Raw genomic sequence first — 115,343 nt, 5'->3', positions numbered from 1 at the left:
TTAATATAACGTTCTACAGCCGGTTCACCCTCCTCTAAAATCTGTTTACTCAATGCTGTAGCTGCCGATTTACCTGTCGCATATTGATAAACATAGTAATTATAATAGAAGTGCGGAATACGTGCCCACTCTAAACCAATTTCCTCATCCACAACCATATCATCACCGAAGTATTTTTTATTAAGTTCATAATACACTTCAGTCAATCGATCGGCTGTCAAAGACTCACCATTCTTATCCATTTGATGAATTAAGTGTTCGAATTCAGCAAACATTGTTTGTCTGAAAACTGTACTTCTGAAACCGTCTAACCAATGATTTAGCAAGTAGATTTTTTGTTGAGGGTCATCAATGGTTTTAAGTAAATAGTCATTTAATAGTTCTTCATTACATGTTGAAGCAACCTCAGCGACAAAAATAGAGTAATCCCCATAAACAAATGGCTGATTATTTCTTGAATAATAACTATGAACACTATGACCAAATTCATGTGCCAACGTAAAGAGATTATTCACATTATCTTGCCAATTCATTAGAATATAAGGATTTGTTCCATAAGCACCGGATGAGTATGCACCACTTCGTTTCCCTTTATTCTCTAAAACATCTACCCAACGGTTATCTAGTCCGTTTTGAACGATGTTTTGATATTCCTCACCTAATGGCGCTAAAGCCTTCACTAAAATATCTTTAGCTTCGTCGTAAGTAACCTTCATTTCCACCTCTTTTACAAGAGGTGCAAATAAATCCCACATATGCAATTCATCCACACCTAAAAGCTTCTTACGTAACGAAATATAGCGCTGCATCGCAGGTAAATGCTTATGAATCGTTTCTACTAGTTGATCGTAAACATTTTCAGGAATGAAATTATTCGACATTGCTGCCTCACGTGCAGAGTCATAATGACGAATACGAGCACTCACATTATGTTTCTTCACATTCCCTGTTAGCGTTGACGAGAACGTATTTTTAAACTTGCCATATGTTGCGTACATGGCTTTAAAAGCACCTTCACGAACTGAGCGTTCTTTGCTCTCTAAAAACTTGATATAGTTACCATGCGTAAGTTGTACTTCTTCCCCATCTTCATTTTTCACGTAAGGGAATTCCAAATCCGCATTATTTAACATGCTGAATGTATTAGAGGCAGTGCCAGTTACCTCAGACATTTGAGCGAGTAATGCTTCCTGTTCCGCTGGTAAGACATGTGGACGTGCCATTGTTATTTCTTTTAATGATTGCTTGTACAATTGTAGATCTTGATTTTCAGCTAAATAGCTTTCGATTGTTTCTTCATTTAATGCCAAAATTTCTGGCGTTAAAAATGATAGACCAGCAGAAATACTCGTTGCCAATGTTTGAATACGGCTATTCATATCTTGATAAAAACTATTTGTCGTATCCTGATCATAGCGCATATGAGCATATGTGTAGAGCTTCATTGCACGTTCATAAATATGATCGTGATACTGTAAAGCTGCTAATAATGCTTGTGCTCCATTATTTAAAGTACCTGCAAAACTAGATGCTTTTTTAGCAAGCTCTGCAACTTCCTTGAACTCATCTTCCCAAAGTGCTTCGGATGCAAAAATATCCTCTAATCGCCATGTTAATTCTTCAGGTACCTCATTTCGTACCAAAATTTGATTACTGTTACTAGCCATGTACATGCCAGCCCCCTTTAAATGTGCTTTTTTTCCCTATACTCTCATATTTTCTCAGTATATTGCGGCAATTGCAAATAATTGTGCGTACACTATCTCACAAATATCCTGTAGTTTCTGATCTTGTTCTATTCCTTTCAAAATGAGGCTATATTGTTGAATAGCTTTAACTGCCTGTCTGGTATATTCTAAATGAGACTGCATGAGAAAATTTTGAATATGGTGTTTTTTTAATTCATATGGCTCTAAACCTAACTGTTGACTAAAATGCAACAGCATCGTTTGCCATTCACTTGAAAATAGTGAAATTGCTGTCCCATCTTTTACCGGAATACCAATATAAGAAGGCATTGCCGAAATAGAAAAATTCAACTCATAACAACTTCGTAAAAATGTATCCTGCACCCCTTGTTTACTATGTAGGAGGCGCCTATTTGCAAATTGCTGGCAAGCATGTTTATATAGCTGCCAATACTGTTGAAATTCTTCTAAGGAAATGCAAGTTGGTAAATAAAATGGAAAGCGTTGCTTATCTATGGGGATTTTTTGGACTTTCCCTATAAAAGTATGCCCATGCACATAAAGGAGATTCGTCCAATATTCAAAATAGGCTGTTTTGGCATTATAGGTCATTAAATAAGGAAGGCCTGTTGAAGTGGGCATGAATGACTTTTGTAGTAATGGAGGAATACTTATTTTTCTAATTCCATTAATTGCTTCGTATCTTTGAGGCGTTACAAAGAGCCAAATGGCTTGAATATTATTTTTTTCATAGCCTGTTGTCCGCTCCTGCCATTTATGATGAGTAAGTGGGCTACATTGAAATTCCAGTGCGACGTTGTTAGTTTCTAACGCAACAAGCAAATCTGGACGCTGAGAAAGCTCTGTTAAATAGGGCTCCAACTTCACTTTATGTCCAAGCTTTTGTAGCCATTCAAACAATTGAATTTTACCTTGTAAATGAAGTTTTGACTCACCTTCAGCAAATAATTTCGGACATTGACTTTGCGTATGATGTGCAAAATGCGGGATATTATAGGAACCAATTTTTAAATGAACTGGTTCTAGACATTGAGGACAAAAAAATGTCATCTGGCGCCTATATGTCTGCAATGCTTTTCTCGTATATTGATATGCGTGAAAAAGCTGCTGTAAATTATTATAGGCAATTAGCATATAATCAGCTCCTTTTTGGCCAACTATAGTAAAAATTATTAGCTATCACAAATTAAAAGCTGTTTTTTCTTGAAATTTATGAAATGCCACACTACTGAGCTTTTCGTATAAAAAAACTGTAGTGAATCTCGATAAATTTACCGAGTTCACTACAGTCTAAAAAATCAAGTAAACATATGCTTAAGCAAAGTATTTTCGAACTGTCTCAAAGCAATTAAATTCCATTATTTTTTCGCCGTACTCCTCTAAACGATGAATCGTAAAATTAGATGGCGTTAAAAATTCTTTGATGACCGCATTTCGATCGTGACGATTTAATTCTTCATCTGCATTTCCGAAATCAACCACTAAATAGTACCAATTTTCATATTTAAATAATGAGGAATCCACTAATTCGTCCGTCATTCGTTTTGCAACAGGGATTAACTCATCAATATCTTTAAATTTATATACATAAATGTCTGTATCCATAAATAATTCTGATTCATCCATGTCACCAAATTGAGTTAGTTGGCTAAGAAGATCGTCCCCAACTTCATCGAATGGTGCAAACATCTCTTTGTGTTCATCAAAATTCGAATGACCATCTAATGTTTCACCGTCTTTTAAGATATGTGCACGTGTGACAATGATTTCTAAGCCTACTTCAGATGCATTGATATGAATCCAAATCGGACCTTCTACATCAAAATAATCCTCCGTATTTACTTCATCAATCATATCCCAAAAAAGCTGTTCACCCTTTGCTCGATTGTACCAGATTTCTTCACGACTATAGCCGCGATCCTCTATATCATTGTACGTAATAAAGAGCTTAAGTGTATTTTCATTTACACGTTCGATGTCCACTAGACCTCATCTCCCTTCACTGTCATATGTCGAAAAACAGTTTTGTTTCATTAGTATGCTTTTATTCTTTGTTTTTAACCTTCATACTGCATTTGTTTTTCAACCTTTGACCACACCAGTAAAACCACACGAGGAACTGCAAACATTAAATTTTTTTATTTACAGTTGTCTCTAACACTATTGTATGCTGTTCTGTCATAAAATGAAAAGGATATACACCATTTCACAGAAGATATTTGAATTATTGAAATTGTAGTAAACTATTTAACTTAAATCAAGTTTAACATACTTTAACGGAAATATATGACTTTGCCCTATTAATTATTATACTTTATATAGAAGGTTTTACATAAGTAAAACATAAAAAAATAGATGTCACAATATGCATCTCACATCTGTAACATCTACTACTTATTTTATTCAGAATAGATTAAATTAATTCACCATTCTTTGTGCTTCTTGCAACTGATATGCTCGAACTTTTCGAGGTAAGAAACGGCGAATTTCATCTTCGTTATAGCCAACTTGTAGACGTTTTTCATCTAGAATGATTGGTCGGCGTAATAAACCAGGATATTCCTGAATTAATTCATATAAACGTTGTAAAGGTAAACTTTCCACATCTACATTTAATTTTTGGAATATTTTAGAACGCGTTGAAATAATTTCATCTGTGCCATCTTCCGTCATACGTAAGATTTTTTTAATTTCACTAATACTTAGTGGTTCAGAAAATATATTACGTTCTGTATAGGGAATTTCGTGCTCCTCTAGCCATGCTTTCGCTTTACGGCAAGAGGTACAACTTGGTGATGTAAATAGAGTTACGATCATTCGTTCTGACACATCCTTTCATTTTGTAATCATATCTATAAACCAGTGTGTTAAATTAGAATTAATGTAATGTAAAATACACAGTACCATTATACAGCACTCCGCTGTTTTTGAATATAGTTCCAATAAAAAAAAGAATGAGCGTCTTGCTAAATTTTCTGTCTTTTTATATACCTTTTAATGTATATACTTTTTTCACAACATTCCGAACTACTACTACTATTCCCACTTTAAGTGTATTTTAAACATCTTTTTACGTCGCTCCGCTGTTCTCATTTACCTAAAATAAACGAGAAAATTGTCAATTCGACATGTACACCACAAGTTAATTTTAATAAAAAAGTTTCTTTTTATAACAAATTTACACAACAAAAAAAGCATATAATTTTTTCTCTAAAAAAAACACCGCCAAAAGTCTGACTTTACACAATGAAATCTTTATAATATAATTCAATGCAATAAAATCAATTTCATGTTAAATTGAGAAAAACGCTGACGAAGAGTAGTACATATGTTAATGACACGTTTAGAGAGTCTGTGGTTGGTGAAAACAGATCGTGGGGCATATGGAATGGACTTCCGAGTTAGCTTTGTGAACGTTTCATGAATAGAAACTACTAGCAAGGCTCGTCCCTTCACGTTACGAAGCTGAGTGGCCGTTAAGGCAAGCTGGGTGGTACCGCGGATTCAAACATCATTCGTCCCTTCATTAGAAAAAGTCTAATGAGGACGCGTGATGTTTTTTATTTGAATTCGAGGAGGAAATTTTCATGACAACCATCTTTTCTGGTGTACAGCCTACAGGAATTGTAACTTTAGGGAACTACTTAGGAGCCTTCAAGCAATTCCCTGCCCTTCAAGATGAAGGAGATGCAATCTATTGCATCGTCGATCAACACGCTATTACAGTCGCTCAAGATCCAAAGGAATTACGAGAAAGTATTCGTAAGCTTGCTGCTACTTATATTGCAACTGGCATCGATCCTAAAAAGTCTACATTATTTATTCAATCAGAGGTGCCAGCACATGCTCAGGCAGGATGGATGTTACAGTGTGTTGCATCTATCGGTGAACTTGAACGTATGACACAATTTAAAGATAAATCTAATGGTAAAGAGAGTGTCTCTGCTGCTCTTTTAACATACCCACCATTGATGGCTGCAGACATTCTACTTTATAACACAAATATTGTCCCAGTGGGCGATGATCAGAAACAACATATCGAGTTAACACGTGATCTAGCAGAACGCTTTAATAAACGTTATGGTGACGTTTTAACAATTCCAGAGATTCAATTACCAAAAGCTGGTGCTCGCATTAAATCTCTACAAGAGCCAACAAAAAAAATGAGCAAATCTGATCCCAATACAAAGGCGACAATCAGATTGCTAGACACAGCAAAAGACATTGAGAAAAAAATTAAATCAGCTGTTACTGATTCTGATGGTATCGTAGCATTTGATGTAGAAAATAAACCAGGTGTTTCAAATTTATTGACGATTGAATCGGCTATTTCAGGTATTTCTATTGATGATCTCGTTAAAAAATATGAAGGCATTGGTTATGGTGGCTTCAAGCAAGGTGTAGCTACTGCTGTAATCGATCACCTGACGCCAATTCAAGAAAAATTCTATCATTTAGTAGAATCCTCTGAATTAGACGTCATCCTTGATGAAGGTGCTGAAAAAGCAAATGCAATTGCCAGTGCCACATTAAAACGTATGGAAGAGGCAATGGGCCTTGGGCGTGCACGCCGCTAATCATTTCATTTATAGCTTATCTGACGTTCGATCAAAGCCTATATCAAGAACGACAGCACATATGATGATACAAGCACCAACCGCCATATAAAATTCCGTAGTTTGAAAAATAAATTTGAACACAACTTTCCAAGAGTACCCTAGCGTACGGTAATTTAAATACAATATAAGATTCCCTATTGAGAGGATCATGAGACCATAGCTTACTAAAAATAAAAAGAGACGGAACAATGTAACGGCATCCTTTCTATTTCTTCTTACTTATCATTTATTCACAAAACTATAAAAAAAGACGTCAGCCAATTAAATTTGGCTGACGTTTTTTGAGTTTAGATGTACTATTTATGCTTCATATTTTTTAAATAGAAGACTTGCATTATGACCACCAAAACCAAGAGAATTACTCATTGCATATTGAATGTTTGCTTCTCTCGCTTCATTTGGAACATAATCTAAATCACAATCAGGATCTGGATCTGTTAAATTAATTGTTGGTGGTAATATACCTTCTTTAAGTGCAAGAGCGGTAAAAATAGCTTCTACGCCCCCTGCTGCCCCTAATAAGTGTCCTGTCATAGACTTTGTAGAACTCATAGCTAGGTTATAAGCATGGTCACCGAAAGCAGTTTTAACAGCTTGTGTTTCAAATAAGTCATTATATGGCGTACTAGTACCATGTGCATTGATATAATCAACTTGAGATGCCTCTACACCAGCATCTGTCAATGCTTGCATCATTGCACGTGCGGCACCTTCACCCTCTGGAGCTGGAGCAGTAATATGATGAGCATCACCTGTTGCACCATAACCTAATACTTCCGCATAGATTTTAGCGCCACGAGCTTTTGCATGTTCGTATTCTTCTAAGATGACAATACCTGCACCTTCACCAATAATAAATCCATCACGATTTTTATCAAATGGACGGCATGCTTCTTGTGGATTTTGATTTAAAGATAATGCAGTATTGGCACAGAAACCTGCGACAGCCATTGTTACGATTGGTGATTCCGCACCACCTGAAATCATAACATCTGCATCCCCACGTTCAATAACTTTAAAAGCATCTCCAATTGAGTTTGTTCCAGAAGCACATGCTGTTACTGAGCAAGAGTTAATTCCCTTTGCACCTAAATGAATCGACACTTGACCTGAAGCCATATCTGGAATCATCATTGGAATGAAGAATGGGCTAACTCGTCTTGCCCCGCGCTCTTGGAATGTTAAAAACTGTTGCTCATAGGTTTCCATTCCACCAATACCCGAACCAATCCAAACACCCGCACGTGGAGCTAACTCCTCATCAATTGTTAGCTGTGCATCTTCCATAGCCATGATTGAAGCAGCTAATGCATAATGTGTAAAGCGGTCCATCTTTCGAGCTTCTTTACGATCAATATATTTTTCAATATCAAAATCTTTCACTTCTGCTGCAATTTTGGCTGCAAAAAGCTCTTTATTTAAACGTGTTAGCTCACCAATGCCAGATTTACCAGCTTTAATGTTCGCCCATGTTTCTTCGATGCTATTTCCTAGTGGTGTAACTGCGCCAATTCCTGTAATTACTACTCGTCTTTTACTCATTGTCTTACTCCCCTCAAGCATTTTTCCTACTTATTTTCCCCATCTCATGGCTACGGCACCCCATGTTAAGCCGCCACCAAAACCAACAAGGACTAATAAATCATCCTCTTTAATTTTACCTGCTTCAAGCTCATCTACCAAGGAAATACCAATCGATGCTGCAGAAGTATTCCCATATTTATGAATCGTTTTTGACATTTTTTCTGGTGGTAGCTCTAATCGCTCACGAGCAGATTCCATAATACGTATATTCGCCTGATGCGGCACTAAAAAATCTACGTCTTCTTTTGTTAATCCTGCTTTATCTAACACACTGACAGCCGATTCACCCATCTGACGTACAGCAAATTTAAATACTTCACGACCATTCATGGCAATTGTATCTTGTTTTGTTAAATAAAGATTTTTACCGCCTGTGCCATCTGCACCAAGCTCAAATGATAAAATACCTCTGCCTTCAGATACTGGCCCTACAACTGCTGCGCTCGCGCCATCACCGAATAATACTGCTGTATTTCGATCGTTCCAATCAATGACTTTTGACAGCTTTTCAACACCTACTACTAAGACATATTTATAAGTGTTTGCCTCTACAAAATGTTTAGCTGTCACTAAACTATATATAAATCCTGCACATGCGGCTGCTTGATCCATCGCCGCAGCATTTACTGCTCCGAGTTGTTCCTGAACCATACATGCTACACTTGGGAAAGTTTGATCCTGTGTGACAGTTGCTACAAGTATTAACCCAATCTCCTCAGGCGTAATACCCGCTTTTGCAATAGCTTCTTTAGCAGCGGCTACTGCTAAATCTGAAGTTTCCTGATCATCTGCCGCAAAATGACGTTCTTCAATGCCTGTTCGCGTACGAATCCACTCATCCGAAGTATCCATTATTTTTTCTAAATCAAAATTTGTCACGACTTTCTCAGGAACATATTTGCCTATTCCTAAAATACCAGCGTTCATATAGCAACCCCTCAGCTTTCTTACTATCAATTATTAGTAACTGGTCATAATTATAACGCATAGTAAAGGAATGACGCAAGATGATTTAAAATTATTGTGTATTGAACGAGTCGTTTCTTTGTTATTGAAAGTAAGCTTAGCCTTATACTACGTATAGCTTGAAGTCTATAGAGTTTCCAAATTCCCTTTTTCAGGTTTGCATACTTTGGCAAATTGAATGCCGCAAAAAATACCTGAGAATTATAAAATGCAAAACCTTGTATTTGTTGTGACAAATTCGCCATGTTTCACATAAAAGATTCATTTTTTTTCGATTTATGTTATGATATGATAATGAATATGAGTAAAAACTTATGATGAAAAAAGTTCGGTTGAGGTGAAATTAATGCAATATATCGTAACGTTCGTATGGTCATTCCTACTAGTTTCAATGTTAAACTATGTAGTCAGCTCTGTACTTGGTGCACCATTTGATTTTAAGACAGGGGCAATCGTTTCAGTTGTATTCTCCATCTTAATTTTTATTATTGGAGCAATCATTCCAAACGATCCTACACCAGAAGCTGCAGACCATCATTAATTCAGCTAGAAAAAACCTGTTCCGCATTATGCGAAACAGGTTTTTTCTGTTATTTTTCCACTATACAATGGCCATCATGCATTTTTACATGCAATGTTTCTCCAGGCAATACCTCGCCTCGTAGCAGTTCCTTAGCCACTGCCGTTTCGATATGGCGTTGTACAAAGCGCTTTAGTGGTCTTGCCCCAAATTGAGCATCTGCTCCTTGTAGAACAACCCAATCAATAACTTCTTGGTCGACAGCTAATGTAATTTCCTGTTCAGCCACACGGTTAATTAACTGCTCTACATACTTCCAAGCAATTGCTGTAAAGTGTTTATTTGATAAGGCATGGAAAAAGATAATATCATCCATACGGTTTAATAACTCTGGTTTGAAATGCTGTCTGAGAGCAGTCATAACCAAGTCTTCAACGGTTGGATCGTCATCTTTTGCCTCCATTAAATAACTAGAGCCGATATTCGACGTTAAAATTACTACGGTATTTGTAAAATTGACCATACGTCCTTGACTATCTGTAATTCTTCCGTCATCTAAAATTTGCAATAAAATATTAGCCACATCTGGGTGTGCTTTTTCAATTTCATCTAATAACACTACAGAATAAGGGTTACGACGGACAGCTTCCGTTAATTGACCGCCTTCCTCATAGCCAATGTACCCTGGAGGAGCACCAACTAAGCGAGACACACTATGCTTCTCCATATATTCGCTCATATCAATTCGAATAAAATGATCTTCTGAATCAAATAATTGAGCAGCTAGTGCCTTAGCAAGCTCTGTTTTACCAACACCTGTCGGACCTAAGAATAAAAAGCTACCAATTGGACGATGCGGATCTTTAATGCCTGCACGAGCACGCCATACAGCCTCTGTTACTAATTGAACAGCTGTATCTTGGCCAACTACGCGTTCATGTAATGTATCTTTTAAACGTAATAGTTTTTCGCGCTCGCCTTCCACTAATTTTGTCACAGGAATACCTGTCCAGCGAGAAACAATTGCTGCGATTTCTTCAGCTGTCACTTCTTCACGTAAAATACGGGACTCTGCGCCGCTTTCTAATTCTTTTTCGAGCACCTGAATGTCTTTTTCAAGTGTTGGAATTTTACCATGACGTAATTCTGCAGCTTTATTTAAATCATACTTACTTTCCGCTTCATCTAAATCACGACGGTACTTATCTAAAGTCTCGCGTTTTTTCTGAATATCATGTAGCTTTTCCTTTTCTGCCTCCCATTGTTGCCGCATTCCTTCAGAGGACTCTTTTAACTTTGCCAATTCCTCTCGTAATTGCTCCAGACGCTTTCTACTTGCTTCGTCCTTTTCCTTACGCAACGCTTGTTCTTCAATTTCTAACTGCATAATACGACGAGTCACGGCATCAAGTTCCTGTGGCATTGAATCAATTTCTGTTCGAATCATTGCACATGCCTCATCAATTAAATCAATCGCCTTATCTGGTAAAAATCGCTCTGTAATATAACGATTGGAGAGTTCTGCTGCGGCCACAATCGCACGGTCATGAATACGTACTGCATGATGTAATTCAAAGCGCTCTTTTAAGCCTCTTAAAATAGACACAGTATCCTCAATAGAAGGCTCACGTACAAGAACTTGCTGGAATCGGCGTTCTAAGGCAGGATCTTTTTCAATATACATACGATATTCATCTAATGTAGTAGCACCGATACAATGTAATTCACCACGAGCTAGCATGGGCTTTAACATATTTCCTGCATCCATAGCGCCATCCGTTTTGCCTGCGCCTACAATTGTATGAATTTCATCAATAAATAAAATGATTTGACCTTCTGAATCTTTCACTTCTTTTAACACGCCTTTTAAACGCTCTTCAAATTGGCCACGGTAGCTTGCACCTGCAATTAAGGCACTCATATCCAGCTCGTATAGCACGCACTCTTTCAAGCCCTCTGGTACATCACCCTTCACAATACGTTGAGCTAAACCTTCTACAATCGCTGTTTTACCAACTCCTGGCTCACCAATTAATACAGGATTATTTTTTGTTTTACGCGTTAAGATGCGAATGACATTTCGAATTTCCTCATCGCGCCCAATGACAGGATCCATTTTGCCATTTTTAACTTCTTCTATTAAATTACGTCCAAATTGCTCTAATGGCTTTTGATTATCTGTTTGTTGAAATTGCATAACTAGCACTCCTTTACTTTAATATTTCGCATAATTTTTATACCCATTCAGGTTCTTTTTAAAAGTTTGACCTTCTTTGACTAACTTTATTTTACATCACTCGACAGTTCTTCGCAAAGAAATAGCACTAAATTTTTACACTTATTCATGAAAATTTACGTTATAATAATAGTATGTTTCTATGTTTTAGTATCGAAAAGTCCACTGTCCTTTTGTAATAATCGCCATTTATTACAAAAAGAAAGCGATGTGTTGGAGATATGGTTTCAATGGATAATATGTTTGAAAAAATTATGGACCTTTTTCAAAAGCATGGTGTTTTTATCAAAGTAAATAAAGGGAATAAAATTTTTCTAGAGGGTGAACGGTCAAAGGAAATATACTATATTAAGTCAGGTGTTATATCGATTAGTCAAGAAACTGAGGCAGGTAAGGAATTGACGATTCGTATATGTGGTCCTGATAGTATCATTGGAGAGGGTTCATTATTTTGTAACCTTGTCTATAACTCCATGACTGCAAAAGTTTTAGAATCTGCTACGCTATATGTTTTAAGTCGAAAGTCATTAGAACATTTACTGGAAGAACAGCCTACAATCATGGTGGAATACATGAAGTGGCTTCAGACAGAAAATTTAAAACATCAGAGTCGTTTGCGTGATTTAGTGTTAAATGGTAAAAAGGGTGCCTTGTTTTCAACACTCATTCGTCTATCTAATACGTATGGTAAACCTTTAGAGGATGGTTCCATTTTTATTGAGTTTCAACTAACAAATACGGAAATTGCAAATTTGTGTGCGACTAGTCGTGAAATGATTAATCGTATGTTGAATGATTTAAAAAAACATGACATTTTGACTTTTGACAAAGGCTTTATTACTATTCATGATTTACAATTTTTAAAAAATGAGATTGCCTGCGAAAATTGTCCATTACAAGTATGCCGTATCGATTAATTCGTTACATGCTAAATCCCTGCTTATTTCTTATAAGCAGGGATTTTTAATAGCCACTATTAGCGTACACCCAATGCCATTTTTGCATAGCGTGACATTTTATCTTTTGACCAAGGTGGATTCCATACAATGTTTACATTTGTACTTTTCACTTCCGGAAGTTCATTTAATGCTGTATTCACTTGATCCACAATTACTGGGCCAAGTGGACACCCCATCGATGTTAGCGTCATTGTAACCGTCGCTACACCTTCATCATCTAATTCTACATCATATACTAAACCTAAGTTGACGATATCAATTCCAAGCTCAGGGTCAATTACGTTTTCTAATGCACCTAACATGCTATCTTTCATATCTTGATCCATTCCCATTTCTCCTTCCATCATAGTGTTAACCTTATCATAGCAGATGCATCATATTATGCCAAATGCTCTGCAAGCCAATCTGTCGCTGCTAACATTCCGTCACGTGGTACAGTATGTCCAGCCTTTTTATTCACCATGAATGTTAAATTTTCAGGGTTTGCTTGATAGTATTCCCGTAATGTTTCATAAAATTTATAGGTTTCATGGAAAGGTACAGTTTTATCTAATTCACCGTGCCAAAAGAAAATCGGGCGTCCTACAAATTTTTCAGGAGTTAGACTGACATCATAGGTTCCTAGAACCTCATTAATCTTTTGCACATCTTCCTCTGTCATGGGCCAATTGACACCACTTTTTGTAAATTGCTGCAATTGGTATTCACCCAATTTTATAAAACCAGGCGCACCCATACATATTGCAGCCGTTTGAATCCAATCATAAAGCTTAAGACAGCCTGATGTCACAATACCACCCATAGACGTACCTCCTATGCCAATTTTATGATGAGCTAATAAATTTTTATTCTTTAATTCATTATATAATTGTTCCACTTCATGAATAGAATTTATAACAATATCCCAAAATTTCAAGTTCATTTGCATCTCTGTGAGACCTTCGCTACGGTCACCATGAAATTTTGCATCTGGTAATAGGACACGCACCCCTTTATGCACCAACTGATATGCATAGTGTAAGTTATGTTCTTTTGCACTCATAAATCCATGTAAAAAGATCACTACCGGGGTATCTTCATTCATATTGTCTGTATGTATATGTAATAAAGGAATATTTCCCCACATTTCTTTTTCTACAAACATTCTTGTCACTCCCAACTCTTGTCTCATCTTTATGTTAGCAAACTTTTTTCACTGTGACAAAATTTTGACGAATGAAAGACAAAGAGATACTATTCAAACTATAGGAAAGGGGCAACAAGCTATGAAACCGCATTTAATCGTATTGGATTTAGATGGTACTTTATTAACAGACCAACAACAAATTTCCGCAAAAACAAAAAAATCATTATTGCAGGCTAAGGAACAAGGACATCAAGTAATGATTGCAACTGGCCGTCCATACCGTGCCAGTGATATTTATTATCATGAGCTTGGGCTTACAACACCAATAGTCAATTTTAATGGAGCCTATGTGCATCACCCTAAAAATGTCTCTTGGCAGCATATGCATACTCCCATTGATTTAAGTGTTGTCCATGATGTCGTTAATTCCATTAATAGTTACGAGTATGAAAATATCATTGCTGAGGTGAAGGATGATATTTATGTACACACAGAGGATGATCGCATCTTAAATATTTTTAATATGGGTAATCCGAAAATTACACTTGGGGATTTATATACACATCTCTTAGATAATCCTACAAGTTTACTGATACAGGCAAATGAAGCCAATTCTGTCATTATTCGCGACCACTTACAGGCAGTGCACGCTGAAGTTATTGAACACCGTCGTTGGGGCGCACCTCTTCATATTATAGAGATTGTTCGACGTGGCTTAAATAAAGCAGTAGGCATTGCACACGTAGCAAAGGATTTAGGTATTCCACGTGAACGTATTATTGCTTTTGGTGATGAAGACAATGATTTAGAGATGATCGAATATGCTGGACTTGGCGTAGCGATGGGGAATGGTATATCAAGCCTTAAAAATATTGCCAATGAAATAACTACTACAAATAATGATGATGGGATTGCAAAAATACTCATCGAACGCTTGAAATTATCATAGTTACGTAGTAAGTTCAAGTTACCATACCATTTTTACCAGTTTAACTTTATTCAGTGGTACCCCTTCGGTTGATTTAAGTGAGTACCGACTGAATAAAGCTAAAAAGGCTTTAAAAAGTAAGTTGAAATTAGGGGGACAAGAGAATGAAGATTTTTACGGATAGTGGATGTGACCTACCAAAGTCTTACTATGAAGAAAATGATGTCGTGCTACTCCCTTTACGAGTGCAATTGAACAACAAAGAATATGAAGATGTCATTTCCATTGATTCCAAAGAGGTTTATGATGGAATTCGTCAAGGTGCCCAACCCAAAACATCTCAAGTATCGCCAGAGCTTTTTTTGAAGCACTTTGAAGAATTAGCTAAAAATGAAGAAGAAGGTATCTATATCGCCTTTTCATCAGAATTATCCGGCACATATAGTACTGCCCAAATGATTCGTAATCAAGTATTAGAACAATATCCTTCATTGAAGTTAGTCATTATCGACTCTAAATGTGCATCACTAGGACATGGTCTTGTTGTGGAAGAGGCTGTTCGGCTTAGAAATTTAGGTACCTCTTTTGAAGATGTAGCGTCTAGAATTAGCGCTTTCGCTCCTCAAATAGAGCATTTATTTACAGTTGAAGATTTGGACTACCTTGCTAAAGGTGGCCGTGTCTCAAAAGCGAGTGCCTTTTTAGGTGGCCTTCTAAGCATTAAACCTATTTTAAATGTAGAAGATGGCAAACTTGTACCGATAGAAAAATCACGTGGTCGTAAAAAAGCACTTAATCGTATGCTGGATTTAATGCAGGAGCGTGGAGGTAACTTCACGAATAAAATTGTTGGTATTAGTCATAGTGATGATATGGCCTTTGCCAATGAAGCAAAAGCATCCATTCAGGAGCGTTTTTCTCCACAGGCTGTTCAAATTACGATGATTGGCTCAGCCATCGGTTCACATGTGGGGCCAGGCACTATCGCGATTTTCTTCACGAATAAGAGCTATGAAGGCTAAACTATGATAGCTTGGAATTGCCCAGCTATTGGAGCATCCCTAAATAAAAAACAAAAATAGCATGCTAGGATGACTCCTAGCATGCTATTTTTTGCGTAGATATTAAGAAGCGTCTTGTTCTTGACGACGAACTTTTCCTCGTTTAATGATGATTACAACAAAGCCAATAAAGATGACCCAAACTAAACCAAGGGCAACCATATACGGCACATTTAGCCCCTCATCATTGCGAACCTGATAAATCTCTACCATTTCTCTGTCTAAAATGACTGGATACACTTGCTTTTCGTTTATACGAACTTTTTCCTCATGTAAAATCCCGTTTAGCATTTTCCCTTCACCAAGTTGTTCAGGTGTTAAGTCCACGCGCTGAGTTTTGCTCGTATTATTGACCATAATTACCCATTGTTCTTCATCCGAAGTACGTGTAAAGACAAGTAAACCATTTTCATTTGTAATGATGTTAAAATCACCATTTCGTAAAGTGGCAGACTGATTTCGTAAGGATTGAACATTTTTAATATAGTCAATTAATTCTTCATCTGTTTTAAAGTTATAAAGTTGATGTGTATCAGGCTTAGCTTCCCCGTTCATCGCAATTTCTGTACCATATTGGACTACTGGAGTTCCTGGCATCATAAATAAAGCACCCATAGCCATTTTTAAACGTGTAGGTGGGAACATGTTTTCATTCGCAGAATCGAATGTAAAACGGTGGGTTTCTAAAGAATCCACCATAATTTGCGTCGGCTTTTCTCCTGAAAACGGCTCTGTCAATTTAGATGAGTCCATATCAACATTCTTAAAGATATTGCGATAAATTTCTGCTGTCGCTGGTGAGAAGGTTGCATCAAAATCAGCCTCACTCGCTTCATTTGTTATGACATAAAGAGATGATTTTGTCTCTTTTAATGCCGCTATCATTTTATTGATAAAAGCCGTATCAGCATCTGAAATATGAGTTAATCGAATTCCACCAATATCATATGTAGAAACAAAATCGATTGCTGATTGAATAAGTGCTTCTTGCACATCTGTATTCGTTAAATCCCATTGAACTTGTCCATTATTCGTAGAAGCAATCCAGTCTGCTTTCGCAGCATCCTTTGCCCATTCATGATTAGGACTTACATCATTGAGTGGAAAATCCACCATTATAGACATATTTTTAGCTTTGTAAGCCTCTACAACACTTTGGAATTCTTCTGCAGTTCCAAAATGGCGTTCAATCGTAGAATAGCTTGTTAGCATGGATCCATCATATTTCTCTGTGGAATAAATAGGTCCAATGGAAACAATCGTATAGCCCATTTCACCGATAAATTTTAATTTATCTTGTAAACCTGTAAAATCCCCTCCTGCAAATTTCGAAGGGTCTTGCGTATTTGTATCAAAATCGTTTGCGCCCGAGCCATTAAAGAAACGGTCAACGAGTAAATCATAGATGCTCTCTTCTGCAATCGATGTTGTCGCTTTTTCATCCGCATGCGCTACGGGTGTAGCACTTACGAATGTAGTAGCTAGTAAAAGTGATGCAGCTGTCGCACTTATCCACTTCTTGAATTTCACTGTTATTCCCTCTCTTTCAAACCAATCCATCGTCATTTTACCAAATATCACTGTCACGTCGCTATCTTTTCAAAAGATTTTACGAAAATGCGGAAGGAATTACGGCAAAAAGGTGTCCGTTCCCTTCCATTTCAGTATGATCGCTGTTTTTAATAAAATAAAAGCCGCGAAGCAAATACTTCACGACTTTCACCAAATATTATGCTAAGAAATTTTGACCCATTGGTAGCTTGAAGCCTAGGAACAATGTAATCAATAAGAATACTGCAAATAAAATCCAAAACATGCCAGTTGGTTTATTTTTCTTTTGGCGTACTAAAACCATTTCCATCATACCAATTACAAGAATACCGCCTATGAATTTAAAGCCGTAAAGCATGCCCATGTTGTAATTCATGCCTTCAATGAATAATGCCCCACCTGTAATGATAATTAGTACATAAAATAGACGCAATGTCATATGTAAGCCTTTTGATTGCTTGCCCATTAGCGCAGCGATTAAAAAGATAACAATAGCTACTACCCAAGTAGTAATATGCAAATGCGTTTGGCTAGTTAAAAAACCCATGTTTGTCCCACCTCATTCATTTTTCTATCAAACTCTATCCTACCATGCGATGGAAAGGGTTTCAAACATTACAATAGTGTTCACATAATTTACACCATTTGTGACTTAGAAACTCCCTGAAAAGCAACCTACATGGTAAGTAATAAAAAAATCCGCGGAGTAAAGACTCACGCGGATTCCCAATTATTATTCAAAATGGTTGACTAAAGTACCGATGCCTTGAATAGATACTTTTACTGTATCTCCAGCCTTTAAGAATTGTGGCGGGTTCATGCCTTTTCCAACTCCAGCTGGTGTACCTGTTAAAATAACATCACCAGGCTCAAGTGTTACATGCTGAGATAGAATAGATACTAAAGTTTCAACTGAGAACATCATGTCCTTCGTCGAGCCATTTTGGCGCACTTCATCGTTTACCTTTGTGACCACTGTTAAGTCCTGAGGATTTGGAATTTCATCCTTTGTCACAAGATATGGCCCAAGCGGACAAGTGCCCTCCAAGCTTTTACCTAAGAAGAATTGTTTATGCTTCTCTTGTAAATCACGAGCTGTTATATCATTGGCAATTGTATAACCAAAAACATAATCATATGCTAAGTTTTTCGGAATGTTTTTACCACGTTTTCCAATGACAATCGCAAGCTCCCCTTCATAATCCATTTTCGATGAAAGGTCCGCGTGAATGGAAAGTGTTTGTCCATCTGCCGCAATAGCCGTTGGCGATTTTGTAAATACCATTAATTCCGTTGGTGCTGCTTCTGCACCCATTTCTTTGGCATGTTCATTATAATTTTTACCTATACACATAATATTTTTGGGTGTACGTGGAATGGGTGAAAGCCACTCGATTTCTGTAAATTCACGTTTAAAACTATTAGCACGATCTGATTTTTCAGCTGCTTCTACTAATTTACGAATCTGTTCAACAAAATCAAAGCCTAGAGCAATACCATCTACAATAGAACTTGAAAAAGAAGGGAGAACTTGAAGTTCATTTTGAATAGCGAGTACATCCCATACCGCTTCTTCTTTTTTTACTTTTGGTCCAAAGCTTACATGTCCACCTAATTTGAATGATAAAATTTTCATGATTGAAAGAGCTCCTTCTTTTTTCTACATGATACAACAATATGATAGAAATTGCCTCACTTTTGCGACAATAATTTTATAAGTTGTTATATCTTCATAAATTATGCATGTGAAGCGGAATATATTATCGCATTTCTACTTTATCCTTATACGTTAATTTACGCCATAAAGCCTCTAAAGGACCTTGCTTCCATTTTGTTAACCAAATTTCGGCGATGATCATTTGCACAACAATTATTCCAATGGCAATGAATACACCTGTTTCTACACTTACCTTCCCATACCAGCCAAAGCCAAATTGATAGAATAAACACGTGCCGATAATGGATTGCATAATATACATCGTTAACGACATCCGTCCAATTTTACCAAAAGGACTAAGTAGCTTAGGTACAATTGGCAACAGGCAAAGTAGCACTATGACCGCGACATAACCCACTGAAAGGATAGGGCCACCTATGTATACCTTTAAATAATCAAATAAATACGTCCGTGTAAACATAATGGGTAAACTTTTGATCATTATGCCTATAATCAACCCAGTAATCGCAAGTGCTAGCCATAGCCATTTTAATTCTTTCGCTCGCTCTACTAGTCGCCATTTTGATGCAGCTGCGCCTATTAACATATATGGTAAAATAGTAAACAATGCCGCAAACCACATTCCTATACCTGCTTGTGTCGATAAGTCTGTTAAGCGCTGCATAAAAGCATCTAGCCAGTTTCCAGTACCGTAAGCTGTAATCGCCTTCTCTACAGATACAATATCTAAATAGTCATCCACCTTCGTATTAAATTGCATAATCCCAATGACAAATAACATAAAAACTTGCATCAAACCGTTAATTATAAGTGCACTAACCACTAACCAAATAGGGCTTAAACGTAGTAAAAGCACTAAAAATACCCCACAAAATGCGTACATCATTAAAATATCGCCCCACCATATTAGCACGGCATGTATGAAACCAAAGGCAAATAATACAGAAAGTCTACGTAATCCTAGCGTATAGAAATTTTGCCCTCGACTTTGTGCTTTTTGCCACTGCATGGCAAGCCCATATCCAAATAGCATCGCAAACAGTGGGTAAAAGCTACTTTGTACATAAATATCTAAATTTTTCTGCCATACGATATCGGATGGTGTTGTAAACCAAGATGCTAAATCAATATGCGGCATTGGCAAATAAAAGGTATACATATTTACGAGCAAAATGCCTACTAAACTAATACCTCGTAAAATATCTAATGTTGCTAGTCGATCCTGCAACATTGTCGGTTTGAACTCCACAAAATAGCCTCCTCTTAAATAGCAGCTATGGTTGAAGCAGAGCAAGCAAAAAATTGCATCCTCCGCTTTTCCATAACAAAAACTTATGCCTGTACAGTTTGTTCATTATCGAATAAATACAGCACTTTATCGCTTACTTTAATTTGTAAAATGGACTCAATAGCCTCACTATAAACACGAAGCTGAACAGCATAACGCCCCATTATTTCTTTTGTCAGGGCGGGCTCCTTTGCAAAATGAGGCAAAATACGGTCTGTCTTATAATCTAGCAAGACCCAGTTGCCATATTCATCCTCAAACAAACAGTCGATAATCCCTTGGACGATTTGAGCATCCCCATCTTCATCTACTCTACTAATAGTAAATGGCATTTCTCTACGAATCTGTCTTGCCTGCTTAAAGCGTTGCCCAATTTCGGTATGAAAGAAATGAAAAACTTTCGCTATAGGGACCACTTTTCCTTCTGCCTCTGTCAGTAGCTGTTTTGCTACTAAATCTGCTACAAAGCCTTTTACAGCTTCAATATCATCAAAGCCAAACTGTGGAATATGCTGCATCACTGTATGGACAGCCGTTCCTATTTCGGCACCTGTTAGCTGTTGATCCTGTAAAAATGTTGGTCGTGGTGCAATAGAAGCTGACGTCCGCTTAGCTGGAGGCGCAAAATAATATTCTGGCTCCTCCTGACGCTGTAAGTTTTCTATACGTTTAATTTCACTAACCGATGTTTTAGAACGTTTTCTTGTTGACTTTTGATACGTATACTGCGCTTGAAAGCGTGTCGTTATTTCGAATAAAAGCGCCTCGTCCTCTTGTGTTGTAAGGAGTTGTTGTATGTCATCATCAAATGCCTGTATATCATACGAATAATGTCTCGTATCAACCGGCTGTATCCACCAATGGGATGGACTGTCCAATTCCTTATATGAAGTGGTAGCTTGAGAGGCAAAGTCACCATGCCTTGCCACGGCTGGACCAACCCAGTCTAGATAGCTATTTGCTCTAGCCCGCAAATATTCTTGAAGCGGAGCATCACTTGATATATTTTGCGCATCCTGCCAGTTGTCTCGCGTTTTCTCCCAATTTTTCACGGAACCAACTAAAATTAAACGCTCCTTAGCACGTGTCATGGCAACATATAAGACACGCATTTCCTCTGCACGCATTTCCAGCTCTTTCTTCTCTTTCAGCGCCAAAAACGGTAGTGAAGTATAAGTAATGCGATTTTCCGGGTCTATGGCCTTTACAGCTAGTCCAAAATCTTGGTCGAATAAATAAGGGTTATGAAAATCCATTTTATTAAACGGACGTCCCATCCCTGCCACAAATACTACAGGATATTCTAATCCTTTGGAGGAGTGAATGGTCACAAGGCGTACTACATCATCCTTTTCACCAATTGATTTAGCCGTACCTAAATCATCCCCACGTGTACGCATCCGATCAATAAAGCGTAAAAAGCGGAAAAGACCTCGAAAGGCTGTTTGCTCATACATTAATGCACGATCATGTAAAATCCGTAAATTGGCCTGACGCTGCTTACCGTTAGGCATGGCGCCAACCATTTCATAATAATGTGTATCTAAATAAATTTTCCAAATTAAATCTGATAGTGACCCACGACGTGCTAAATCCCGCCAATTTTCAAAAGCTAGCATAAAGCGTTGAAGTTTTTCAAACGTAGTTGTCTGTATCTCATGTCCTTCACTTCGGATAAATTGTCGTAGCGCATCATAGAAAGGTACCTTTGAATCAGCTAAGCGGATTTTAGCTAATTCATTTTCTGTTAAGCCAACAAACGGTGCACGCAGTACGGAAGCTAACGGGATGTCCTGATAAGGGTTATCTACTACCTTTAGGACATTTAACATAATCATGACTTCCAGTGCATCAAAATAGCCTTTGGACGACTCTGCATAGAGTGGAATACCTGCTAGCTTAAATTCCTCCACTAAATCTGTCGACCATGTCATAGAACGCATTAAAATAACAATATCACTATATTTCAACGGCCTTTCTGTCAGTGATTTCGTATCATAAACAGTTGTTCCATCTTCCATCATTTGTCGAATACGATCAATAATAAAACGTGCTTCATATTGTGACTTTTTTAATTCCTCTAGCTCAGCCGCTTCTTCCGTCTTATCCTCTTGCTCGTCCACTGCTTCCTCATCCTGTGGAGGGTGCATTACGACAAGCTCAACAGGTACTTCTTTTTCATCATAGGGCGCTGCGGGCTTTAATGACGCATTGTCATCATAAAGAATTTCGCCAACACGCTCACCCATAATTTGTGCAAAAATATAGTTCGTCGCGTTCAATACCTCTTTACGACTACGAAAGTTAGCATTTAAATCAATACGCATGCCCGTTACATCTGGCGTTTCCAAGAACTCACTATACTTCCTCATAAAGAGCTTAGGTTCAGCTAAGCGGAAACGATAAATACTTTGTTTGACGTCTCCCACCATAAACAGATTACCATCCTGTTCTTCCCCTGACTTGACAAGTTGTAAGATCGTTTCCTGTAGCATATTTGTATCCTGGTATTCATCCACAAGTACTTCTTTAAAGCGTTTTTTCAAATCAAGTGCTACGGGAGATGGCTGTAGCTCTCCATCTATCTCGACTGTTAAAATTTGCAGTGCATAATGCTCTAAATCTGAAAAATCAATAATACCCCGCTCTAATTTGGCAAGTCGGAATTGCTCACTAAAAATCGTCGTCAATTCCACTAATGTGCCAATGATTGGCGCCATTAAGCTTATTTCTTCTAGCAATCGTGCGGGGGTGCGAATAAAATAGGTTTCTTTCATTTTATTCATAATTTTTTTCGCTGCTTCTCGCTTTTTCTTTGCAAGCTCTTGTAGCTCCACGTCTACTAAAGCATCCTTGGATACTCGTTTTAATGTAGACCATTTAACGGTCCCAAAATAATCAAAGAGTTCCTGCCATGTACCTTCCTGACTTATTCGAATCCCTTCCTGAATCATAGCAAAATCAATTTCTGCCGTTTCAGCATAGGGGGCAGGTCCATCGGGTTGGAGGGTGATTGCTAGCATTTCTGAAATAAGGACAAAGGCTTCCTCCAAACTATGTCGAACAGTCAATTTAACATAGTGAGATAGCTCTAAATCATCAATCGTCACTTCCTCTGCTAATTCATAAGCTTTTGGTAAACTCCTTAGCCATCTTTGAGGCTCTGCGTGTACACGAGAAGTATCGTAAAGCTTACTAATCAGCGTTTCAATCGCTTGATCATCTCGATCCGACGTAAAGCTATCCACAAGTCGATAAATAGCTTGTACCTGTGTCTCTTCTTCAGAATCATAGGCTCCTTCTAGAACATCCGCCACTATATCATCTCTTAATAAAGCTACCTCTGCTTCATTAGCAATACGAAATCCAGGATCGATGTCGAGCATATAAGCATATTGTTTAACAATCGCTAAACAAAAAGAATGCAATGTTGATATTTGCGCCTTATTAATAAGACTCAGTTGTCTTCTTAAATGATTGGAAGTTGGATTTTCTACTATAGCCTTTTCTAGAGCTTCTGACATTCTATGGCGCATTTCAGCTGCTGAAGCATTCGTAAAAGTCACCACCAGTAGCTCATCTACATTAATGGGATTGTCAGTAGCAATAACTTTTTCAATCATACGATTAATCAGTACCGCTGTTTTCCCAGATCCCGCCGCAGCCGACACAAGTGTATCTTGCCCACTAGCGTAAATGGCCTTCCACTGATCGTCTGTCCAAGAGACATTCGCTGGCTTTATAGGAATTGTTTGGACCATGCTACTCTATCTCCTTCCGAATTTTATCAACAATTTCATTTGGTTTCGCTTGCATCAACTGACGATAGTTTTGTTTACCATCGGATGGATCAAATTGGCAAACCGCGGCAAATTGACAATAGTCACAGGCCGTTTTGGATTTTAATTTATACGGGCTGATGGCAGTATCACCAGACAAAATCCCATTCCCTGCCTCCTGATGCTTACGACGTACGAAATGCTGGAGTCTTTTCATATCATTTACAGGCACAATGCGTGATTGCGATTCAGAAGGTGTTCCATCTTTTTTCATATAAACAGGGATAATTTTTGAGTGTCCACTACTTTCCTCTAACTGCTCGTCCATCGATAAAATGGACTCAGCATTCTCAGACAGCAGACCCTTCATTTTATATTGCTTTAACCGGTCTTCTTCTATTTCACTATCCGTCATATCCTTATCTAGTTTTAACATAGGATTATGGACATGGACATACAGTACCCCAGCTGGTTCCGTTTCCCCTGGAAGCCAATAAGAGCTATTTTCCATTGCCACATCTAAATAAGTAAGTACCTGTAAAGACAATCCATAATAAACCTCATTTAAATCTAAATCTCGAGCTGATGATTTATAATCAACAATCCGTAAATAAGAACGGTCATCTATTGTGGCACTATCGATACGATCAATACGACCTCGCATAAACATTTTTTTACCACTAGTCAAATCAATCTCAAGAGGTGGAAGCTGTTCATGTTGTCCTGGGCCAAATGATGCCTCTATCGCAATTGGCTTAAAGTGTGACACATTCGCATGCTGTGTCAATGCCATCATCGTGCGCTCCACAATTCGAATAAGCTTCCGCTGAATATAGCGATAACGCGCACTAGATAATAAAATTTGATGGGAGAAGACAGGAACAATTTGCTCTACTGCTTGACGTGCCAACTGTTTAATTTGCTGTTTTGTTAAACGAATCCAAGATAGCTGCAGTCGGTGAGTTTCCTCTGTTATCCACTTTAATGCCTCATGGAATAGATCACCCATTGCAAAGGTTTCTAATCGGTACTCCGCACGTTCCTCTAAACGTAGACCATACGTTGTGAAATGAGAAAATGGACATCTAAAATATTTCTCTATTCGAGATACACTAGATGTGAGTTTTTTCCCGTATAGCTCTTGAGTTATATAGGTTTCCAATGGCTGTGCTTCATTTTTATGAGTAATCGGATAATGTACTCGATCAAAGATAAGTGCCCAGTAAGGGTCCTGCTGATAAAACTTTTGTAGCGCCAGCCATTCAGGTGCCAGTTCACGGCTATGCTCTGCCTGACGTAGTTGCACCATTAAATGGGCTAATGCTGTTCGTGGATGGCGTAAATACGGTAAAGCATTTCCATCTAATAATTCTATTGGATCCATTACAACCCGCTCCGCTTGAATCCCACTTAACAGACCAGCTGTTTGATCATTTCCGATGAATTTTTTTATATAAAGAGACGATAACAGTGCCTTTCCTTCTTCATCTGCTGTAGGATACGTCAAATAAAGCTTATCTGACGGTGTTGTGGCAGCACGATAAAATAAGAAATTCTCCTGTAATAAACGGTTAGAGGAGGTTGGTGCAAGCTCATAACCAATTTGACCAAACCATTCACGCTCTGTATCTGACAATAAACCTTCATATTCCATTCGAGTTGGATATACACCATCATTCATTCCTAAAACGAAGGCCGCTTTAATATTGGATAAACGAGCTAAATCAACCGTCGCTACCATAACCTCATCTAATGTTGGTGGAATGCGAGAAAATTCAAGTGTATCAAAGCCTTCATCAAGAATTTTAGCCGCTTCCTCCACTGACATCTCCTGTTCGCCAAACATATAGACAAATTGATCCAATACATTGATCCATTCATTCCACGCTTGCTCATGTTCACTCGCTGCTAGTGCATCCCCCCGCTCAAGCTCACGATCCTTCATAGCTTGAAGCTTCTCATATACTTGTAATGACTCTACTAGCTCAAATAAAGCAGTGGCAACAGCCTTACCCGTTGGCGCCATACTCAGTTTGTCTTGAAACTCCTTTAAAGGCTGACGAATTTCGTCACGAATTGCCTCAATTTCTGCTTGCATCGCACGTTCTTCATCTGTTTGTACACGGGAATGGAACTCAAGCCCACGATACTTTTTATAAAACCAACGAGCCTCTTCAAACCAACGTTCGCCATAGATTCCTTGTGCTAAGCAATAGTTTTCCAATCGATCAGCTCGCTCACGCCAAATAGTTAGCTCTGCTTGTAAGGGGAAAAACAAATCTGTTTTTACACTTCGAAATACAGGTTCATACTTCCAATTAGACGTCATGATTTCTAATGCCGAGCGACTAAGCTCAATCAGAGGATGATGGAGCATTGTTTTTTTAGTATTTGTAAAAATAGGAATTTCATATTGTTGAAAAATACTTGTAATCAATGGGTCATAAAGTTCTGCTTGTCGATATAAAAGTACAATGTCTTGATAACGATAGCCATCTTCTCTTGTTAACTTTGTTATTTCCCGGGCAATCGCGTGAACCTCCGCTCGACGATTCGATGCTTCAAACACCATTACATCTCCAGAAGTTTTTTTCGTTTGCGGCACCATATTAGCAAAATTTGCTTCCACATGTTTTAAATCTTCAGATTGGAATCTTTGAGTATAATAAAAATGTAAAGGTGCCTCGACGTCTATGCCCTCTTCATTTGCAATATCATGTAGTCGCTGATTCGTTAACGCTGCTTCATGAAAAAGAGCCTGTTCATCAAAAGCTTCGTCTATATGATCAAATGGAAGAACGACGGTTACCTGTTTAGTTACCTTAAGCAATTCTCGTACCAGCTCTAACTCTCGCACTGTGAAGGCTGTGAATCCATCAATATAAATGGTTGCTTGCTTCATTGTTTCGGCATACTTCAATTGCTCCGTTAATATCGGATAATAGCCCTCACTATCGACATATGTCGTACCAAGTCGTTCTTCTAATGCCTGCAAAACGACATGTAAATCATTCGTTTTGGCTTGTAAGGTATTTGGCGCGTCAATCGCCTTTAAGGATTCTGTTACCTCAGCTAAAACAGAGCTATTGACACTATATCGACTAAATTCCTTTAAAAGTGTTTCAATTTCCTCCGTAAAACCACGTTTTCCGGCAGCTTGTCTAAATAAGGAGAACTCACTTTTTTGTTCCTCCAAAAGTTTACGAATCAGCATTCGATAACCATAGCCATTCACTTCTTTACGAGCAATACCACCTGTCTCCTGTAAAACGAGCCATGCTAAACGCTTAAACGTCATCACTTGCGCACGAATCAAGCCCTGCAAACCATGCTTATTCGTTAGCTCATATTCCGTAGAATAAGACATCTGGTCAGGAACAATGACAAAAATAGGTTGACCGAGTGGATCAGTCTTTAGCTGTTCAACAATTTCTTGATGAATAAATACGGATTTCCCTGTTCCCGAGCGTCCCGAAACAATTCGCAATGTCATATCGTTTCCCCTCCTCTATAAATTACTGTCTAACTATTTTGATTGCGCGTTAGCATCCATTCACTAATATATATATAGATTATTTTTTATCATTTCTTCATTTAACCTAATTCCATTGTCAGAGTGATTACGCTATAAACATCAATGATCATCTATCTTAAATTCTATCGAAAATAACTAGCAAATACTATCTATCAACCTTCGATAGACAATAAAAACCAATGATTCATTTCACAAAAAAACAGCCTCTTCAACAAATCAAAGAGGCTACAACTATTTTATCTTGCATGGTGATCCTGATTTTTCGTCAAATTTCGCGCGTGTTTTAAATCTCTTTCTACACGAGCATTCAAACGCTTCTCAATTAGCTTACCAATAAACCATAAAATAACAATTGCAACAGCCGCAATTATTAATTTCACAGGGCTTGTTAGTAACGATTTTAAATCATATCCCAATACACTCATACCTAAAATCATCACGAATTTTCCCGCTAGTAAAACGACCAAGTAAAACTTTTTATGAATATGGGATAAGCCCGCCACAATATTCACGATGACAGAAGGTGTAAAAGGGAAACATAGGAGGACAAAAAGAGGGCTTATGCCATTCATATCCACCCACTTAATAAGTTTCTGTACTTTTTTACTGCCAGTTATAAATCGCAGCCTTGGATGTTTTCCAAAATGTCGAACAAGCAAAAATACCACGTATGATCCAGCCGCAGAACCCAACCAAGATAATAAAAATCCAAGCCATAAACCAAATGCACTTGCATTAGCTACAACGAACACCACTAATGGTAGGAATGGTAAAAACGCTTCTAGAAAAGGGAGCAGTAAACCAATGACGGGGCCGAGTGTTCGATACTGCGCCGCAACAAGTTCAATATTTTCTACTGTAAACCATTCTTTCACTATCGACACCTCTATTTATACTGTAAAATTAAATGAAAAATTGTTAACCCTTCAGATGTATTTCGATATTCATGGGGTTGATGCCCCGAGAATACTAGTGTATCCCCTTCATCCAGTAATTCATGCATATCTCCAGCAGAAATAGCAGCTTGTCCTTTGATAATCATGACAGTTTCCTCTACCCCTTCTGTGTGGGCTTCACTCCTACTAATGGCTCCAGGCTCCATCTCAACCTTGTAGAATTCCCAACCTCGTTCAGGATTATACGGAATAATGGAATAGACACGATAGCGTCCCTCATCCTCATCTACATGTGGGACATCCTTACCGCTGTAACGCATGAAATGAGCTGTTGGCGGCTGTAATAAAGAAGAAAATGAAATACGCATTCCTGCAGCTATTTTCCAAATGGTTGATACAGTAGGATTCGCTTCTCCCTTTTCTATTTGAGCGAGTTGCGCTTTACTAACGCCCGTCGCTTTGGCAACATCATCTAAGCTTAAATGACGTTGTTGTCTAATTTTCTTTAATTGAAAGGCTAAATTTCTGCTCATTTGTTCCATTTTTAATCACCAATTTTCTATTGTTTATTTTATCAGACATATGTATACTTTAATAAACATCAAGAACTATCAAACTATTCCATCAACAGTATACATGGAAATTTTTAAGAAAGGATGACCTATTTATGACAAGTACAACAGAGCTTCATCATGAACCGGCAACAAACTCTCCCAACGATAGCTTTATACAGGGCGTGAAGGATTGTGTACCTACTTTACTCGGTTATATTAGTATAGGACTTGCATTCGGTGTTGTAGGTTCCGCTTCAGGACTATCAGTACTGGAAATCGCCCTTTTAACCATATTGATTTACGCAGGCTCTGCACAATTTATTTTTTGTGCACTACTTTTAACAAGTAGTCCTGCTTCTGCTATCATTGTAACCATTTTTGTCGTCAATTTACGCCATTTATTAATGAGTTTAACATTAGCACCTCACTTTACGCGTTATTCCATGCTTAGAAATGTAGGCTTCGGTACTTTATTGACAGATGAAACCTTTGGCGTGGCTGTGACCAAGCAAATGCAAACCGGTAAATTATACGGTAAATGGATGGATGGGCTTAACTTAACAGCGTATATTTTTTGGATTTTATCTTGTGTCACGGGTGCCTTCTTAGGGCAATGGGTGGCAAATCCTGAACAATGGGGACTAGATTTCGCCTTAGTCGCTATGTTTGTCGCTCTTTTAGTTTTACAATTGAGTAGTGTCGGCAAAAGTAAAATCATGCATTATATTAAGTTAATCGGCTATATGGCTGTTATTATGTATGGTCTTTCTTATATAGTACCTTCACATGTGGCTGTTTTGCTAGCAACGGTGATCGTAGCAACTATTGGGGTGGTGACTGACAAATGACAACAACTGCTTATATGGTATGGCTGATTATAGGCTGTGCGCTTGTCACATGGCTACCACGTGTCATTCCATTTATTTTTGTACGCAGTGTCACACTCCCAGATGTGGTCCTAAAGTGGCTTAGTTTTATTCCTGTTTGTATTTTAAGTGCTCTTGTCATCGAAAATTTAATCGATACCGAAAGCGGCAAAGTTGTGACTCTTGATTGGCCAGTCTTTATTACATTTGTGCCAACGCTAGTTATTGCGCTTATTACAAAAAGTTTATCTATTACTGTCGTTGCAGGAGTTATCATAATGGCAGCTGTGCGATTTTTCATGTAAAAAGGTCAGTCCCCACGAGGACTGACCTTTTTTATTTCTTCATTTTACTTGCTAACCAAAAGCCCACTGTTAATGAAAATGCATCTATAACGAAAATAATTGGTGGGGATGTATATCCTGCATATACTGATGCAGCAATAAGCGCAATTGCCAATAATAGAGCAACATAGCGATTAAACGTAATTCTTGTGAACAATAGCACCAATAAAGCAGGTATGAAGAGCGCCAACATCATTTTCCCAAAAACGTCCATTATATATCCCTCGGCTCAGCAAGTAGTAATCCAATTCGGTAATGATCATTACTATAAATGACATGCTGCGTTAAACGAATTTCATTGTTTCGATCTAGCACTTCAAGACGACAATGAGCGGCATTCAATTGTAATGCCTCGTATAATTCATTTTCTGTAAAAATAGAAACACCATTTACTTTCCGAATACATTCCCCTGCAAGTAAGCCCATTTTCTCAGCTGGCGAATCAGGAAACACTGCTGCAATAATTGCACCCTTTGTGCTAGGTGCTACCGCATAATGATCTGTTTTATCCTGCTGAGCATAATAGATGGAGATGATGATACGGATAATAGCTCCCGACCCAAGCGTCATATAACCGATCATTGGTTCAAGATATGCAGCCAGCCCCCCTATTAAAATAAGCTGTCCAAGTATAACTACAGAACGCCCAATTTTAGGAAATACTAGGGCAGGTAAATCCCTTCTGATCAGCTTCGAAAAGCCAATTACGAGTGGGAAAAGGACCAGTGCAAAGCTAGTATCCCCTATCGTAAACTGTGGCCAGTACGGGAATACAGCAGAAATCGCATCACCAGGCATAACAAAGAAAATAGGCAGTACCCAAACATTTCTTGAACGGTAGACAATCGCCTGCATACCTCGTTTTGTTTTTTCCACGCAAGGTGTTGTGACCTTCATTGCTGCACGTCGAATTAAAAGACCTTCAGCAATAACACAAAGACCTACAAGAATAGAAATGGTAACGATAGCCCCATTCTCTAAATCGACACCTGCTAAGGAAATGTTCCACCAAGTAAAGGACCAGTTGTAGTAAGACATAGCCCATATTGCTAGCGTTGCTATACCCATTGTTAAAATAGGTGACATAGCATTCAGGAAATACAATACGAGCCCTACTACCGAGACCGCTATTACAATGATTAAAAAAGCTTTTGGAACGGTAAGCCCTGCCGCCACACTTATTAGCGAAATAAGCAATGCATAAAGCCATCCATCTTTCCATTGTCCGACTAACTCTGTCCAGCCCCAAATAATCCGTCTATTAAAATATTTACGCTCCTGCTTTACGCGACGATAACCTAATAAAATAGCAAATATGATGGCTACATACAGTAATGGGTTGAGTAAAAAGCGGCCAATCGCTGTTACAATTTCTAATAATATATCACTAACCATACGAACACCCGCCGTTTCTATCTTGAATACTATGAATTTATTGTATCAAACGACTACACTCTTGCGTAGTACAAACTCATAGAAAGCTCTGTATTATGGTATTTTTGTTCTACTAGCGAGTTTATTGTTCAATTGCATGTAGTAAAAAACTAGTTGCCATTTGGAATTGTTGGTCGTTTTGACGGTCTACTTTATAATTTTTTAATGTTTCATTCAAGCTATTAAAGAAGGTCGTATCCATATAAAATTCATCTTCTGCTAGTTTTAATTTTTTCTGTTTTCGATAAAGGTTAACCGCTTCAGCCGTTGTATCATCCATATAACCATCTAAGCGATCAATCTGATAGCCAAGTTTCTGTAAGGCGTTTTGAGAATAAGAAATTTCCTCGCTCATATCGCCCACTTTAAACTTTCCTGTCAGTGGATGTAATTGGAAAGCGAATAATTCATTTTGCTCGATTACTAAGCTTGCCTCGATGCCTTGCCCATGAATCCATTCACGTTTTGGTGTTAACCATTTATTCGTGGATAATTTAAGCTCTCCGCCATTCGAAAGCTCCCAGGATTCCTGTACAGTTCCTTTCCCAAAGCTCTTCACCCCAACAAGAGAAGCACGCCCCCAGCTTTTTAAGGCTCCGCTCAATACTTCACTTGCAGAAGCACTACCTTGATTTTGTAAAACAACAATCGGAATTTTGTTCATTTTTTCTAAATATTTTTCATCGATACCTTTTGTTTGTGTTTTTAATGGTTCCATAGCACCTTCAGCATTTTGCATATATGCAAATACCTTGCCACTATCTAATACTGTGCTTAGTAGCGCTGCGACGCTATGTAAATACCCCCCTGGATTATCGCGAACATCAATAACAATTCCTTCAACATCTTTCCGAAGTAATTTACTTGTTTCAGCAACCCATTCATTTGCCGTCTTCTCACCAAACAGAGAAATCGAAACATAGCCAATTGCTGTATCCTCTACTTTTACAACTTCACTTGAGACAGTCTTGTTAGAGATCGCAGCCCGTTCCATTGTCATCTTAATATGCTTATCCTCACTTGGACGGTAAACAACAATGGTAACCTTCGTCCCCTTCTCCCCTTGAATTAAATGCATTAATTCGCTCATCGTTTTACCATCTACACGAACGCCGTCAACTTGTACAATTTCATCGAGTGAACGCATTCCAGCCTTCTCTGCTGGTGATGAACGAACAGGGGAAACTACGATAAATTTCCCTTTATTTTCTGAGAGTTCAATCCCTATACCTACTCTTTCTTCAGCTAGCATTTGTCGATGTTGCTCAGCCTCTTCCTTGGAATAATAAGTGCTGTAAGGGTCCTTAATGGCATCTGCCATACCACGAAGGGCTCCTTCCACCAAAGCATCTTTTTTTGTACTGTACACTGATTTTTCTTCAATGAGGGTTATGGCCTCACCAATTGTGTCAACCTCCGTAACAGGCTCCTTTTTATCACCAATATTAAACCAATCAAAGTAAATTCCACTGCCTACCACTAAACTACTAAGTAGGACACCGACACCGGCCGTTAATTTGCGCAAATCTTCCCTCCTCCGTCTCTTTTACTGTATGACACTATTTTTTCAAACATACAAGATTAGTTTTCAAAATTATGATTTGAGGAGATACTTTCTCTCACTTTGCGAGCAATCGGCATTACTCTGTGGAAATGTGGAAAACTTCTCTGCACGATGAGATTCCCCATCACAGTGTCACCGTAAAATAAAAAATCTGCTCGTTTCTATAATAGAAACTGAACAGATTTTTTATGAATTAATCTAATGCATCTACATATTCTTTTAACATATCCACGTCCATTGGTCCTTTAATGGCACGTTGAATATAGCCGTTAGAATCAATAAAATAAGTTGTCGGAATGGTGATAATTTGGTAGTCTGCACCTACTGAATTATCAGGGTCTGAATCCAATAATATTGGGAATGTTAGTTCAAAGCTATCTCTAAAAGTCATCACCGTATCCACTTTCGCATCCGCTGTCACATCACGCTCTGCTGTTGTTAAATTGACAGCTACGATTTCAACATTTTTCTCTTTGCCATACTCATCATAGAAGCTTTGCATATGGGGCATTTCTGCCTTACATGGTGGACACCATGTCGCCCAAAAATTCAATACAACCTTCTTTCCACGAAGATCACTTAATGTAATATCTTCCCCATCTAAGCTTGTTAATGTAAAATCAGGCGGTGTATCTCCATTGCCTAAACCAATTTCTCGCTCCCCTATATCCTTGCCAAGAGCAGATTTTTCTATGGCTCGGTCTTCATTAATTTGCTGTTTTACATATGTACCAATCATCGCAACTACTAGAAGCACGACAATCAGTAGTCCAATATTTTTTTTCATTCTTACCCTCCCACTTTGATTCGGTCTCCTTGTTCTAAAACAATACCAAGACAAAGCAATAATAAACTCATACCTACAGCTGTTTGCTCTATACCAAGTGGCTGGAAGAAGGCTACAATGATTACACCGGCTGTATACAGTATTAAGCCTCGTTTTACTCCCTGCATTTTCCATAGTATGAAGATGGTCAATACACTTAGTACCATTAGTGTAGTAACTTCACTCGTTGTAGAGTTGTCGTTGAACAGCACTACAAGCCATTGATAAATGGATTGAGTTAAGATGATTGCCCAGCTATACGCCATTATATGATGGCCTTGTAACGAGAGCTTATGTCGCTTCCGCCATACTTGCAAAGATGCAGCGATGGCGCCAAGAAAAACACCAACTGTACCTCCATTGAAATAAAGTAAGGAGATAGGCTGCGCCACCACCGATTTAAAGTCAGTGACAAGCAAGCTAAATTTCCACACAAGAATAAATGTAAAGGCTGCATCACTATAAGCCTCAGACCACTTTTTTGAAAATTGTAAGCGCAGAATAAGCCAAACTATGAAAAATGTAGTAAGTAGAGCAATTGCAGTTGCTGGTAAAGTTAGCGCTCGGATGGAGTACCAATTTGTATTGATCACTCTCTAATCCACCTCCGAAAGATATATACAGCATAGCATAGAACTTTTCAACATAAGCCAATTTCACACTGTGTTCAGAAAATCTTAAGAAATATACCCCACTACGTATATATTCATCATAACATTAAATAGAATCTGATCATAGGAAAAGGGAGGAGCTTCGTTAGTTCATCATGTCCTAACAATATTGCTGTCTATCCAAATAGTTACGGTTAGCTAGTAAGACCTTCATAATGCTGAACGACAAAAAAAGCTACACACTAGATTGCTCTAATGTATAGCTAATAGTTTACAATGGAATATATTTTAGCGGGTTTACACTACCAACTGCTTGTCCTCTCCAAGGTCCAATATGCACTTCGAAGTGTAAGTGTGGACCAGTAGAACGACCAGTGCTACCCATTGCAGCAATTTGCTGACCTTGCGTTACTTCTTGTCCTACACTCACATTAAATGAATTTAAATGTGCATATACAGTTGTATAAATTTGCCCATCCACCGAATGCGTCAGAATGACAACATTTCCATATGAACTTAGTGGTGCAGCGTAAGCAACTACTCCATCCGCTGCTGCCCAAATTGGTGTCCCTGTTGAATTGGCGAGATCCACACCATAATGGAATTCAGGGCCTGCCCCAAGGTTCCGCCATCCATAAGGTGATGTTAAACGACCATTCGTTGGTTTTATCCATGTGCCGTTCGATTGTGGGGCATTAACTGTACCACTTGATGAGCCTCCACCGCCATTGTTGGCAGCTGCTGCAGCCGCTGCAGCTGCGGCTGCTTTACGTTTCGCTTCTTGCTGACGAGCAATTTCAGCTAAACGTTTTTGTTCAGAAATAATTTGATCCTGTAATTCTTGGCTTACTTCCAAAGCCTCTGAATATTCTTTTTCAAGTAAGACTTTTTCTGATTTTAGCTTTTCTTGCTCTTTTTCTAATTGGTCAACTAATTTATTTTTCTCAGTCTTTTGGCTATTTAAGGAAGCCTTTAATCGTTCAAGCTCCGCTCGTTGACCTTCCAACTTTTTACGTTTTTCTTCTACAATTTGCTTTTGTTCTTCTAATTTTTGCTTATCATCTTTTTGATCTTGAATAATTTGACGATCCGCTTCCATTAAAGCATTGACCGCAGAGAATCGATCAATAAAGTCTACAAAACTATTAGAACCTAATAATACGTCTAAATAGCTAACAGAGCCTCCTGCTTGAATTGCTCGAGCCCGCTCTTGTAATAAAACATCGCGCTCTTCAATTTTATGCAATAGTTCTTTAATAGACTCTTCAAGTTTTTTTATTTCTTCATTCGTTGCTTGAATTTCGGCTTGTACTTTTTTTATATCACTATTTGTTTTGTCGATTTCAGCGTTTAATGCTTGAATTTGATCTATGATTTTTTGTTGTTTTTCTTGATTCGCTGTAATGGCATTTGATTTGTTTGAAATGGATGAATTTAATTCATTTTTCTTTGTTTCAATTTGCTTTTTCTCTTCTTTTAAATCCGATAAACTTGTTGCAAACGCTGATGGAGTTTGGATAAAAAGAATTAGAGCAGATGCTACTGCAAGTGTTTTCAATGTGTTTTTCGCCTTACTTTTCACCGATTGAACTCCCCTTCGACTATTCATTTTCCCACTCACAAATATCCGCTGTAAGTGCTAAACTAAATTTTTAAAAACTTACGTACTGACATAAAGCTTCCCCAAATACCGATCAACACACCAATAAGTAACAGAAGACCGCTCACCTGATACACAAGTGGAGAAAAATCTAATACTTGAATGAGCTCACCTTGTAAACGAGGTGCAATAATCTTATATATATTGTGGTAAAGGGTTGTGACAACCGCAATCGGAATAATAGAACCTAAAATTCCGAGCCACATACCTTCCAATAGGAACGGGATACGCACGAATGAGTTCGTGGCACCTACTAGTTTCATAATTTCAATTTCATCTCGTCGCGCAATAATCGTAATTCGAATAGTATTTGAAATTAAGAAAATCGCTGTGAATAATAACCCTAAAATAAGCACGATTCCTACATTACGACTCATATTTAAGAAGTTAAATAGTTTTTCTACTTTGCCTTCACCATACATAACGTCATATGTATACTCATATTTATCAATCGCCTTCGCCACTTTTGCCGTTTGCTGAGGCTCAGTTGCTTTTACATAAATTACATTACGTAATGGGTTACTTTGCTCAAATAGTTTAAAATCGTCACCAAAATCTTTGACTAATTTGGTTAACTCATCTTCCTTTGTTGAATAATTCATTTCTGAGATACCAGGCAATTTTTTAATTTTCTCAATGAGTGCTTTTTCTGCCGCCTCATCTGCTGTTTCATCAATTAATACTTTAATCTCAACGTCGTTTTCTAAATCCGATGCCACTTTATTTAAATTCATCATAATAAGCGCAAAAACGCCAACTAGGATAAGTGTAACTGTGACTGCACTGACAGACGCAATGGTCATCCAGCTATTTCGTCCAAGAGACTTAATACTTTCACGAAAGTGACGCTTTACAGTACTAAATTTCATAGCCGTATTCACCTCCGTGTTCATCACGGACAATTAAACCGCCTTCAATAGCGATCACTCGACGTCGAATCGTATTCACAATCTCACGGTTATGAGTCGCCATTACAATGGTTGTCCCCCGTGCATTAATTTCTTCAAATAAATTCATAATCTCCCATGAAGTTTCAGGATCAAGGTTCCCCGTAGGTTCATCCGCAATCACAACTTTTGGTACATTGACGATAGAGCGTGCAATAGACACACGTTGTTGCTCTCCCCCTGAGAGCTCATTTGGAAACATTCTAGCTTTATGCTTTAATCCTACAAGCTCTAAAACTTCCATAACGCGACGTCTAATCTCATCAGGTTGTTCCTCGATTACTTCTAGCGCAAACGCTACGTTCTCATAGACATTCAAACGAGGTAATAATTTAAAATCTTGGAAAACAACTCCAAGTTGACGACGCAAATATGGGACTTTCTTATTCTTTAACGTTGCTAAATCGATACCATTCACAATAATCTGCCCTGACGTTGCTTTTTCTTCACGGTACATCAATTTGATAAATGTAGATTTACCTGCACCACTTGGGCCTACTACATACACAAATTCACCCTGCTTTATATTTACAGAAATACCATTTGTCGCAACAACGCCATTGGGGTACTTCTTTGTCACATTTTTCATTTCTATCATGATTAAACCACCTAAAACTCTCACTATGTAAGAGGTATTTCATTTACTATTATAGCACTCTATTTCTGTTTTTTTATTACAGTTTCATTTCAATCCGTGGCAGTTCCTTCTATTTCGTTCTTTCCTTGCCATAATCCTTAAAAATATGACATAAAATAAAAACAGCAATCGACGACATACAGTGTCGATTGCTGCTTCACAAGAAAAAAGCATCCAGGCAATCAGCCTGAATGCTTTGTATTAAACTTGCTGCTCGTCTGTTGTTGTGTAGCGAATTAAAACAGCACCTGTTTTTGATTCTCCTTCGATAAATAAGCGATTTGCATGTTCAACTTCTTTATCAAAACGAACAACTTTAGAGAGGAATTGATCCTGCGACTCCATTTTGGAAACATCATGTATACCGACGTCTACTTTCCCAAAATTCGTCACCACTTTACCACTTAATGAAATAGTTCGAGGCACGTATAATTCAACCGCTCCTGCGACCGTTTGAGCTTTTATTTTGGATGAATTTGTTGAACACGTCGTCACCACAACATGTCCATTAACAGACTTAGCTTCTACTTCGTCCAACGCACCATCTAAATAAACACGTCCATTTAAAGTTTCAGCTTCTAAATCTTTCCCGCGAACCTTTGTTAATTCAATGGAGCCATTTGAGGAATCTACTTCCGCTTTCCCAAAACTGAACTTAGTGCCTTTAATAGCACCGTTTAATGTTTTCACCTTTAATTCTTCAACATCTGTATCCTGTAATGAAACACTACCATTCATCAGTCGGACAGATAATTTTTCAAGTTTATCCTTTGGAACTAGCACCTTTGCATTGACTTGAACAAGCTTTAATTGGCTCAAAATTCGTAGTGAATGCTCATCTTCTTTCACAACGAATTGCTCTAAAAAGTGATTGCGTGTTTCTTCTTCACTATCATTCATAAGTGGTGCCTTCACCTTGCAAATAACTTGAATCGTATCTCCTTCACTGGATTCCAATGAAAAGTTACCATTCGGTAATTCAGCAATAATGCTTTCTACATTGGCAGCAGCCACTTCTTCTGTATGCGTAAACTCAAATTTATCGCCAAACGGAGAAGCTACATCAAATTCCTTCACCTTTTTGACAGCTGTATTCATCATATCCATAAAGAGGGAACCAATCTGTGTTAAATCTTTACGGAAATCTTGCATCTCATCTTGGAAATGTTTCATAAAATCTTCTTTTTTCTTGTCGCCATCTTTAGTCTTTTCTTCAAATAATGACTCTTTGTCAGATAAAAATGACTGTGACTCTTTAGACACATCATCCATAACATTTTGAGTAGATTTGCCGGATTGCTCTAATGCTTCTAATAATGTAATCGCCTCTTGTGCCGAAATCGTACCTTTTTCTACAAGTTCTAAAATTCGTTGACGTTCATTTTGCATAACTAAATAGCCTCCCTCAGTTCGTTATACTATTTATACGATTCTTTTTTTGAAAAGTTTCACTGCAAAATTGAAATAAAATGGATTTTTTATTACAACGAAGGCTTTCCTTCTTGTCAGCTTGAAAGATGTGCTCCCATTCTTCTTTAATTCTATCGATTGAGTTGCTTTTCGCATTCCGATTGAAGGCTGGGATTAAGATTTAGAAGCTTCTGCTAATACTGCTTCCATTCTCATACGGTCACGTTCTAAAATTGGTTTCAAATATTTCCCTGTATAAGAACCTGGCACTTCTGCCACTTCTTCAGGTGTACCTGTTGCAATAATCGTACCCCCTTTGTCTCCACCCTCTGGACCTAAATCAATAAGATAATCAGCCGTCTTGATAACATCTAGATTATGTTCAATAACTAATACGGAGTCACCATTTTCAACAAGACGTTGTAGCACTACAAGTAAACGTGCGATATCGTCTGCATGTAAGCCTGTCGTTGGTTCATCTAGAATATAGAATGATTTACCTGTTGAACGTCGATGTAATTCAGATGCTAATTTTACACGCTGCGCCTCTCCTCCAGACAATGTTGTGGCAGGTTGTCCTAATTTCATATAACCTAAGCCAACATCAACAATAGTTTGAAGCTTACGTTGAATCTTTGGAATATTTTCGAAGAATACTACAGCATTTTCAATCGTCATATCTAAAATATCTGCAATACTTTTATCTTTATATTTCACTTCAAGTGTTTCTCGATTATAGCGTTTGCCGTGACATACTTCACAAGGAACATACACATCCGGAAGGAAATGCATTTCTATTTTAATAATTCCATCTCCACGACATGCTTCACAGCGCCCCCCCTTGACATTAAAGCTAAAACGACCTTTTTTATAGCCTCGTACCTTTGCTTCATTCGTGGTAGCAAAAACATCGCGTATATCATCAAAGACTCCCGTGTAAGTAGCTGGATTCGAGCGCGGGGTACGACCAATTGGAGATTGGTCAATATCGATGACTTTTTCAAGCTCATCCATCCCTGTTACCTCTTTATGTTCTCCCGGTTTAACCTTGGAACGATTCAGCTTCTGTGCCAATGATTTATATAAAATTTCATTAATCAGCGTGGATTTCCCTGAACCAGATACACCTGTCACTGCGACAAATAAGCCAAGTGGAACGTCGACTTTAACATTGCGTAAATTATTTTCCTTGGCACCCTTAATCGAAAGCTTACGACCATTTGGTTGACGTCTTTCCACTGGCAATGGGATAAATTTTTTCCCGCTTAAATATTGTCCTGTTAAAGATTTATTATTTTCCATGACTTCCTGTGGTGTACCAGCTGCAACAATTTGGCCACCATGTACACCTGCACCTGGTCCAACGTCAATCAGATAATCAGCTGCTAGCATCGTATCCTCATCATGCTCCACCACAATCAGTGTATTACCAATATCTCGCATGTTTTGTAACGTGCTAATCAAGCGATCATTATCACGTTGATGTAAGCCAATCGATGGTTCATCTAAAATATATAGAACGCCTGTTAATCGTGAACCGATTTGAGTAGCAAGGCGAATACGTTGTGCTTCCCCACCAGATAATGTACCTGCTGCACGACTTAAAGTTAAATAGTCTAAACCTACATTAACAAGGAAGCCCAGTCGTTCTTCAATTTCCCGTAAAACTAGACGAGCAATTTTCATATCCTTTTCAGTGAGATCTAGCTCTTTGAAAAATGTGTCGGCTTCCTGAATTGAATATTGTGTCACCTCACCAATATGTTTGTCGGCAACTTTTACAGCTAATGTTTCTGGCTTTAAACGATAGCCTTTACAAGAAGGGCAAGCCTGTTGTGCCATATATTTTTCCATTTGCTCACGAACATAATCTGAAGTTGTCTCTTTAAAACGACGCTCTACATTTCGGACAACACCTTCAAATTCAATCATTTGGTCTCGTACATTGCCAAACTCATTTTCATAATGGAAGTGAATCTTCTCTTTACCTGAGCCAAATAACACTTTGTCCATCTTGTCTTTTGGTAAATCTTTCACTGGCACATCCATTGGAATATTATAGTGTTCACAAACTGCTTTTAATAATTGAGGATAGTACTGTGAACTTGTTGGCTCCCAAGGTGCAATAGCATGCTCTAATAAAGAACGATCCCAATCCGGCACCACTAAATCTAAATCCACCTCTTGTGTCGAGCCTAAGCCGTCACAGCTTGGACAAGCACCAAATGGACTATTAAATGAAAACATGCGTGGCTCTAGCTCGCCAATAGAAAAACCACAAATAGGACAGGCATGATGCTCACTAAATAGTAGTTCCTCATGCTCCATGACGTCTACAAGCACACGACCATCTGCCAAACGAAGAGCTGTCTCTAAAGAATCACTTAAACGTGCAGCGACACCTTCCTTCATTACAACACGGTCGATCACTACCTCAATAGAGTGTTTTTTATTTTTATCAAGATCAATCGCATCATCTAAATCTCGTAAATCTCCATCAATACGCACACGAACGAAGCCTTGCTTTTTTAAATCTTCTAGCAGTTTTACATGGGTTCCTTTACGGCCAGAAACCATTGGCGCAAGGAGTTGCATTTTGGTTCTTTCTGGATAAGTTAATAAACGGTCCACCATTTGTTCAATCGTTTGAGAAGTAATTTCTATCCCATGATTCGGACAAATCGGTTTACCAATACGTGCATATAGTAAACGTAAGTAATCATAGATTTCTGTAACCGTCCCTACTGTAGAGCGCGGGTTACGACTCGTTGTTTTTTGGTCTATTGAAATAGCAGGCGATAATCCTTCGATTGCATCAACATCTGGTTTGTCCATCTGCCCAAGAAACTGACGCGCATAGGCGGAAAGAGACTCGACATAACGTCGTTGTCCCTCCGCATAAATCGTATCAAACGCTAATGAAGATTTACCTGATCCTGATAATCCTGTTAAAACGACTAATTGATCACGTGGAATTGTGACATTAATATTTTTTAAATTATGAGCACGTGCACCTTGCACGACAATTTCAGTATTTTTCACAAGTCATTCACCCTTCTACCTTCAATTCAAATATTGTATCTCGAAGCTCAGCTGCACGTTCGAAATCAAGCGCTTTTGCTGCTTCCTTCATTTCTATTTCTAGAGAAGCTAAGAGCTGGTCTCTTTCTGCCTTTGTCAGCTTTTTGCCCTTCGTCGCCTTTGTTACATAGGATTCTTCTTCTTCTGCCACTTGTGTAGCACGAATTACTTCTGGTATTTTTTTACTAATAGTTTGAGGCGTAATACCATGCTCTTCGTTATATGCCATTTGCAATTCACGACGACGTTTTGTTTCATCGAGCGCCTTTTTCATCGAGTCGGTTACATGATCTGCATACATAATGACATGACCGTTCGCATTACGCGCAGCTCGGCCAATCGTTTGAATGAGTGAACGTTCTGAACGTAAAAATCCTTCTTTATCAGCGTCTAATATGGCTACAAGTGATACTTCAGGAATATCAAGTCCTTCTCGCAATAAGTTAATTCCAATTAGTACATCATAAGTGCCCTTCCGTAGCTCACGGATAATCTCAATACGCTCTAATGTTTTAATCTCAGAATGCAAATACTCAACCTTTAAGCCCATTTCCTTCAAATAAGCCGTTAAGTCCTCTGACATTTTCTTTGTTAGTGTTGTTACTAACACTCTTTCATCACGTGCAATACGATCTTGAATTTCATCGATCAAGTTATCTATTTGCCCTTCAATTGGGCGGACATCAATTAATGGATCCAGTAAACCAGTAGGTCGAATAATTTGCTGGATCATTTCAGGAGTATGCTCCAACTCATAGGGTCCAGGTGTTGCAGATACATAAATAGCTTGATGTACTCGATTTTCGTATTCTTCAAAACGTAATGGACGGTTATCTAGCGCAGATGGCAGGCGGAAACCATGCTCAACAAGTACCCCTTTACGTGCTTGGTCACCGTTGTACATCCCTCGTACCTGCGGAAGAGTTACGTGACTTTCATCTACGACAAGCAAAAAGTCCTCAGGGAAATAATCAAGCAACGTATATGGAGTCGCACCTGCTTCACGTAAAGTTAAGTGACGCGAATAGTTCTCAATCCCTGAACAAAAGCCCATTTCCCGCATCATTTCTAAATCATAACGTGTCCGTTGCTCTAGACGCTGAGCCTCTAATAATTTATCCTCGGCACGCAGTAAAGCTAGACGATCCTCTAATTCTTTTTCAATGTTTTCTATCGCTTTTCGCATTTTTTCTTCTCGTGTAACGAAGTGGGATGCTGGGAAAATAGCGACATGCTCTCGATCTGATAGTATTTCTCCAGTTAAAGCATCTACCTCACGAATGCGATCAATTTCGTCCCCAAAAAACTCGACACGAATACAATGCTCATCACGTGAGGCTGGGAAAATCTCTACTACATCTCCTCGTACCCGAAACGTCCCGCGTGTAAAACTAACATCATTGCGCTCATATTGAACATCTACAAGTTTGCGCAGTAGCTGATTACGTTCAATTTCCATACCTGTGCGGATCGATACAACCATTTCACGATATTCTTCAGGAGAACCAAGACCGTAAATACAGGATACAGATGCAATAATAATGACATCATCACGCTCAAATAATGCAGAAGTTGCAGAGTGGCGCAGCTTATCAATTTCATCGTTAATGCTAGAATCCTTTTCTATATAAGTATCTGTCTGCGGTACATAGGCTTCTGGCTGGTAATAATCATAGTAACTAACAAAGTATTCTACAGCGTTATTTGGAAAGAACTCTTTGAACTCACTATATAATTGGCCCGCCAACGTTTTATTGTGTGCCATAATAAGTGTCGGTTTTTTAACCTGCTGGATTACATTTGAAATCGTAAATGTTTTCCCAGTTCCTGTTGCACCAAGTAATGTTTGATGACGCTTGCCTGCCTTCACACCCTCCACTAATTCCGCAATTGCCTGTGGCTGATCTCCATTAGGCTGATATGGCGCTTGTAAATCAAAAGTTTGCACACCTGTCCCCGTCCTTTCTTTCCAATTTGTACATATATTTTAGCATAGCAATATTAAAATTTCGAACATTTAACGAACGAATGTTTGTAAAATTTTTTTCTATCCCTAAAATGGAAGATGGATAATCAACCTTCTACTCTCATAATAGCCGTTTCGTCAGGTTTTCAAGCCTTATCTAGTAACGAGATGTCCATTGTAGAATGGTAGTCATTCCTTTTCTTTTCTCATTTTTAGAGCAATACTTTTTATACATTAGGTGAATGGCACAGCCACTCTATCATCTCCAAAAAAAATCCCGCTCTCCATAGTCGCGGAGAGCGGAATTATTAGTATGATTCATCTTCTGATTGCTGCAAGGAATTGAGTTCGGTTGCGTATTGATAAAATGCGTTTTCATCTTTTTCATCGAGCGCTCTATCTATTAAAACGATGAGCTGCTCTTGTCGATGCATACGCTGGATACGATTTAAAAATAAATCTAAATAAATCTCGTTTAATAATTTCTCTGCCTCATCAACTTTTTTTGACTGACCAACGGCTTTTAGAAAATCTGTGTACGAATAATATTTATCCAACGATCTCACCCCGATCCTTTTCTAAATTATATGAAAATTGAAATTAAAAAGCAATGCTTACGATTTAAAAATAACTTGGATTAGCTAGTAAACTCGTGAAATTTAAAGCAAATTCTCTAAGTATTTCATTCATTTATCAACCTTGTTTCAATACTTTGTATATTTTTTGAAATTCATTTTATGTACTACACTACGGTTATCAATAGAAAAGGGAGGCACGTCCAATATGACTAGTAAATTTGTAAATGGCTATTTAATTTCCTTTAACACTTACTTGCTCCAACCAGTTCAGCATGACACTAAAGTTTTTACTCATGTTATAGACAAACATAATGAGCTAATTGTTACTCGGAAGCCGATGCATGTACTGCGAAAATCTTGTATTTCATTAGGCTCCACCTATGAAGCAGCAAAGCAATCTGCTAAACGCTTTTTTGGTAATCAACATAAGCTACCAATCGTCGTGGCCTTTGATTATGGTTTTCCTTGCATCTTTCTACCAACCTATTCACCTAATTCCATTCATAATATATGGATAGGGCTCCATGCGATTATCAATATTACGCCAAGCGAAACGGGATGTGTGGTCACATTAAAAAACGATCAAAAGATTGAGCTACCTATTCAATACGCTTCTATTAGTAAACAGTTTGTGAATGCTTCTATGCTCTACAAACATTACATGAACGAACGAAAACAACTTAGTCAAGATTCACCCTATCATCCATTCTTTTAACTAAAAAATCCCCCAAGAAACAACTCTTGGGGGATGGCTATTAGTTAATTTTTGAACGTAAGTAAGCATTAATAAATGGATCTACATCGCCGTCCATTACCGCTCCGACATTCCCTGTTTCTTCATTCGTACGGTGATCTTTTACCATTGAGTATGGATGGAATACATACGAGCGAATTTGCGAGCCCCAGCCAATGTCCTTTTGTTCACCACGGATCTCATCAAGCTGCGCCTGTTGCTTCTCTAACTCTAATTGATATAATTTCCCTTTTAACATAGCCATCGCTTTCTCACGGTTTTTAATTTGTGAACGTTCTGCTTGGCATTGTACAACCGTACCAGTCGGGATGTGTGTAATACGAACAGCTGAATCTGTTGTATTAATATGCTGACCACCCGCACCTGTCGCACGATACGTATCAATTTTCAAATCCTCTGTACGAATATCAATTTCAATATTATCGTCAAATTCTGGCATGACATCGCAAGAAACGAAAGAAGTATGTCGACGGCCCGATGAATCAAATGGTGAAATACGCACTAGGCGATGAACACCTTTTTCAGCTTGTAAATAGCCGAAAGCATTATGACCTTTAATTGAAATAGTTACAGATTTAATGCCTGCTTCATCACCAGGAAGATAATCCATTGTTTCCACCTTAAAGCCACGCTTCTCAGCCCATCGTGTATACATACGTAGTAGCATAGAACCCCAGTCTTGTGACTCTGTTCCACCTGCTCCTGGATGCAACTCTAAAATAGCATTGTTTTGATCATATGGACCGCTCAATAATAATTGTAGCTCAAAATCAGCCATTTTTTGTTGGAATTCTACCAGTTCTTTTCCTAACTCTTCCTGCAATTCTTCGTCTGGCTCTTCACGTAAAAGCTCCAATGTCATATCTAAATTCTCATGTATTTCTTCTAACTCTTTATATTCATTGACGATTGCTTTTAAGCCATTGCCCTCATTAATGATCACCTGTGCACCTTGCTGATCATCCCAGAATCCTGGCTCTAGCATCATTTCATCTAGCTCCTGTATACGTGCCTCTTTGTTTTCTAAGTCAAAGAGACCCCCTGAAGTCCACCAATTTTTTGGCTGTAGTGTCTAATACATTGCGTACATCTGCTAATTCAATCATTGTAAAATCCTCCGAACGTTAGTAATGGAGACTAGTGTGAAAGCTCCGATCTTACTATTATAACGTTTTTACCGAGGAAAACATACATAAAAACACTACTCTACGTCTCGTCCTCAAGCATATCAAGCGCAAAACGTTGAAATACTTTCACACGATCATATTGAACAAGTAAATGCTTCGTTCTTCGCTCTAATCTATATTTTAATAAAAATGCCCGCTGAATACGATACTCTATCGTTTTGACACTAACATCTACAATAATATCCTGACCATTCGTAAAGATTACCTTTGTGCTCTTTTTATCCACAGAGAAATACTCTTCAATATGATGGACAGCAAACCATATACATTCCGGATGTAGAGGTGACTTGCTTGGAAACCATAAAATATTCCCACGCTCATCCACAACGATTGGGTTTTTATTAAGTTTACCTAAAATCATTTTTGATCCATCGAAAGCCCCTCTTAAGCTTGAACCATAATAACGAAGATTATAGTCCATTAACTTCGTCGGTGTTAATTTAGAAATATAGTCATTACTTTTTTCCATCACCCGAGTACATAAATTTCCAAAGGAATCATACACAGGCATATACAGCATAGTTTCACTACTCATAATATCCTTCTTATGCATCCTTATTCCCCCTTTATGCACTTATGTTTTCAGCTTAAATAAAAAAGGAATATACCAAGGTCCGTACATTCCTGCTTTTTTCTACAAGTCGAAATTGCTTGGAAAACTTTATTTCTCCCCACATTTCTCCCACCTCAGCTTCTCAAAATCTTTCATCACTAAATCCTTAGTACTCCATCACACCTACACCTAATAATTCAGAATAATAATAGAAGAATTTTCTAAAACTAAATTCCTATTATTACAGCTATTGTATACCCATATTTTACTATTGTCTATAAATTATGACTTTTATGACAATAATTTATTTTTTTATACAAAAAAAGATCATTTCAACATACGTTAAAATGATCTTTTCCATTTCTATTATTGAGCTGCACCATGACAGTTTTTAAACTTCTTACCGCTTCCACAAGGACATAAATCATTGCGTCCAACATTTTCCGCCTTACGAACAGGTTGCTTTTTCGGAGCAGGGCCGCCTTCTTCTTTCGGATTAACAGCCTGACCTTTTGCCACCTCTTCACGCTCAAGATTACTGCGAATTTCAGCCTTCATTGCATACTTCGCAACATCCTCGCGAATGGAAGCGACCATATCTTCGAACATCGCAAAACCTTCTTGTTGATATTCACGTAGCGGATCATTTTGACCATATGCTCGCAGATGGATACCTTGACGAAGTTGATCCATAGCATCAATATGATCGATCCATTTTGTATCAATAGAACGTAATAAAATAACTTTTTCAAACTCACGCATACGCTCTGCTGTAAGCTCTTCCTCTTTTTCATCATATCGAGCGTGAACAGCTTCTGAAATCAATTGGTTAATGTCTTCTGCCGATTTACCTTGGAAATCAGCTACTTTTAGTTGACCTTCCTCTAGCAAATTAGCAGCCACAAAGTCATCAATAGCCTTGAGATTCCAATCTTTTTGCTCACCTTGTGTATAGAGCCCGACAACATTGTCGATCGTCTCTTGAATCATTGACTCCACAAGTACGCGCATATTTTCTGTTTCTAGAACATCATAACGCTCCTTATAAATAATCTCACGTTGCTGACGGAGAACATCATCATATTGTAATAAACGCTTACGAGCATCAAAGTTATTACCTTCGACACGTTTCTGCGCGGATTCTACAGCTCTCGACACAACTTTTGATTGCAATGGCTGTGTATCGTCCATACCTAAACGCATCATCATCGCCTTCATATTATCTGAACCGAAACGACGCATTAAATCATCTTCTAGTGATAGATAAAATTGTGTTACCCCTGGATTCCCTTGACGACCAGAACGTCCACGTAACTGGTTATCAATACGACGGGATTCATGTCGCTCAGTACCAATAACCGCTAATCCTCCAATTTCTAATACACCTTCACCAGGTTTAATGTCGGTACCACGACCCGCCATATTTGTAGCAATCGTTACAGCACCCTTTGAACCAGCATTAGCAATAATTTCTGCTTCGCGTTCATGATTTTTTGCATTCAGTACATTATGAGGGATTTTATGTTTATCCAGCAATTGCGAAATAATTTCAGACGTTTCAATCGCAACTGTACCAACAAGCACAGGTTGTCCTGCCTTATGGCGCTCTGCAATATCAGCCGCCACCGCTTTATATTTTCCTTCCATAGAAGCAAAAATTAAATCTGGACGATCATCACGAGCAATTGGCTTATTCGTAGGAATCGCAATAACGCTCATATTGTAAATATTACGGAATTCTTCTTCCTCTGTTTTCGCTGTACCTGTCATACCCGCAAGCTTTTGGTACATACGGAAATAGTTTTGGAATGTAATAGTAGCCATTGTCATCGATTCATTTTGAATCTCAACGCCTTCTTTAGCTTCAATAGCTTGGTGAAGGCCATCCGAATATCGGCGACCTTTCATTAAACGACCAGTAAAGCCGTCAACAATCACAATTTCGCCCTCTTGGACAACATAATCAACATCATTATGCATACTTACATGTGCCTTTAACGATTGGTTAATGGCGTGATTTAAGCGGACATGTGTTAAATCAAATAAATTGTCAATGCCAAATGCCTTTTCAGCCTTTTCAACACCGGCATCCGTTAATGTAACACCTTTTGTTGACTCTTCATATGTGTAATCTGTTTCTGCACTTAACATACGTACAAACGCATTAGACTGTTTGTACAACTGTGCTGATTTCCCAGCCTGACCCGAAATAATTAATGGCGTACGTGCCTCATCAATTAAAATCGAGTCAACCTCATCGATGACAGCATAGTGAAGCGGACGTTGAACACGCTCTTCTTTATAAAGCACCATATTATCACGTAAATAGTCAAATCCTAATTCATTGTTTGTACTATAAGTAATATCCGCTTCATAAGCCGCACGCTTCTCTTCTTTAGACAGGCTATTTAAATTTAAACCTACTGTAAGACCTAAGAAATTGTACAGCTGTCCCATCTCAGCAGCATCACGGCTAGCCAAATATTCATTGACTGTGACAACATGCACGCCTTTACCAGTAATTGCGTTTAAATAAACCGCCATTGTCGCTGTTAACGTTTTACCTTCACCGGTCTTCATCTCTGAAATATTACCTTCATCAAGGGAAGCCGCCCCCATAACTTGAACGCGGAACGGATACATCTCTAACACACGTTTCGACGCTTCGCGACAAACAGCAAAAGCCTCTGCACGAATCGACTCTAACTGCTCCCCATCCGTATAACGCTTTTTAAACTCTTCTGTTTTCGCTTGTAATTGATCATCTGAAAGCTGTTCCATTTGAGAAGCGAATCCCTCAACCTGGTCAGCGATTTTTTCTAATTTTTTTAACTCACGTTTATTGAAATCAAATAATTTATTTAATAGGTTTGCCATGAATGTTTTTCACTTCCTATATAGATTCAACTTTCATTTTACCATTGTGTAACAGTTTCATGCAAACAGTCACCCTATTTGCATAAGAAAGTCATAAAAAAAGACTCTCGCCATCGCGAGAGCCTTTGTCATCATGAAGTTTAAGTTGTTTCGATTAAGCCATATTTTCCGTCTTTACGTTTATACACAATATTTGTGCCGTTTGATTCAGCATCTGTAAAGACATAGAAATCATGCCCTAACATATTCATTTGTAATACAGCCTCTTCTTGATCCATCGGTTTTAAATCAAATTGCTTCGTACGTACAATGGAGTATTCTTCTTCATCCAAAGTCGTATCAACGACTGCTTGAGTAGTAGCAAAATAAAGGCCAGCCCCTTCACGCTCACGGAATTTACGGTTTACTTTCGTTTTATGCTTACGAATTTGACGCTCTAATTTATCAACAATGAGATCAACCGCAGCATACATATCATTATGACGCTCTTCAGCACGAAGAGTTAAGTTCTTCATTGGGATTGTAACTTCCACTTTTGTTTGCTTGTCATTATAAACCTTTAAATTTACGTTAGCATTGGCGTTAACATCTTCGTTAAAATAACGTTCAACTTTTTCGATTTTATTCTCAACATACTCTCGAATAGCTGGAGTTACCTCAATATTTTCACCACGAATGTTAAAGTTTAACATGTAAACTCCTCCTTTATAACTGCTATACTATCTATTTCTACACAAGTGTGTGAAATTCCTCTAAAATAATTCTTTATTTTACAAAAAACTTTTATAAAATTAATATTGGCTTTGCTTTTTCGCTTCTGCCGCTTCTTTTTTACGTCGTAGCTTTAATTCATCTACAATCAACTCTTCAACGCGCCCTTGATCATTAAAATAAACACCATATTGCTTACCACTACCAAATGGACGACTCCAAATCACTTCACCATAAGCCCGCACCTCTTGCGTATCAAGCACAAAATGGATATCCAATGGTGGAGGATTCACACCTAAATCCACTTCCGTATACATCTTTAACCCACGCGGACTAATATCTAGCAATTCAGCCATAGCCGTCTGCCTATGATTAACTCGCCCATTTTCATAAACAGCAAATGTTATTTGAACAGGCTCCTCAAATTTAAATCGGAAACCTTCTTGACGCTTAAAAATCATATTCCCACCCCAGTATATTGTTAAACATTTATATTGCTTTGATTATGACACGACGCCCATCTTACAGCTAGGGGAATAAGTAACATATTTTACCGTTGAACAGCCTAATTTATGACTATTTAGTGATAATTTCTAGCAGATGATTCTGTCATAAAGAAAAGAGACCATCTTGGTGGATGGTCTCTAATAGTGTCTAAATTTGTCCGCTGTTTCCCTGACCAAATTGCTGTTGTCGATTAATGCGAATAACTTCCTTCCACGTATCGCGGAATTCCGTCACTAATCCTTCTACTTCTTCAATAACGGCTACATCATTTTGAATATTCGCTTCGACTAAACGATGATTCATATATTCGTAAAGAGGTAGCATTTGCTTTGAAATCTCGATATCCATATTGAGAGTTGCCATCAGCTCGCTTATAATCGCTTGAGCTTTTATCAAATTTGTATTCTTTTCTTGGATATTTTTTTCTTGAATCGCAAGTTTAGCTTTATTTAAGAACTTTAAACACCCATTATAAAGCATTAATGTAAGCTCTCCAGGTGAAGCAGTTGTGACACTATTTTGCTTATATGCGTTTTGAGCTGTTAAATTTGCTGCCAATAAAGGACAACTCCTTTTAGATATTACTTATTTACTATTTTAAACCATCAAAAGAAGAAAAGCTAATAGAGAAATTAATTTTTCTTGTCGTAATACATCCCATCCATCACACGAACATTGCCATATGGATTGAAATATTGAGCTTCACTTTTTTTCGTTTTTTGAAGATTTGCCATATCCTGCTTTACTGCGTTCATGACAGCAGCCAATCGTTCTTTAATTCCGTTATCTAATTCAAGCAAGGTGCGATGAACACGATTTTGTTCATCAAAATGAAAACCTTCTTGTTTCAAACCTTTTATAATCGTTCCACGCTTGTCCAACATATTATTAATAGTATCCACATAGTCATTTCGATCTTCGCCTTTTGGAATATCACCTAATAATTTATATAGATTCGCAGACGCCTGTAATAATTGATTTGTTAGTTGCATCAAATTCTCCTACCTTGCTTCATTAAAAGCCTTCTCAAGAACCTTGAGAGAACATACTTGATTGTGAATTTGCTTTATTAATTGCTGTTTCCATCGCTGTAAATTGCTTCCAGTAGCGAGCTTCGATATTTTCAAGTTTGCTCTTCCAGGTGCTAATTCGACTTTCGGTATCAATTAAATTTTTACCCAACGTATATTGACTATCCGTCATGGAGGATCGACCAGCTTTTTTCTCAATATTAATCTCGAATGATTTCATTGATGAACGTAATTTTGCTAGATAACCGCGTGTATCAACAGTTTGACCATTCACTGTATCCTGTTCTTTGCCTTCGCTATTTTTAAATAGCCTTTCTACTGCATCTGGGTCTTCTTCTAAAACCTTTCGTAATTTTGTTTCATCTATTTCTAATGTTCCGCCATCGTTATAGTTTTTAGTTGTCGTAATACCGATACTAAACAGCGTATTATATTTAGAATTAATACCTGGATTAGCTTGATACACTAATGCACGCATACTAGTAAGTCCTTCACGAATAAGGGCGTCCCCTCGAAGCAAACCACTCTTCGCTTTATCCTCCCAAAGCTTGATTTCATTTTCGGACATCTCTTCTTTTTGCTCGCTAGTTAATGGTGTATAATCTCGATACTTTGACTCTTTCGTTTGATCAGTAAAATCTTTTATTAAACCATTATAAGTAGTAACAAATTCTTTAATTTTATTCACCATGTCATCAATATTGGTTGTTGATGTCATTGTCACTGCTTGTGCTTTTGGTGCCGCATTTACTTTCGTATCATCAATAGTACCGTCATCGTTTAAAATACCTGCTGTTTTCGCATCAGCTGTTGCCGCATTTTGCGTATTTGTAGCTTCCTTTAAGCGAGTTTGAGCTGCTTTTTCTTCAGCATCTGCAGTTAGGTACTCTGAGCGTTTAATATTTTGATTGGCTAGTGTGTTAAATTCAACCTTTTTTTCAGGTGTTAATTTATTCCAAATTTCTTTTTGTTGCTCCGTTAAATCTTCAACCTTTTTAGAACCATCTTGTAAGCCTTTAACTAACGCATCTCCTAATTGACTATACTTTTGTTTTAAATCGTCAGCCTGAGCTTTTTCTTGATAAGTTTTTAAAGTTGCTGAATCTGTTGCTATTAAATTAGTCAAATCATCTTTACTTAAAGATTTTAATGCATCTTTTACTTCTTTTGAAAATTCCGTATTATCGTCTATATCTTTATGAATTTTTTCAATTGAATCACTACTGTTGTATGATTGTCCAAAAACTTTTAATGCATCAATTGCTTTTTGATCAAAATCTTTTAATTTTGTACCATACTTTTCGTACTCGGCTTGAGCTTTAAAATCTGTAAGTTGGTCTTTGTTTGAAAATAAAACATCTAGGGCTTCATTAGACAGACCCTTTAATTTTGCTTTGCTTTCATCACTTAAAGTACTTCCATCAAGATTATCTTTGATACCCTGTGCTGAGGATTGGTTTTTGATGAAATCTATTTCATCAGTTGATAAATTCCTCCATGTGGTACTTCCTAGTTTGCTGTATTGAGCTCGTTGTGACAAAGATAAAGTATTACCGAAAGCGTCTTTATAAGCCGTTTCATGATTAGCTGTGTAGCTATTAATATCACTAGCACCATAGGCATTTTGTTTTGTTGTAAGATTTGTTTGCTTATTTGTTAAATTAGTAGTAGCATTTTTAAATTCTTCCAAAGCATTTTTATATTTATCTGAAATTGTTTGAAGACCATTGAATGTATCTTTTAGCGTTACATTATATCCTGAAATCGTAAAAGTATTTGTTGTTCGTTCTGTTGCAATGCCGTTCACAGTGAAAATAGCATTTTTCCCTTCAGTATTTTGGACTTTATTAGGATCAGCAAATCCTAATTTGTTAAAAATGTCTGTCCCACTTACGACTTTGATTTCATCATCACCTTTTACATCGCCAGTGTTTTTGGCAGTAAAAGAGAATCGACCATTTTCAAATACAGCGCTAATCCCTGCATTACTAGAATTCACTTTACTAATAAATTGATTTACAGTCATATCAGAAGTAATTTCAATTTTTGTTGCTTCACTTGCTAATTGACCGCTGCTCTGAATAGCTTTAAACTCAATAGTCCCTGTTGCACCTAAATCAGACATTTTCGTCGAACCTATAGCATTTACTTGATCACCAACTTTACGAGCTGCTGTAGCTAATTGCGAAACACCTTCAATAGATAATGTTCCCGCAGCACTTCCTGTTGCAATAGCAGATACTAAATTAGAGTTTGAGCTAGTTGCTGTTTTTGAAGTAATATTTTTTAAAACAAAATTATCTGCAATATAAGTATCAAATGTTTTAAGTTTTGTATTGATACTACGATAAGCATCACGTTGCCATTCATACGTTTGTTTCTTTTGATATAGCTTATTTAATGGTGCTCTTTCCGCTGTCATTAATTTTTTTACTATTGAATCTATATCCATTCCTGATGCTAATCCGCCGATTCTATTTACCATTATATCTTCCTCCTAAAATACTTATATTTTTTCGTCTACTACCATCCCTAATAACTTTTGCATTTCATAAAAAGCATCTAAAAGTTTTTTTGGTGGGATTTCTTTTACAACTTCTTCTGTTTGTATATTTACAACCTGTACAAAATAGCGATCTAAACCGTCATGCAATACAAACTTAGAAGCATTATGATTGATTTGTAAAAACTCATTTACAGTATCTACCACATTTTGCAACTTGTCTTTCGATATTTCCTGTCCTTCAGTAATTGTTGTTTTTTCTAATTGTGATTGCGATACTAACTGAGATTTAGTAGTAGCCATCGCTGTTTCCTCTAATCCTGCTTTATTAGAAAATGTCGATGTCGTTGCAGTTCCTACATCTGTAGTTTGTCCTTGAGCTGCAATACGCATGATATCTAACCTCCTAAACATTTCTTATTCTTTTATTTAGTATCGGAAGTTTTTAGAAATGTTTCACCTTTTTACTACAAACTACTTTAGTTGATACCTTTTTCAAAAAAAAATTCTAATTCAGTTGTTATTTCCGAATTAGAGGATTCTTTGAATGATTTTCTATTTTTGTTTAAACTTATCATGACTAACTGTTGGACTCATTCAATAAACATTTCTTGCGTCCCTATATCCAAAAGACGTACTTCTCACTATGTTTGATACATTTTCTTTTACACCATTATACGAAAAATCCCAACAAGTATCTTCACAAGCACTACCTATACACTTAACGTCATTTAAATATCTAGGTATAAATATAAGTCTCATTTTTTCACATTATGTAGATATAATTATTAACTAATTTACTCAGCTTTTCAGTATTACCAGTATCTATTTTGTCAATCCCAGCAAAAAAACGCCTAATCCTGTACATAATACTTCTAATTTTCCCCTTGTATCTATAGCCATCAAAAAGAAGCAAAAATGAGCTATTTAATTCTATATATGGATATTCTGACTCGGCAAATCAAACCACTAGAATAACTAGTAGTTTACTATTCCGTGAAATGCGGGGGTACTGGCTCACGTCTAAAGACATTCTAAAAGGTCCGCCAACAGCATACTCCGTTTTCACTCAAACCGTTCTAATCGGATTACTTATTTGTGTTCTCTTAATTTCTTCTCTTGTGAACGGGTCAATGAATTTTTTCATTGTCATTTGAGCATACAATATATATTCTTAAAATTGTTTTCCGATCTAATAATTTCTTTACACTATCTTGCACATAACTATACAATAAAAAAGACATGCTAAATTAGCATGCCTTAAATTATATTTGTTTGGTCACTTACATTATAAAATTATATTTTAGGGTACCACGGTGAAATGATATTTATATATTTCAATCAAGTTTTTAGCACGAATCTGATAAGTATGATTTTCATGCAAATATTCTAGAATTTCGTCAACGAAATTGTCATTTTCAACTGTATTTAGGATATCCTTTATTTTTCTTAAAACAGCTTCATCATTCTCATGCTCATAAAAGATTATTTTTTCAAATCGAGAGAATTCCTTCTCTAGATATGCTGTTTTATTACTCACAACAAAAGTATTATTTGCTAGTCCGGCAAAAACTCGTTCATGTGTCCCATCTCTTAAAAATGGCTGCATATTGACCAATATCTTTGCTTTTTTTATTAATTCCTGTGCCTCAAAATAATTGACTGGTGAATTAAACACGATATTAGGATGATTAAACAATTTCGATTCACCCCATTTATTACCATATACATGTATTTTTAACCCGTTATCAGCAAGAAATCCAAGGAAATTTTCACGTTTAATAGAATATATATATCTTCCTATAACATTTATATATTCAAGTAGCACCTTATTCTCAGTAATACTTACATTCAAGCCATATTGTTTAAATTTGCTAAGACAATAAGTAAAATAGTGCTTATTACTATCTTCCAAACACTCATTCAGTATACTAATTAATATAGGATACACAGATGGAGCAATATTAGTTATAGAATCTAGAGCCTCTAAGAAATTTTTAGGATTAGAATAACTTCCCAAAAACAAAACATCAATTTTTTTCTCTGTTTTTAAATAACTTAACTCTAATGCTGCATGTGGTAAGAAGTAAGCGTTTTGCTGTATATTAATTGCCTCCAAAATTTCAAAATCAAATCTATCCATTACTGTTAAAATATCTTTGTTTTTTAAAGACAAAATTCTGTCATAGTGATCATTAACATGGTCAGCTAAATACATTATGATAGGTTTTTTCACTTTATCATTTAGCGTAGGCAATGTCCAACCATTAAAAGCTACAAAAAAATCTACATCATCGTCAAATTTTAAATGATGATGGTATTTAAAGTCATAGACTACTACCTCTATCCCTAATTTTAAAAATCCCTTTTCTAGCTCTATACACCATGTACGCATTACATCGTATTGTGTTTCGCCTTTTATAATACCAACTTTTCTCACTTGAATATTTTCCAAATTTAATCACTCTCTTTAGTAAGTAATAAGCAACTTTTTATTCCCATTTAATGGTCCTGAGTAGTTAATAAATTTGCTGATTATGAATTGTTGGAGCCCCATTAGTATAATCACATTTTCTTATGGGCTTACCTGCCAAAATTTTTTTATTTTGAAGAGATTATTTTGGCTCCAAAAAGTAAGCAGGTCGAACAATTTTTCCTTTGTAAATTGATCAACTGCTATATCTTCGGATGCATAAACTGCTCGACGATGATTTAATGAGGCGTTTTTTCTGTTAACCATAGCTTTTCCCATAACTAATCAAGCTGGAACTATCTTTTCTTACAGCGACTTCATTTCAGCTTGTTCCATCAGAAACACTTCCTCGTTTTCGAGAATATGAAAAAATGTAATTAAGCCTCACTAGTATTTTTTTTCATAAAAATCACTTTTCAAAACTCTTTTTCATTAATACATGTACCTCTGAAGAAAAGTCAGTCTTATCTAAGGATAATTGTATTTCATCTATACTATGTAGATATTTTTTTGAAAACATTTCGACTAAATCTTTGCTTACATTCTTTTCTTCCAATGTAACTAATGCCATTCTATATAAATCCATAGCATCAGCACCAAATTGCCATTGTCCTTTTATAGATAAATTGAATTCATTACAAAAATATTCTATGGATTCATTCGTATATAAATGAGTGTGTCCACCAGCTAAATGGCGATTAAACATATTATCTTTCATAATTTCGAAAAATACTGAAAATGAAAACAGTGGCACAGATATATAATAGTATTTAATATGTGGATTTTCTGATATAGCTTTCAATATCTCTCTCGGATTTGTTAAATGTTCAAGAACACCAATCATGGAAACTATTTCAGCCCTTGTATTAGATATTACGGATACTAAATCGTTTATCCCTACCTCTTTAACTAAATCGTCATTTAACATTGAATTAGCTAATTTTACCTGGTTATGAGATACTTCATATCCCCTTACATTCTTAAAACTTGAATTTAGTAGCGCTTTTATAAAGTATCCTGATCCTGCTCCAATATCAATAACTTCATCATTTTCTAAATCAAAATCATTATCTAAACATTCGGACAAGAAACTTGCCTTAGGATTATATATCTTTTCTACTCGAGATTCCCATGCTATTAAAGATTCTTCGGAATAATATTTAGAATAGTCAGTTACTTCATCTACGTATACTGCCTTTGCAAAATACTCTGTATCTTCAAAATCTCCATTAAGATGATTGCAATTTTCACAAAATTTATATCCTATACCTTGTTTAACAAAACTTACTTCATTTTTTAATTCCTTATCACAATTTTTACATTTTTCACGTTTTGGTTGAGCTAATGCTACTGAAGCTAGCTGCATATTTTCATTATATAAATCAAAATTTTTAGAAATAAAATTATTTTTTATATCTAAAATATCACCTAAGCTTTTGCCGTATTTTTTATACATTAAATTCACCTAATCTTCCCAAAATATATTGAATCTACCCATTTACCTTCTGTCCAATGGGTCTCTTTAAATAGACCCTCTTGAGTAAATTCAAGCTCATTAAAAAATTTTATCTTCGCTTCATCAATTGAATAAATTTCTGCCCATAGTCTATGTAGATTCAGCTCTTCAAATCCATACTTCTCCATTAATTGCGCAGCCTCAATTGCTAATGAAGCATCAATATAAAGATTATTCTTTCCGATATAAATACTGAAATCTGCATTTCGATTAACCCAATCAATATAACAAAGACCACATGCACCTATTAATTTTTCTGTTGCTAGTTCAACAATAGCAAACATTATAGTATTTGGGTCATCCATCACATATTTTTCAAACCAGAGTAGCTGATTTTCGTTACTTAATTCACGATACTCTCGAAAAAAACGTCGAAACTCAGGAATATTACGCCATTGAAGTAGTTGAGTCAAATCGGTTTTCTCAATCGCTCGCAGTCCTACTAAATTACCTTTCAACATTCATATCACCTCGATAAACTGGCTGTCCTGCATGTTTATTAACCTTTAAAACTTGACCAATTACTAGGCTTTTTTCATATGGAAAATAAATATTATCAGGAGCTGGTCGTAAAAATTCAAGATCTTCAGTGAAAATAATATCCCCCTGTTTTTTATCTTTATTTAAATAGATTCCTCTACGTTGAACAATCGATGTTTCTTGTTCATTTTTCTCAACGATTTTTACTCCATTACCTAATGAATTCTCAAGTTCTCTAGCATAACAGACCATATCTCTCCATGTATTAGGGTTCATAGAAAAAGGATGATCTGGACCTTTTCTATTGTTATCATCTGTAAAATGTTTTTCTATGACCCTTGCACCTAAAGTAATAGCTCCTAGAACAGTTGCATGGCCCGGAGTATGATCAGACAATCCTAAAATCATATTCGGGTACATTATATTATATGTTCTTAAAACATTTAAATTTATGTATTTAAAGTTTTCAATATCACCTGTGTAATTAGTATTACATTGCATTAATATGACCTTATCATTGTATTTTATAATTTCTTCTACTGAACGTTGTACGTCTGTAAAATTAGATGCGCCAGTTGCAAGAAGAATAGGTTTATTTTTCTTGGCTATATGTTGAATAAAGTCGATCCACGTAATATCACCTGAACCAATTTTATATACTTCTACCAAAGCATCAATTTCTTCTACTGCTTCAATATCATATGGCGTTGTAAAAAAATCAATCCCTGCTAAATCTGCTTCTTTTTTTAATTCAAAATTCCAATCGCGCTTTAGTTCATAATCCTTGAAAACGTCAAAAACACTTTTTTCCCACTTTGCTTGATGGCTTGACTGCTTTAGATGTTGGAAACCGTAGTCACTTACAATTTTTTCAGCTTTGAAATGCTGAAATTTTACCGCATCTGCTCCAGCTTCTTTGCAAAGCCAAATTAGCTCCTTAGCTCTTCCCAAATCTGCATCATGATTGGATGCGATATCAGCTATAAAATAAGTTGGATTATTTATAGAGATAGATTTACCACAGATTGTTATTTCACTTAGATAATTCATATAAAACACCTTCTTTATAACGTTTTATAACCCAATCTATTACTTCATTTGATGTTGGAATTATATCTTTTCCTAATAATTTAGCTAACTTTTGTATATCTAAGCCCAATGAATCAGCTCTCTCCACTTCCTGCCTTAAATTTTGGAGCGTCTCTTCATATACTAAATGCTTTTTTCCTAATTTTTCAGCAATTTCTGTAATAAATTCATATTTTGAAACTACATCCGAAGTAGCTATATTAACTACCCCGGTTATTTGTTTTAGAATTAGCTCATATAAAATTTCAGAAAAACGTTCCACATCAATACTCGATGTATAAAAATCAGTAAATGCAGGAATTTTTCTATTTTCTTCTAATGAATTTAATATCCACTCAATAAAAGTTGGTTTTCCTTTTTGTCCTTTAAAACCGACTATATTTGTTCTAACTATTAATGTTTTCTTATGAATATTTGTCAAGATTTCACCTATATATTTAGTACGAGCATATTCATTCAACAATTGAACACTGTCATCTTCATTATGAACATTTTTATTACCACCTACATAATAATGATCTGTTGAAATTTGTATATAATAACTATTTGATTTATCACACACATCAGCTAATAACGCTGGAAGTCTACTGTTTATTAAATAAGCTTGTTCAGGGTTGTTTTCACACTCTAGTAAATTTATAATAGCAGCAGTGTTAATAACTACATCCGGTTGTTCTTTACGAATGAAAGTTACTAATTTTTCTACATCTTCAAGTAAATCTATTTGAAAATCAGCATTCGTTCTAGCAGCAGTTACTACTTCCTGATTCTTTTTGTTTAGAACATGGACTAACATTCTACCAAGCATTCCATTTGAACCGATTATTAAATATTTCAATTGCTACTCACCTAATTTTTTTTGCTCAATATGTTCATTTATTTTTATGAGCGCTGGTTCTTTTGTTAATTTCTCTAGGACCATATTTAAATCAAAATCTGGATTTCTTGCGTACAAATCTTTAATTAATATTGTTATTAGTTCTAAATCTTCTGGAGTATCTACAGTTAGACGTAAATGACTAAAACCTTCTTTCTCTAAAGCATATTGACCAATATTAAATTTACTTGGATTTAAATAAAAATAAGGAGTCACATGCTCTCTTTCATAGTCTAAACGTGCGTTCATAAATGCCTCTGTTAAAATCTTCATTGAAAAAACTTCAGTATCCATACCTCTAGGGAATGTTCTCAATTGAGTATTCGATACATAATCGTACTCACTACTATCTATATACATTTGGATAATGTTATCAATAATTATTGGGTCTATTAATGGACAGTCAGATGTTATTCTTACTACTATATCAGCATTATATTTAGTGGCGGCTTCGTAATAACGAGCTAAAACATCACTCTCTGATCCGATAAAATAATCAACATCTAATTCATTGCATAAATTAACAATTTTGTCATTACCGTAAGGTGTTGTTGCTATTACCAATTGATCAATTAGAGTTGCTTTTTTCATTCTTTCTATTTGATAGGCTAAAAGAGGTTTACCATTCACTTCTTTTAACACCTTACCTGGTAATCTTGTAGAACCCATCCTTGCTTGCACAATAGCTACTATTCTCATTTCCATCAACTCTTTTATATTTTTTTAAATTAATTGTCTTAGCTGCTCAACCGTTAACCACTCTGTATTATTATCACTAGTATAAGCAAATCCATCAGGTAAGGCTTTACCCGCATTTAATTGCTCTTGGCTAAACCAAGCAAGCTCAGGTTGGATAACGTAGTAATCATCAAATTCTAATGTATGACGAGCATCATCTTCCATAATCATTGCTTCATGAAGTTTCTCACCCGGACGGATTCCAATTACTTCTATTTCACATTCAGGGCCAATTGCTTTTGCTAAATCTGTAACTTTCATACTTGGAATCTTCGGTACAAAAATTTCTCCACCATACATTCGTTCTAAATTATCTAATACAAATTGTACTCCCTGATCAAGAGTAATCCAAAAACGTGTCATACGCTCATCTGTAATAGGTAGTTTACCTGTATCTTTAATCTTTTTAAAGAATGGTACTACACTACCACGACTCCCTACTACGTTACCATATCGTACAACTGCAAATCGTGTTTTCTTTTCTCCCACATAAGCATTAGCGGCGACGAATAATTTATCAGATGCTAATTTTGTCGCACCATATAAATTAACTGGGCTACAAGCCTTATCTGTTGAAAGTGCAATTACCTTCTCAACTCCACGGTCAATTGCTGCCTCGATAATGTTTTGCGCACCATGAATGTTTGTCTTTACAGCCTCAAAAGGGTTATACTCACATGCATCTACATGCTTCATAGCAGCTGCGTGGATGACAATATCCACACCATCAAAGGCACGATATAGGCGGTCTTTATCCCGCACATCACCAATAAAAAAGCGAATGCGCCCATCCTGGAATTCTTGTTTCATTTCATATTGCTTCAGTTCATCACGACTGAAAACTATAATTTTTTTTACTCCTAATGTAAGTGCTTTTCTGATAAACTTTTTACCAAAAGAACCTGTACCACCTGTTACTAGGATCGTTTTTCCGTGTATATTATACATAACATTACTCCCTAATTATTACTATACTTTATTAATGTACTTGTTAAATCTATAAGTTCATATTCTAAAATGTCAGCACACAAATTAAAATCATTTTTCGAAATAGCTTCAAGTATATCTTCTGATAAGCTATTCAATTTATTAGTATCCAGAGAAGTAACATAATTTAATTGACTTAATTTATTGTTTACTTCTACTAGCCACATTAAGCCTTCTAATAAATTTATTAAATTTTGTTTAGCTTCTTGATATTGTTCATTGTGAATTTGCTTAATAATAAATTCAGTGCCTGGTCCTAATCTATCAATATAACTATCATAACTTTCCATTGTTTCTTTAATTACTTCTTCCATTTCAATATCCCCTATTTGATATATTCTATTTCTTTTTCTATTAATTTTAATGAATTCTTTGATACATTTAGCATTTCACCATACATATATTCATTCTGTTCAAATGAAACTTTAAATTTCTGCTTTCTATCAAGAGACTCATCTATTTTAAAATATTTAAATAACCTTAAGTTAATTAAATTGAAAGCAAATTCTAGGCTAGTAAATTTAAGTAAAGTCTGAATTTTATTGTCAATTTTGTCTAACTTGTTTATCGTATGAACTTCATATTCTGTTTTTGAATGGTTATTTTCTAACAAGGTAATTGCTTTCTCAAATAATTTAATTAGTTCTTTAATATGATAAATATCATTGGATAACTCCTTCTTTAATTCTTGAGTATATATTGGCATACTCCTAGTATTTTTTATTGGAGGTGGAACTGATATTTTTGCATATTCATCTAAAAAGTCAGCAAACGGAATTTGATTAAATAAATTAATTTTCAAACCCCCTTCAGTGCAATTATAAGATCTTTTATGAGCGCCAAAGGATTGTAAAATTGCTTCAAAAACATCTCTCATTTGTAAAAAAACATTATCAGTTAATACTGTATCACCAAAGTATCCTTCTCTTTCTATTAATCTTCTAGGATTATCTTGAATATTTTTTTGGTTTAGATTCCCATCTGCATGTGTTAAACCATTTGTATAGGCTAAGTCCTGTCCTATCAACGCTACAGGTCCAGTAGTCATCATTAGAGCTAAGTTATAAGCATTATTTGCAACTGAACTTCCATCCATTATTATATCTACCTGTTTTTTTGAAAAGCGTTTATAATGGTTCATTAATTTAGATTCTATTAATGGTAAAAAATAATATCCTTCCTTAAATTTTTCACGTATACCATAATGTATAGTTGGACAATAAATTAACGGAAAATCTTCAATATGTAATTTTTCGAAATGCTTATAATTTATATCTCCACCATCAACTGATACAGCAAAATCAGGTTTCAAATCGTTGATTAGTAAAGAATTAATAGTAGTTCCAGCTGCAATCAAAATAAATCTATTTCTATATTTTTTTAATAAAGGTATCTGTTTTGTTAGAGATGGTCCTCCCGAAGCTACTATTATAGGACAAGTAAAACTTTTTTTAAATTGAGCAATAGGATTATCTTTTGCAGCAAATTTTAAATTTTTTATATAATTTTCATGCCATTGACTCGAAAAAAACTGTAGTGTATTTTCCACAATATCATTAGATTTAACTTTTTCTTCCAGTATAGAGAGAATTAATTTTAAATCTTCATTTAATACCTTATCATAATTGATAGAAATGATTATATTTAGGTTATCTATAACTGAAATATGTTCATTAAAAAATTTTCTTATCGAGATTTCATCTATTTCATCTAAAAGTATTAAATCTTTCAAATCGTCCGATTTCCCCAATATACTAATTAAAGGGTCAATTACTATTATTTTTTCTTGTGAGGTTTTTTTATTATCTAATTCATTGTAGATATATCCTAAACCGTAACCTATTAATATTTGTATATTAGCTGGTTTGTATTTCTTTTCAATAAAACCTACAGCCTCTTTCTGTGGATTGTATTTACTATGCAAATAAACTCCTCTATATTTAATTGTTGGCAATTTCACTCTAGATTCTTCAATATTAACTATGTCCATAAGCTCTCACCTCTTATATATTATTTATCGACGAGAAGAATGATATATCAAGTTTGTATACTAAAATTAGTATTTAAATTGATACATAATGCTCCAACGATTTTGATTATGTAATGAAAATATTCTATTTTATTTCCAATTTCCTAAGCGTATTTAGAAAGTTATACTACCACATTTACATGGATTGTTATTATCTCAAAATTAAAACAACCAGCCAGCGAATAAAATCGCTGACTGGTTGTTTTATTTGAAGATATTTACATCAATTATTGTAATAATTGTAAAACACCTTGTGGTTGTTGGTTAGCTTGAGCTAACATAGATTGAGCAGCTTGCATTAAAATGTTGTTTTTAGTGAAGCCCATCATTTCTTTTGCCATATCAGTATCACGGATACGAGATTCTGCAGCTGTTAAGTTTTCAGAAGCAGCTCCTAAGTTATTGATTGTGTGTTCTAAACGGTTTTGTACGGCACCTAATCCAGAACGAGTTTTAGAAACTGTATTAATAGCAGTATCAAGAGTAGCAATTGCTTTAGAAGCAGCTCCACCAGTTGCAACATCTAAATCTGCAGCAGAAACACCTAATTTAGTTGATGTCATTGTAGCAATTTTAAGGTTAATAGTTTGGCCTGTATTCGCTCCAATTTGGAAAGTTAGACCAGTTGTTGCCTGTGAACCATTAAGTAACTTTTTATTGTTAAACTCAGTTTGGTTAGCAATACGTGAGATTTCTTCTTGAAGTTGCTTTACTTCATCATTTAAGTTAGAACGGTCATTAGTAGGTTCATCGTTAGTATCGTTACGAGACTGAACTGCTAATTCACGCATACGTTGTAGGATTGCATGTGTTTCGTTAAGTGCACCTTCTGCAGTTTGGATTAAAGAGATTGAGTCTTGAGAGTTTTTAGTTGCCATATCAAGACCACGGATTTGTCCGCGCATTTTTTCAGAGATTGCTAAACCAGCAGCGTCATCGCCAGCACGGTTGATTTTGTAACCTGAAGATAATTTCTCAAGGTTTTTTGAAGCTTCAGTGTTGTTGAAAGCTAGGTTACGGTGTGTGTTTAAAGCTGAAATGTTGTGTTGAATTCTCATTTGGAATTCCTCCTTGAATGTTTGTTTTTGTTACTCCACGTCCGTGTGGAATATTGTCGGTTTAGGTTGTATATATGTACTCCCTTACCCTACAATCTATATATCGTTAGTAGTTGGAAAAGTTTAATAGTTTTTTAAAAGTTTTTTAAAAAGTTTTTTTATGTAATAGATTCGAAGTTTTTATTTAATAAAATTCTATTTTTTCTTTAGCTGTTCTAAAAAATTTGCTGAAGAAAAAAGTGCTTCTTTATTTTGTGCCTGGATTGCTTCAAAAACTTCTGAGCGATGTACTTTTACCGTTTTCGGGGCAACAATTCCTAGTTTGATTTGGTCACCTTCTACTGCTAGAATTTTTATTTCGATTTGGTCGCCTACCATAATAGACTCATCTTTTTTACGTGAAAGTACCAGCATTATTTCGCACTTCCTTCCAATGGTTGCATTGGATAACGTAATGGAAAGGCTTTATTATCTTGAAGGACAATTTGCTTCCCTCGTTTTTTTTCTATATTTAAAATAACGGGTGCTAATAAGTTAATAGTGGAATCTTGGAATGTCTCTTTCATTGTTACAATGGCATATGGAAGAACATCTTCTTGTTTATCAATTTGTAACTGCTCGCGATCTTCTTCGCTAATATCAAAGCTATAATCTTGTTTGAATGCAAAGGGGTAGGCTACAACAAAGCCAATTTCTCCATGCTGAACAGATTGCAGTAATGAAAGTGGAAGGTCAGCATCGATTGGTAACAATACAAATTCTCTCTCCTCCTCTAATCCTAGTAAACCATGTTCAAACGTAAGGATGTCCTGTTCAACAATCTCAACTTCTCCTAAAAATTTGGTAGCAATTCTCATGTTTTTCTTGCACTCCTTTAAATAATGACATCAATGTCCACATCTGGTCTTTGTATCATTGTACCAGTTACTTTTCCTGGTGTGTATTCATGAATTGGTTTGTTCACCTTTGTGTCAATTATTGGCTCTTTACGCTGAATATTGACATCGGTCTTACCTGGTGTATAGTCGATTTTCACAGATCCTATTGATGGAACAAATTTTATATTGAATTGAGCCCGATGTGAGCCATGATTTTGTTTAGCAATATTTTGAATTGTCGTACGTCCTTGGTCTTTACCAGCGCTATCCATCATTTGACGTCCCTCTCTTGCTCTACGGGCCATTCCTTCTAATGCCACTTGTTTACCCTTTTCTGCGTAATTGGCACTTGATTCCAAAGGGCCAATCATCCCTATATCTCTTCTTGCCTGTGAAGAGTCAATCTTCAAAATACTTCTCGTTGTATTTATATCTAAAATAGCAGCTGGTTGTTCAATATGCTGCGTGGCTTTGGGCTGTTCAATATATTGTTGGGGTTTAGCAATGTTCAAATCTATTATTGTATCTGTTGTCCGTATTTGGATTTGCGGGAGTCTCATTAACATTTCTCCTTTAAGAAAAGCGTCTGAACAAAGTGTCCAAACGCTTTAATTATATTAGCGGATAAAATCCACTAGTGTTTGTTGAATAATTTTAGAGCCTACAGAAAGTGCAGCCTGATGAATAGACTCATGTGTCACCATTTCAGTGATAGCTTTTGAATAATCCACAGATTCATTATCCCTCAGTTGTTTTGTAACGTTAACTTCACGGATACCTAGACGATTTTCCATCATTTCAACACGATTTTGGCGAGCACCAATATCAGCTTGTGCTGCTAAAACTTTATTATGCAACGCTGTAATATCATCGTCTGTCGTAGATGATGATACACCTCCAAGCATATCAGAAATTTCCTCACCTGTTTTTGTTGAATCTCCCAGTAAATCTGATATTTTACCCATCATATCATCTAGATCTTTAAATAAATCCTTACCTGGTGTATTAACGGGAATTTGAATACCATCATATATTTCAATATTCACTGCGTTATTGTTTATTGTTGGATCAATTTCTTTACCACTTCCTCCACGAATAAACAGTGGCTGATTTGTATTTGTTCCACTAAATATGTAACTACCACCAATGTTCGTATTGCCCACATCCTGAATTTGTTGGCGAATTTGATCAATTTCCATTTTAGCTTTTTCACGTTCTTCAGGGGTGTTTGTATCGTTAGCTGCTTGAATAACCAATTCACGAACTCGCTTCATCTGCTCGCCAACCTGATTTAGAGATTCATCTGTCGAATCTAACCAGCTTCCTGCCGTAATCATATTACGAGTATATTGTTCTACTTTAGCTAAATCTCGGCGATAGCCCATTCCTTTTACTGCAACTACTGGGTCATCAGATGGACGAGTGATCTTTGAACCAGAATTGATTTGATCTTGGAGCTTAGACATTTTACCATAGCTGTTATTTAAATTACGTAGCATGTTACTTGATAGCATAGATTGTGTTACACGCATGTTGTAAAAAACCTCCTTCTTGTCAGTTGGAGAAGTTGTCTCCATTAATTACCCATTACTCTTTTCTATCGTTATAAACCTACTCGGCCCATACCGTTAATAATTTTATCCAATGTTTCATCGACAACCGTAATCATACGTGCATTTGCATTATACGCCTGTTGGAAAGTAATCATATTTGTCATTTCTTCATCTAACGAAACAGCACTTACAGAATCACGGCTTTTGAACACCATTTGAAGTTGGGATTCAGACGAGGCCGCTAAACGTAATGCTTCTTCACCATCTACACCAACTTTACCGACAATCGCTTGATAGAATGATTGTAAGCTTGCATTATCTATATCTGCATATAATTTATGCTGCATATTGGCAAGTTCATAAGCATTTTTACCATTTCCTTCTTCTGTCGGGTTAGACGATGCTGCTAAAAGATTAGGATTTTTTAAGATATCCTCATTAACCTTAATTCCACCTGCACCAGTTCCTTCAAAGAAAACGCCACCTGGCTTCGAAGCATTGATGATGTTTCCATTCGCATCTTTTTCTTCAAGGGTATATCCTTTTGCATGTTGCGCATTGAATTCTTTAATAAATGCATTAGCCAGTTGATCTAGTTTTTGTAAAGTTTCCGAGTAGTATCCTTTAATATCGCCGCCTGCACTTTGATAACCAAACGAATTAATGAGTGAAAGTAATTTCCCTTTTGATGCTTCAAAGTCTTGCTGTTTAATGGCAGTTTGTGTACTAGTGACAGCACCTGCTTCATGCGCATCTAAAGATTCCAATCCTGTTAATTGTAATTCAGAGAAAGAATTTGTAATATCGTCGCCTGTCACCTTCGTACCATTCGTACCCATTGCTGTAAATTGAGCAAAATCTTTACCGTTTACTAGATCTCTAACAACCCCATCTGCGCCTTTAAATGTAATTTTTAAGCTGCCCTCTGCAACCTCTGACGCTAAACCACCAGAAGGTATACGTTCAATTGATACCGGAATATATTCATTTAATTTATCGACTAACGTATCACGAACATCATATAGATCATTTGGTACATGTCCACTTGGTTCAACCTCTTGAATCTGTTTATTAACAGCAGCAATTTGCTTTAGAATGGTATTAATTTGCGTTGTGGAAACATTAAGTTCATTTCCAAGATTACCTTGAATCATTTTTAATTGTTTATCAAGATAATTAAAGGATTCAGCTAAGTGCTCCGCACGACTAATGGCTACTTGACGAGAAGCCCCATCTGCAGGCTTTGTCCCCAAATCTTCAAGTCCCTTCCAGAACTGTTCAAAAGCCTTATCTAAACCAAATTCCGAAGGTTCATTCATAACATCCTCCATTTGGGCAATGGCATTTGTTCTAGATTCCCAGTAACCTAACTTATTCGTTTCTTGACGATATTGGCGGTCGATAAATTCACTGCGAATACGTTGAATCGAACTTGCCTCCACCCCAGTACCAAGATGTCCTGGATAAGTTGGTTGGTTTAAACCGGCAGTTGGAAAACCAGGTGTTGCCTGCATGTTTACTCGTTGGCGTGAGTAGCCTAATGTGTTGGCGTTGGAAATATTATGTCCTGTTGTGTATAAAGCTGTTTGTTGTACGAAGAGGCCACGTTTACTTGCTTCTAGCCCCATAAATGTTGAGCGCATGTTTCTTCCTCCTTTGTTAGGCTTGTGAATCGAAATATGATTTTTTTGCTATGTTATTTGTGCCGAGAACCTCGTTGCTAGAGTAGTTCATTTGCTCTGTACGAGGTCTGACGGCATCTAATGTTAGGTTGACGATCTGTAGTGACTGGAACACGAGCTTTTGATTTAAGTCATTTTGTGTGCGTAGGTCATTGATAATTTGCAATAAGCGATCGCGAACTACTGATAATGTTGCTTTGTCCGTTTGTTGTTCAGCAGCCTCGATGACGTCCGCAACAGTTGTTTTGTCAGATGAAGCAAGTCCCTTTGCTTCAAGGTAGTCCGTTACCTGTTTCTGACGCTGTTGTTCGAGCTTATCGATGGCCGCTACGTGTGCCTGCTCATCCTTGAGCAATTGGTCTAGCGCTTCGATATCGCCAGCTTTAATGATCTCTGTTTTTTTGAAGGCTAGTTCAAGTAAGCTTTTATGCATTCTCTCTAGCATCATTAATGTAGAATTAATCGCTTCTACAGACATTTCGCTATACACCCTTTCTGCTATACCCTAGAAACGATAATATTTCAGCATATCCTCAGCTACTTTACGAGCATCTACTTTGTATTCTCCAGAATCAATGTCTTTTTTTAGCTGTTGAACACGGTCAGCTCGCTCCGTATTGTAGGTTGAAACGCTTTTCATGTCTTGAGCAGCTTTTGAAATTTCGATTTTATCTGCAAAAGATGTTTTGTTTGTATCGGATTTAACATTGCGCACCTGGTTTTTATATGCGTTCACTGCGTTAATTCCATAAGATGTAATTTTCATCTTGTAACCCCCCGTCTAAAAATCTTATCTTACTATTATTTCGGATTGTCTCACATAATGTTAAGTTTTCACATATAAAAAAGTGTGCTAATTTTGTTTAAAATTAACACACCTTCAATTATTAACGTTTTCGGTCTGCGTGATATGTGACACGATCGCGTTGCTCTACACTATCACGGAATTCCTTAGCCGCTTCAAAAGTACGTAAATCGGCTTTTAATTCATCCTGACATTTTGTGCAAAGCTTGCCTGTCGTCGTCAGATGACCACAGTTATCACATGGGTAGCCTAAGTTAGGAAACATCGCTGGTTGCAAGCGACCTTTACGCACCCATTTATATAATAGCTCTTCCTCTGCTCCCGTCGCTTCTACAATACGCTCCACTGTTGCAGCACGGTTCTCACGTTTACGTAGGAAGCGATATACGATTTGATACAGTTCTTCTTCTGATTGTGCACATTTATGACAAACTTCCCGTACCCCTGTATAATTAAAAAACTCATTACATTTTGGACAATTTCGAACCTCTGCCATCTACTTTTCCTCCTCTAGCAAAATATCTTATCTACGCATACTAAACTCTTCATCTATTATACATAATACATTGGGAAATTCATCCTTCAATTAATGTGAAGTATTGGACATTTTTTGCACCTGCTCGCATTAAAACATCTGCAGCATGCTGTAATGTAGTTCCTGTAGTTTTTATATCGTCAAATAGAAGGTAATCTTTATGCTCTACATTTGCGCCCTCCTTTAATCGAAATAGCGGAGCTGCACGTAAGCGCTGTTCTCTATTTTTGGAACCTTGTGTTTCTGTTGTGGTCTTTTCGAGCAACTGAATATAAGGTATATCTGCTGCCTTTAATAATTCATTAGTATGTGAGAAGGTACGCTCCTGTTGTTTGATGGGATGCATAGGAATCGGTAGAATCATCGCCTTTTCTTTATTGAAACGGGCATACAGCTCCTGCCGGAATACTTTTGCCAAAGCTACATCTTGTAGAAATTTAAATTGGTGTAAATAGTCTTTCATGGCCTCATTATATTGATAGAGTGCTGTAACAGACTGTGATTGCTCAAAGCGAGCAGTGCATCTTGTACATATAGTTGGAGTAAATTGCTTTATTAATAACGATTTCCAAGTAACTGAGGCTTTTAATAGCTGTGAGCATATTAAGCAATGCGATTCTGTTTTATTCATACGGGAAATCCTTTCTTATTATAAAAGAGGATTTTCGCACATGCCTCATCCATCTCTGTCGTGATGCCATGATGAAAGAATACGATGTCCCCATTTGGATATTGATTATTTCGTCCGACTCGTCCAGCAATTTGAATCAGTGCACTTGCGGTAAATATGGAGGATTCTGCCCCAATAACTGCCACCTGCACATTACTAATGGTGATACCTCTCTCTAATATGGTGGTCGTTAAAAGTCCAGGTACTTCATTATTTCGGAGCATCTCAACTTTCTCTTTCCGATCCGGATCTTCTGCATGCACAGCGAGGATATTTTCATTTACTAGCTGAAATAGAGGCGCTGCTTTATGCATGAGGGCGATTGTAGGGAAAAATAGTAAGAACGGTTCCTTTCGTTCAAGGCGTTCTTCCGTCCATTTTATTAACTTTTTAGGGATTTTTCCTTGTTTGAAGCTTTTGTTGTAACCCCATAAAGCACAAAACTGAGGAACTGGTAATGGATGATTGTGAAAACGTTTGGGGATGAAGGAATAGCTTTTATGTTGGAAGGCATTGAGTAAATTCTGTGATGGCGTTGCTGTAACAAATACGATAGGTGCCTCTTTCTTTTTAGCCTTTGTCACTGCTCTTTGTAGAGTTTCATCTATAGTATATGGAAAAGCATCTGCCTCATCTACGATCATGACATCAAATGCACTTTCAAATCGGTAGAGCTGATGGGTCGTTACTATAACAAGTTGGGCATAACCATTTTGTTTTGTTACACCACCATATAATGCATGAATGATTGTCTCAGGGAACACTTGTTGAAAGCGTGGATATAGCTCTAATACTACATCCGTGCGCGGCGTGGCAATACAAACACGTAAACCCCGCTTTAATGCATCATGAACAGTTGGAAAAAGCAACTCCGTTTTTCCTGCCCCACAAATGACAAGTTATGAAGACTGAATACTACAAGACCACCCTAAACAATAAGGTGGTCTTTTCCTATTTAAATAGCTTCACCTATTTGCTTTAAAATTTGCAGAAATAGTGGGCTAAGGTTTATCAGGACATATCCAAGACCAGCGTTCATAATCATACCCCAAGCTTTTTCGGAGTTACCAAGCATGAAAAAGAAGCATGCCCCTACCATGATCACCGAAGCAATAGGAAAACTAATGGCTACTAATATTTGAACAATAGGATCTAAAGCAGTTGCCAATATTTCTAACGACTTATCAGCAATAATTCCGGTAGGTTGAGCTATTGTATTAACAGGGATTGTGGATATTGCGGATGGTATTTGTGCTACTGGTTCTATTACTTGTTGTACTGGTGCGCTTACAGGTATAGCTGTGGAGGAATAAGTGTTATTGAATTTGTTGAACATGAATAGTCCTGTGCCAATGGCTGCTAATGTTGGAACTGATGCAGCCAGTGCTACATGCCTTAATGTTGCATACTTTTCATCACCTTCGAATCGATCACTATAATCTGTGTACTCATTAGCAGGTACAACCTCGGTTCTAATACGTTTCTTAAACATCTACATTCCCCCTCTGATTTCTTCAAATGTATAAACCTTAACCTTTAGCCCTCCACAGGATGCTTCTAGTTGCTGTCTACGCAATTCTGTTGTAGTAAGCCATACAAGTGTTGGATAATAACCTAATTGATTTACAACGACTGACATGAGCTCTTTATAACGTTTAATCTTCTCACGGTTCTCCTTCATTGTTTGAAGGTTATCGACTTCTAAAAAGTGCTTAAATCCGTTTCGTGTAAACATGCCATCCACAATGATTGAAGTGGTCCCATCGTTTATTTTGACTTCATTCTTCCAGTCTGTAGGACACTTATAGAATAGCCAGAACTCATTACGCATGATGGTATGTTGTACACGGCCACCTTTCTTGCGTACCTTTTCACAATCAACGTAAAGGCGGCCTAAATTGTTGAGGTAATAAATCGTTTCGTAGCCATCCCGAATGGATGATAGATAACTAGATAAATTGTGGAGGACCTTATTTGTATTACGTTTTTTTCCAAGGTTAAAGTATTGACTAAGTTGATCACGCGTCATAAAATCAAACTTCTTCAAAAGTAACAGTATCTGTTCGTCTCGGTTGGATAGCTGTTTCTTCAACGCGCTCCCCTTTCGCAACAATATGAGGTTGAATAGTATCGTGGATAATTTGTGGTGTGATTAGTGGTGTTTGAAGTATTTCTCTTTTATCAGCCGTTTGGTAAATTGCGCGGCCTTTGACCATTGGTAACGCCTCTGCTCCCTCTGCATCCAGTACAACCCTTGAAGCTACTCCTGATTGCACTCTAAAACATAGCTTGGCATCTGCATTTTGTTTAATCTGTCTAGGGATGACGTCCCCAGTTGGATACTGAGTGGATACAACTAAACGGAATCCAAGTCCAGCGCCTAGCCTCGCTATTTGCGACATAAGCGTCTGGCACTCTAATTTTAAGCGTTTCTCTTCCTTGGTCACTGCTTCTGCTGCATTCAATTCGCCTACCTCGTCAATGACTACGAAATAACGTTCTTTTATTCCTGCCTGTTGTACGTTCTTCTTACCTAATCTTTTTAAATCACGTTGTATATCACGCATCTTTTCATAGGCCATCTGTAAAGTGTGGAGGGCCTCATACGGCTCGTATGCAATCGAAATCGTTTGTTTAATATTTTCATAGTCGCATAGTTCCACACCACCTTTTAGATCGATTAAAAATAGGTTTGTGTGCTCTGGTTCAGCATGAATAAGACTGCAAATTGCAGAATTGATGAAGTTACTCTTCCCATATCGAGTCGCACCACCTAACACTACATGTGGCACCATTTCAAAGTCATGATACTTAAACTCATTCATAGCCCTAGTAACGCCTACAGGCACTCTCCAACCTTTTCCCGTAGTGAATGACACTTCTTTAGCTAATGGTTTGTCGTACACTCTCACGATTAATAGGCCATCATAAGACAATTCAATTTCCTTTTGTTCCGATAGCTTTGCCTTCCACAATTGTTGAAGTTGCTGGAGAATGTCTCTGTTTAAATCCAGTTGTCGTAAATCATTAAAGGTAATATTCTTTCTACGGTTATTCAGCCCATCCTCAAAGACATGCTGCTTGGCTTCATAATCAGTGAACGAACGTCCAAGGGGGATCCTGAATTTGTATTCCCATCCCCATTCATACTGTTTCTTTTTTACAAGTTGAGTTGTCAAAGTATCCTTGCCATCTCGAACGTTTAATCCAGCGAGTGACATTATCCTCTGGATCTTCCCACTATCATTAGAGGACATTCCCCTACTCTTTGAGAAAGCTTTTAACGCAATTCCCCCCATCAGCGAAGTTGTTAGTATTTCAAAAAGCACACTTTCATCCTTTCTTCATTTTTGTCAGCGTCACGGTTCTCTTACGTAGTAAGAGTTGCTTGTATCGGGCATTCTTAAATGCAGTACCAACCATTGATACAACTGAATTTCATATATGCCCACTTCAATACTCGGGTGGCATTCAATCAGGCACAGCATTGGGTATACAAGTGGGCATAGTAATCAGCGCAAAACTTACCTGACCTTCCATAAAATCATTAGCCTATATCGGGATTAAAGAATTGAATAAGATAGTATTAAGGTTGATTCCTCTTACTATTTTTCGCTCAATTACACACCTTTTATCTTTTGGTCACTTCTTTATAGGAGTGATCCTTTTTGAGGTTTAAAATTTACAATATAAGTAAACAGTAATAGATGTAAGGGGGAAATCGCTATGAACGAACTCGAGACTAAACCCCTTTCCCCTAGTTCATAGCGATTACCATTCAAGCCAGTTTTCTAAATTTGGTCTATTACATATTTCTGAACGACTATCCTGCTCGTTTAACCAGTTATAGAAAGGGATAGGACGTCCCCTGTTTGAAGTTTCTTCTATAGATGATGATTTATTAGGCTTCATACCAGAACGCTCTACAGCCTTCGCATATGCCCCTATAAATATAGCTCTTAATGTACTTGTAACTGTCAAAACACCTTCTTTAATGTCCATAGCAATTTTAAATAGCACGTTCTTAGCTTTTATAAAGTCAGGTGCATTTTGAACCTGTGCAGCTAATACAACTTTGTGCAACTCATCTTTCAAGTTGTCAGCTAGTGGCAAGCTATACATGAAGTCGAATAGCATCACTTGGTACCCGTTCATGTATTCCTTTTTCTTTTCAGCTTGCAAAGCTAATTCATTGCCAAGGCTCATAATATTATTTGCTTGTTTAGAACTTAAAAGATTAAAAGATTTAGATGCTTGATTCTGAAATTGTGGAGGGCAAACCTCGTCATTACTAGCTTCATCGACTGTCTCTCGTTGGGACACGCTCGATGGGACATAAGGTAAAATGCGATAAATACTAGCCCCTTTAATGCCGTTTAATTTAGTACTTGGCACTTTTTCGATGATGCCTAACTCTGTTAGTTTCTTCATTGATCGATAAACCGTCTTCGTGCTTATCTCTAATGCTGCAGCAATAGTACTCGCTTTTAAGTGGCATACACCCGTGTGTTCTAAGCTGTGTGATGCCAGTTTAAATACGATTGCTCGTTCTGATTCCGTTAAGTCGTAATAGTGAACAGCCATGTGGTCCTCCACACTCTTATCCATATCTGCTACTGAATCGAATGTTATGTATTGTGCTAGGTATTCGAATGCCATTTGTTTTTCACCTCATTTCCATGCATAAATAAAATTATTAAATTTCATTATTTGTTGATTTGAGTATAAATTATTAAATTTAATAATTCAAGTATTTAATAAAAATTATTTATTAAATTTATGGATTTGTGTATAATGGGATTTAAGGAGAATATAATTAAAGAGGTGAAATCATGGAACTGAAAGTTAAATTAAAAGAAGTGTTAAATGAACGAGGAATGTCACAAGTGGAATTAGCAGAAAAGACAGGATTAACACGTACAGTAATTAGTGAACTCGCTACTAATAGAAGAACCTCAATTAACCGTGAACACATCACCAAAGTTCTACAAGCTCTAGAAATTACCGATTTGAATGAAATGTTTGAGATTAAGTAACAGATAACTAAATAAGGTTGTCTGTTTTTTTGTATGTACTTTCACTACCATATTTCCTAAAATGGAAATATAGAGGGAGGAATTATTTATGAAAAAGTTATTAACATTTATTGTGCTGCTATCTGTACTTACTTTGGCAGCATGCGGCAGTAACAGCAAAGAAGCTTCAGTTACAACAAACGATGTTATACAGTCGTTTAAAGATGATGGATTAGACATAGGAGATGTTTCTGATTTAGAAAATAAAGAATTCGGGGACACACGTAAAGAAGGTAAACGTATTTTAGTTCCGTCACTTGGAGAAGATGCGGGTGGTCGTTTATTTATGTTCAAAGATAAAAAGGGATTAGAAAAAGCAAAATCATATTACGATGAATTAGGTAAAGAGTCTCCTTTACTTTACTCACACACACATGCAAATGGTCTGTTTTTAATACAAATGAATGGCGATATGAAAGATGCCGAATTTGAGAAGTTTAAAAATTCAATGGACGAAGCATTAAAATAATATTATTTTCAAAAATTAGTCACTCAAATGAGTGGCTTTTTTTATTGAAAATTTTTAACGAAATAGGAAAATAAATCTTTAATATCTATTTACTTGAGTATGTAGGTATAGTATAATAAGAGTATAGAAAGGAGGTAACAATAATGGAACTTGAAAGAGTAGTAGCAATCACAGCATTTGTCAACTTAGCAATCGCAATCATTAACTTCCAAACAGCAAAGTTAAACAACCAGAAAGCGAAAGCACTTGATGAAAAAGAAAAAGACACCACTTCAAAGAAGTAGCGTCCAAAACAAAATTTAAAAACGAAGGTTAAGGCTAGCACCCTTAGCCTTCACACTAAATATAAATGATTTGCAGATAGTATACAATCAAAATGAAAAAGGAGAAGTGATTTCATGACGACTTTAACTTTAATCCTCACAGTTGCAGCACTCTTAATTATTGGCGCAACAGTTGTTACAATGAGGAAAAAATAATTTAACTAGGTGGTATCATCCAATGTCGAAAAACTACTCTTTCAATAGCAAAGAAGAATTTATAAAATTAGTTCAAACGGAGATCCTAACATCATCAGAAGTGTTGGAGGAATTGCAAATTTCTAGACAGTCCTTAAATTCACTTGTAAAACGTGGAAAGCTAACTCCTATCAAAGAGTTACCGCGCGATCGAATGTTTTTACGTGAAGATGTGGAAGCTAGAAAAGAAGCAGCAAAAGTTTTGAATGCTAAATATAGACCGTATGATGAATAAAAAATTGACCAGGTACTCACATTCAATTGAGCGCCTGGTCATTATTTTGGTAACTGATTAATAATTTTTCTACTTGCGTTTTAAGAGCCATATTAGCGTAGCGTAGTACTACATCATTTCCTGCCGTAGCTATATGAACGTCACTAAAATATTCGTCAATCTTTTCTACTTTAAATAACCTTATTTTCTCTTTCGCCAATAATCTTTTTGAATCGTAATAATCATGGGATATGTCTTTTAATAACTTATCAAGGATTGGTAAATAAACTTTACTCATCTTCAAATTTTCAATTACTGAGAAATCACGTTGCAATGATTGAACTGCCATTTCTAGAATTAAAAATTTATGAAATAGCCGCCGTTGTTCAGGATTCAACATACAACTCCATCCTCCCGATAAGAACATTTGTTTGTATTATTTTAGAACAAACGTTTTTGTTTTGACAAGCATTAATTTGTGGAAATAAAAAAAGCCCATTACCAATTTAGGTAACAGGCATTTGTTTTATCGTTGGGAGATTATAATTTTTAATCCCTCAAAATCACCACTTGTCATCGTGCCTTGGTCGAATTTATCAAGCCACGACTTATCAATTTTCTTTTTATCCACTGCTTGTTTAATGTAGTCACGTACAGCAGCTTTAGTTGTTTCATTAGTGAACAACATTTTATCATCATCCTTTGCGATTGGTTTAGTTGTATTGCCTTCCACAATTAATTGCACCTGGTATTTACTATTGGTTGGAATAATCACTTGCCCTTCGATTTTGTACCCCTTCGGCATAATCCAATTTGGCTTAACCTCGAAATGAGGACGATCAATATTACCTGTCCAATCTCCACCCCATGTGATGCCTAGCTTACGTGCAATAGCGCCTACTCGACTTAGGGTTGCTACATCATATAAATCCTGTGGAGGACCAACGGCAATATCCCACGCTAAGCGTGACTTATGGTTACTGTCTAGTGTCCAAGTGACAATTTGCCCTGGTCGAGTTCTCCCCTGTGCATAAAGATACTTCTGCCGTTCCTGTGAGCGATATGTTTCAGTAATAAAGACGTTCTTAATACCAGCTTTAAAGCACTCTTGGAATAGCAATCGACAGGCTGTTTGTGCAGCTGGTAATAGTTCAGAAATCTCTCGGCAGGTTGTTGTAATGCTTGTCATTTCACATCACCCTTTGGCTTATGATAATTCAATGCTTGCTCGCTGTCTGAGGTACCTTTGGTAGTCGGGTCGATAATAATACCAAGTAAACCTAAAATGCTTAATACAGTCTCTGAAATGGCTGTGATTTGTGCATTGTAAATTGTAATATCGACATTAAAAATGCCCGCTGTTTGATTAGCGAGCACTAGTAGTAATGCGATTAATGACACCCAAAATTGTTTATGTTGAAGACGTACTTTCCAGTTGATTTTCATATTACATCAGTCCTCCTTTAATAATAAAAGCCAATACTGCACTTGCGAGACCGCCAATTAACAATCTTAATATCCATGTTGTATTGTCTTTAATCCCGCCTAAATCCTCTCGAATTTCCTTGATATTTGATTCAGCTACGGCAAGACGTGTTTTCACATCGGTCATATCACTTTCTAATCTTTCTATTCGTTGATCCATGTCAACACCTCACAAATAAAAATAGCACTGCTTGGCACAGTGCATTGCTTTGGTCTTGTTGTATAAAAATAGCCCTCCACAATATCCTGTGGAAGGCACATCTAAACTTCTCTTACATATAGTTTTTTATCTTTACCTGTATAAAATATATCCCTTTTAAAGGTAATTAGATATGTTATTCCTGGAATTACTAATACATTCGCTTCTGTAGTAAAGGTGTTCATTTCAAATGTAGCTATTACTTGTCTTGTGTCTTTTTGAAAAACAACTAATATTTGCACTAAGTCACCTCTTTTAAACATAAAAAATAACGCTAGCTAATGCTGCGTCTACTTGTTTTCGTTATTTTGATCAGTGGCTTTAATTTTGATAGCCTCTTCTTCGGTTAATAACTCCTTTGTAACTGCTAAATCAATTTGTTCCTCTGTTGCTCTACAGTTACACCAGTTCCGTAAAAAAAGATTGTATACAGCACTCAAATTAATTACCTCCTATCATTAATTGCATAAGTATTTCATCTTGATCTGCTTGCGATGTCTCTAACGATTCGATTCGTTGTCGAGGTACAGCAATCAATTCTTCGATATCATCAAATATCAAGAAGTTACCTTCGGTGATGTTTTCTTCTCCAACGAGTCGTTTGTCTTTATTTCCTATAATAAGGTTTTCTCTTTCTTCTGGTGTGTGATATTGAAATCTGTATTTCAATGTTATTCCCCCTTTACATTGTGCGATTTACTAAATAGAAACTTCTGATTTTTATAGCTGTTCTAACAATATAAGCAATGGCATTGGTATTCGCTCTTGCTCGTATCTCAATTACATCACCTTTTTTAACATTAAAATCTTGTGTCCACTCATATATATCAGTAGAACTAGACTGTCGTTCGATTCCGACAGCTACCCCATTGATATATACTTGGCTATATATTGCATAGTTATATTGAGCATACATACCATGAGTGAGTCTTATTGTTCCATCTCCGGCTAGCCACGTCATTCTTATTACAGGGGTATAAGCTAACGATGATGTCTGTACATAAGAACCTTGGTTGAAAACTTCGAATCCATAATCCGCTATGACAGGGACAGTAAATACACCTTTTACTACGGCATTTTTGTAATATCCCTCGGTAAGTGTTATGTCAGTACTTTGTGGAGTAATAATGGCATTTGAGTTATTCTGCATCGTTCCAGTAGATTCACCATTATCATTAGTGAATGTTTTCCCCGATAGCACTTCGTTAGGTTGTGCGTTTCCTCCACCTCCTTCACCCTGTAAGATAAAAGCCCCTGCACGATAACGAACTGTATATACTCCGTTAGCCTTTGCATTACTAAATGCGGTACCATTAGCTTTTTTGATTGGGATAGCACCTAATCCATTGATGTTTAATGTTACGGCTGCTGTACTGTTGGAGGTAGCAGGGAATGAAACAGCCAAGCCATTTTTATAACTTGTAATTTCGGTATCAGTAGCAATTAATGCATTTGCTGTACCTCCTACGGTTTCAATCCACTTTATATGTGAAACTTCAGCTATATGGTTAGCGAGCCCTTGCTCTAAATTGGCTATCCTAGCTGCTAAGTTAGCAGCAACATCACCCTCTAGAATATCTTTAATGGATTCAAACCAAGTTAAAAATTCTTGTTCTTGTATCTCCTGAAAAGCGACAAGTTCTCCTGCAACACTACCTTTTACATCATTAAACCAAGCTTGATATTGATTGAAAATTGTAGTGGTATCAACTTGATTTACTGTTCCATGTACGATACCGCATAAAGCACTATTTAACCTTTGATCAGTGATATTCGCCTGTGTAATTTGAGTAACCCCATTGTTGATTAGTACATCAGCTAAGGCCAACTCATAAGCGTCCGCATCACGTTGCAGTGTTGGCGCAACTGGATTACTTGCAAATGTACCTTTTTTGACTACGATTTCTATCTTTCGAGTTAAATGATTTAGGCGCATAACAACTCGGTCAATACGCTTTAAAACACCATCCGCAACATCTAATGACACCACATGATCTCCATCACTAAAAATAAAATAGCCGTCAATCCAGCCACTTCCTGGTTTAACGACTACTTTCATATTCTGATATGCAGCTACTTGAAGATTTGAGGATGGATTTGGGAATACACCATTACCAATGAATGTTGCAAAATACTTGGCAAACCACCATGCATTGTATTTCCGATCACCGTTGACACTGTTGAAAATACCACTATATATCGTCATTACTTATTCACCTTCTTTTTTATCTTTTCGTAGATAGTTGGGATATTACTGCCAAAGTTAATGCTAAGCGTTATCCCTTCTTTATTACTTGTTAAAGTGGCTGAAATAACACGTGGATGCAAAATGCGTTGTATCTCATCATTTCGTACACTTACTCGATCACCAAGCTTATAATCAACGTTGTACGTAAATTGACTATACATATCTACTTCGCTTTCAAATGTTTCGATAATTTGGAAGTCAGATAATTTTTCATCTCCTCGCTTTCGAAGAGCTTCATCATATTCTTCTGGAGTCATCGTTTTTTGGTTGTCGTTGTCATCTGTATATTCGCTTTGCAAATCCCGCGCATCTACATATAATTCACGTCGATTAAATCCACTTAGGTGGTCATTAGTAACCACTTGCTTTCGTTCAACACCTTCACCTTCGCCTGCCACTATAGCTGTCGATCTATAATCCACTTTATTATGAATGTACTTTTGGTTGATGATATTGTCGTACTCTTTACTAAAAATGACATGCGGATTTAGAGCCTGTTGAGTGCTGCGGTCAACACCTTGCCAAGTAACAACATCAAATTTCTTATCCTGGTGATTAAGTAATATATCAATACTCATCTCATGTTTGTTACATATCTCAAGGACATGGCCAATCACTTCTCCACCTGTTTTTGTCGATTCATCATTAATGTTTATACCTTTATTTGGTGCCAGTCTTAAATTTGGAATTACTCTATTCGGATTACTTGGAGAAATGGCATTGGTTCTTATAAAAAACTTGATTAGGTCTTCCACATTGCCCTCATACCGCTGTTGAAAATCAATCGATCTCCAAGACAACATGTAATTAAGTGAATAAGCATGAATTTCTATTTCTGTTTCTGACTCGTCCGTATAATCAAAGTGCTCAATGATAAAGCCGTAATTAACATCATCCTGTGTTGTTATAATGTTGTCATGCTTTAACAATTCAATAGCTTCTGATGAGCTTGCAATGCGTAAAATAAGCTGACTTACCTTATCATAATTACGTTCAATTTGAAGCTCCTTATATTCACTAATTTCTCCGATAAGCTCAATGTTTAAATTAAATACATACAGTTCCTTCATTGCTATACACCTATCCTTTTCGGAGTGAATTCAATGGACACTTCTAAAAAATCTAATCCACTAGTTGCATCATATCGGAGTAAATTATCTCCGGGTTCCAGTTGAAGAAATTTGGAAGTACCGAAGTCAAAAGCATTAAAGATACTGGTCTTTACATTATTTCTAATCAAAGTGATGGAACGCTTTCCTTTGTAAGTGGAAACCTCAATTACATCACCAGCAAGCATTGTGTACTTTAGATTGAATGCTTCATAGGTAGTTACATTAAGCAGTTTGGGATTTACAACCTGTGACAATGCCAAAAATCGTATAGACATGCCAGATGATTCACTACCTTCATTTACCACGTTTACAATCAAAGAAGGATTACGATAACCGATTTCAATGCCTTCCTCTACAACTTCTAAAGGAAATTCTAAGTTTGACTCCCAAAGGGCTATATCTACTTTTCGCGATGCTGCCTCATAAATAAACGGATCACTTGATATAAATTGGAGTAATCCTGTAACCCACCTACTGTTATCATTTGCTCTGCCTTGATTGAATAATGGGGCTGCACTTAAATTGGCATTTACATAAAACTGATCTCCTGAATTTGTTGAAAAATCAATTCTCATCGGATTAAATTTAGGATTACAAACGCGATAAATATCTTGTCTCTTTTCCTCAATCCACCAATGCTCTACGTTTGTCTTTTTTATATAAAAAGGTACATCTACATCACGTGTAGAAAGAGTGGTCGATTGATAATGAGCTCCATCAGAAGTAGTCTCGGACATATTCACATTTGCACCTAATCCACTAATTGCAAAATCATCACGAATAAAAAAGTGACGACCGGAAACTATCGAGTCGCCACGATTATTAGTAATCGTCATATCTTTAATTAACAAGTCGTCACCTCCTAAAATGCAAACTGCATACGACGTAAAGTACGCTCCATCTCGCGAGCTCCACTATCATTAGTGTGGATGACCACGGATGGTTTAAAGTGTTTTGAGTTATCAACATTGCCCCTATTACCACTAGAAAGTGGTGCATTGTCCTCCACAGATGAAGCTAATCGTCTAGAAGCATCTGCAACTTTGTTCACCATGTCATCCATCCCTAACACTAATCCTTGGCCAATGTTTACACCAAAGCCTCGCATCACACGTGAAGGACTGTGGATGTCTAATGCTTGTTGAATAGTGCTTGAAATAGAGTTGGCTATTTGCTGGGCTTTAGAAATTAACGGCCCTTCCATGCTTGCTAAACCGTTTAGAAGCCCTTGTCCAGCATCTGCCCCAATTTGTTGTAGGGATGATAGTTCGGTTGCTGTAGTGCTTGTGAGCTCTTTAATTTTGTAGCCCCATTCAGCTTTTAAAATATTTAGCTGTTTTACAGCAGCTTCACGTAAAGCAAGAATCTGCTTGTCAGTATCTTCTTTCATACCTGCTAATTCAGCTTCAGTTTGTTCTCTCGCTAATGCTGCTTTTTCTTGATACAGCGCACTGTATTGCGTTAACTGTTCATCTGTCAGTTGATTAAGGGCCATTAGTTCTGGAAGAGCCTTAACCCCTAAGTCACTTAATTCTGCCAACAGATCAGCATCTATGTTTCTTGATGCAAGCTTTGCAAACTCATCTTGCCACTGTTTAAAACCGTCAACTTGTGACTGTAAATTGCTAAGTAATTCAGTACCACTATTTTTAACTTCAACTTTGAACTCATCAAACAGTCCAGCGAATGACATCAAGGAAGATTGACGCTTATTGAATTCATCTTGATATGCTTTAGTGAGGTCATTTTCCTGCTTAATCAAATCATCATTGATCTTTTGCATTTGGCCCTGATAGTCTTTATTAATTGCGACAAGTTCTTTATTAATCACTTCAACAGATTTTTGATATTCCTTCTGAGCTGAGATACGTTCTTTCGAGCCTTCTGCAAACAACTCTATTGATTGTTCCCATATAGCTGCTTCTTCGATTAAGGACATTTCATCTAAGGATTTTTTATCGGCAATATAGCTTTTGATGACTTCTAGATATTCCTTCTCAGACTTTTCAACAAGTGCTTTGTATTTTTTATTGAAGTCTTGGTCAGCCTTAATCTTTTTGTCCCTATATGAAGCTTCTAATATAGCAATATCTTGCAGTTCTTTTTGAGTTAAAGCGCGTTTCTTTTTAGCAGCATTATTTCTGATCTTGTAGATTTTTTCTAAAGTCTTATCATTTTTATCCTCGTTCTTCTTATTAAACTCATCAACAAGATTTGAGTATTCTTTTTGATAATTTTTAGAAACTGCAAGAATGCCGTCTCCTATATTAGACATGGCCTGATTGACTTTAGGGCTTGATTCATTTAAACCGATAGCCATACCTTCGCCTGTCCACAAGCCGATTTGCTTAAACACTCTTGATGGCGATTTGATACCTAATAAATCTTTTGCTTTTTTAATAACACCATCCACAACACCTGTAATTGCTTCTATTGCATCTTTACCCATTTGATTTATACCGCTTATTAGGCCACTGACTAGATCTTTACCAACACCAATCATATCTGTCGTCTTATTAACTACACCGTCTATCAAAGACTTAACTAAATCTTTACCCGCTGATAGTAAGTCTTTCGTAAAACTCAATATATTCTCAATGAGACTAGTAATAAGTTTCGCACCTGCACCAATAATGTCACCAAGTAAAGATAGTATTCCAGATATTAATTTCCCTATTAACGTTGCACCTGCAGCAAGTAAGTCACCCACAAAACTTAGAATTGTGCCCAATAACTCATAAATTAATGTACCGCCTGCTTTTAATAGTTGTCCTAAAATCGATAGTATACCTTCTATTAAAGCTACAATTAATTGAGCACCAGCACTTAGAAGTTCAGGTAGTAAATCAATAATTGCTTTTACTAAAGCAGCAACCAATGTAATAGCAGCCTCGATCAGTTGCGGTATAACTTGTATTAATCCTTCTACAAGTGCCTCCACTATTTTTATACCAGCATCAATCAGTTGAGGTAGTAATAAAATTAATGCTTCAACTAAAGACACAATTAAAGTTAATGCGGCTTCAATGATGGCTGGAATGGCTTTTATCAAACCATCAACTAATGCAACAATGATTTGTATGCCAGCTTCTATTATTTTAGGCAGAAGTAGAATCAATGCCCCGACAAGAGTAATGAGGATTGTTATTGCGGCATCTATTATTGTCGGTAAAGCCGAAATAATACTTTCAATCAGTGTGGTAATGACCGTTAAACCTATAGTGATAATTTGAGGCAATGCTGTTGTTATGCCCTCCACAAGAGATAAGATTATATTTAGTGCACTTTCAATGATTAAGGGCAATGCCGTTACAATACCATTTAACAAAGTTTCTACAATTGTTAATCCAGTTTTCAACAGTAAAGGCAACACTTTTGTCAATGTACTCACTACTGTCTCTATTAATTGAGTCACTACTTTTATTATCATCGGCAATGCTGTAACAATGCCGTTAATAAGGTTTGTTAATATCGAGACTCCAACCTCCACAAGTTGAGGTATTAAAGTGGCAATCGTTGTCGTGAGGGTTTCAATCAATCCAGTAATTGCTTTTACCACCAATGGTAGATTTTTCGTTATGCTGTTAGCTAATTTAGTGACAATATCAGCTGCTAACAATATTATCCGAGGAACTATCATTACAACTGCATCAATAATGCTAGGTAGCATATCTACAAAACGAGAAATTAGGTTTGAAATATTCTCTACGATGCCAGTTATAGATTTAGAAAAATTATTGGCCACCTCATCAAGAGACATCTCACCTTTAAGCATCGAAAATACATCTTGTAGCAATGTCGTATGATTAAATAGCTTTAAAATAATATTTGCTAACATACCCCATGGTCCTAATAACATCAACACCGTTGATACAATTGCTTCTAGTGCTATTTTTAGTCCATCCATCGCATTACTTACATTTAATACATCAGTAACAATTGACAACTTTTCTTTCAAGTTATCTAGCAATCCAGTTACTTTGCTTAAAGCCCCAGACCAAACAGACATCATCATACTTGGCACTTCACTCATTTTTGAACCAAATGCTGTTACAGTTGATAAAACATTATTAAATCCAGATACCATTTTTTCTGATAAAACACCGAAAAACTCACTAATAGGTTCCCAGTTTTTATAAATCAAAATGGCACCTGTTACTAATGCCATTACTGTGAGACCGATTGGACCAGTAAGTGCACTAAAGATGGTGCCTAAAAAAGCAAATTTCGTGGCTAAAAATGCAGCTAAACCACCAGCTTCTCCGATAACTAAAGCTACTGCTCCGAAAGCTGAAACAATAGAACCTATACTAGAAACTAATGCACCAATAACAAGAATTACTGGACCAATAGCTGCGGCAATTCCACCTAAAACCAAGATCATTTTTTGAGTACCTTCGCTAAGATTTGCGAATTTTTCAATCCATGGTTCAATCATTTCAACAACCTTTAAAACCATTGGAATTAAAATGCTTCCGAGTGTAATACCAATATCCGTAATCTTATTTTTCAAAATGATAAGTTGTGATTCGGTGGTTTTATAGCGTTGTTCAGCTTCATTAGTTAACGCAACATTTTCTTCCCAAGCTTGGTTTGCAACGTCAATCGATTCAGCAAAAAGCTCATTTGCATTCCCTGCACGTAATAATGAGTCACGTAGAAGAATCTCGGTGATCCCCATCTCTTGTAACATGTTGATGGCTGATTCGCCCGCTTGCTCTGCATTGCCTAAGCCATTTACAAATGAACCAATTGCACCAACGGCATCCTTCTCAAACATCTCTTTAAACTGTTTGCTCGTCATTCCAGCAACTTTTGCGAAATTTTCTAAATCAAGCCCCGCATTAACAATGTTTTTCATTTCCTTGTTGGTCATACCTAATGAGTCAGCTAAAGAGGTGAAATCCATGCTGTTATTGGCTGCGAGCATTTGTAGCTCTCGTAAAGACATACCTGTTTTTTTAGATAGTTCTTCCGTTTTGCCTAGCCCGGTTGTTGCTGCTACCTGCATACGTACCATTACACGAGATAAAGCTGAACCACCCATCTCAGCTTGAATACCAACTGAAGATAATGCCGTAGCAAGACCTAGAATGTCAGCTTCGGACATACCAATTTGTGCACCGGCCCCCGCTAGACGTAAAGACATTTCTATGATCTCAGATTCAGTTGTCGCAAAATTGTTCCCAAGTCCTACAACTGTAGAACCTAATTTGTCAAAGTCTTGTTGAGACATCTTCGTGATGTTTGCAAACCGCGCAAGCGCAGTCGCTGCTTCATCAGCAGACATATTTGTTGCAACACCCATGTCTGTCATGGTTCTTGTAAAGCCTATAATTGCATCGTTTTTAATACCTAACTGCCCAGCAGCCTCAGCTACTTTAGCAATCTCTGTAGCAGCAGCAGGAATCTCTTTAGACATGTTTCGGATCTCATCTGAGAAGAATTGAAATTCTGATTCGGTTGCATCAACTGTTTTACGAACACCTGCGAATGCTGATTCGAAGTCTGAAGCAGCTTTAAAGGCACCAACACCCATAGCTGCAATAGGTGCTGTGACATACATGGATAATTTCTTACCAACATTCATCATTCCATCGCCTACTGCAGATATTTTATTACCTACTTCTTGCATGCGTTGGCCAGTTTGCGTCCATTGTGATGATTGAATCCTTAACTGCTCTGTAACCTCTGCTAATTCTCGTTCAAGGCGATTGTACTGCGCTTGCGCTTGGTTAACTGCATTGGCCTGTCGTTCAATTTGAGCTGACGATGCGGTACCGCTAGCTACCAACTCATCATATCTACGTCGCTGTTCTTGCAACTTGATTGAAGCTGCTTCGAATGAACGTGATAATACATTTTGTTTTTGAGAGATACCAGTTAGTGAATTTTCATACTCTGACCCTCTGGCTCGGATTGCTTGTAATTCACTACCCATTGCCTTCATGTTTCGGTTCACTTGAGCTACTGTACCGTTAAAATTCGAGGCATTTAAACTAAGACTGACTTCTAAACTCCCTATGTTTGCCATATTTTCTCACCGCCTTCTTGGCAAAAATAAAAATCACAACCAACTGATGTCGTCGGCTGTGACCTCTTCTATTTCTTCATCATCTTCATTTGATAGTTCAAACCAAAAATGAATATCCATTTCATCTATTTCATGAAGTTTGTAACCAGCTTTTAATAAATCACGATAAAACTTTTTGATATTTTGATAGGCGGTTGGGCCACTTACTTTCCCTCATCAGGTGTCGTTGTTGCTTCAAGACCACCAATATTAAGTACACTGTTGAATACTCGCATGATTTCACTTTGTAATAGCCCTGCTTCTAAACCGTCCCATACGTCATCCACAGTGAATTGATTGTCAAAAACATTTACTACGAAATTGATCATTTCATCAAATGTTTCTACTGTAATTTCATTGCCTTCTTTTCGCATTTTTTCATTCATTTTCAATGCGTTACGGAAAACACGCGCCTTTACAAAGTCGTTTGTAAAAGTCTTTTCTTTTTTATCAATTCGTAATATAATTTGCATTTTTCATCCATCCTTTTCGTTAGTCACTTATTTTTAGTTTTAATTAAAAGAAAAGAAGCCCTATAAAAGGACTTCTGTTTAAGGTGTTGGTACTGTTGGTTCAGTCGGTTTTGCAACTGAAGCAAAGAATGTTTCGGGAGTAGCAGTTACCCCTGTGTCACGAGTATCTACTGTATGTTTGATGTTACCATCTGTTAATGGCAATGCTTCACCACTAAATGGATATGTTTTATAATTTGTTTCACCTTTCTTACGTGTAGCATTTGATTCTTCACCAGGCTTTAATTTAGCTTTATAGAACCACACAAGTTTAGATCCTGATTCAAAGCCAATTGCAATAGCATTTGGTGAATCGTTCGAATTGGTGATAATACCACCTTCTGCAGATTTCTTGTGGCCATACCAATCAACTAAAACCTCTGTTGGTAAATCAGCAGTCTCGCCTGCAATTGTAATGGAATCCATTTGTGCCTCTTGATCCACCACACGGTCCCCAGCATCTAAAGAAGCTTCTGAGAAGTTAGGTGTGAGAGTTAAAGAGATTGGCATTGTTAATGTTTTAACATCTCCCCATGTTTCTGTTTGTTCATCTGTCATTAATGCATAATGGATCCGTTTCAAACTAATTTTTTGTGGTTTTTCATTTACCGTTGTAGCTGCCATTTTCATGACCTCCTATTATTTAATATTCATCAAAAAAGACGAATCGCAACACTTTATTAAAGTGGGAATCGCCTTCTTGTTTTGGTGCATCGTATTCAAATGTGCGTTCATAGCCAGCTGATTCCATCAAACGCTTGATGTCCTCCACAAGTTGATAGTAATTGGGTTTTGACCAAACGTTTATTTGAATTAGTCGTTCAGTTTCATATTCTTGATCAGACGCCTCTAAAGCTGGCTTTGCATTGATTTCTAAGAATGTAATGTATTGATTTGGTATAGTTGAGCCAGTTGGAACACTGTTGAAAAATATATCTAATTTTAGTGGGGACAAAGTATTTGTGACATGTGCAGAAATATCAATCATAGATTTTTCGCTTTCTTTATCTCATCAGCAATAGCGTTTAATGCACCTGGTTTACTAAATTCAAATCCTCGTGTAAAGAATGGATTTGGTGCAATTGGTCCCCACGTTACTTTCTGACGTTTCCCCTTTTTCGTAACATATTTACTTCCGGCACTCCGCCCGCCTTCTAAGATATGGCCATGGTAGGCTTTACCTGTGTGCACCTTGGCTTCACCATCTTTTGCTCTTTTTATTTTAATGTTACTTTTCAATTTATTTTTCTTATTTTTAGATTTTCCTACTGGCACTTCTTTCTCAACAGCTTCTTTGACTACTTTTGCCCCTGCATTTAATGCTTTGTTTTCCTCTTCCTCTTCTAATGGTAAATTCATTAGATTTTGCATTAAAGCGTCCATACCTTGTATTTCAAAATTCATCTAAACCACCTCTTTTAAAAAGATAGTGAGCCACTGATTATCACCATTGTCATTCACAGGTGGTGCATCCATTTCGTATGTTTTACCAGCAATTTCAACACGCATGCTTTCTGTAATATCCTTACGGTAACGTATCCCAATAACACATTTCCCTTGCCATTGTGTAGCATCAGAACTAAATAATCTGTAACCTTTTGCAGTCTTCAATTCCGCCCATACGGTTTCATGTTTAGTCCAATATTCACTTGGCCACCCGTTGATAGTTGTGCCTGGTGGATTTAAGAAAGTAACGCGCTTGTTCATACGACCTGCGTTATTGTTGTTGCGATAGTTCATCAGGATTCACCCACTTTAGCTGTAAAATTATCGACTGTAAGCCGTATGGGATAGGTTGTTGTGCTGTTTTAATTGTGGAAGGCGTAATAGCTATACGATTCTCATAAAAGTGTGTAGCGAGCGTCATAATAGCTAAACGATGTAAGGCAAAAACGTCTTTGCCCTCCACAATCAAATAATAATCGTCTGGCTGTTTAACCCCTGCATTCTCCAAATAAAAAATGGATGATTGCAGAATAGTAGAAAGGGAACGATCCTCGTCATTCCCATCAATACGTAAATATTCTTTAAGCTCAACCAGTAATGGCATTAAGCATCACTCTTTTCATCTGTGGAAGGCTGTTTTGAAGCTTGCTTTGTAGGAGCTTTTTTAGGCTCTTCTACGGCTTTTAGGAATGCTACTCTGTATTCTTCATGGACTTCCGTCAAAGCCTCTGCACGTGCTTTAACAAGCTTTTTACCATCGGCTGGATAGTTGTCGCCTACCTCATAAATATGGTCGTCATGGTTAGTTTCTTTGAAACGATTAATTACTTTATACAATCAGTTCACCTTCTTTCAATAAATTAAAACCCCTACCCTTTTATTAAGGAGTAGGAGTTACTTTCGCGATACGGAATGCGGACTTTAATTTAATGCGGTGATCAAACCAAGCAGTTAAAACGAACGCATTAACGCCTGTCTTAACATCTTTATCTGTTTCGTAAAGTACATTTAAATCGTAGTTTAAGTGAGCATATGAGAAGTCGCCTACAATTGGTTTTGTTGCCGCATCTACAAACACAACCGGTTTTCCTAAAATTTGCTCTGGCTGCGCAGCGTATAACGTTGCATTACCGTTCGCTAATGTTTCAATAATTTCTGAGTAGTCGGCAAAAGTCATAACAATTTTTGCATTTTCTCGGTAATCTTCATGTAAATCTGCAATAGCCGCTTTAATTGCTTTGTAAAGATTCGCACCTTCTACTTCTTTGATTCCGTTTTGTGTTGAATAGAAGCTCATGTGCTCTTCACCAGCTTTTGGAGTTGCAGCAAACTGTACTTTCTTTTCTTTAGCAGCAAGGCCAGAACGTAGTGAATTTTCTACGTGAGATACTAAATTTGTATGTGTTCCTGCAAGAACTGTTTCAGAGACACCTGCAAATACTTTGGACTTAAAGCGACCAAATGTCACTGTTGAACCTTCTAGCTTTAATTCCTTAGCTGTCTCAGTATCTGCGATGAAATTATCATCATCGATCGTGTACGCCAGTTTAGGAATTTCTAGGTTGACAATGTTCGTAACCGTAATCAACTCACGCATTGGATTTTTAACCATTGGTTCAGTAATGATTTCTTGTGCAACTGTTTTAGGTAAGAATTTTTCACCACCAGTTGCTGGATTTGTGTTATCACCCAATGCAGCATACACTTCATGATCAATTGGTTGATTGCGGACCGTTGAACGAACCAATGAAGCGAATGCCTCAGCGCGTTTTTGCTTTGGATCTTCGATACCACCTAAGTCTTTTTGCTGAGCAAACTTTGCCACTTGTTCAGCTTCTAATTGATCGTGTTGTTGCTTAATTACGTCAAAACGAGCCTGTAAATCAGCTTTGGAAGTTTGGGCTGCTTTAATATCATCAAGTGAAGCAGTTGGGTCCATAGCTTTTGCGGCTAAGTCTTCTTCTGTTTTTGCTAACTGTTGGCCAATTGTAGCCATTGCCTGTTTTAATTCATAAATTGTTTTCTTACCAGCAAAAAATTGAATATTAAGTGGTAGAAGCATTTTCATCATATTTTTTTGCTCTAATGATTTTAAGAACTTTTTTGTTTGTGTTTTCATAATAGAAAACCTCCAATTTTATAGTATTGTGTTTAAGTAAGTTAAATTTGCCTTTGAATCCGTAATGATCTTTTCGCGTAAAGCTTTTTCCTCCACACTCATTACTGGTGTAGATTGTTGTGGTTGTAAAAGTTGTTGTGGTACATTTTGATATTGTTTAGCCCACTTTTCGTCAAATGCATAAGCAACTGCTTGATTGGCTTCAACGATTTCATCACAAAGACCTAATTCCAAACATTGCTCTGCTGTAAGCCATTTATCTTCTTCAAGCATCTCGTATAACTGTTCTTCAGTCATTTTATCTCCTGCTCGATCCAAATAATGTTGGCACATTGCTTTGCTAATACGCTCTACATCATCCGCAGCTTTTCGAAGTTGTTTAGCATTACCCCAAGCACCACTCATTGCATGATGAATCATCATTAGTGCATTGGATGGCATAACGATACGTTTAGATATCATTGGTAATACTGACGCACAAGAAGCAGCTAATCCATCGATATGAGAGATAATGTCGGCCGGATGTCGTTGCAACATTGCAATAATCGCCATCGCTTCAAATACAGAGCCACCAGGAGAATTAATGTATAGATTAATAGTTTCGATTCCATCGCCAAGCGAATCTAATTCGTTCTTGAATGTAATAGAAGACACCTCTCCATACTCTTCCCATGCGTACTTAGTTATTTCTCCATAAATAAAAACGTCAGCTGATTTCCCATCAGTAGACGCCTTCATTTGAAAAAACTTTTGTTGTTGTTTTTTATTCACTTTTCCCACCTCCTTCCACAGTTGAAGCAGCAGCAGAGGACTTCCGTAATGTAGGGTCCATTTCTTGTGGATATAAGTCTCCAGAAATCCAAAGCACATTTGCCTTGCCGCCCATTGGTGCCAAATCTTCTAGCATACGTACCTCATCCGGCTTCATTGCTCCACTACGTAACATAGCTTGATAGAAATTCGTTCGCGCTGTAGTGTCGCCTCGCAAAAGACCTCCAAGGTTGAATTTAAAGTACATTCCTTGCTTTCGGTCTGCTTTCGTAAGTAATTTCCGATTAAATTCATGTTCGTATTGTCTTACGATAGGTAACAAAGTCATGTTTACGAATTGAATCATTAACTGTTCATTAGATGCCATTGTTCCGCCTTCCACATCATTAAGGAAGGACACAGGTACATTAAAAACATTGGCTACCCTTGAGCGTGTAATCCGCTCTGATGCCAATGTATCCGATGCAAAATATTGTTTTTTCATTTCGGTGATTTCAACACCTGGCTCCTGCATTAAAATGCCACCATTTTCTTGATAAAAACGTCTAAAATCAGCTATTACTGCAGCTCTTTTGACTTCATCCAGGTTAGCCGCATACTTCAAAATAAATGATTCCTTTTTCTCCATTTCAGAAAGTGAAAACTCTTGGACTGCCTTATCGTACTTGATTGTATTGGCCAATACTTTCAACGGCGATAAACCTCTAATACGAGCAGGTCCTCGAATATGCTTAACGTGCACCATGTCTGTATTTGCTACAAACATCGTTCCCCGCTCTCCTTGGACTTGGTACCACAACAATCCGTCATCTTTATTGATAAATTCAGTTACACATGATGGATCCAGTGGAACAATTTCATTTGGTAGTAGTCGTATATCACGTAAAATAATCGCGTACCCATTACCTGTTTCATTTCTACTTACTTCTAAAGCGTTTAATAGATCAAAGCTACTCATATTTTGGTTTGGTTCATTTATGAGTACATCTGAAATATCATTTTGAATCACATCGTAATTTTGATGTAATTTAATAGGTAATGCTGAAATTGTATTAGCAAGCCGACTAATAACGCTGAAAACTGTTTCATTCGTTGCTAATTGGCTGTTATCGATACCCCAAAAGGTTCGTCCAAACCAATTGGAGAAATCCCATGTGGATCCCTTCCAACCTGTAGTAGCCCCTGCGTATGCCATGTATGCTGTTGTTTTGATACGTTGCCATAATCTCAATTTCTCACCTCCCCCTTATAAATCATGAATTGAAATAAAGCTGATATTACCTTCTCCACTTTCATTTGTTGAAAATCTTGCTTGTACAAATGCTGTAATTACTGCTGCAATAGGGTCAATTCGTTCTCTGGACTTTGATTTTGATAGTTTAATACTTTCATTGGCTGCCATTTCAGCAATAGCGTTCCCGACAGCCCAAGCCAGTACTTTATCGCCAACATGAGTAATTCTTTTTTGTTGTTCATTGTTCTGATATACATAATCTCTGAACTCTTTTGTTGGCTCAGATAATGTAGGAAATCCTTGTCGGACCTCCACAATAGTTAACCCATAGTTAGCCATATTTTGAGCAAACTGTGTGGCTCCGTATGGATCGTAACAAAATAGAATTACATTCAATTCATTATTATTGATGAAATCCAAAATCCATTGTTCTACAAAGCTATAATCAACTACAGCGCCTGGTGTGACATCCATCCATCCTTCTTCAATCCATACATCATATGGCACTTTATCCTTCGCTCTACGCTCTGCTAGGGCATCTTCAGGCATAAATGAGTGTTGTCCGACATGGTAGCCATAATCTGTAGGGATAACATAACCTACTGAAGTTAAGTCAATCTTCTTTGATAAATCGACTCCTATATAAACATCACGGCCACTCACCTCAAAGGCTTCTATTTGACCTGCCTTCCACTTATTCGCAGGAATGTAGCCCCCTTCTTTCATGTCCACCCATATATTCATAGTCTTTGTTAAGAACGACCTCATTTTTTCAGGAACATCAAGCGCTGTTTTTAAATCTGATCGAATGGATGCTAAACCTTCTTCATAAGTAGCTACTATAGGGTTTGCTTTAATCCAATTACTCTCATCTTTTATGTCATCCCCTGGATCCAGCTCACAGATGATACCGAAGTAATCATCGTTTTCTGTATCATCATCAGGATTTAATATGCGTGAAACATATTCGTATTCAACAAAACACGGCCTACTTAAATCAAATCCTGCTGTGGTGATAACAAACATTAGTGGTTCTTTACGAGCAACCATCCCTGATAATAAAACATCGTAAATTTCAGATGTAAGGTGGTTGTGGTACTCGTCCACAATTCCTACTGATGGGTTCTTACCATCCCCTGTTTTTCGTGTTTCGCGTGATAAAGGAACAATGACGGATCCATTGTTGAAGACTTCAATTTTGCCATACGCTTCTTTCCACCTACCGTCCAACAGCTCACTGGAATTTATCCCATCTCTAACAGCAATATACACCTCATCTGATTGATCTTTCTGCCATCCAGCAATATACATACGCTGTTTCTCATCTCCAAGGAAAGCGATGTATGAACCAACTATCGCTAGAAACTGAGACTTAGCATTTTTACGAGCAAGCTGAATGTAAACCTTACGGAAACGACGAGCTCCGTTCCGCTTCTTTTTAAAACAGAAGATATTTACAGATATAAAGAGTTGAAAGTCATTAAGTTGAACCTTTTCACCAGCTAATACACCTTCAACGTGTTCAAACTCATTGGCCCACCAATAGAAATCCTCGGCCACTTCTTCATCAAAATAAAAAGGACAGTCATCATTTTGACAATCCTCATAATCTTTTATAAAGCGTTGAACCGCCCATTTGTGTTTAATACTAGCCTTAATTTCCCCACTTAGAATATCATCACAGTAGTTAAAGACCCGTTCTAAAACCCAATTCATAATCTATCACCAAATCGCTTCTGGGCCTCGGTTTTGCCTTCCACAGTTGAAGGGGAAGGAATGACTAATTTCAAACGAGATGTAATAGTAAGCCCAAGATCAGCAGCTGCAGAACGACATTCGTTAAACAATGTATTTTTGGTTCGTTGCAACTTTGGATAATCCTCATTAGCAATCGTAATTTTCTTGCCGTTTTCTTGCTCAACTGTCTCTGTTGGTTTGATTTTTCGTATGTCTTTAACCAGTTGTAAGTACTGATGTTTCGAGTCCAGATACCTCGCTAAAGAATCCACATCAAGCTCGCTGAAAATTTCAAGGGCTACTAACTTTTCAGCAATCTCTGCAAATTCCTTCTTTTGTGCTGCTGTTAAATACGATGGAATTTCAATGTTTTCAGAGGGCCCACGCATCTTTTCTTCATGTTTTTGACGCTTTTTTATATCATCCTTGGTTAAATGTTTAGAACGTCCATTCCCTAGAATCACTTGCAATGGCTGCTTATTTCGACCTGCCATACTATCACCTCACTTTCATTTTCCTTAGCTTTCCAGAAAAAATATTCAAAAACGGGTTTTTCTGCGAGGAAATCGGTCAGCCGGTGTAGGGGCCCCTGCCCTATGAGAACTGAATGGAGGGGGGATACCCTATTTCTTACCGTACTTCTGTACATCCTCGGTCGTCTTCTTGTTATGACAAGATTGACAAAGCAATTGTAAATTGTTTTCATTCAATCGCTTGGACCAGTCAGCAGTTAGTGGCACGATGTGGTCGACAAGAACCCCGACTGTGATTCGCATTTCATTTAGGCAATACTGGCACAAACCGTTATCTCGAATCTTGATGTAGTCACGGCATTTAATCCATGATGATGAATGATAAAACTGATCATGTTTCTTGTTGCGATTGTACTTGTCATAGTAACGATTGTTGTCTGTCTTGGATGTCTTATGTTGTTCGCAATATCCATTACGTGTTAGGTTAGGACAGCCTGGTTTGTTGCATGGTCGTAGAGGTTTACTATTCATGCTGCTCTACCTCTTGCTTCACCCTAGCCATGGCCTGCGCTATGGTGTCCTTTAGCTGTGCCTCGTCCTGCTTTAGCTGGTCTAGCTTATGGCCATCAGCCCACTTCATCTTGCGGTGTAGCTTACGCATCTTTGCCTGTAGCTTACGTGTTGATTCGTCTGTATAAAAACAGACATACTCACGTCCACAATTAGGGCAGTTGAAGTATGTCTTCTCTACTTTGTTATTTAGTTTGTCTAGCTTGAAGTGCTGGACATAGAACCTATGACCGCATGACTTGTTGCACTTAGCAATGATTGGTTCCATATTATTCAATACCTTGCAATCGTGTTGATAAACGCTGCAAACCATTTGCAATATCCTCAGCGTTTTTATTATTTGAAGTGCCAATCGATACTGTAAATTCTTTTTGCTTTTCAATATCTGCATTATCAATAGCATCCAACTCATCAGCTAATGCTCCAACATGCTTTGCGATTGCTCGTAACTTTAATTGCATTTTGTCTGTGTCCATATCAACTGAAATGGATAATGATTTACTTGGCTTTTTATTTAGGATGTTCTCGCTGTTCTGATACTTGCGTAACTTCCATACGTCTACCAATGCACCTTTACACTTAGGACATACACTCACTTCTTGGTATTCCTTTTTAGTATGGAATATCGTTTCGTTGTGACCACATGATAAGCACTCTGCTTTGTGCTGATATTGTTTTGATTCATCGTGAAACGGAATTTTTTCAAGGTCTCTTTTATCTACTTGAGTGGTCCTAACAGGACCTTTACAAATAGGACAACTAATTCCATCAACACAATTACTTTTCACTTTAAATAAGTGATTATTATCTTCATAACACATAAGAACTATCATTGTTCATCCCTCTTTCTTAACAAAGTTGTATTCATTTCTAACCTTACGTAACCCCATTGTGTAAAATATATTGGTGCTGATTATCCCAATGCATAACCCTAACGAACCAGATAATAGTGATATAAAGATTGTCATTCATTTGCCCTCCACAATTCATAGTTCTACTCGCAAAGTCCATTAGATACATCCATCGGACTTCATGGCATAATAAAAAGCACTCAAGTATATGAGCGCTTTAACTGTTACAACTATCATTTAATTATATTTTTAAATTTGTTTTTAACATTGCAATATTTTCTTCTCTTAGTCTCATAAATTCTTCGTGATCAATTTCAACTTTATCACCAACCAACTTGTACAAAGCCATTACAGCGGCGTTAGCTTCAATCGCAATCTCATATGCTGCTACAGCCTTTTTTAATTCATTAGACATATAAACACCCCCCATCTACCTATATCTTAAAATAGATGGTATGTATTGTCATTATAAGAAATATAAAGATAATAAAAAGCCACAACTCATGATGAGTGCGACTTTGAAAAAATTACTTAATACGTGTACCTAAAATTACTTCTCTAACAACTTGCTTATCTGCTTCGCTTGTTGAATCGAATTTATCAAGCAATTTCAGCATTCTCTCATCTATCTCGCCACTTTTAATAAGATTGTTTTCAACTAATATTTCTTCAATAACCTTAAAAAATAATGCATCTTTCATTACATATGCTTGTCGTGTATCAATTGTTGTCATACTATATCACCTCCCATCTAACTACAATTGTAATTAAAATGGAAGCGAAAGTATGTAATACAATTTTGATATAAAAAGAGACTACCAATTTAGTAGCCTCTCATGCTTGTTCCCGACATACACGTACAAGCAAACGTGTTTATTTTGTAGTTGTTATTTTGTTAACGCATTTCCGTGCGCTTTTTGACATTACCATCATATAACAGATATTCAATAGGTTCTATTCAGATAACTTGGTGTCAGTAAAGTGAAAGTTTTATCTCATGTGCAAATCGAATCATTTTAGCTATTTCAGCATGTTTCTTATATATGTAGCTGGCACTATAGTTTAATTCCTCTGCGATGTCTTCAAGTGTTAGGCCGTCCACATACTTTAATCTTAGGATTTTATGGTCCAATCCTTTAAATTTACTAATTAGCTTTATGAAGTTTTCTCGTTCTTTTTCTTTTATTTGAAGTTCATTTTTAATACGCTCAATTCGTTCTTCTAGCTTGGCACCATCTGATTCAGCAGTTAATTTAACTCCCATCAGATCACCTTCTACCCAGCGCTTTAATTCCCTCTGTGATTGTTCGAGATTAAATTCAAGATAGGCAATATCGTCTTCAATTCTTTGGTAATCCCGCAACCATTCATACATGTGCAGCACCTACCTTGTTTGTTTATTCTTTTATGTTCAGCATCCTAATTCATGAATTAGTTCCAGCTGTACTTTACTTAATCGCTTTTCAGCTATTTTTATATAATCAGGATTAAGCTCTATTCCAATAAAATTACGGCCATGTTTTAATGCGACCAATCCTGTTGTTCCTGAACCAAAGAATGGATCCATTACAACCCCATCCAAAGGACAACCAGCTAAAACACATGGTTCTATTAAATCTTCCGGAAAGGTAGCGAAATGAGCCTCTCTTAAAGCCTTTGTTGTGACTGTCCAAACTGATCGTTTATTTCGCTTATCTCTAGCATCATTACCATACTTTCCATCAAAAGAGCCTCTAGGCTTATCAATACGTCTTGCTTTTTGCGGTTCTCCCAATGCACCTCGAGATCCCCTGACATCTTGTGTTCCATATACAGCTGGTTCTTTTATTGCTTCATGATCGTAATAGTATTTAGGCTGCTTGCTTAATAGAAAAATATATTCATGTGATTTAGTTGGCCGATCAGTTACACTTTCAGGCATCGGATTCGGCTTATTCCAAATAATATCCTGTCTTAAATACCATCCATCAGCTTGTAAAGCGAATGCTACACGCCAAGGTAGTCCAATTAAATCTTTTGGCTTTAATCCAATAGGAACATTGTTGATTTTTGTTTCGCTGCCTTTAGGGTTGGGAACATAGACATGTTTTTGTTTGTCCTTTTGAGCCCATGCACCTTTGCCACTTCCTGCATATGCATCACCAAGGTTCAACCAAACTGTTCCATCATCTTTCAGGATCCGTTTAATTTGCCGAAACACTTCTACAAGTGCTGAGACATATTCCTCTACTGAATTTTCAAGTCCTATTTGACCATCCACCCCATAATCACGTAGCCCCCAATAAGGAGGACTTGTAACTACAGTATTTACACTATCGTTGTGTAGTGTTTTAAGTACATCAAGACAATGCCCTTGATATATCTTATTTAACTCCAATCCTTCACCCCCTACCTTATATTTTTTCTATCTCGCAATCTTGTTCTTCCGTTTCCATTTGCTCAATGTAGAAGCACTAACATTAAAAATGGCGGCTATCTCTTTATCCTTTTTCATTTGCTTTTTATATTCATGGTATTGGGATTTCGTAATCACAAGTGCTACATCTGGTTTACGTTTTTTAGGTTTAGCATCAGCGCCTGAAACTGTTAAGCGTTTATTTGACAAGTGAAGTAACATCTGACCATGCTCAGCTATTTCCTTACAGTTCGAACAGGTAGATGATTCTTCGGCTGAAAAACAGTTACATTTTGACTGCAACGCATCGATTTTCTTTAATATCTCGTTACGCTTTTGCTGTATTTCGGACTTCTTCATATAACCCACACTCCTCTCTCGATCCAACCCTTGTTTAAATACTGTTGAATCCATTCGAAATCGTAAGGCATGATAATACTGACTTCACAACCATCCACTGTCATGAACAACTCGATATACTTTGTAAATGGATTAGGTATGGCCTTCCACAATCTACCCTGTGGCTGTTTTGACTTCTTCACCGACTGAACAATAGGAATCCCATTGCGCATGTTCACGATGGTTAGAACGCCCCTCTCTTTAGATAGTTCTTCATTTGGTAATAGAAATGATGATATATCCAATTTCCACTAAACTTATTATCTAAGTAGACAATTTCGAAGCCATAACGAGCCTTGAAAGTATTTAACGAACCAAGTAATGCAAGTGGGTCGTATTTACTTCTGTAGGTGCCGTTTAGTATTTTTTTATAGCCTTCCGGATCTTCAAGAAGGATGGTGAATGGCATATTCTGCGCTCGAATTAATTCATTTTCAAAACGTGTACGCTCGTCCTTACCTAAGTTTCCTACAATCTCGTCTACACTGGCTTTTCTTTCAACTCCACTGTTTAAATAAATATCTCGCATAATGCCGAGCTCTTCATTTTTTGGTAGCATTGCTGTGTAATCGCCAGTGTCTAACTTCTTTAATTTGATTGGCACATCCTTGCTGCGTAAATATTCAAGGATATGGCCGTTCACTTGTTCGCGAGTATCAACCACGATTGTTAGTGTTTTCATGATTTTGTTTAGTTCTGTATCGCTGTAAGCGTAGTGAATCATTGTGAATCACCATTCCATTCCCATAAACTTAATTGACCTTTAGCAGGTAATGGATTTATTAAAACTTGTACACTGTCCAGCTCCCAAGCATAACGCCCTTCGTCATAATCACCAAAATCGTATTCATTACCACTGATTTTTAATTTAGTGTGCATAATTGCGTTGTCTCCATAATCAAAAATCACTTTATGGCAATCTAACAAATTTGCTGTTGCTATAACAGCACCTGTTGGAAGTTCCTTTATTGACGCAATACCATGTTTTTTTAGAATATCTGTAAAAGCGATACAAGCCTCTTTATCAACCGATTTCCCTGCATGAATGGCGATTGGACCTCGATATTTCGTTTGCCATGAACGTGTTTCAAATTGTTTTTCGCCTAAAGCAATTAATGTTGCCCATGGTTGTTTTATTGTAATTGCCTTCACTCTCTTAACCTCCTCATTTTCGCTTATTTAACGCACCGCACACACGTTCTATTTCAAAGCTAGATATATTTATCATCCGTCTCCTAAAACGTCTTAAAACGGCTGTAAATCACTTATTTTGATTAGCGTATAAAACTGCACTCTCGTACAATTTTTTCTTCATGATATTTGATGCTTCATTTTCGAATTGTCGATAGTCTGAGTAAATGTCGTTCCATCCGTTTTTAGCTAATGTTTCTTGCCACTCCATAAACAACATCAATGCATCAACGTCTGCACATATCCATTCATTCAACTTTGGATTGTGCTGCCATCCACAGGCTTGATGGACCATCATTCGGATATGCTTATCGATTCCACTAGCACCTTCCCATGATTGGAACCATTTTTCTATTTCACCGAAAATCGGATCAACTGCCTTCAATACTTCCTCTGGAACCAACTTCGCGTTTTTAAGCGACAATCTACCATCCGATTCATCCCGATATATTTCAGCACCACTTTTCCAAATCATCGATAGTACATGAAGGGTTTTCAAAAATACCACTTCCTTACAATTTGGTAGTTACTTATTTTTTCAAAAACCATGTTTTTACCCCTATAAAATAACTCAGTTACTTTTAAGTAACTCCCTTGAGCGTTACAGCCCTATAGGTTTAAGCAATTTTAGTTAAAATCGTTACTCGAAAAGTGCATTACGCTCTTATATATACTTATATTTATATTTTTTATTTTTTTATTAATATAAAAACAAAATAACAAAAGTAACTTTAGTAATATAAAAACACTCTTAAAGCATTGATATGACTGGATTTCCGAGAGTTACTAATGAGAGTTACTTTGTTAACTCAAAGTTACTAAACTAGCTTAAATGATGTATTTTCAGCCTCTTTTGTAACTATTTTTTCTTCAAAAGTAACTCCTTGTGGCGCTCGCTCCTGTAAAGTAATACCAGTGAAAAAATTTCTATTTCCTGCACCACGTTCTTTTTTAAACCCTTTTGTTTCCAACATTCGGTAAAAACTACGATTACTCACTGTGCGTTCACCTGATTTATAACCAAAACTGTCATAAACGGTATACAATTCTTTTGCTTCAATTTTGATGTTTTCATTGGTTTTGTCTACATAACAACACTCAGCTAAAAATGGCCCCAGTATATCCATGTCTTCTTTATAATTACCTGTTGCTTTCGCTACCACTGCTGGTTCGATTAAACCGTCCTTCTGCCACTTTAAGCAGCCTTCAATTGCCCAGTTGAGTATTCCACTCATTTCTAATGACAACTTTTCTGGAAGCTTTTTATCACGCTTATGAGCTGGCAAGTTTAAATCAAATGGAATCAACTTTACACGGCGCCATATACCTTCATCCAAGCCACCAATGATTGGCTTATGGTTAGTCGTGAAAAACACTTTAAACTCTGGAATGTACTCAAAGTACTCCTGTCGTAAGAAGCGAGCTAACACTGGCTCCCCACCTGTAATTTGCTTAACAAATGATTCTGATAGCTTTTCGCCTTCTTCTGATTCAATCGCTGATACAAAACGTGAACCTACTAACCTAGCAATATCGTTATTGGCACCTGTTTCTTTTTTCTTGATAAAAGTATCAGCTTTAGCTTGCTTGCCATATTCGCCTACAAGATCTTTGATTGTGTTGATAAAAGTTGATTTACCATTACTACCTCCACCAACCAAGAACATCATAATTTGCTCTGAAATATCACCAGTTAGGCTATAGCCGATTAATCGCTGCATGTATTCTGATAGTTCTTTATCTCCCATAAATATTTGATCCAAAAAAGCTAACCAATTTGGACATTTTGCATTTTCGTCAAAAGAGATATTTGTTATTTTAGTAAGCTTTAATTCCCTGTCATGCGGCTGCAACTTTCCTGTTTTCAGGTCCACAACGCCATTTGCTACATTTAGTAAATATTTATGTTGGTCAAAATCGCTACGGTCTCCTGGAACTAATACCTTCAAATCCTTAATAGCACTTTCTCGCACATTATGTTTCTCACAATGCCTAGCCCATTTTTGTTCGGTTTCATCATCTGATTCTCCAAGCTTACGAACTACCTTAGCTACAATTCGATGTAACTTTCCTTTTTCGTCAAACTCCCAATACTTGCCGTTCCAGATATACCACCCAACCGATGGAATATAACGAATTACATGGCCGTATTCATACGCTATTCGCTCTGCATTTCCTAAGTCAGTTAATTTAAATTTACGAGCTGGTTTTTCAACTTCTTCTACCACCACAGCATCACTGTGGAAGCTGAATGAAAACTCGTTGTCATTTTGATGGTCCAGCACCGTTGTAGTGGTAGAAGAAATAGCTTCTGCAATGGTACGTTCACCGTACGTTTCACCTGTGTCGCTAAAATGAATTCTGTCCCATTTATCACGAATAAGTGCAGTTTCACGGAACATTGAATCCATTCGAGTAGCTGATTTCCCTGTCCAAAAGGCAAGGTGATTAGTTAGTGCTAAATCTGTTGAAGATGGATCATCATCTATTAGGTTGCCGTTGTATAAGGCTTTGATTGCATCACCATTTTTACTGCGAAACATCTTCTCCCAAAGCGCTTCGTTTGAAAGTTTAATTTCATCGTTTTCATATTCTGCAAGGTTCACTCGACCTTTTATATCACTGTCATCAAAATACTTTTCTAAGATTTCAGCTACTTCTTCAGACCGTTCATAAATCTCATTGGAATTTTCACGATTTCCTGTCATTGTGAAGTAACGGCCGTATTGATAAATTTCAAGACCGTGTTTTGCACTTTTACGCCCTGTACCCACTACAGACTGTGGAAGGCTTCCTTTGATGATGATGTGAATGCCTGTACCACTTACACTAAACTCTGTATAGCTGTCCAGCGTATCAATGATCTCTTTAGCAAAGTTGTTAATGATTGGATTTACCTTTTCGGCATCATCTGCTGCATACGTAACACATTTATCAATGTCGATACCGATATAACTGTCTTGTCGCGAGAATACAAATCCAATACCATCTGCATTTGATTCAGTATAAAACTTGGCTGCTGTTGCAAAAGTGGACCATGTTCTGCGGTCATTACTTCTAGCCTCATTACCATCAGTTTGATAGGGTATTTTTGTATAACGTTCGCCTTTTTCTTCTGACTTCCACAATATCCACTGGGAAAGTGACCTTAACTCTGATGGTATTTCGTTAAAATTTATGGGTGTTTTCATTTAATCACCTTCTTGCTTCTGCCTTTACTTGTTCTTCGCTTCTAGTAATCAACCTAATTGGCATACCGTATTTCTTTTTCAATTCTTCACGCTCCATATTATGATGAATACGACAATGCACTTTTGTTATCACTTTCCCTATATGTTGACAATTAGGATGTGGGCATTTAAGTAATTCTTTAGCTATAGCACTCCAAGAATCATTCCTTTTCATAGTATTTCACTCCTAAAAATCTAAATTTGGGTATAAAAAAGAGAAGTCCGCCTAAAACAGACCTCTCTATTAAGTTTTATTTAGAATGGAAGTTCATCACTACCAGCAGTGATTGGCGCTCCTGTTTGTGCTGGCGGATTTACATCAGATGCATCATAATATTTCGCTTTAGCAGCTGTACGTTTTTCTTTCTTGCCGTCAACCATCTTGTCATATTCCTCATGTTTGACAGTGATTTTCAAATTTTTATTGATTAATTGTTTCGCCATGTCTTCAGCTGAGTTGAAAGGATGTCCATTAGGGAATCCACATGCTTTGATCAAACTATTTACAATTTTCACTGATACCTCATGTTCGAATGTAAATGTGTTATATAAGATTTTCGCTCCTTGGTGATTCTGCGGAACATCACTACGAATCTCAAAGTCTACTGAAAGCTTTGGTTTCCCGGCTTGAGTAGTACCTGCTTCGGCATTTACAATAACGGCCTCGTATTTCCCCTCTGCTACTAATTCAAATGCTACACTTGCGTTAGATTCATCAAATTTAAAGAATGACATTATTTATTTCCTCCTGTTGTTTCATTATTTGTGGAAGGCGAAAGGAAAATTTCCTCTTGCTTACATCCCTTGCGAATGTCTAGCTGATTTTTGGCATAAATACTATTCGTTCCTTCTAAGACAAAACCTCGTTCACCTTCTGCATTAATCATTAAACGACCAACGACATCACATAAACCTAGTACATTATTAATAATTTTTTGGTTAATTTGTGGGTACGAACGGTTGTAGTGTGTGCCTTCTGCTGCTGTATACATATCCGTTGTTTCCCAAGCGTTAAATACAATCCGATCCGCTAAGTTCTTCATCCAACGGAATGAGTTTACGACTTTGAATTGCATTTTCTGATAATCACCTTGTGATGGTACACCTTGATTTTTTCCGATAAACCCTAAGTCTGATAATAAGCAGCGTTCTAATTCTGAAACATTATCGACTGCGATGTTATCGTATTTACCTTTAATGTCTTTCAAGTGAAGTAATAATGCTCCCCAATATTCCCAAGTATTTTGATTGTCTACATAAATGACATCGATATTAGGCTCACCTTTTAATACTTGTGAAGTACGATCTATATCGAGAACCAATGTTTTACCTGGTAAATATCGCAAAGTATGTGTTTTGCCCATACCTGGATTAGCATATAAACAATACGTTTTCCCTTCCTTTTCAAGTGTTTCAGCGCTGTGTGTACTGAAATCAAATTCTTGTGTCATGCCCTCCACACTCCTTTTCTATTAATATGGCAATTGGTCATCAGAGACATCTTTATTTTCTTCTGCATTTGCAAATGGATCTTCGAATTCCGACAATTCTTCTTCAGGATCCACTTCATCAATTGTTAATTGACCATCTGGCGAATCATCATCTGGCTTACCTTCCATGACCTCTTTTGGAGTGCCGTATTGGTACGTTAAATCAACAAGGAAATACTGTCCGTACTTGTTGTACTTCTCGCTGATTTTATTCATAATAAGTGCTTCATTTTCTTTAGCAGCAATTACAATTTCCTCTGCCTCTTCGCGTGTATCAGCATAGTGTTGTTCTTTTTGATTGAGTAATTTTTTCAAGTGTTTTTCCTCCTAGTCTTTTAATAAAATTGTTCCTATTTCATAACTGTCTGGCACCACTACCCAATCTCGTTCAAATGTTTCTCCATCATTTGAGATAGTGTAGGAGTCGCCATCTTCATCATCAATTTGCCAACCATTAGTGCAATACTTTGGGTATGGATAATCAGCGTTTGAACGTTTAGCATGACGCGCTGTTGCTTCAATGACTTTTCCGTAATGAAAACCGCCATATCTTTTACCAACATACATAACCTTTAAGGTTGTTGGGCCAGCTACACCACTTCTAATTTTGTCTAATACTTTTTTTAACTCCTTGTCATTCTCTAAACGAGGATCAATTGTGATTTTAGGCATATCAGCAAACCTCCTATCGAATACTTAACGATTGATTTTCAATTAATTGAGCACCTTCGATTTGCTCTCCTGCTTTTAGTGCTTTTGCTAATTCAGCGCGGCTGATAGTACGTTCCACCTTTACATATTCCTGTGGAAGGCTATCAATATTTGAAACTTCAACCTTGGATGATTTGCGGAAACTGAATGTGAACTTTTCTGTTTTCAATCGCTTCACACCTTTTGCATCCGGTTCAACAGTTTCTAATGTTTCGGCCATTCGTTCTTTCATACGAGCAATCGCATTTTCGTTGTACTTCCTACGTTTAGCAAAGCGATCTTCCTCAGCTTTAATACCTGCATTTTCATTCTCTAAATTCTTAATGACCATCGCATAACCTTCTAGCTTAGCTTCACGTTCAAGCGAGATAGTGTCCATATAGACTTTTAATTCTTCTTCATCTGCACCATCCAGTATTAATTGTTGAAGGTTATACATCATTTCATTGAGTTCTTTTAGTGTGTATATGCTCATGATTCCTCACCATATTTAGTGTTAGTGTCGTTGATGATTGAGCCGTATCTTGCTATTTCCGAATCAAAATCGCAAGTTTCACCTTCAATGTAATTGGGAGAAATTATGCGTTTCTTTCCTCTCCATTCCATTATCATGCTGTCAGTTCTTCGATTTGGCTGCACCGCCTGTTCAAACTCACTCACATCGAGACCAAGCGCTCGTCCTAGTGCAATGGCTTTTCCAATGTGTTCGTTGAATACGTCATTTGGATTGCATTTTGCGATACCTTTTTCAAAAATCTTTCCCGAATCTTCACCTTTTACTAATACAACCACTGTTCGTTTTTCATTGTTAATAATAAATTTATTAACTGTGCATCTTTGTCTGTAAGTTTCGTTGCCCATTTCATTAACAGTCCAACAAGATTGACGAGAACTCACCTTTTCAACAAACTTCTTAGCCTTCTCGATAATCTCAGCACGTTGTTGATTTGGTGTTAGTGGTTTAGGCTTGATTAATTCGTAAACATTTACTGTTTCGGGTGTACGTCCAACGTTATACAAAGCCACAATGTTAGATGTTCCTTTGTTAAGCACTAAATCTCTACCAAAACAAGAGACTTTATATGGCTTTCCTTTTTCAACTAAAAACGATGTCATAGCAGAAGAAATAACCACATCACCTTCACGTGCTACACGATCAACCTTGCGATATTGCTGCCCTTCAAATTCGATGATGTCCTCCACAGTAGTTGTGGAAGGCTCAATTGATTTCTTGCCACGTAATCCATGGACGATTAGCTTTAATTCAGCTACTTCGTTTTCTAAAGTTGTGATACGCTCATTTTTCGTCTTTGTCATTTCGCATCCTCCTGTGGTACACTACCAGTGTCATATAATTTATTTAGCTCGCCATTGGTTGCACCCTTTGACGAGTTTTTTTGTGCCTTAATTTGGGCATTCTGCGCGTCTTCGATGTCTTGCCAGTATTCTGATTCTCTGTCGTATACATCAGCCTGTGTGTTGCCTATACGCATGGAATCACCTACTTTAACTCAATCTCAGTGACAAGCTTTTTAGCTTCATTTAGACTTAGAACCAATTTGCCACCTAGTAGAACAAGATTGTCGTCTGATACTTCACCAGTAACAGCGCATGCCATATTAGGCTTGTACTTCTTTAAAATTACCTTGTCACCATCAATGAAGATTTCTAATGGATCTTGATTATCAAATCCTAAAGTTCTTCTTAGCTCTTTTGGAATAACCACACGACCCAACTCATCAATTTTTCTAACCATACCTGTTGATTTCATTTAAAATTACCTCCTAGTGTTTTTTGCAAGTCATAAATAAATGATTCAAATTTACGCTTCTTGAATTTATATAATCGAACAATTGGATTGTTTGTTTTAGGTTGATTAAATGGACCTTCCAAACTGATATAGTATTTTCCTAGCCATAAAGAGCCTTCAGTATCAAACTCCCTATCGTAATAATCTGCATAGTCAGCACCCATGCTATCTGCTTCTTTCGGTGTGAAGTTCTTCCAAGCCTCATTTGCGATTTGCTCCATGTAAACTAATAATTCCTTAAACTCATCTTGATTAAAAATGTACTTACAACTCGACTCACTTGGTTGAACCACAGGTGTTTGATCCTTCCAATGAGGCAATACATAACCCTCAATATTTAGGTCTGTCTTCCTTTCAAAAAACACTGCTGATTTTCTATGACGTACAATTAAACCTTTGAAATTACGTTCGGTCATCTTTATTCACCACTTTCGATATTCGATTTTTAGCCTTTCAACCAACACCATCAATCCCTGACAAATCAACATCTTCTTTCATGTAGTCACCTCGTTTAATGATGTCTACAGCTTCTTGTAATCCTTCTGCCAAAGAGCCAATATTGTCATAACGCTGTTTAATCTCCGTTGGGAATGGCCTATCTGATTGAATATAATCGTGTGCTAAATCATTTGAAATCTCTTCGTATTCAGCAATTCGTTTTTGAATTGAGTTAACCATGCCTTCCACAATCAATTCTGCTTTCATTCTCCCAACCTCCAAATAGTTTGATAGATTTACTTCTTACATAATGCAACAGCCATAGCCATTGCTTTTGCGATTAATGATATTGGTACAGGCTTAATTTTCATTGAACTCCCCTCTCCAACTCGTTATTTTGAAATCGTTCAATCTTCGCAACAATATGATTCCATTGCTGTATTTCTGTAGCATTTAATATCCGTGGTAATTCATCATATCGAATCATGACTTTGCTATTACTATGTGTGATGATCTTGTTTCCATTGGACATCCGAATCATCTGCCAATGCTTGTTCATATTCGCTTTTTAATTCAGGAAAGTTTAAAATAGATTTATCACCATATAGTTCATAGGCTTTTTGGTCATAAGCTTTTGCAGCTTGTTCTAGTGTGTTGAAAGTGCCTAAATATAGTTCACTCTTTTTGCCAGTTGTTATTGATGATTGAAATAAATTCCCGCTAAAATAAACACCTTTGAAACCAGTCTTGTTTTTCTTTCTTGTTTGTTGAACTTTTTCTATTTGGATAGTTTCAGTGTTGTTATTTTCACCAATGACATTCAAATAGCAATTTTCTCCGAATATTTTTAGTACTGCTTCGTTATAAGCTTTGGCTGCTTCATCCTCATCTAAGAAAACACCTAGATGCTTTTTCTTTCCATTCTCTCGAGTTTGTGCTGTCCACTTCTGTAATTTTTTATCCCAACTTACACCTTTGTATTTTGATGAAGAATTTTCGTTCCCCTTTTTCATAAGAACATTCAATTTGGCGTCACCTACAATTAAGTTTTCCTTTCTATAGTCCAAGGAATTTTTGTTTTTATGCAACACTCTTATTCGACGTTCTTCGATACAAAGGATAACTTTACTTAAAGATTTAGTTTTACCTTGAATAGTCGTTCTGACTTTCATTCCTCCGCCACGACCATCATTATTTACTGTCCAGACATAATGACTGACCCTTTCGAAATCCTCATCATCCACTAAAGCAACCATACCGTTTTGCAAAGGGATTTCCTTAACCACTTTAAGACCTCCTTTTCGCTCGCTTGTTCAATTCAATCTGCTTAACCTCATCCGACATCGCTAGCCATTGTTGTGGGGTTGTTTTCAATTTGTTCACCAACTTTCTTTTTACATCTTGTAACCCATCGACCTTTTTCATTTTTGTAATGAATAAAATCATATTGGCTAGCAGTTTTGTTGACTCTTTCTCTGTCAGCATCCAAAGACCATGTCGACTCGAGTAATTCTGACAAGCCGACAGGTGTTGGAATTCTTTCTCCGCCAATTTCCAAATACGGAATGACTATTTTCAACATATATTTATCACTCCAATCATAAAAATTGTTACTTATCCACAATACCGTTAAACGGTACTAGCGATTAAAAAAAAATCTTCGTCATTAAAATCCCCGTCATCTACTTGTGGAAGTCTAATTAAATCTTCGGGAACTTTGTATAATTTAGAAGCTTTTTTCAAAACATGACCAGGTATAGCTGTAATACCGCGTTCGTAATTGCTAAGGGTTTTTGCAGTAATACCAAGCTTTTTCGCAGCAACTTCCTGTTTTAACTCTGCGTTAACACGAGCTGCTTCTAATGAAATCTGAATCATTTTGTCACCTCCTGTCACTTCGCTTGATTCCAATATAATACCGTTAAACCGTATTGTCAATTATAAATATAAAAAAAAGTACTTTTTATAGGTATTTTTCTATTTACTTAACTACCGATTTTCGGTAGAATATATTTAACGGAGGAGATAAAACATGGTAAAAGATGATTTACTCGATATGAAAAAGACCCTAGTTAATAACTTACAATATTTTTTAAAGAGAAATGGTATCAACCAAACTGATATGGCTAGAGATTTGAATTTTCCAGAGACTACAGTTTCTAATTGGATGAAAGCTGAAACATATCCTCGTCCTGATAAAATTCAATCAATGGCAGATTATTTTGGAATAAAAAGATCTGATTTAACTGAAAAACGCGCAACTAATATCATGCCTTACAGTTCCCAATTCATTAAGGTGCCTGTACTTGGAGAAATTGCATGTGGAGAACCTATTTTAGCTGAACAAAATATTGAAGATCATGTTTATGAACCAATTGATTCATTACCAGCTGGAGAAATTTTCGCTTTAAAAGCAAAAGGTGACTCAATGGAACCTACAATCCCAAATGGAGCTTTAGTGTTAATTAGAGAACAAAGTGAAGTTGAGAATGGAGAAATAGCAGCTGTATTAGTAAATGGAGATACTGAAGCAACTCTTAAACGTGTAAAAAAACAGGGAGATACAATATTGTTAATGCCAGACAATCCAAAACATGAGCCATACATAGTTAACCTAGATAATCCGGCACGCATTATTGGGAAGGCATTTAGTTTTAAGGTTTCACTTTAATTTTTTATAAATAGACATAAGAGTGGCTTACTTGCTACTCTTTTTTTAAATATAAAAATGAGGGAGAATTTATGGAAAAGAAAAAAAGGGTCGCATTATACAGTAGATATAGTACTCACACACAAGATGGCAATTATAGTATTGATATTCAATTAGAAAGAATGGAGGCTATGTGTAAATCGAAAGGATGGGAAGTCACTGAATATTTCAGTGATGCAGCATATAGTGGAGCTAATATGGATAGACCTGAACTACAAAATTTATTATCTCGATTAAGTGAATTTGATGTGGTAATGGTTTATCGATTAGACAGACTTTCAAGATCACAAAGAGATACAATGACATTAATTCAAGACCACTTTTTATTGAACAATGTAGCTTTTGTGAGTGTTTCAGAAACATTAGATACAACAACAGCTTTTGGAATGGCTATGATAGGAATATTAGCTGTTTTTGCAGAACTCGAACGAGCTACCATTACAGAACGTATGCAGAGTGGTATAAAAAAACGTATTGAGGCAGGCTATCGTTTAGTAAGTGGTAATCATATGCCCACTGGTTATAAGAAGGGTATAGACGGAAACGGAAACAATATACTTGTTATAGATGAAATCCAATCTGAAAAAGTGCGTAGAATTTTTGATTTGTATGAGCAATATCATTCTATAACAAAAATTCAGCATGCTTTAAAAGAAGAGGGTTACTCTGGAAGACGATTTACAACAATTCGTCAAATTCTAAGTAATCGTTTATACCTTGGAGAAGTTAAATATAGAGATGAATACTTCGAGGGAATACATGATTCAATAATTTCAAGTGAACAATTTGATAGAGTACAAGCATTACTAGCACGTCACCCTAAGGGCGCTAATGCTGGGAAAGCTAAAGAGAGTTTGTTTAGTGGCTTCGTCTATTGCGGATGTTGTGGTGAGAATTTTAAAACTTATAGTTATAGATTGGAAAATAAAATAAAGGGTAAATATTATGTACGATCATATTTGTGTAGAGCAAGGCGTTACCCTAGCGAGTATGAACAAAAGTGTATGAATCAAATAGTTAAAAACGATACACTAGAAGATCTTTTCTTAAAGAATTTAGATATTTTAATAGAAAATCGGCAAACTAAAACAGTTAGTAGTAAAAGAAAAACTAATTATGAATTAGCACTTAAAAAAATTGACGAGAAAATCGTGCGCCTACTCGATTTGTATGAAGATGGAGAATTAGATAAGGAAACCCTAAATACAAGGCTTGAGAAACGTAAGAAAGAAAAAGAGGATATATTACTCAAGAAAAATTCAGAAGCCCAAAATGAAGCGATTAACATTGAAATAAAAGACATCAAAAAATACCTCACTAAATTTCAAACAATGGATTTTATTGAAAAGAGGGCTTTAGTTGAAAAAGTATTAGACCGAATTGTGATAGAACCTAACGATATAATTTTTGAATGGATTATTTAACACTTTTATTCCGTCTTCATTCTATGCTACTCA

General features: G+C 36.9%; 124 protein-coding genes, 1 pseudogene and 1 other annotated feature (1 of these 126 running past the window's edge). Of the genes and pseudogenes, 14 read left to right on the top strand and 111 right to left on the bottom strand.

Annotated features, from left to right (window positions below; genetic code table 11):
- The 4 genes from pepF to spxA all read right to left on the bottom strand — a co-directional run.
- On the bottom strand, positions 1 to 1,667 hold the 5' portion of the coding sequence (gene pepF / locus PI85_RS10090; protein ID WP_036123423.1) for an oligoendopeptidase F. It extends 151 nt beyond the left edge of the window; only the first 1,667 of its 1,818 coding nucleotides appear in the window; the start codon lies at positions 1,665 to 1,667; the stop codon falls past the left edge of the window.
- A 54-nt stretch (positions 1,668 to 1,721) separates the two neighbouring features.
- Positions 1,722 to 2,843 carry a competence protein CoiA gene (locus PI85_RS10085; protein ID WP_036123420.1) on the bottom strand — a complete coding sequence of 374 codons (1,122 nt, stop codon included), beginning with the start codon at positions 2,841 to 2,843 and terminating at the stop codon, positions 1,722 to 1,724.
- A 180-nt stretch (positions 2,844 to 3,023) separates the two neighbouring features.
- Positions 3,024 to 3,692 (bottom strand): adaptor protein MecA, encoded by a 669-nt coding sequence (mecA, locus tag PI85_RS10080; RefSeq protein ID WP_008181512.1) that lies wholly within the window; start codon positions 3,690 to 3,692, stop codon positions 3,024 to 3,026.
- A 435-nt stretch (positions 3,693 to 4,127) separates the two neighbouring features.
- Positions 4,128 to 4,523: a transcriptional regulator SpxA gene (gene spxA / locus PI85_RS10075; protein ID WP_025116803.1), complete on the bottom strand. Its 396-nt coding sequence runs from the start codon at positions 4,521 to 4,523 to the stop codon at positions 4,128 to 4,130.
- A gap of 486 nt (positions 4,524 to 5,009) precedes the next feature.
- Positions 5,010 to 5,235: a binding site (T-box leader), on the top strand.
- A 61-nt stretch (positions 5,236 to 5,296) separates the two neighbouring features.
- Here spxA and trpS point away from each other — a divergent pair.
- Entirely contained in the window at positions 5,297 to 6,286 is a 990-nt protein-coding gene (gene trpS / locus PI85_RS10070) for a tryptophan--tRNA ligase (RefSeq protein ID WP_036123418.1), read from the top strand.
- Between the two features lie 342 nt (positions 6,287 to 6,628).
- Here trpS and fabF read toward each other — a convergent pair whose 3' ends face one another.
- Together fabF and PI85_RS10060 are read right to left on the bottom strand one after the other, a co-directional pair.
- Positions 6,629 to 7,870, bottom strand: a complete 1,242-nt coding sequence (fabF, locus tag PI85_RS10065) for a beta-ketoacyl-ACP synthase II (protein WP_036123416.1) — start codon at positions 7,868 to 7,870, stop codon at positions 6,629 to 6,631.
- 30 nt (positions 7,871 to 7,900) lie between these two features.
- Complete coding sequence (locus PI85_RS10060; RefSeq protein ID WP_008181752.1) at positions 7,901 to 8,839, bottom strand: beta-ketoacyl-ACP synthase III; 939 nt, start codon at positions 8,837 to 8,839, stop codon at positions 7,901 to 7,903.
- A gap of 385 nt (positions 8,840 to 9,224) precedes the next feature.
- Between PI85_RS10060 and PI85_RS10055 the strand changes: the two genes are divergently transcribed.
- Entirely contained in the window at positions 9,225 to 9,419 is a 195-nt protein-coding gene (locus tag PI85_RS10055; RefSeq protein WP_025116798.1) for a YjzD family protein, read from the top strand.
- Positions 9,420 to 9,468: 49 nt separating this feature from the next.
- On the opposite strand, the gene PI85_RS10050 is transcribed toward PI85_RS10055, so the two are convergent.
- On the bottom strand, positions 9,469 to 11,595 hold the full coding sequence (locus PI85_RS10050; protein WP_082011565.1) for an ATP-dependent Clp protease ATP-binding subunit: 2,127 nt from the start codon (positions 11,593 to 11,595) through the stop codon (positions 9,469 to 9,471).
- A gap of 269 nt (positions 11,596 to 11,864) precedes the next feature.
- On the opposite strand from PI85_RS10050, the gene PI85_RS10045 reads away from it, so the two are divergent.
- A complete protein-coding gene (locus PI85_RS10045) occupies positions 11,865 to 12,551 on the top strand; it encodes a Crp/Fnr family transcriptional regulator (protein WP_036123414.1) in 687 nt (228 codons plus the stop codon).
- Between the two features lie 59 nt (positions 12,552 to 12,610).
- On the opposite strand, the gene PI85_RS10040 is transcribed toward PI85_RS10045, so the two are convergent.
- Both PI85_RS10040 and PI85_RS10035 read right to left on the bottom strand, forming a co-directional pair.
- Complete coding sequence (locus tag PI85_RS10040) at positions 12,611 to 12,919, bottom strand: metal-sulfur cluster assembly factor (RefSeq protein WP_036123413.1); 309 nt, start codon at positions 12,917 to 12,919, stop codon at positions 12,611 to 12,613.
- A gap of 53 nt (positions 12,920 to 12,972) precedes the next feature.
- Positions 12,973 to 13,737, bottom strand: coding sequence for a prolyl oligopeptidase family serine peptidase (locus PI85_RS10035; RefSeq protein WP_036123411.1), 765 nt, complete (start codon positions 13,735 to 13,737; stop codon positions 12,973 to 12,975).
- A gap of 121 nt (positions 13,738 to 13,858) precedes the next feature.
- On the opposite strand from PI85_RS10035, the gene PI85_RS10030 reads away from it, so the two are divergent.
- Both PI85_RS10030 and PI85_RS10025 read left to right on the top strand, forming a co-directional pair.
- Positions 13,859 to 14,668: a Cof-type HAD-IIB family hydrolase gene (locus PI85_RS10030; RefSeq protein ID WP_036123409.1), complete on the top strand. Its 810-nt coding sequence runs from the start codon at positions 13,859 to 13,861 to the stop codon at positions 14,666 to 14,668.
- 143 nt (positions 14,669 to 14,811) lie between these two features.
- Positions 14,812 to 15,669 carry a DegV family protein gene (locus tag PI85_RS10025; RefSeq protein ID WP_036123407.1) on the top strand — a complete coding sequence of 286 codons (858 nt, stop codon included), beginning with the start codon at positions 14,812 to 14,814 and terminating at the stop codon, positions 15,667 to 15,669.
- Between the two features lie 102 nt (positions 15,670 to 15,771).
- Here PI85_RS10025 and PI85_RS10020 read toward each other — a convergent pair whose 3' ends face one another.
- The 8 genes from PI85_RS10020 to PI85_RS09985 all read right to left on the bottom strand — a co-directional run bounded on the left by PI85_RS10020 (position 15,772) and on the right by PI85_RS09985 (position 28,977).
- A complete protein-coding gene (locus tag PI85_RS10020) occupies positions 15,772 to 17,238 on the bottom strand; it encodes an alpha-amylase family glycosyl hydrolase (RefSeq protein ID WP_036127632.1) in 1,467 nt (488 codons plus the stop codon).
- Positions 17,239 to 17,437: 199 nt separating this feature from the next.
- Positions 17,438 to 17,806 carry a YisL family protein gene (locus PI85_RS10015; RefSeq protein WP_012292941.1) on the bottom strand — a complete coding sequence of 123 codons (369 nt, stop codon included), beginning with the start codon at positions 17,804 to 17,806 and terminating at the stop codon, positions 17,438 to 17,440.
- Between the two features lie 186 nt (positions 17,807 to 17,992).
- On the bottom strand, positions 17,993 to 18,895 hold the full coding sequence (locus PI85_RS10010) for a fumarylacetoacetate hydrolase family protein (RefSeq protein ID WP_025116790.1): 903 nt from the start codon (positions 18,893 to 18,895) through the stop codon (positions 17,993 to 17,995).
- Between the two features lie 124 nt (positions 18,896 to 19,019).
- Positions 19,020 to 20,186, bottom strand: a complete 1,167-nt coding sequence (locus tag PI85_RS10005) for a DUF418 domain-containing protein (RefSeq protein ID WP_036123404.1) — start codon at positions 20,184 to 20,186, stop codon at positions 19,020 to 19,022.
- Positions 20,187 to 20,269: 83 nt separating this feature from the next.
- A complete protein-coding gene (gene addA, locus PI85_RS10000) occupies positions 20,270 to 23,986 on the bottom strand; it encodes a helicase-exonuclease AddAB subunit AddA (RefSeq protein ID WP_036123403.1) in 3,717 nt (1,238 codons plus the stop codon).
- Between the two features lies 1 nt (position 23,987).
- On the bottom strand, positions 23,988 to 27,497 hold the full coding sequence (addB, locus tag PI85_RS09995) for a helicase-exonuclease AddAB subunit AddB (protein WP_036123401.1): 3,510 nt from the start codon (positions 27,495 to 27,497) through the stop codon (positions 23,988 to 23,990).
- Positions 27,498 to 27,775: 278 nt separating this feature from the next.
- A complete protein-coding gene (locus tag PI85_RS09990; RefSeq protein ID WP_081937056.1) occupies positions 27,776 to 28,414 on the bottom strand; it encodes a TVP38/TMEM64 family protein in 639 nt (212 codons plus the stop codon).
- Positions 28,415 to 28,425: 11 nt separating this feature from the next.
- On the bottom strand, positions 28,426 to 28,977 hold the full coding sequence (locus PI85_RS09985) for a helix-turn-helix domain-containing protein (protein ID WP_008178780.1): 552 nt from the start codon (positions 28,975 to 28,977) through the stop codon (positions 28,426 to 28,428).
- 125 nt (positions 28,978 to 29,102) lie between these two features.
- On the opposite strand from PI85_RS09985, the gene PI85_RS09980 reads away from it, so the two are divergent.
- Both PI85_RS09980 and PI85_RS09975 read left to right on the top strand, forming a co-directional pair.
- Positions 29,103 to 29,837, top strand: coding sequence for an AzlC family ABC transporter permease (locus PI85_RS09980; protein WP_036123399.1), 735 nt, complete (start codon positions 29,103 to 29,105; stop codon positions 29,835 to 29,837).
- Positions 29,834 to 30,160, top strand: coding sequence for an AzlD domain-containing protein (locus PI85_RS09975; protein ID WP_036123398.1), 327 nt, complete (start codon positions 29,834 to 29,836; stop codon positions 30,158 to 30,160). The genes PI85_RS09980 and PI85_RS09975 overlap by 4 nt, the downstream gene beginning before the upstream one ends.
- Positions 30,161 to 30,191: 31 nt before the next feature.
- On the opposite strand, the gene PI85_RS09970 is transcribed toward PI85_RS09975, so the two are convergent.
- The 12 genes from PI85_RS09970 to PI85_RS09915 form a co-directional block, all read right to left on the bottom strand.
- Positions 30,192 to 30,413, bottom strand: coding sequence for a DUF2198 family protein (locus tag PI85_RS09970; RefSeq protein WP_012292931.1), 222 nt, complete (start codon positions 30,411 to 30,413; stop codon positions 30,192 to 30,194).
- Positions 30,413 to 31,594 (bottom strand): PDZ domain-containing protein, encoded by a 1,182-nt coding sequence (locus PI85_RS09965; protein ID WP_036123394.1) that lies wholly within the window; start codon positions 31,592 to 31,594, stop codon positions 30,413 to 30,415. The genes PI85_RS09970 and PI85_RS09965 overlap by 1 nt, the downstream gene beginning before the upstream one ends.
- A gap of 121 nt (positions 31,595 to 31,715) precedes the next feature.
- Complete coding sequence (locus PI85_RS09960; RefSeq protein WP_036123391.1) at positions 31,716 to 33,158, bottom strand: S41 family peptidase; 1,443 nt, start codon at positions 33,156 to 33,158, stop codon at positions 31,716 to 31,718.
- A 232-nt stretch (positions 33,159 to 33,390) separates the two neighbouring features.
- Positions 33,391 to 33,984: a redoxin domain-containing protein gene (locus PI85_RS09955; RefSeq protein WP_036123387.1), complete on the bottom strand. Its 594-nt coding sequence runs from the start codon at positions 33,982 to 33,984 to the stop codon at positions 33,391 to 33,393.
- A gap of 2 nt (positions 33,985 to 33,986) precedes the next feature.
- A complete protein-coding gene (locus tag PI85_RS09950) occupies positions 33,987 to 34,616 on the bottom strand; it encodes a hypothetical protein (protein WP_036123385.1) in 630 nt (209 codons plus the stop codon).
- A gap of 289 nt (positions 34,617 to 34,905) precedes the next feature.
- Positions 34,906 to 36,216: a murein hydrolase activator EnvC gene (locus PI85_RS09945; protein WP_036123383.1), complete on the bottom strand. Its 1,311-nt coding sequence runs from the start codon at positions 36,214 to 36,216 to the stop codon at positions 34,906 to 34,908.
- A 62-nt stretch (positions 36,217 to 36,278) separates the two neighbouring features.
- Positions 36,279 to 37,163, bottom strand: a complete 885-nt coding sequence (gene ftsX, locus PI85_RS09940; RefSeq protein WP_036123380.1) for a permease-like cell division protein FtsX — start codon at positions 37,161 to 37,163, stop codon at positions 36,279 to 36,281.
- Positions 37,153 to 37,839 (bottom strand): cell division ATP-binding protein FtsE, encoded by a 687-nt coding sequence (gene ftsE, locus PI85_RS09935; RefSeq protein ID WP_008178797.1) that lies wholly within the window; start codon positions 37,837 to 37,839, stop codon positions 37,153 to 37,155. The genes ftsX and ftsE overlap by 11 nt, the downstream gene beginning before the upstream one ends.
- Before the next feature lie 240 nt (positions 37,840 to 38,079).
- A complete protein-coding gene (locus tag PI85_RS09930; RefSeq protein WP_036123377.1) occupies positions 38,080 to 39,267 on the bottom strand; it encodes a DUF4097 family beta strand repeat-containing protein in 1,188 nt (395 codons plus the stop codon).
- 195 nt (positions 39,268 to 39,462) lie between these two features.
- Complete coding sequence (uvrA, locus tag PI85_RS09925; protein ID WP_036123374.1) at positions 39,463 to 42,330, bottom strand: excinuclease ABC subunit UvrA; 2,868 nt, start codon at positions 42,328 to 42,330, stop codon at positions 39,463 to 39,465.
- Between the two features lie 7 nt (positions 42,331 to 42,337).
- Positions 42,338 to 44,317, bottom strand: coding sequence for an excinuclease ABC subunit UvrB (gene uvrB / locus PI85_RS09920; protein WP_036123371.1), 1,980 nt, complete (start codon positions 44,315 to 44,317; stop codon positions 42,338 to 42,340).
- A gap of 326 nt (positions 44,318 to 44,643) precedes the next feature.
- Complete coding sequence (locus PI85_RS09915) at positions 44,644 to 44,892, bottom strand: IDEAL domain-containing protein (RefSeq protein ID WP_036123367.1); 249 nt, start codon at positions 44,890 to 44,892, stop codon at positions 44,644 to 44,646.
- A 226-nt stretch (positions 44,893 to 45,118) separates the two neighbouring features.
- Between PI85_RS09915 and PI85_RS09910 the strand changes: the two genes are divergently transcribed.
- Positions 45,119 to 45,628: a competence protein ComK gene (locus tag PI85_RS09910; RefSeq protein WP_036123364.1), complete on the top strand. Its 510-nt coding sequence runs from the start codon at positions 45,119 to 45,121 to the stop codon at positions 45,626 to 45,628.
- A 40-nt stretch (positions 45,629 to 45,668) separates the two neighbouring features.
- Here PI85_RS09910 and prfB read toward each other — a convergent pair.
- The 33 genes and pseudogenes from prfB to PI85_RS09745 form a co-directional block, all read right to left on the bottom strand.
- Positions 45,669 to 46,773, bottom strand: a protein-coding gene (prfB, locus tag PI85_RS09905) for a peptide chain release factor 2 (protein ID WP_245405919.1) whose coding sequence is annotated in 2 segments (ribosomal slippage) — positions 45,669 to 46,697 and positions 46,699 to 46,773 — 1,104 coding nt in all. Because the reading frame shifts where the segments join, the coding sequence is not laid out codon by codon here.
- 100 nt (positions 46,774 to 46,873) lie between these two features.
- Entirely contained in the window at positions 46,874 to 47,407 is a 534-nt protein-coding gene (locus tag PI85_RS09900; RefSeq protein ID WP_036123361.1) for a competence protein ComK, read from the bottom strand.
- 366 nt (positions 47,408 to 47,773) lie between these two features.
- Complete coding sequence (gene secA / locus PI85_RS09895; protein ID WP_036123357.1) at positions 47,774 to 50,284, bottom strand: preprotein translocase subunit SecA; 2,511 nt, start codon at positions 50,282 to 50,284, stop codon at positions 47,774 to 47,776.
- Positions 50,285 to 50,424: 140 nt separating this feature from the next.
- Positions 50,425 to 50,976, bottom strand: a complete 552-nt coding sequence (gene hpf, locus PI85_RS09890; protein WP_008178812.1) for a ribosome hibernation-promoting factor, HPF/YfiA family — start codon at positions 50,974 to 50,976, stop codon at positions 50,425 to 50,427.
- A gap of 99 nt (positions 50,977 to 51,075) precedes the next feature.
- The gene (locus tag PI85_RS09885; RefSeq protein WP_036123353.1) at positions 51,076 to 51,456 is read right to left on the bottom strand and encodes a PilZ domain-containing protein; all 381 of its coding nucleotides are present in this window, start codon (positions 51,454 to 51,456) and stop codon (positions 51,076 to 51,078) included.
- A gap of 193 nt (positions 51,457 to 51,649) precedes the next feature.
- Positions 51,650 to 52,060 carry a flagellar export chaperone FliS gene (gene fliS / locus PI85_RS09880; RefSeq protein WP_036123350.1) on the bottom strand — a complete coding sequence of 137 codons (411 nt, stop codon included), beginning with the start codon at positions 52,058 to 52,060 and terminating at the stop codon, positions 51,650 to 51,652.
- Between the two features lie 74 nt (positions 52,061 to 52,134).
- A complete protein-coding gene (locus PI85_RS09875) occupies positions 52,135 to 52,494 on the bottom strand; it encodes a flagellar protein FliT (protein ID WP_036123347.1) in 360 nt (119 codons plus the stop codon).
- A gap of 34 nt (positions 52,495 to 52,528) precedes the next feature.
- Positions 52,529 to 55,018: a flagellar filament capping protein FliD gene (gene fliD / locus PI85_RS09870; protein ID WP_036123344.1), complete on the bottom strand. Its 2,490-nt coding sequence runs from the start codon at positions 55,016 to 55,018 to the stop codon at positions 52,529 to 52,531.
- Positions 55,019 to 55,039: 21 nt separating this feature from the next.
- The gene (locus PI85_RS09865) at positions 55,040 to 55,429 is read right to left on the bottom strand and encodes a flagellar protein FlaG (RefSeq protein ID WP_036123341.1); all 390 of its coding nucleotides are present in this window, start codon (positions 55,427 to 55,429) and stop codon (positions 55,040 to 55,042) included.
- Between the two features lie 910 nt (positions 55,430 to 56,339).
- Positions 56,340 to 57,491, bottom strand: a complete 1,152-nt coding sequence (locus tag PI85_RS09860) for a glycosyltransferase (protein WP_036123337.1) — start codon at positions 57,489 to 57,491, stop codon at positions 56,340 to 56,342.
- Positions 57,492 to 57,918: 427 nt separating this feature from the next.
- On the bottom strand, positions 57,919 to 58,965 hold the full coding sequence (locus PI85_RS09855; RefSeq protein ID WP_036123334.1) for a class I SAM-dependent methyltransferase: 1,047 nt from the start codon (positions 58,963 to 58,965) through the stop codon (positions 57,919 to 57,921).
- A 5-nt stretch (positions 58,966 to 58,970) separates the two neighbouring features.
- Positions 58,971 to 59,486 carry a GNAT family N-acetyltransferase gene (locus tag PI85_RS09850; RefSeq protein WP_036123331.1) on the bottom strand — a complete coding sequence of 172 codons (516 nt, stop codon included), beginning with the start codon at positions 59,484 to 59,486 and terminating at the stop codon, positions 58,971 to 58,973.
- Positions 59,473 to 60,555, bottom strand: a complete 1,083-nt coding sequence (locus PI85_RS09845) for an N-acetylneuraminate synthase family protein (protein WP_036123328.1) — start codon at positions 60,553 to 60,555, stop codon at positions 59,473 to 59,475. Before PI85_RS09845 ends, PI85_RS09850 begins: the two co-directional genes overlap by 14 nt.
- The gene (locus tag PI85_RS09840; RefSeq protein WP_036123324.1) at positions 60,539 to 61,432 is read right to left on the bottom strand and encodes an SDR family oxidoreductase; all 894 of its coding nucleotides are present in this window, start codon (positions 61,430 to 61,432) and stop codon (positions 60,539 to 60,541) included. The genes PI85_RS09845 and PI85_RS09840 overlap by 17 nt, the downstream gene beginning before the upstream one ends.
- A gap of 3 nt (positions 61,433 to 61,435) precedes the next feature.
- On the bottom strand, positions 61,436 to 62,170 hold the full coding sequence (locus PI85_RS09835) for a cytidylyltransferase domain-containing protein (RefSeq protein ID WP_036123320.1): 735 nt from the start codon (positions 62,168 to 62,170) through the stop codon (positions 61,436 to 61,438).
- A gap of 24 nt (positions 62,171 to 62,194) precedes the next feature.
- Positions 62,195 to 63,157 carry a UDP-N-acetylglucosamine 4,6-dehydratase (inverting) gene (gene pseB / locus PI85_RS09830; protein ID WP_036123317.1) on the bottom strand — a complete coding sequence of 321 codons (963 nt, stop codon included), beginning with the start codon at positions 63,155 to 63,157 and terminating at the stop codon, positions 62,195 to 62,197.
- Between the two features lie 11 nt (positions 63,158 to 63,168).
- On the bottom strand, positions 63,169 to 63,510 hold the full coding sequence (locus tag PI85_RS09825; RefSeq protein ID WP_036123314.1) for a hypothetical protein: 342 nt from the start codon (positions 63,508 to 63,510) through the stop codon (positions 63,169 to 63,171).
- A gap of 11 nt (positions 63,511 to 63,521) precedes the next feature.
- On the bottom strand, positions 63,522 to 65,186 hold the full coding sequence (locus tag PI85_RS09820) for a motility associated factor glycosyltransferase family protein (protein WP_036123311.1): 1,665 nt from the start codon (positions 65,184 to 65,186) through the stop codon (positions 63,522 to 63,524).
- Positions 65,187 to 65,452: 266 nt separating this feature from the next.
- A complete protein-coding gene (gene hag, locus PI85_RS09815; protein WP_036123308.1) occupies positions 65,453 to 66,283 on the bottom strand; it encodes a flagellin Hag in 831 nt (276 codons plus the stop codon).
- A 195-nt stretch (positions 66,284 to 66,478) separates the two neighbouring features.
- Positions 66,479 to 66,697, bottom strand: coding sequence for a carbon storage regulator CsrA (gene csrA / locus PI85_RS09810; RefSeq protein ID WP_036123306.1), 219 nt, complete (start codon positions 66,695 to 66,697; stop codon positions 66,479 to 66,481).
- A complete protein-coding gene (fliW, locus tag PI85_RS09805) occupies positions 66,697 to 67,140 on the bottom strand; it encodes a flagellar assembly protein FliW (RefSeq protein ID WP_036123304.1) in 444 nt (147 codons plus the stop codon). Before fliW ends, csrA begins: the two co-directional genes overlap by 1 nt.
- 17 nt (positions 67,141 to 67,157) lie before the next feature.
- Positions 67,158 to 67,721, bottom strand: a complete 564-nt coding sequence (locus PI85_RS09800) for a DUF6470 family protein (RefSeq protein ID WP_036123301.1) — start codon at positions 67,719 to 67,721, stop codon at positions 67,158 to 67,160.
- 57 nt (positions 67,722 to 67,778) lie between these two features.
- Positions 67,779 to 68,693: a flagellar hook-associated protein FlgL gene (gene flgL / locus PI85_RS09795; protein WP_036123298.1), complete on the bottom strand. Its 915-nt coding sequence runs from the start codon at positions 68,691 to 68,693 to the stop codon at positions 67,779 to 67,781.
- A gap of 71 nt (positions 68,694 to 68,764) precedes the next feature.
- Positions 68,765 to 70,357, bottom strand: coding sequence for a flagellar hook-associated protein FlgK (gene flgK, locus PI85_RS09790; RefSeq protein ID WP_036123295.1), 1,593 nt, complete (start codon positions 70,355 to 70,357; stop codon positions 68,765 to 68,767).
- A 16-nt stretch (positions 70,358 to 70,373) separates the two neighbouring features.
- Positions 70,374 to 70,874 (bottom strand): flagellar protein FlgN, encoded by a 501-nt coding sequence (locus tag PI85_RS09785; protein WP_008178860.1) that lies wholly within the window; start codon positions 70,872 to 70,874, stop codon positions 70,374 to 70,376.
- 27 nt (positions 70,875 to 70,901) lie between these two features.
- Entirely contained in the window at positions 70,902 to 71,162 is a 261-nt protein-coding gene (gene flgM, locus PI85_RS09780; protein WP_036123292.1) for a flagellar biosynthesis anti-sigma factor FlgM, read from the bottom strand.
- A 121-nt stretch (positions 71,163 to 71,283) separates the two neighbouring features.
- Entirely contained in the window at positions 71,284 to 71,697 is a 414-nt protein-coding gene (locus tag PI85_RS09775; RefSeq protein WP_008178864.1) for a TIGR03826 family flagellar region protein, read from the bottom strand.
- 79 nt (positions 71,698 to 71,776) lie between these two features.
- Entirely contained in the window at positions 71,777 to 72,367 is a 591-nt protein-coding gene (locus PI85_RS09770) for a ComF family protein (RefSeq protein ID WP_036123289.1), read from the bottom strand.
- Positions 72,364 to 73,299, bottom strand: a pseudogene (locus PI85_RS09765) (DEAD/DEAH box helicase); the annotation flags it as partial. The gene PI85_RS09770 and the pseudogene PI85_RS09765, both read right to left, overlap by 4 nt.
- A 62-nt stretch (positions 73,300 to 73,361) precedes the next feature.
- Positions 73,362 to 73,898, bottom strand: a complete 537-nt coding sequence (locus PI85_RS09760; RefSeq protein WP_036123287.1) for a hypothetical protein — start codon at positions 73,896 to 73,898, stop codon at positions 73,362 to 73,364.
- The gene (locus PI85_RS09755; RefSeq protein ID WP_042737484.1) at positions 73,899 to 74,435 is read right to left on the bottom strand and encodes a replication-relaxation family protein; all 537 of its coding nucleotides are present in this window, start codon (positions 74,433 to 74,435) and stop codon (positions 73,899 to 73,901) included. It lies immediately after the preceding gene.
- Positions 74,436 to 74,439: 4 nt separating this feature from the next.
- On the bottom strand, positions 74,440 to 75,627 hold the full coding sequence (locus PI85_RS09750) for an FtsK/SpoIIIE domain-containing protein (protein ID WP_082011572.1): 1,188 nt from the start codon (positions 75,625 to 75,627) through the stop codon (positions 74,440 to 74,442).
- Between the two features lie 550 nt (positions 75,628 to 76,177).
- On the bottom strand, positions 76,178 to 77,065 hold the full coding sequence (locus PI85_RS09745) for a helix-turn-helix domain-containing protein (protein ID WP_036123279.1): 888 nt from the start codon (positions 77,063 to 77,065) through the stop codon (positions 76,178 to 76,180).
- Between the two features lie 173 nt (positions 77,066 to 77,238).
- On the opposite strand from PI85_RS09745, the gene PI85_RS09740 reads away from it, so the two are divergent.
- From PI85_RS09740 to PI85_RS09730, 4 genes are all read left to right on the top strand, one after another.
- Entirely contained in the window at positions 77,239 to 77,442 is a 204-nt protein-coding gene (locus PI85_RS09740) for a helix-turn-helix transcriptional regulator (protein ID WP_036123276.1), read from the top strand.
- 88 nt (positions 77,443 to 77,530) lie between these two features.
- A complete protein-coding gene (locus tag PI85_RS09735) occupies positions 77,531 to 77,950 on the top strand; it encodes a hypothetical protein (protein ID WP_036123273.1) in 420 nt (139 codons plus the stop codon).
- A 143-nt stretch (positions 77,951 to 78,093) separates the two neighbouring features.
- Positions 78,094 to 78,234, top strand: a complete 141-nt coding sequence (locus tag PI85_RS24435; protein ID WP_158499497.1) for a hypothetical protein — start codon at positions 78,094 to 78,096, stop codon at positions 78,232 to 78,234.
- A gap of 217 nt (positions 78,235 to 78,451) precedes the next feature.
- The gene (locus PI85_RS09730; RefSeq protein WP_036123270.1) at positions 78,452 to 78,703 is read left to right on the top strand and encodes an AlpA family transcriptional regulator; all 252 of its coding nucleotides are present in this window, start codon (positions 78,452 to 78,454) and stop codon (positions 78,701 to 78,703) included.
- A gap of 22 nt (positions 78,704 to 78,725) precedes the next feature.
- Here PI85_RS09730 and PI85_RS09725 read toward each other — a convergent pair whose 3' ends face one another.
- The 49 genes from PI85_RS09725 to PI85_RS09490 form a co-directional block, all read right to left on the bottom strand.
- Positions 78,726 to 79,082, bottom strand: coding sequence for a hypothetical protein (locus tag PI85_RS09725; RefSeq protein ID WP_036123267.1), 357 nt, complete (start codon positions 79,080 to 79,082; stop codon positions 78,726 to 78,728).
- Between the two features lie 126 nt (positions 79,083 to 79,208).
- Entirely contained in the window at positions 79,209 to 79,871 is a 663-nt protein-coding gene (locus PI85_RS09720) for a M15 family metallopeptidase (RefSeq protein WP_036123264.1), read from the bottom strand.
- Positions 79,868 to 80,128, bottom strand: a complete 261-nt coding sequence (locus PI85_RS09715; RefSeq protein WP_036123263.1) for a phage holin — start codon at positions 80,126 to 80,128, stop codon at positions 79,868 to 79,870. Before PI85_RS09715 ends, PI85_RS09720 begins: the two co-directional genes overlap by 4 nt.
- 1 nt (position 80,129) lies before the next feature.
- A complete protein-coding gene (locus PI85_RS09710; RefSeq protein WP_036123261.1) occupies positions 80,130 to 80,327 on the bottom strand; it encodes a hemolysin XhlA family protein in 198 nt (65 codons plus the stop codon).
- 101 nt (positions 80,328 to 80,428) lie between these two features.
- Positions 80,429 to 80,608, bottom strand: coding sequence for a hypothetical protein (locus tag PI85_RS09705; protein WP_036123258.1), 180 nt, complete (start codon positions 80,606 to 80,608; stop codon positions 80,429 to 80,431).
- A gap of 48 nt (positions 80,609 to 80,656) precedes the next feature.
- The gene (locus PI85_RS24430) at positions 80,657 to 80,806 is read right to left on the bottom strand and encodes a hypothetical protein (protein ID WP_158499498.1); all 150 of its coding nucleotides are present in this window, start codon (positions 80,804 to 80,806) and stop codon (positions 80,657 to 80,659) included.
- A gap of 1 nt (position 80,807) precedes the next feature.
- The gene (locus PI85_RS09700; RefSeq protein WP_036123255.1) at positions 80,808 to 81,035 is read right to left on the bottom strand and encodes a hypothetical protein; all 228 of its coding nucleotides are present in this window, start codon (positions 81,033 to 81,035) and stop codon (positions 80,808 to 80,810) included.
- Positions 81,036 to 81,048: 13 nt separating this feature from the next.
- Complete coding sequence (locus PI85_RS24860) at positions 81,049 to 82,572, bottom strand: hypothetical protein (protein ID WP_052323514.1); 1,524 nt, start codon at positions 82,570 to 82,572, stop codon at positions 81,049 to 81,051.
- Positions 82,572 to 83,684, bottom strand: coding sequence for a siphovirus ReqiPepy6 Gp37-like family protein (locus tag PI85_RS09690; RefSeq protein WP_036123252.1), 1,113 nt, complete (start codon positions 83,682 to 83,684; stop codon positions 82,572 to 82,574). The genes PI85_RS24860 and PI85_RS09690 overlap by 1 nt, the downstream gene beginning before the upstream one ends.
- A 2-nt stretch (positions 83,685 to 83,686) precedes the next feature.
- Positions 83,687 to 84,577 carry a phage tail family protein gene (locus tag PI85_RS09685; RefSeq protein WP_052323513.1) on the bottom strand — a complete coding sequence of 297 codons (891 nt, stop codon included), beginning with the start codon at positions 84,575 to 84,577 and terminating at the stop codon, positions 83,687 to 83,689.
- An 11-nt stretch (positions 84,578 to 84,588) separates the two neighbouring features.
- On the bottom strand, positions 84,589 to 89,760 hold the full coding sequence (locus PI85_RS23600) for a phage tail tape measure protein (RefSeq protein ID WP_052323512.1): 5,172 nt from the start codon (positions 89,758 to 89,760) through the stop codon (positions 84,589 to 84,591).
- Between the two features lie 203 nt (positions 89,761 to 89,963).
- Positions 89,964 to 90,272: a phage tail assembly chaperone G gene (gene gpG, locus PI85_RS09675; RefSeq protein WP_036123249.1), complete on the bottom strand. Its 309-nt coding sequence runs from the start codon at positions 90,270 to 90,272 to the stop codon at positions 89,964 to 89,966.
- A gap of 78 nt (positions 90,273 to 90,350) precedes the next feature.
- Positions 90,351 to 90,935: a major tail protein gene (locus tag PI85_RS09670; RefSeq protein ID WP_036123246.1), complete on the bottom strand. Its 585-nt coding sequence runs from the start codon at positions 90,933 to 90,935 to the stop codon at positions 90,351 to 90,353.
- 19 nt (positions 90,936 to 90,954) lie between these two features.
- Positions 90,955 to 91,299, bottom strand: coding sequence for a hypothetical protein (locus PI85_RS09665; protein ID WP_052323511.1), 345 nt, complete (start codon positions 91,297 to 91,299; stop codon positions 90,955 to 90,957).
- Entirely contained in the window at positions 91,296 to 91,715 is a 420-nt protein-coding gene (locus PI85_RS09660; RefSeq protein ID WP_036123242.1) for an HK97-gp10 family putative phage morphogenesis protein, read from the bottom strand. The genes PI85_RS09665 and PI85_RS09660 overlap by 4 nt, the downstream gene beginning before the upstream one ends.
- Entirely contained in the window at positions 91,716 to 92,051 is a 336-nt protein-coding gene (locus tag PI85_RS09655) for a phage head closure protein (RefSeq protein ID WP_036123239.1), read from the bottom strand.
- The gene (locus PI85_RS23595; RefSeq protein ID WP_052323510.1) at positions 92,029 to 92,361 is read right to left on the bottom strand and encodes a head-tail connector protein; all 333 of its coding nucleotides are present in this window, start codon (positions 92,359 to 92,361) and stop codon (positions 92,029 to 92,031) included. The genes PI85_RS09655 and PI85_RS23595 overlap by 23 nt, the downstream gene beginning before the upstream one ends.
- Entirely contained in the window at positions 92,361 to 92,594 is a 234-nt protein-coding gene (locus PI85_RS09645) for a hypothetical protein (RefSeq protein ID WP_036123237.1), read from the bottom strand. The genes PI85_RS23595 and PI85_RS09645 overlap by 1 nt, the downstream gene beginning before the upstream one ends.
- 43 nt (positions 92,595 to 92,637) lie before the next feature.
- Complete coding sequence (locus PI85_RS09640; protein ID WP_036127608.1) at positions 92,638 to 93,828, bottom strand: phage major capsid protein; 1,191 nt, start codon at positions 93,826 to 93,828, stop codon at positions 92,638 to 92,640.
- Positions 93,829 to 93,894: 66 nt separating this feature from the next.
- Entirely contained in the window at positions 93,895 to 94,647 is a 753-nt protein-coding gene (locus PI85_RS09635) for a head maturation protease, ClpP-related (RefSeq protein ID WP_036123236.1), read from the bottom strand.
- Positions 94,640 to 95,878, bottom strand: coding sequence for a phage portal protein (locus PI85_RS09630; protein ID WP_369794250.1), 1,239 nt, complete (start codon positions 95,876 to 95,878; stop codon positions 94,640 to 94,642). The genes PI85_RS09635 and PI85_RS09630 overlap by 8 nt, the downstream gene beginning before the upstream one ends.
- A gap of 15 nt (positions 95,879 to 95,893) precedes the next feature.
- Entirely contained in the window at positions 95,894 to 97,597 is a 1,704-nt protein-coding gene (locus PI85_RS09625) for a terminase large subunit (protein ID WP_036123232.1), read from the bottom strand.
- Positions 97,594 to 98,112, bottom strand: coding sequence for a phage terminase small subunit P27 family (locus PI85_RS09620; RefSeq protein ID WP_036123229.1), 519 nt, complete (start codon positions 98,110 to 98,112; stop codon positions 97,594 to 97,596). Before PI85_RS09620 ends, PI85_RS09625 begins: the two co-directional genes overlap by 4 nt.
- A 129-nt stretch (positions 98,113 to 98,241) precedes the next feature.
- Entirely contained in the window at positions 98,242 to 98,622 is a 381-nt protein-coding gene (locus PI85_RS09615; protein WP_036123225.1) for an HNH endonuclease, read from the bottom strand.
- The gene (locus tag PI85_RS23590) at positions 98,615 to 98,929 is read right to left on the bottom strand and encodes a hypothetical protein (RefSeq protein WP_052323509.1); all 315 of its coding nucleotides are present in this window, start codon (positions 98,927 to 98,929) and stop codon (positions 98,615 to 98,617) included. Before PI85_RS23590 ends, PI85_RS09615 begins: the two co-directional genes overlap by 8 nt.
- Position 98,930: 1 nt before the next feature.
- Positions 98,931 to 99,494, bottom strand: coding sequence for a hypothetical protein (locus PI85_RS23585; protein WP_052323508.1), 564 nt, complete (start codon positions 99,492 to 99,494; stop codon positions 98,931 to 98,933).
- A 259-nt stretch (positions 99,495 to 99,753) separates the two neighbouring features.
- On the bottom strand, positions 99,754 to 99,927 hold the full coding sequence (locus PI85_RS24425) for a hypothetical protein (RefSeq protein ID WP_158499499.1): 174 nt from the start codon (positions 99,925 to 99,927) through the stop codon (positions 99,754 to 99,756).
- 112 nt (positions 99,928 to 100,039) lie between these two features.
- Entirely contained in the window at positions 100,040 to 100,246 is a 207-nt protein-coding gene (locus tag PI85_RS09600; RefSeq protein ID WP_036123223.1) for a hypothetical protein, read from the bottom strand.
- A gap of 239 nt (positions 100,247 to 100,485) precedes the next feature.
- Entirely contained in the window at positions 100,486 to 100,887 is a 402-nt protein-coding gene (locus PI85_RS09595) for a DUF1492 domain-containing protein (protein WP_036123221.1), read from the bottom strand.
- A gap of 36 nt (positions 100,888 to 100,923) precedes the next feature.
- Positions 100,924 to 101,889: a site-specific DNA-methyltransferase gene (locus PI85_RS23580; protein ID WP_052323507.1), complete on the bottom strand. Its 966-nt coding sequence runs from the start codon at positions 101,887 to 101,889 to the stop codon at positions 100,924 to 100,926.
- Positions 101,890 to 101,916: 27 nt separating this feature from the next.
- Complete coding sequence (locus tag PI85_RS09585) at positions 101,917 to 102,267, bottom strand: hypothetical protein (protein WP_036123219.1); 351 nt, start codon at positions 102,265 to 102,267, stop codon at positions 101,917 to 101,919.
- Positions 102,268 to 102,490: 223 nt separating this feature from the next.
- A complete protein-coding gene (locus tag PI85_RS09575; RefSeq protein WP_036123214.1) occupies positions 102,491 to 103,030 on the bottom strand; it encodes an ERCC4 domain-containing protein in 540 nt (179 codons plus the stop codon).
- Entirely contained in the window at positions 103,027 to 103,458 is a 432-nt protein-coding gene (locus tag PI85_RS09570) for an ASCH domain-containing protein (RefSeq protein ID WP_036123211.1), read from the bottom strand. The genes PI85_RS09575 and PI85_RS09570 overlap by 4 nt, the downstream gene beginning before the upstream one ends.
- A 109-nt stretch (positions 103,459 to 103,567) precedes the next feature.
- The gene (locus tag PI85_RS09565) at positions 103,568 to 103,996 is read right to left on the bottom strand and encodes a hypothetical protein (RefSeq protein ID WP_036123208.1); all 429 of its coding nucleotides are present in this window, start codon (positions 103,994 to 103,996) and stop codon (positions 103,568 to 103,570) included.
- A gap of 319 nt (positions 103,997 to 104,315) precedes the next feature.
- Positions 104,316 to 106,688, bottom strand: a complete 2,373-nt coding sequence (locus tag PI85_RS09560; RefSeq protein ID WP_036123205.1) for a phage/plasmid primase, P4 family — start codon at positions 106,686 to 106,688, stop codon at positions 104,316 to 104,318.
- A gap of 4 nt (positions 106,689 to 106,692) precedes the next feature.
- Entirely contained in the window at positions 106,693 to 106,902 is a 210-nt protein-coding gene (locus tag PI85_RS09555; protein WP_036123202.1) for a hypothetical protein, read from the bottom strand.
- Positions 106,903 to 106,982: 80 nt separating this feature from the next.
- Positions 106,983 to 107,462, bottom strand: a complete 480-nt coding sequence (locus PI85_RS09550; protein ID WP_036123200.1) for a DUF669 domain-containing protein — start codon at positions 107,460 to 107,462, stop codon at positions 106,983 to 106,985.
- Positions 107,462 to 108,178, bottom strand: a complete 717-nt coding sequence (locus PI85_RS09545) for an AAA family ATPase (RefSeq protein ID WP_036123197.1) — start codon at positions 108,176 to 108,178, stop codon at positions 107,462 to 107,464. Before PI85_RS09545 ends, PI85_RS09550 begins: the two co-directional genes overlap by 1 nt.
- Before the next feature lie 21 nt (positions 108,179 to 108,199).
- Positions 108,200 to 108,532 carry a hypothetical protein gene (locus PI85_RS09540; protein WP_036123194.1) on the bottom strand — a complete coding sequence of 111 codons (333 nt, stop codon included), beginning with the start codon at positions 108,530 to 108,532 and terminating at the stop codon, positions 108,200 to 108,202.
- A gap of 12 nt (positions 108,533 to 108,544) precedes the next feature.
- The gene (locus PI85_RS09535) at positions 108,545 to 108,889 is read right to left on the bottom strand and encodes a hypothetical protein (RefSeq protein WP_036123191.1); all 345 of its coding nucleotides are present in this window, start codon (positions 108,887 to 108,889) and stop codon (positions 108,545 to 108,547) included.
- Between the two features lie 13 nt (positions 108,890 to 108,902).
- Positions 108,903 to 109,403 carry a siphovirus Gp157 family protein gene (locus PI85_RS23575; protein ID WP_052323505.1) on the bottom strand — a complete coding sequence of 167 codons (501 nt, stop codon included), beginning with the start codon at positions 109,401 to 109,403 and terminating at the stop codon, positions 108,903 to 108,905.
- On the bottom strand, positions 109,400 to 110,245 hold the full coding sequence (locus PI85_RS09525; RefSeq protein ID WP_036123188.1) for a hypothetical protein: 846 nt from the start codon (positions 110,243 to 110,245) through the stop codon (positions 109,400 to 109,402). Before PI85_RS09525 ends, PI85_RS23575 begins: the two co-directional genes overlap by 4 nt.
- Complete coding sequence (locus PI85_RS09520; protein ID WP_036123186.1) at positions 110,242 to 110,421, bottom strand: hypothetical protein; 180 nt, start codon at positions 110,419 to 110,421, stop codon at positions 110,242 to 110,244. Before PI85_RS09520 ends, PI85_RS09525 begins: the two co-directional genes overlap by 4 nt.
- Positions 110,422 to 110,429: 8 nt before the next feature.
- Positions 110,430 to 110,699: an AbrB/MazE/SpoVT family DNA-binding domain-containing protein gene (locus PI85_RS09515; RefSeq protein WP_036123183.1), complete on the bottom strand. Its 270-nt coding sequence runs from the start codon at positions 110,697 to 110,699 to the stop codon at positions 110,430 to 110,432.
- On the bottom strand, positions 110,696 to 111,154 hold the full coding sequence (locus tag PI85_RS09510) for a hypothetical protein (protein ID WP_036123180.1): 459 nt from the start codon (positions 111,152 to 111,154) through the stop codon (positions 110,696 to 110,698). Before PI85_RS09510 ends, PI85_RS09515 begins: the two co-directional genes overlap by 4 nt.
- A 37-nt stretch (positions 111,155 to 111,191) precedes the next feature.
- Positions 111,192 to 111,443, bottom strand: a complete 252-nt coding sequence (locus PI85_RS09505) for a hypothetical protein (RefSeq protein WP_036123177.1) — start codon at positions 111,441 to 111,443, stop codon at positions 111,192 to 111,194.
- Between the two features lie 233 nt (positions 111,444 to 111,676).
- Positions 111,677 to 112,462 (bottom strand): AP2 domain-containing protein, encoded by a 786-nt coding sequence (locus tag PI85_RS23570; protein ID WP_052323503.1) that lies wholly within the window; start codon positions 112,460 to 112,462, stop codon positions 111,677 to 111,679.
- Between the two features lie 47 nt (positions 112,463 to 112,509).
- Positions 112,510 to 112,758, bottom strand: coding sequence for a hypothetical protein (locus PI85_RS09495; protein ID WP_036123175.1), 249 nt, complete (start codon positions 112,756 to 112,758; stop codon positions 112,510 to 112,512).
- Positions 112,759 to 112,805: 47 nt separating this feature from the next.
- A complete protein-coding gene (locus PI85_RS09490; protein ID WP_036123171.1) occupies positions 112,806 to 113,054 on the bottom strand; it encodes a helix-turn-helix transcriptional regulator in 249 nt (82 codons plus the stop codon).
- Between the two features lie 154 nt (positions 113,055 to 113,208).
- Between PI85_RS09490 and PI85_RS09485 the strand changes: the two genes are divergently transcribed.
- Positions 113,209 to 113,847 carry a LexA family transcriptional regulator gene (locus PI85_RS09485; protein WP_235318474.1) on the top strand — a complete coding sequence of 213 codons (639 nt, stop codon included), beginning with the start codon at positions 113,209 to 113,211 and terminating at the stop codon, positions 113,845 to 113,847.
- Between the two features lie 71 nt (positions 113,848 to 113,918).
- The gene (locus PI85_RS09480; RefSeq protein ID WP_036123169.1) at positions 113,919 to 115,310 is read left to right on the top strand and encodes a recombinase family protein; all 1,392 of its coding nucleotides are present in this window, start codon (positions 113,919 to 113,921) and stop codon (positions 115,308 to 115,310) included.
- The last annotated feature ends 33 nt before the right edge of the window (positions 115,311 to 115,343 follow it).

The organism is Lysinibacillus sp. A1 (genome assembly GCF_000801965.1).
Classification (GTDB): Bacteria; Bacillota; Bacilli; order Bacillales_A; family Planococcaceae; genus Lysinibacillus; species Lysinibacillus fusiformis.
This window is presented reverse-complemented; position numbering and strand designations above follow the sequence as displayed.

Bases quoted from the DNA above. Each gene is read 5' to 3' on its own strand.
- PI85_RS09550 (WP_036123200.1), bottom strand. From the start codon at position 107,462: ATGTCATTCTTTAAATTTGATGAATCTAACGCAAGTGTAGCATTTGAA.
- hpf (WP_008178812.1), bottom strand. From the start codon at position 50,976: ATGTTAAACTTTAACATTCGTGGTGAAAATATTGAGGTAACTCCAGCT.
- PI85_RS23575 (WP_052323505.1), bottom strand. From the start codon at position 109,403: ATGAGCATATACACACTAAAAGAACTCAATGAAATGATGTATAACCTT.
- addB (WP_036123401.1), bottom strand. From the start codon at position 27,497: ATGACATTGCGAATTGTTTCGGGACGCTCGGGAACAGGGAAATCCGTA.
- PI85_RS09625 (WP_036123232.1), bottom strand. From the start codon at position 97,597: ATGAATTGGGTTTTAGAACGGGTCTTTAACTACTGTGATGATATTCTA.
- PI85_RS09865 (WP_036123341.1), bottom strand. From the start codon at position 55,429: ATGCGTATTGCAGCTCAAGGACAAACTACAGATGTAGGAACTGCAACG.
- PI85_RS09760 (WP_036123287.1), bottom strand. From the start codon at position 73,898: ATGTTTAAGAAACGTATTAGAACCGAGGTTGTACCTGCTAATGAGTAC.
- secA (WP_036123357.1), bottom strand. From the start codon at position 50,284: ATGGCAAACCTATTAAATAAATTATTTGATTTCAATAAACGTGAGTTA.
- PI85_RS10010 (WP_025116790.1), bottom strand. From the start codon at position 18,895: ATGAAAATTTTATCATTCAAATTAGGTGGACATGTAAGCTTTGGACCA.
- PI85_RS10030 (WP_036123409.1), top strand. From the start codon at position 13,859: ATGAAACCGCATTTAATCGTATTGGATTTAGATGGTACTTTATTAACA.
- PI85_RS09520 (WP_036123186.1), bottom strand. From the start codon at position 110,421: ATGCGTATAGGCAACACACAGGCTGATGTATACGACAGAGAATCAGAA.
- PI85_RS10025 (WP_036123407.1), top strand. From the start codon at position 14,812: ATGAAGATTTTTACGGATAGTGGATGTGACCTACCAAAGTCTTACTAT.
- PI85_RS09640 (WP_036127608.1), bottom strand. From the start codon at position 93,828: ATGATGAAAATGCTTCTACCACTTAATATTCAATTTTTTGCTGGTAAG.
- PI85_RS09715 (WP_036123263.1), bottom strand. From the start codon at position 80,128: ATGAAAATCAACTGGAAAGTACGTCTTCAACATAAACAATTTTGGGTG.
- PI85_RS23590 (WP_052323509.1), bottom strand. From the start codon at position 98,929: ATGGAACCAATCATTGCTAAGTGCAACAAGTCATGCGGTCATAGGTTC.
- PI85_RS09655 (WP_036123239.1), bottom strand. From the start codon at position 92,051: ATGAACTATCGCAACAACAATAACGCAGGTCGTATGAACAAGCGCGTT.
- PI85_RS24435 (WP_158499497.1), top strand. From the start codon at position 78,094: ATGGAACTTGAAAGAGTAGTAGCAATCACAGCATTTGTCAACTTAGCA.
- PI85_RS24425 (WP_158499499.1), bottom strand. From the start codon at position 99,927: ATGTCTAATGAATTAAAAAAGGCTGTAGCAGCATATGAGATTGCGATT.
- PI85_RS09670 (WP_036123246.1), bottom strand. From the start codon at position 90,935: ATGGCAGCTACAACGGTAAATGAAAAACCACAAAAAATTAGTTTGAAA.
- PI85_RS09620 (WP_036123229.1), bottom strand. From the start codon at position 98,112: ATGGCAGGTCGAAATAAGCAGCCATTGCAAGTGATTCTAGGGAATGGA.
- PI85_RS24860 (WP_052323514.1), bottom strand. From the start codon at position 82,572: ATGACGATATATAGTGGTATTTTCAACAGTGTCAACGGTGATCGGAAA.
- trpS (WP_036123418.1), top strand. From the start codon at position 5,297: ATGACAACCATCTTTTCTGGTGTACAGCCTACAGGAATTGTAACTTTA.
- PI85_RS09535 (WP_036123191.1), bottom strand. From the start codon at position 108,889: ATGCCTAAAATCACAATTGATCCTCGTTTAGAGAATGACAAGGAGTTA.
- PI85_RS09710 (WP_036123261.1), bottom strand. From the start codon at position 80,327: ATGGATCAACGAATAGAAAGATTAGAAAGTGATATGACCGATGTGAAA.
- PI85_RS09595 (WP_036123221.1), bottom strand. From the start codon at position 100,887: ATGTATGAATGGTTGCGGGATTACCAAAGAATTGAAGACGATATTGCC.
- ftsE (WP_008178797.1), bottom strand. From the start codon at position 37,839: ATGATAGAAATGAAAAATGTGACAAAGAAGTACCCCAATGGCGTTGTT.
- PI85_RS09975 (WP_036123398.1), top strand. From the start codon at position 29,834: ATGACAACAACTGCTTATATGGTATGGCTGATTATAGGCTGTGCGCTT.
- PI85_RS09730 (WP_036123270.1), top strand. From the start codon at position 78,452: ATGTCGAAAAACTACTCTTTCAATAGCAAAGAAGAATTTATAAAATTA.
- PI85_RS09855 (WP_036123334.1), bottom strand. From the start codon at position 58,965: ATGTATAAAAAATACGGCAAAAGCTTAGGTGATATTTTAGATATAAAA.
- PI85_RS23585 (WP_052323508.1), bottom strand. From the start codon at position 99,494: ATGATAGTTCTTATGTGTTATGAAGATAATAATCACTTATTTAAAGTG.
- PI85_RS10055 (WP_025116798.1), top strand. From the start codon at position 9,225: ATGCAATATATCGTAACGTTCGTATGGTCATTCCTACTAGTTTCAATG.
- ftsX (WP_036123380.1), bottom strand. From the start codon at position 37,163: ATGAAATTTAGTACTGTAAAGCGTCACTTTCGTGAAAGTATTAAGTCT.
- PI85_RS09800 (WP_036123301.1), bottom strand. From the start codon at position 67,721: ATGAGACTCCCGCAAATCCAAATACGGACAACAGATACAATAATAGAT.
- PI85_RS10050 (WP_082011565.1), bottom strand. From the start codon at position 11,595: ATGCAATTTCAACAAACAGATAATCAAAAGCCATTAGAGCAATTTGGA.
- PI85_RS09660 (WP_036123242.1), bottom strand. From the start codon at position 91,715: ATGAATTTTGAAATACAAGGTATGGACGCTTTAATGCAAAATCTAATG.
- PI85_RS09980 (WP_036123399.1), top strand. From the start codon at position 29,103: ATGACAAGTACAACAGAGCTTCATCATGAACCGGCAACAAACTCTCCC.
- PI85_RS09835 (WP_036123320.1), bottom strand. From the start codon at position 62,170: ATGAGAATAGTAGCTATTGTGCAAGCAAGGATGGGTTCTACAAGATTA.
- PI85_RS09480 (WP_036123169.1), top strand. From the start codon at position 113,919: ATGGAAAAGAAAAAAAGGGTCGCATTATACAGTAGATATAGTACTCAC.
- csrA (WP_036123306.1), bottom strand. From the start codon at position 66,697: ATGCTGGTACTTTCACGTAAAAAAGATGAGTCTATTATGGTAGGCGAC.
- PI85_RS09560 (WP_036123205.1), bottom strand. From the start codon at position 106,688: ATGAAAACACCCATAAATTTTAACGAAATACCATCAGAGTTAAGGTCA.
- PI85_RS23595 (WP_052323510.1), bottom strand. From the start codon at position 92,361: ATGCCATTACTGGTTGAGCTTAAAGAATATTTACGTATTGATGGGAAT.
- PI85_RS09735 (WP_036123273.1), top strand. From the start codon at position 77,531: ATGAAAAAGTTATTAACATTTATTGTGCTGCTATCTGTACTTACTTTG.
- pseB (WP_036123317.1), bottom strand. From the start codon at position 63,157: ATGTATAATATACACGGAAAAACGATCCTAGTAACAGGTGGTACAGGT.
- PI85_RS09665 (WP_052323511.1), bottom strand. From the start codon at position 91,299: ATGATTGATATTTCTGCACATGTCACAAATACTTTGTCCCCACTAAAA.
- PI85_RS09775 (WP_008178864.1), bottom strand. From the start codon at position 71,697: ATGGCAGAGGTTCGAAATTGTCCAAAATGTAATGAGTTTTTTAATTAT.
- PI85_RS09885 (WP_036123353.1), bottom strand. From the start codon at position 51,456: ATGATTTTTAAGCGTCAAGAAGGTTTCCGATTTAAATTTGAGGAGCCT.
- PI85_RS09845 (WP_036123328.1), bottom strand. From the start codon at position 60,555: ATGAATTATCTAAGTGAAATAACAATCTGTGGTAAATCTATCTCTATA.
- PI85_RS09545 (WP_036123197.1), bottom strand. From the start codon at position 108,178: ATGACACAAGAATTTGATTTCAGTACACACAGCGCTGAAACACTTGAA.
- PI85_RS09515 (WP_036123183.1), bottom strand. From the start codon at position 110,699: ATGAAATCAACAGGTATGGTTAGAAAAATTGATGAGTTGGGTCGTGTG.
- PI85_RS09600 (WP_036123223.1), bottom strand. From the start codon at position 100,246: ATGACAACAATTGATACACGACAAGCATATGTAATGAAAGATGCATTA.
- PI85_RS09910 (WP_036123364.1), top strand. From the start codon at position 45,119: ATGACTAGTAAATTTGTAAATGGCTATTTAATTTCCTTTAACACTTAC.
- PI85_RS09505 (WP_036123177.1), bottom strand. From the start codon at position 111,443: ATGAAAGCAGAATTGATTGTGGAAGGCATGGTTAACTCAATTCAAAAA.
- PI85_RS09825 (WP_036123314.1), bottom strand. From the start codon at position 63,510: ATGGAAGAAGTAATTAAAGAAACAATGGAAAGTTATGATAGTTATATT.
- PI85_RS09585 (WP_036123219.1), bottom strand. From the start codon at position 102,267: ATGAAGAAGTCCGAAATACAGCAAAAGCGTAACGAGATATTAAAGAAA.
- PI85_RS09615 (WP_036123225.1), bottom strand. From the start codon at position 98,622: ATGAATAGTAAACCTCTACGACCATGCAACAAACCAGGCTGTCCTAAC.
- PI85_RS09750 (WP_082011572.1), bottom strand. From the start codon at position 75,627: ATGTCACTCGCTGGATTAAACGTTCGAGATGGCAAGGATACTTTGACA.
- PI85_RS09955 (WP_036123387.1), bottom strand. From the start codon at position 33,984: ATGAAAAAAAATATTGGACTACTGATTGTCGTGCTTCTAGTAGTTGCG.
- PI85_RS23600 (WP_052323512.1), bottom strand. From the start codon at position 89,760: ATGGCAAACATAGGGAGTTTAGAAGTCAGTCTTAGTTTAAATGCCTCG.
- gpG (WP_036123249.1), bottom strand. From the start codon at position 90,272: ATGCAAATTATATTACGAATTGATAAAAAAGAAAAGACTTTTACAAAC.
- PI85_RS09770 (WP_036123289.1), bottom strand. From the start codon at position 72,367: ATGAATAAAACAGAATCGCATTGCTTAATATGCTCACAGCTATTAAAA.
- PI85_RS09985 (WP_008178780.1), bottom strand. From the start codon at position 28,977: ATGGAACAAATGAGCAGAAATTTAGCCTTTCAATTAAAGAAAATTAGA.
- hag (WP_036123308.1), bottom strand. From the start codon at position 66,283: ATGAGAATTCAACACAACATTTCAGCTTTAAACACACACCGTAACCTA.
- PI85_RS09820 (WP_036123311.1), bottom strand. From the start codon at position 65,186: ATGGACATAGTTAATATTGAAGAATCTAGAGTGAAATTGCCAACAATT.
- flgL (WP_036123298.1), bottom strand. From the start codon at position 68,693: ATGCGTGTAACACAATCTATGCTATCAAGTAACATGCTACGTAATTTA.
- addA (WP_036123403.1), bottom strand. From the start codon at position 23,986: ATGGTCCAAACAATTCCTATAAAGCCAGCGAATGTCTCTTGGACAGAC.
- PI85_RS09490 (WP_036123171.1), bottom strand. From the start codon at position 113,054: ATGATTCAGATTTCATTAGAAGCAGCTCGTGTTAACGCAGAGTTAAAA.
- flgK (WP_036123295.1), bottom strand. From the start codon at position 70,357: ATGCGCTCAACATTTATGGGGCTAGAAGCAAGTAAACGTGGCCTCTTC.
- PI85_RS09740 (WP_036123276.1), top strand. From the start codon at position 77,239: ATGGAACTGAAAGTTAAATTAAAAGAAGTGTTAAATGAACGAGGAATG.
- PI85_RS10060 (WP_008181752.1), bottom strand. From the start codon at position 8,839: ATGAACGCTGGTATTTTAGGAATAGGCAAATATGTTCCTGAGAAAGTC.
- PI85_RS09725 (WP_036123267.1), bottom strand. From the start codon at position 79,082: ATGTTGAATCCTGAACAACGGCGGCTATTTCATAAATTTTTAATTCTA.
- PI85_RS09745 (WP_036123279.1), bottom strand. From the start codon at position 77,065: ATGGCATTCGAATACCTAGCACAATACATAACATTCGATTCAGTAGCA.
- fabF (WP_036123416.1), bottom strand. From the start codon at position 7,870: ATGAGTAAAAGACGAGTAGTAATTACAGGAATTGGCGCAGTTACACCA.
- PI85_RS09720 (WP_036123264.1), bottom strand. From the start codon at position 79,871: ATGACAAGCATTACAACAACCTGCCGAGAGATTTCTGAACTATTACCA.
- PI85_RS10040 (WP_036123413.1), bottom strand. From the start codon at position 12,919: ATGGATCAAGATATGAAAGATAGCATGTTAGGTGCATTAGAAAACGTA.
- PI85_RS09755 (WP_042737484.1), bottom strand. From the start codon at position 74,435: ATGACGCGTGATCAACTTAGTCAATACTTTAACCTTGGAAAAAAACGT.
- PI85_RS09485 (WP_235318474.1), top strand. From the start codon at position 113,209: ATGGTAAAAGATGATTTACTCGATATGAAAAAGACCCTAGTTAATAAC.
- PI85_RS09785 (WP_008178860.1), bottom strand. From the start codon at position 70,874: ATGTCTGTAGAAGCGATTAATTCTACATTAATGATGCTAGAGAGAATG.
- PI85_RS09850 (WP_036123331.1), bottom strand. From the start codon at position 59,486: ATGTTGAAAGGTAATTTAGTAGGACTGCGAGCGATTGAGAAAACCGAT.
- fliD (WP_036123344.1), bottom strand. From the start codon at position 55,018: ATGGTAAATAGAATCGGCGGATTAGCATCAGGAATGGATATAGATTCA.
- PI85_RS09965 (WP_036123394.1), bottom strand. From the start codon at position 31,594: ATGGTTAGTGATATATTATTAGAAATTGTAACAGCGATTGGCCGCTTT.
- PI85_RS10035 (WP_036123411.1), bottom strand. From the start codon at position 13,737: ATGTTTGTAGAAAAAGAAATGTGGGGAAATATTCCTTTATTACATATA.
- PI85_RS09900 (WP_036123361.1), bottom strand. From the start codon at position 47,407: ATGCATAAGAAGGATATTATGAGTAGTGAAACTATGCTGTATATGCCT.
- PI85_RS09555 (WP_036123202.1), bottom strand. From the start codon at position 106,902: ATGAAAAGGAATGATTCTTGGAGTGCTATAGCTAAAGAATTACTTAAA.
- PI85_RS10045 (WP_036123414.1), top strand. From the start codon at position 11,865: ATGGATAATATGTTTGAAAAAATTATGGACCTTTTTCAAAAGCATGGT.
- PI85_RS10085 (WP_036123420.1), bottom strand. From the start codon at position 2,843: ATGCTAATTGCCTATAATAATTTACAGCAGCTTTTTCACGCATATCAA.
- fliW (WP_036123304.1), bottom strand. From the start codon at position 67,140: ATGAGAATTGCTACCAAATTTTTAGGAGAAGTTGAGATTGTTGAACAG.
- flgM (WP_036123292.1), bottom strand. From the start codon at position 71,162: ATGAAAATTACATCTTATGGAATTAACGCAGTGAACGCATATAAAAAC.
- PI85_RS09970 (WP_012292931.1), bottom strand. From the start codon at position 30,413: ATGGACGTTTTTGGGAAAATGATGTTGGCGCTCTTCATACCTGCTTTA.
- PI85_RS09510 (WP_036123180.1), bottom strand. From the start codon at position 111,154: ATGACCGAACGTAATTTCAAAGGTTTAATTGTACGTCATAGAAAATCA.
- PI85_RS10015 (WP_012292941.1), bottom strand. From the start codon at position 17,806: ATGGGTTTTTTAACTAGCCAAACGCATTTGCATATTACTACTTGGGTA.
- PI85_RS09875 (WP_036123347.1), bottom strand. From the start codon at position 52,494: ATGCAACTAACAAATCAATTATTACAGGCGTCTGCGAATCTATATAAA.
- PI85_RS09690 (WP_036123252.1), bottom strand. From the start codon at position 83,684: ATGAAGGAACTGTATGTATTTAATTTAAACATTGAGCTTATCGGAGAA.
- PI85_RS09495 (WP_036123175.1), bottom strand. From the start codon at position 112,758: ATGTTGAAAATAGTCATTCCGTATTTGGAAATTGGCGGAGAAAGAATT.
- PI85_RS09575 (WP_036123214.1), bottom strand. From the start codon at position 103,030: ATGATTCACTACGCTTACAGCGATACAGAACTAAACAAAATCATGAAA.
- PI85_RS09525 (WP_036123188.1), bottom strand. From the start codon at position 110,245: ATGACAAAGACGAAAAATGAGCGTATCACAACTTTAGAAAACGAAGTA.
- PI85_RS09930 (WP_036123377.1), bottom strand. From the start codon at position 39,267: ATGCAAAATGAACGTCAACGAATTTTAGAACTTGTAGAAAAAGGTACG.